At 70.4% G+C, this 106,518-nt stretch carries 107 protein-coding genes, 1 tRNA gene and 1 riboswitch; of the genes, 44 read left to right on the forward strand and 64 right to left on the reverse strand.

What is annotated here, in order from left to right:
- The 4 genes from DR046_RS14930 to DR046_RS14945 all read right to left on the reverse strand — a co-directional run.
- A partial coding sequence (locus DR046_RS14930) for an SCO family protein (protein WP_209313596.1) occupies positions 1–314 on the reverse strand: 314 nt, incomplete at its 3' end.
- A gap of 99 nt (positions 315–413) precedes the next feature.
- On the reverse strand, positions 414–1,052 hold the full coding sequence (locus DR046_RS14935; RefSeq protein WP_115383203.1) for an endonuclease III domain-containing protein: 639 nt from the start codon (positions 1,050–1,052) through the stop codon (positions 414–416).
- Positions 1,053–1,090: 38 nt separating this feature from the next.
- Positions 1,091–1,438: a YigZ family protein gene (locus DR046_RS14940; RefSeq protein ID WP_115383204.1), complete on the reverse strand. Its 348-nt coding sequence runs from the start codon at positions 1,436–1,438 to the stop codon at positions 1,091–1,093.
- Complete coding sequence (locus DR046_RS14945; protein WP_115383205.1) at positions 1,435–2,700, reverse strand: acetylornithine deacetylase/succinyl-diaminopimelate desuccinylase family protein; 1,266 nt, start codon at positions 2,698–2,700, stop codon at positions 1,435–1,437. Before DR046_RS14945 ends, DR046_RS14940 begins: the two co-directional genes overlap by 4 nt.
- A 75-nt stretch (positions 2,701–2,775) precedes the next feature.
- Between DR046_RS14945 and DR046_RS14950 the strand changes: the two genes are divergently transcribed.
- Genes DR046_RS14950 through DR046_RS14960 form a run of 3 tightly spaced genes read left to right on the forward strand, consistent with a single transcriptional unit; the run spans position 2,776 to position 4,036 of the window.
- Complete coding sequence (locus DR046_RS14950; protein ID WP_115383206.1) at positions 2,776–3,087, forward strand: hypothetical protein; 312 nt, start codon at positions 2,776–2,778, stop codon at positions 3,085–3,087.
- 55 nt (positions 3,088–3,142) lie between these two features.
- On the forward strand, positions 3,143–3,409 hold the full coding sequence (locus DR046_RS14955) for a hypothetical protein (RefSeq protein ID WP_115383207.1): 267 nt from the start codon (positions 3,143–3,145) through the stop codon (positions 3,407–3,409).
- A 9-nt stretch (positions 3,410–3,418) separates the two neighbouring features.
- Positions 3,419–4,036, forward strand: coding sequence for a DUF1523 family protein (locus DR046_RS14960; protein WP_115383208.1), 618 nt, complete (start codon positions 3,419–3,421; stop codon positions 4,034–4,036).
- Positions 4,037–4,090: 54 nt separating this feature from the next.
- Here DR046_RS14960 and mnhG read toward each other — a convergent pair whose 3' ends face one another.
- Genes mnhG through DR046_RS14995 form a run of 7 tightly spaced genes read right to left on the reverse strand, consistent with a single transcriptional unit; the run spans position 4,091 to position 9,862 of the window.
- The gene (gene mnhG, locus DR046_RS14965) at positions 4,091–4,444 is read right to left on the reverse strand and encodes a monovalent cation/H(+) antiporter subunit G (RefSeq protein ID WP_115383209.1); all 354 of its coding nucleotides are present in this window, start codon (positions 4,442–4,444) and stop codon (positions 4,091–4,093) included.
- Positions 4,441–4,830, reverse strand: coding sequence for an MrpF/PhaF family protein (locus DR046_RS14970; RefSeq protein WP_245190957.1), 390 nt, complete (start codon positions 4,828–4,830; stop codon positions 4,441–4,443). The genes mnhG and DR046_RS14970 overlap by 4 nt, the downstream gene beginning before the upstream one ends.
- Positions 4,827–5,306: a Na+/H+ antiporter subunit E gene (locus DR046_RS14975; RefSeq protein ID WP_115383210.1), complete on the reverse strand. Its 480-nt coding sequence runs from the start codon at positions 5,304–5,306 to the stop codon at positions 4,827–4,829. Before DR046_RS14975 ends, DR046_RS14970 begins: the two co-directional genes overlap by 4 nt.
- Positions 5,303–6,814, reverse strand: a complete 1,512-nt coding sequence (locus DR046_RS14980) for a Na+/H+ antiporter subunit D (RefSeq protein WP_115383211.1) — start codon at positions 6,812–6,814, stop codon at positions 5,303–5,305. Before DR046_RS14980 ends, DR046_RS14975 begins: the two co-directional genes overlap by 4 nt.
- Positions 6,811–7,203, reverse strand: a complete 393-nt coding sequence (locus DR046_RS14985; protein ID WP_115383212.1) for a Na+/H+ antiporter subunit C — start codon at positions 7,201–7,203, stop codon at positions 6,811–6,813. Before DR046_RS14985 ends, DR046_RS14980 begins: the two co-directional genes overlap by 4 nt.
- On the reverse strand, positions 7,203–7,625 hold the full coding sequence (locus DR046_RS14990) for a Na+/H+ antiporter subunit B (RefSeq protein ID WP_115383213.1): 423 nt from the start codon (positions 7,623–7,625) through the stop codon (positions 7,203–7,205). Before DR046_RS14990 ends, DR046_RS14985 begins: the two co-directional genes overlap by 1 nt.
- Complete coding sequence (locus DR046_RS14995) at positions 7,622–9,862, reverse strand: putative monovalent cation/H+ antiporter subunit A (RefSeq protein WP_115383297.1); 2,241 nt, start codon at positions 9,860–9,862, stop codon at positions 7,622–7,624. The genes DR046_RS14990 and DR046_RS14995 overlap by 4 nt, the downstream gene beginning before the upstream one ends.
- A gap of 105 nt (positions 9,863–9,967) precedes the next feature.
- Between DR046_RS14995 and DR046_RS15000 the strand changes: the two genes are divergently transcribed.
- Complete coding sequence (locus tag DR046_RS15000; protein WP_167767128.1) at positions 9,968–10,912, forward strand: LysR substrate-binding domain-containing protein; 945 nt, start codon at positions 9,968–9,970, stop codon at positions 10,910–10,912.
- Between the two features lie 43 nt (positions 10,913–10,955).
- Positions 10,956–11,702 (forward strand): sulfite exporter TauE/SafE family protein, encoded by a 747-nt coding sequence (locus DR046_RS15005; RefSeq protein WP_115383215.1) that lies wholly within the window; start codon positions 10,956–10,958, stop codon positions 11,700–11,702.
- Between the two features lie 97 nt (positions 11,703–11,799).
- Here the strand turns inward: DR046_RS15005 and DR046_RS15010 are convergent, their stop codons facing one another.
- From DR046_RS15010 to DR046_RS15020, 3 genes are all read right to left on the reverse strand, one after another.
- Entirely contained in the window at positions 11,800–14,100 is a 2,301-nt protein-coding gene (locus tag DR046_RS15010) for an aldehyde dehydrogenase family protein (protein WP_115383216.1), read from the reverse strand.
- 82 nt (positions 14,101–14,182) lie between these two features.
- Complete coding sequence (gene deoC, locus DR046_RS15015) at positions 14,183–15,103, reverse strand: deoxyribose-phosphate aldolase (protein WP_115383217.1); 921 nt, start codon at positions 15,101–15,103, stop codon at positions 14,183–14,185.
- Positions 15,104–15,278: 175 nt separating this feature from the next.
- A complete protein-coding gene (locus DR046_RS15020) occupies positions 15,279–16,073 on the reverse strand; it encodes an inositol monophosphatase family protein (protein WP_115383218.1) in 795 nt (264 codons plus the stop codon).
- A 715-nt stretch (positions 16,074–16,788) separates the two neighbouring features.
- Here DR046_RS15020 and DR046_RS15025 point away from each other — a divergent pair.
- From DR046_RS15025 to DR046_RS15055, 7 genes are all read left to right on the forward strand, one after another.
- Positions 16,789–17,127: a hypothetical protein gene (locus DR046_RS15025; RefSeq protein ID WP_115383219.1), complete on the forward strand. Its 339-nt coding sequence runs from the start codon at positions 16,789–16,791 to the stop codon at positions 17,125–17,127.
- A gap of 201 nt (positions 17,128–17,328) precedes the next feature.
- Positions 17,329–19,038 carry a methionine--tRNA ligase gene (gene metG / locus DR046_RS15030; protein WP_115383220.1) on the forward strand — a complete coding sequence of 570 codons (1,710 nt, stop codon included), beginning with the start codon at positions 17,329–17,331 and terminating at the stop codon, positions 19,036–19,038.
- A complete protein-coding gene (locus tag DR046_RS15035; RefSeq protein WP_115383221.1) occupies positions 19,035–19,424 on the forward strand; it encodes a VOC family protein in 390 nt (129 codons plus the stop codon). The genes metG and DR046_RS15035 overlap by 4 nt, the downstream gene beginning before the upstream one ends.
- 98 nt (positions 19,425–19,522) lie before the next feature.
- A complete protein-coding gene (locus DR046_RS24665; protein WP_115383222.1) occupies positions 19,523–20,593 on the forward strand; it encodes a calcium-binding protein in 1,071 nt (356 codons plus the stop codon).
- Positions 20,594–20,734: 141 nt separating this feature from the next.
- A complete protein-coding gene (locus tag DR046_RS15045; protein ID WP_115383223.1) occupies positions 20,735–20,953 on the forward strand; it encodes a DUF3072 domain-containing protein in 219 nt (72 codons plus the stop codon).
- A 167-nt stretch (positions 20,954–21,120) separates the two neighbouring features.
- Positions 21,121–21,588, forward strand: coding sequence for an Hsp20 family protein (locus tag DR046_RS15050; RefSeq protein WP_115383224.1), 468 nt, complete (start codon positions 21,121–21,123; stop codon positions 21,586–21,588).
- A 145-nt stretch (positions 21,589–21,733) separates the two neighbouring features.
- Positions 21,734–23,038, forward strand: coding sequence for a CHASE3 domain-containing protein (locus tag DR046_RS15055; RefSeq protein ID WP_115383225.1), 1,305 nt, complete (start codon positions 21,734–21,736; stop codon positions 23,036–23,038).
- Between the two features lie 164 nt (positions 23,039–23,202).
- Here the strand turns inward: DR046_RS15055 and DR046_RS15060 are convergent, their stop codons facing one another.
- Positions 23,203–24,069 (reverse strand): glycosyltransferase family protein, encoded by an 867-nt coding sequence (locus DR046_RS15060; protein ID WP_115383226.1) that lies wholly within the window; start codon positions 24,067–24,069, stop codon positions 23,203–23,205.
- Between the two features lie 82 nt (positions 24,070–24,151).
- On the opposite strand from DR046_RS15060, the gene miaB reads away from it, so the two are divergent.
- The 8 genes from miaB to metK all read left to right on the forward strand — a co-directional run bounded on the left by miaB (position 24,152) and on the right by metK (position 31,693).
- Positions 24,152–25,474, forward strand: coding sequence for a tRNA (N6-isopentenyl adenosine(37)-C2)-methylthiotransferase MiaB (gene miaB / locus DR046_RS15065; RefSeq protein ID WP_115383227.1), 1,323 nt, complete (start codon positions 24,152–24,154; stop codon positions 25,472–25,474).
- Between the two features lie 172 nt (positions 25,475–25,646).
- Positions 25,647–25,961 (forward strand): hypothetical protein, encoded by a 315-nt coding sequence (locus DR046_RS15070; protein WP_115383228.1) that lies wholly within the window; start codon positions 25,647–25,649, stop codon positions 25,959–25,961.
- 281 nt (positions 25,962–26,242) lie between these two features.
- Positions 26,243–27,205 carry a PhoH family protein gene (locus DR046_RS15075; protein ID WP_115383298.1) on the forward strand — a complete coding sequence of 321 codons (963 nt, stop codon included), beginning with the start codon at positions 26,243–26,245 and terminating at the stop codon, positions 27,203–27,205.
- Positions 27,202–27,531, forward strand: a complete 330-nt coding sequence (locus DR046_RS15080) for a ribonuclease E inhibitor RraB (RefSeq protein ID WP_115383229.1) — start codon at positions 27,202–27,204, stop codon at positions 27,529–27,531. Before DR046_RS15075 ends, DR046_RS15080 begins: the two co-directional genes overlap by 4 nt.
- A complete protein-coding gene (gene ybeY, locus DR046_RS15085; protein ID WP_115383230.1) occupies positions 27,528–28,025 on the forward strand; it encodes an rRNA maturation RNase YbeY in 498 nt (165 codons plus the stop codon). The genes DR046_RS15080 and ybeY overlap by 4 nt, the downstream gene beginning before the upstream one ends.
- A 52-nt stretch (positions 28,026–28,077) precedes the next feature.
- The gene (locus DR046_RS15090) at positions 28,078–28,959 is read left to right on the forward strand and encodes a hemolysin family protein (RefSeq protein WP_209313597.1); all 882 of its coding nucleotides are present in this window, start codon (positions 28,078–28,080) and stop codon (positions 28,957–28,959) included.
- A 4-nt stretch (positions 28,960–28,963) separates the two neighbouring features.
- Positions 28,964–30,445: an apolipoprotein N-acyltransferase gene (gene lnt / locus DR046_RS15095; protein ID WP_115383232.1), complete on the forward strand. Its 1,482-nt coding sequence runs from the start codon at positions 28,964–28,966 to the stop codon at positions 30,443–30,445.
- Positions 30,446–30,454: 9 nt separating this feature from the next.
- A riboswitch (SAM-SAH riboswitch) is annotated at positions 30,455–30,504 on the forward strand.
- 4 nt (positions 30,505–30,508) lie between these two features.
- Positions 30,509–31,693, forward strand: coding sequence for a methionine adenosyltransferase (gene metK, locus DR046_RS15100; RefSeq protein WP_115383233.1), 1,185 nt, complete (start codon positions 30,509–30,511; stop codon positions 31,691–31,693).
- A gap of 109 nt (positions 31,694–31,802) precedes the next feature.
- On the opposite strand, the gene ribD is transcribed toward metK, so the two are convergent.
- From ribD to DR046_RS15115, 3 genes are all read right to left on the reverse strand, one after another.
- On the reverse strand, positions 31,803–32,876 hold the full coding sequence (gene ribD, locus DR046_RS15105; protein WP_115383234.1) for a bifunctional diaminohydroxyphosphoribosylaminopyrimidine deaminase/5-amino-6-(5-phosphoribosylamino)uracil reductase RibD: 1,074 nt from the start codon (positions 32,874–32,876) through the stop codon (positions 31,803–31,805).
- A 17-nt stretch (positions 32,877–32,893) separates the two neighbouring features.
- Positions 32,894–33,358 (reverse strand): transcriptional regulator NrdR, encoded by a 465-nt coding sequence (nrdR, locus tag DR046_RS15110; RefSeq protein ID WP_115383235.1) that lies wholly within the window; start codon positions 33,356–33,358, stop codon positions 32,894–32,896.
- Positions 33,359–33,460: 102 nt separating this feature from the next.
- The gene (locus DR046_RS15115) at positions 33,461–33,877 is read right to left on the reverse strand and encodes a secondary thiamine-phosphate synthase enzyme YjbQ (protein WP_115383236.1); all 417 of its coding nucleotides are present in this window, start codon (positions 33,875–33,877) and stop codon (positions 33,461–33,463) included.
- A gap of 61 nt (positions 33,878–33,938) precedes the next feature.
- Between DR046_RS15115 and DR046_RS15120 the strand changes: the two genes are divergently transcribed.
- Complete coding sequence (locus DR046_RS15120) at positions 33,939–34,820, forward strand: glycosyltransferase family 2 protein (RefSeq protein ID WP_115383237.1); 882 nt, start codon at positions 33,939–33,941, stop codon at positions 34,818–34,820.
- A gap of 24 nt (positions 34,821–34,844) precedes the next feature.
- Here DR046_RS15120 and DR046_RS23680 read toward each other — a convergent pair whose 3' ends face one another.
- Entirely contained in the window at positions 34,845–35,441 is a 597-nt protein-coding gene (locus tag DR046_RS23680) for a DUF4166 domain-containing protein (RefSeq protein ID WP_280652850.1), read from the reverse strand.
- Entirely contained in the window at positions 35,354–35,815 is a 462-nt protein-coding gene (locus DR046_RS15130; protein WP_115383239.1) for a thiol-disulfide oxidoreductase DCC family protein, read from the reverse strand. Before DR046_RS15130 ends, DR046_RS23680 begins: the two co-directional genes overlap by 88 nt.
- Positions 35,816–35,921: 106 nt before the next feature.
- On the opposite strand from DR046_RS15130, the gene DR046_RS23685 reads away from it, so the two are divergent.
- Complete coding sequence (locus DR046_RS23685; protein WP_167767129.1) at positions 35,922–36,080, forward strand: hypothetical protein; 159 nt, start codon at positions 35,922–35,924, stop codon at positions 36,078–36,080.
- A gap of 40 nt (positions 36,081–36,120) precedes the next feature.
- Here DR046_RS23685 and DR046_RS15135 read toward each other — a convergent pair whose 3' ends face one another.
- From DR046_RS15135 to DR046_RS15180, 10 genes are all read right to left on the reverse strand, one after another.
- A complete protein-coding gene (locus DR046_RS15135; protein WP_115383240.1) occupies positions 36,121–36,384 on the reverse strand; it encodes an HlyU family transcriptional regulator in 264 nt (87 codons plus the stop codon).
- A 389-nt stretch (positions 36,385–36,773) separates the two neighbouring features.
- Entirely contained in the window at positions 36,774–38,759 is a 1,986-nt protein-coding gene (rpoD, locus tag DR046_RS15140; RefSeq protein ID WP_115383241.1) for an RNA polymerase sigma factor RpoD, read from the reverse strand.
- An 83-nt stretch (positions 38,760–38,842) separates the two neighbouring features.
- Positions 38,843–40,864, reverse strand: a complete 2,022-nt coding sequence (gene dnaG / locus DR046_RS15145; protein ID WP_115383242.1) for a DNA primase — start codon at positions 40,862–40,864, stop codon at positions 38,843–38,845.
- 423 nt (positions 40,865–41,287) lie between these two features.
- A complete protein-coding gene (locus tag DR046_RS15150) occupies positions 41,288–41,791 on the reverse strand; it encodes a sarcosine oxidase subunit gamma (RefSeq protein WP_115383243.1) in 504 nt (167 codons plus the stop codon).
- Positions 41,784–44,705, reverse strand: a complete 2,922-nt coding sequence (locus DR046_RS15155; protein ID WP_115383244.1) for a sarcosine oxidase subunit alpha family protein — start codon at positions 44,703–44,705, stop codon at positions 41,784–41,786. The genes DR046_RS15150 and DR046_RS15155 overlap by 8 nt, the downstream gene beginning before the upstream one ends.
- The gene (locus DR046_RS15160) at positions 44,702–44,953 is read right to left on the reverse strand and encodes a sarcosine oxidase subunit delta (protein ID WP_115383245.1); all 252 of its coding nucleotides are present in this window, start codon (positions 44,951–44,953) and stop codon (positions 44,702–44,704) included. Before DR046_RS15160 ends, DR046_RS15155 begins: the two co-directional genes overlap by 4 nt.
- 7 nt (positions 44,954–44,960) lie before the next feature.
- On the reverse strand, positions 44,961–46,211 hold the full coding sequence (locus tag DR046_RS15165) for a sarcosine oxidase subunit beta family protein (protein ID WP_115383246.1): 1,251 nt from the start codon (positions 46,209–46,211) through the stop codon (positions 44,961–44,963).
- 137 nt (positions 46,212–46,348) lie between these two features.
- Positions 46,349–47,512 carry a hypothetical protein gene (locus DR046_RS15170; protein WP_135227309.1) on the reverse strand — a complete coding sequence of 388 codons (1,164 nt, stop codon included), beginning with the start codon at positions 47,510–47,512 and terminating at the stop codon, positions 46,349–46,351.
- A gap of 166 nt (positions 47,513–47,678) precedes the next feature.
- A complete protein-coding gene (locus DR046_RS15175; RefSeq protein ID WP_167767130.1) occupies positions 47,679–48,224 on the reverse strand; it encodes a TadE/TadG family type IV pilus assembly protein in 546 nt (181 codons plus the stop codon).
- Positions 48,225–48,289: 65 nt separating this feature from the next.
- Positions 48,290–50,227 carry a Tad domain-containing protein gene (locus DR046_RS15180; protein WP_115383249.1) on the reverse strand — a complete coding sequence of 646 codons (1,938 nt, stop codon included), beginning with the start codon at positions 50,225–50,227 and terminating at the stop codon, positions 48,290–48,292.
- A gap of 234 nt (positions 50,228–50,461) precedes the next feature.
- Between DR046_RS15180 and DR046_RS15185 the strand changes: the two genes are divergently transcribed.
- Positions 50,462–51,889 (forward strand): Glu/Leu/Phe/Val family dehydrogenase, encoded by a 1,428-nt coding sequence (locus DR046_RS15185; protein WP_245190958.1) that lies wholly within the window; start codon positions 50,462–50,464, stop codon positions 51,887–51,889.
- A 45-nt stretch (positions 51,890–51,934) separates the two neighbouring features.
- On the opposite strand, the gene DR046_RS15190 is transcribed toward DR046_RS15185, so the two are convergent.
- Positions 51,935–52,987, reverse strand: a complete 1,053-nt coding sequence (locus DR046_RS15190; RefSeq protein ID WP_115383250.1) for an MBL fold metallo-hydrolase — start codon at positions 52,985–52,987, stop codon at positions 51,935–51,937.
- A gap of 90 nt (positions 52,988–53,077) precedes the next feature.
- Positions 53,078–54,748, reverse strand: coding sequence for an acyl-CoA dehydrogenase (locus DR046_RS15195; RefSeq protein ID WP_115383251.1), 1,671 nt, complete (start codon positions 54,746–54,748; stop codon positions 53,078–53,080).
- A gap of 69 nt (positions 54,749–54,817) precedes the next feature.
- Here DR046_RS15195 and DR046_RS15200 point away from each other — a divergent pair, with 69 nt between their 5' ends.
- The gene (locus DR046_RS15200) at positions 54,818–55,780 is read left to right on the forward strand and encodes an L-threonylcarbamoyladenylate synthase (protein ID WP_115383252.1); all 963 of its coding nucleotides are present in this window, start codon (positions 54,818–54,820) and stop codon (positions 55,778–55,780) included.
- Positions 55,781–55,786: 6 nt separating this feature from the next.
- Here the strand turns inward: DR046_RS15200 and DR046_RS15205 are convergent, their stop codons facing one another.
- On the reverse strand, positions 55,787–56,341 hold the full coding sequence (locus DR046_RS15205) for a YqgE/AlgH family protein (protein WP_167767131.1): 555 nt from the start codon (positions 56,339–56,341) through the stop codon (positions 55,787–55,789).
- Positions 56,342–56,518: 177 nt separating this feature from the next.
- Between DR046_RS15205 and DR046_RS15210 the strand changes: the two genes are divergently transcribed.
- Both DR046_RS15210 and DR046_RS23690 read left to right on the forward strand, forming a co-directional pair.
- On the forward strand, positions 56,519–57,343 hold the full coding sequence (locus tag DR046_RS15210) for a protein-disulfide reductase DsbD domain-containing protein (protein ID WP_115383254.1): 825 nt from the start codon (positions 56,519–56,521) through the stop codon (positions 57,341–57,343).
- A gap of 239 nt (positions 57,344–57,582) precedes the next feature.
- Positions 57,583–57,723, forward strand: a complete 141-nt coding sequence (locus DR046_RS23690; protein ID WP_167767132.1) for a hypothetical protein — start codon at positions 57,583–57,585, stop codon at positions 57,721–57,723.
- An 88-nt stretch (positions 57,724–57,811) separates the two neighbouring features.
- Here the strand turns inward: DR046_RS23690 and DR046_RS15215 are convergent, their stop codons facing one another.
- The 4 genes from DR046_RS15215 to DR046_RS15230 form a co-directional block, all read right to left on the reverse strand.
- Positions 57,812–58,243, reverse strand: a complete 432-nt coding sequence (locus DR046_RS15215; RefSeq protein ID WP_245190959.1) for an NUDIX hydrolase — start codon at positions 58,241–58,243, stop codon at positions 57,812–57,814.
- Between the two features lie 140 nt (positions 58,244–58,383).
- Positions 58,384–59,016, reverse strand: coding sequence for a phosphoglycolate phosphatase (gph, locus tag DR046_RS15220; protein ID WP_115383255.1), 633 nt, complete (start codon positions 59,014–59,016; stop codon positions 58,384–58,386).
- The gene (locus tag DR046_RS15225; RefSeq protein ID WP_115383256.1) at positions 59,013–61,226 is read right to left on the reverse strand and encodes a xanthine dehydrogenase family protein molybdopterin-binding subunit; all 2,214 of its coding nucleotides are present in this window, start codon (positions 61,224–61,226) and stop codon (positions 59,013–59,015) included. Before DR046_RS15225 ends, gph begins: the two co-directional genes overlap by 4 nt.
- Positions 61,226–61,684: a (2Fe-2S)-binding protein gene (locus DR046_RS15230; protein WP_115383257.1), complete on the reverse strand. Its 459-nt coding sequence runs from the start codon at positions 61,682–61,684 to the stop codon at positions 61,226–61,228. Before DR046_RS15230 ends, DR046_RS15225 begins: the two co-directional genes overlap by 1 nt.
- A gap of 447 nt (positions 61,685–62,131) precedes the next feature.
- Between DR046_RS15230 and glpD the strand changes: the two genes are divergently transcribed.
- A complete protein-coding gene (gene glpD, locus DR046_RS15235; RefSeq protein ID WP_115383258.1) occupies positions 62,132–63,700 on the forward strand; it encodes a glycerol-3-phosphate dehydrogenase in 1,569 nt (522 codons plus the stop codon).
- A gap of 12 nt (positions 63,701–63,712) precedes the next feature.
- On the opposite strand, the gene glyA is transcribed toward glpD, so the two are convergent.
- Positions 63,713–65,005, reverse strand: coding sequence for a serine hydroxymethyltransferase (gene glyA, locus DR046_RS15240; RefSeq protein WP_115383259.1), 1,293 nt, complete (start codon positions 65,003–65,005; stop codon positions 63,713–63,715).
- A gap of 101 nt (positions 65,006–65,106) precedes the next feature.
- On the opposite strand from glyA, the gene DR046_RS15245 reads away from it, so the two are divergent.
- Both DR046_RS15245 and DR046_RS15250 read left to right on the forward strand, forming a co-directional pair.
- A complete protein-coding gene (locus DR046_RS15245) occupies positions 65,107–65,745 on the forward strand; it encodes an SGNH/GDSL hydrolase family protein (RefSeq protein WP_115383260.1) in 639 nt (212 codons plus the stop codon).
- A gap of 70 nt (positions 65,746–65,815) precedes the next feature.
- On the forward strand, positions 65,816–66,355 hold the full coding sequence (locus DR046_RS15250; protein ID WP_115383261.1) for a CBS domain-containing protein: 540 nt from the start codon (positions 65,816–65,818) through the stop codon (positions 66,353–66,355).
- A 275-nt stretch (positions 66,356–66,630) separates the two neighbouring features.
- Here the strand turns inward: DR046_RS15250 and DR046_RS15255 are convergent, their stop codons facing one another.
- Positions 66,631–67,800, reverse strand: a complete 1,170-nt coding sequence (locus DR046_RS15255; RefSeq protein WP_115383262.1) for a BaiN/RdsA family NAD(P)/FAD-dependent oxidoreductase — start codon at positions 67,798–67,800, stop codon at positions 66,631–66,633.
- 97 nt (positions 67,801–67,897) lie between these two features.
- On the opposite strand from DR046_RS15255, the gene DR046_RS15260 reads away from it, so the two are divergent.
- The 8 genes from DR046_RS15260 (at position 67,898) to DR046_RS15295 (ending at position 76,446) form a co-directional block, all read left to right on the forward strand.
- Positions 67,898–68,353: a YtoQ family protein gene (locus DR046_RS15260; RefSeq protein WP_115383263.1), complete on the forward strand. Its 456-nt coding sequence runs from the start codon at positions 67,898–67,900 to the stop codon at positions 68,351–68,353.
- A 103-nt stretch (positions 68,354–68,456) separates the two neighbouring features.
- Complete coding sequence (locus DR046_RS15265) at positions 68,457–69,194, forward strand: Crp/Fnr family transcriptional regulator (protein WP_167767133.1); 738 nt, start codon at positions 68,457–68,459, stop codon at positions 69,192–69,194.
- A gap of 108 nt (positions 69,195–69,302) precedes the next feature.
- Positions 69,303–70,136, forward strand: coding sequence for an FAD binding domain-containing protein (locus tag DR046_RS15270; RefSeq protein WP_245190960.1), 834 nt, complete (start codon positions 69,303–69,305; stop codon positions 70,134–70,136).
- The gene (locus DR046_RS15275; protein ID WP_115383266.1) at positions 70,129–72,861 is read left to right on the forward strand and encodes a molybdopterin-dependent oxidoreductase; all 2,733 of its coding nucleotides are present in this window, start codon (positions 70,129–70,131) and stop codon (positions 72,859–72,861) included. Before DR046_RS15270 ends, DR046_RS15275 begins: the two co-directional genes overlap by 8 nt.
- A 160-nt stretch (positions 72,862–73,021) precedes the next feature.
- Positions 73,022–74,458, forward strand: coding sequence for a 6-hydroxynicotinate reductase (locus DR046_RS15280; RefSeq protein ID WP_115383267.1), 1,437 nt, complete (start codon positions 73,022–73,024; stop codon positions 74,456–74,458).
- Positions 74,455–75,291, forward strand: coding sequence for a UPF0280 family protein (locus tag DR046_RS15285; protein ID WP_115383301.1), 837 nt, complete (start codon positions 74,455–74,457; stop codon positions 75,289–75,291). Before DR046_RS15280 ends, DR046_RS15285 begins: the two co-directional genes overlap by 4 nt.
- On the forward strand, positions 75,284–75,865 hold the full coding sequence (locus tag DR046_RS15290) for an amino acid synthesis family protein (RefSeq protein WP_115383268.1): 582 nt from the start codon (positions 75,284–75,286) through the stop codon (positions 75,863–75,865). The genes DR046_RS15285 and DR046_RS15290 overlap by 8 nt, the downstream gene beginning before the upstream one ends.
- Positions 75,862–76,446: an amino acid synthesis family protein gene (locus tag DR046_RS15295; protein ID WP_115383269.1), complete on the forward strand. Its 585-nt coding sequence runs from the start codon at positions 75,862–75,864 to the stop codon at positions 76,444–76,446. Before DR046_RS15290 ends, DR046_RS15295 begins: the two co-directional genes overlap by 4 nt.
- A gap of 112 nt (positions 76,447–76,558) precedes the next feature.
- Here DR046_RS15295 and DR046_RS15300 read toward each other — a convergent pair whose 3' ends face one another.
- The 5 genes from DR046_RS15300 to DR046_RS15320 form a co-directional block, all read right to left on the reverse strand.
- Positions 76,559–78,253: an alpha-glucosidase gene (locus DR046_RS15300; RefSeq protein ID WP_115383270.1), complete on the reverse strand. Its 1,695-nt coding sequence runs from the start codon at positions 78,251–78,253 to the stop codon at positions 76,559–76,561.
- Positions 78,254–78,587: 334 nt separating this feature from the next.
- Positions 78,588–79,748: a M20 aminoacylase family protein gene (locus DR046_RS15305; RefSeq protein WP_115383271.1), complete on the reverse strand. Its 1,161-nt coding sequence runs from the start codon at positions 79,746–79,748 to the stop codon at positions 78,588–78,590.
- Positions 79,749–79,811: 63 nt separating this feature from the next.
- Entirely contained in the window at positions 79,812–80,726 is a 915-nt protein-coding gene (locus tag DR046_RS15310) for a mechanosensitive ion channel family protein (protein ID WP_115383272.1), read from the reverse strand.
- Positions 80,727–80,786: 60 nt separating this feature from the next.
- Complete coding sequence (gene argE, locus DR046_RS15315; protein ID WP_115383273.1) at positions 80,787–81,947, reverse strand: acetylornithine deacetylase; 1,161 nt, start codon at positions 81,945–81,947, stop codon at positions 80,787–80,789.
- 1 nt (position 81,948) lies between these two features.
- A complete protein-coding gene (locus tag DR046_RS15320) occupies positions 81,949–83,820 on the reverse strand; it encodes an ABC transporter ATP-binding protein (RefSeq protein ID WP_115383274.1) in 1,872 nt (623 codons plus the stop codon).
- A 273-nt stretch (positions 83,821–84,093) separates the two neighbouring features.
- On the opposite strand from DR046_RS15320, the gene DR046_RS15325 reads away from it, so the two are divergent.
- The 3 genes from DR046_RS15325 to DR046_RS15335 all read left to right on the forward strand — a co-directional run bounded on the left by DR046_RS15325 (position 84,094) and on the right by DR046_RS15335 (position 87,921).
- Positions 84,094–85,806, forward strand: a complete 1,713-nt coding sequence (locus DR046_RS15325) for a peptide ABC transporter substrate-binding protein (RefSeq protein WP_115383275.1) — start codon at positions 84,094–84,096, stop codon at positions 85,804–85,806.
- 134 nt (positions 85,807–85,940) lie between these two features.
- Positions 85,941–86,948, forward strand: coding sequence for an ABC transporter permease (locus DR046_RS15330; protein ID WP_115383276.1), 1,008 nt, complete (start codon positions 85,941–85,943; stop codon positions 86,946–86,948).
- A complete protein-coding gene (locus tag DR046_RS15335) occupies positions 86,941–87,921 on the forward strand; it encodes an ABC transporter permease (RefSeq protein ID WP_115383277.1) in 981 nt (326 codons plus the stop codon). The genes DR046_RS15330 and DR046_RS15335 overlap by 8 nt, the downstream gene beginning before the upstream one ends.
- 6 nt (positions 87,922–87,927) lie before the next feature.
- Here DR046_RS15335 and DR046_RS15340 read toward each other — a convergent pair whose 3' ends face one another.
- The 19 genes from DR046_RS15340 to rpmH all read right to left on the reverse strand — a co-directional run bounded on the left by DR046_RS15340 (position 87,928) and on the right by rpmH (position 100,254).
- Positions 87,928–88,239 (reverse strand): type II toxin-antitoxin system RelE/ParE family toxin, encoded by a 312-nt coding sequence (locus tag DR046_RS15340; protein ID WP_115383278.1) that lies wholly within the window; start codon positions 88,237–88,239, stop codon positions 87,928–87,930.
- Complete coding sequence (locus tag DR046_RS24670; RefSeq protein ID WP_280652849.1) at positions 88,236–88,370, reverse strand: hypothetical protein; 135 nt, start codon at positions 88,368–88,370, stop codon at positions 88,236–88,238. Before DR046_RS24670 ends, DR046_RS15340 begins: the two co-directional genes overlap by 4 nt.
- A complete protein-coding gene (locus DR046_RS24875) occupies positions 88,370–88,483 on the reverse strand; it encodes a ribbon-helix-helix domain-containing protein (protein WP_370816269.1) in 114 nt (37 codons plus the stop codon). Before DR046_RS24875 ends, DR046_RS24670 begins: the two co-directional genes overlap by 1 nt.
- 22 nt (positions 88,484–88,505) lie before the next feature.
- Complete coding sequence (gene nthA / locus DR046_RS15345) at positions 88,506–89,147, reverse strand: nitrile hydratase subunit alpha (protein WP_115383279.1); 642 nt, start codon at positions 89,145–89,147, stop codon at positions 88,506–88,508.
- Positions 89,147–89,419, reverse strand: coding sequence for an SH3-like domain-containing protein (locus DR046_RS24880; protein ID WP_370816270.1), 273 nt, complete (start codon positions 89,417–89,419; stop codon positions 89,147–89,149). Before DR046_RS24880 ends, nthA begins: the two co-directional genes overlap by 1 nt.
- Complete coding sequence (locus DR046_RS24885; protein WP_115383302.1) at positions 89,409–89,717, reverse strand: SH3-like domain-containing protein; 309 nt, start codon at positions 89,715–89,717, stop codon at positions 89,409–89,411. Before DR046_RS24885 ends, DR046_RS24880 begins: the two co-directional genes overlap by 11 nt.
- A gap of 53 nt (positions 89,718–89,770) precedes the next feature.
- Positions 89,771–90,199 carry a protein tyrosine phosphatase family protein gene (locus tag DR046_RS15360; RefSeq protein WP_115383281.1) on the reverse strand — a complete coding sequence of 143 codons (429 nt, stop codon included), beginning with the start codon at positions 90,197–90,199 and terminating at the stop codon, positions 89,771–89,773.
- Between the two features lie 75 nt (positions 90,200–90,274).
- Positions 90,275–91,141, reverse strand: a complete 867-nt coding sequence (argB, locus tag DR046_RS15365; protein ID WP_115383282.1) for an acetylglutamate kinase — start codon at positions 91,139–91,141, stop codon at positions 90,275–90,277.
- A 23-nt stretch (positions 91,142–91,164) separates the two neighbouring features.
- Positions 91,165–91,743, reverse strand: coding sequence for an exonuclease domain-containing protein (locus DR046_RS15370; protein ID WP_115383283.1), 579 nt, complete (start codon positions 91,741–91,743; stop codon positions 91,165–91,167).
- Positions 91,744–91,827: 84 nt separating this feature from the next.
- Positions 91,828–92,478 carry a ribosome biogenesis GTP-binding protein YihA/YsxC gene (gene yihA / locus DR046_RS15375; RefSeq protein ID WP_115383284.1) on the reverse strand — a complete coding sequence of 217 codons (651 nt, stop codon included), beginning with the start codon at positions 92,476–92,478 and terminating at the stop codon, positions 91,828–91,830.
- Positions 92,475–93,119, reverse strand: a complete 645-nt coding sequence (locus DR046_RS24675) for a CatB-related O-acetyltransferase (RefSeq protein ID WP_115383285.1) — start codon at positions 93,117–93,119, stop codon at positions 92,475–92,477. The genes yihA and DR046_RS24675 overlap by 4 nt, the downstream gene beginning before the upstream one ends.
- Positions 93,116–93,856, reverse strand: coding sequence for an MOSC domain-containing protein (locus tag DR046_RS15385; RefSeq protein ID WP_115383286.1), 741 nt, complete (start codon positions 93,854–93,856; stop codon positions 93,116–93,118). Before DR046_RS15385 ends, DR046_RS24675 begins: the two co-directional genes overlap by 4 nt.
- On the reverse strand, positions 93,853–95,868 hold the full coding sequence (yidC, locus tag DR046_RS15390; protein ID WP_115383287.1) for a membrane protein insertase YidC: 2,016 nt from the start codon (positions 95,866–95,868) through the stop codon (positions 93,853–93,855). Before yidC ends, DR046_RS15385 begins: the two co-directional genes overlap by 4 nt.
- Before the next feature lie 547 nt (positions 95,869–96,415).
- Positions 96,416–97,960 (reverse strand): GGDEF domain-containing phosphodiesterase, encoded by a 1,545-nt coding sequence (locus DR046_RS15395; RefSeq protein WP_115383288.1) that lies wholly within the window; start codon positions 97,958–97,960, stop codon positions 96,416–96,418.
- A gap of 59 nt (positions 97,961–98,019) precedes the next feature.
- Complete coding sequence (gene ttcA, locus DR046_RS15400) at positions 98,020–98,904, reverse strand: tRNA 2-thiocytidine(32) synthetase TtcA (protein WP_115383289.1); 885 nt, start codon at positions 98,902–98,904, stop codon at positions 98,020–98,022.
- A gap of 55 nt (positions 98,905–98,959) precedes the next feature.
- Positions 98,960–99,211, reverse strand: a complete 252-nt coding sequence (locus DR046_RS15405; RefSeq protein ID WP_115383290.1) for a hypothetical protein — start codon at positions 99,209–99,211, stop codon at positions 98,960–98,962.
- A gap of 304 nt (positions 99,212–99,515) precedes the next feature.
- Positions 99,516–99,737: a membrane protein insertion efficiency factor YidD gene (yidD, locus tag DR046_RS15410; protein ID WP_115383291.1), complete on the reverse strand. Its 222-nt coding sequence runs from the start codon at positions 99,735–99,737 to the stop codon at positions 99,516–99,518.
- Positions 99,734–100,111: a ribonuclease P protein component gene (locus DR046_RS15415; RefSeq protein WP_115383292.1), complete on the reverse strand. Its 378-nt coding sequence runs from the start codon at positions 100,109–100,111 to the stop codon at positions 99,734–99,736. The genes yidD and DR046_RS15415 overlap by 4 nt, the downstream gene beginning before the upstream one ends.
- Before the next feature lie 8 nt (positions 100,112–100,119).
- On the reverse strand, positions 100,120–100,254 hold the full coding sequence (gene rpmH, locus DR046_RS15420) for a 50S ribosomal protein L34 (RefSeq protein WP_028092427.1): 135 nt from the start codon (positions 100,252–100,254) through the stop codon (positions 100,120–100,122).
- Between the two features lie 435 nt (positions 100,255–100,689).
- Between rpmH and DR046_RS15425 the strand changes: the two genes are divergently transcribed.
- From DR046_RS15425 to DR046_RS15435, 3 genes are all read left to right on the forward strand, one after another.
- Positions 100,690–101,418: a TVP38/TMEM64 family protein gene (locus DR046_RS15425; protein WP_115383293.1), complete on the forward strand. Its 729-nt coding sequence runs from the start codon at positions 100,690–100,692 to the stop codon at positions 101,416–101,418.
- A gap of 55 nt (positions 101,419–101,473) precedes the next feature.
- Positions 101,474–102,889, forward strand: a complete 1,416-nt coding sequence (locus tag DR046_RS15430; RefSeq protein WP_115383303.1) for a dihydrolipoyl dehydrogenase family protein — start codon at positions 101,474–101,476, stop codon at positions 102,887–102,889.
- Between the two features lie 108 nt (positions 102,890–102,997).
- Positions 102,998–104,383: a sensor histidine kinase gene (locus DR046_RS15435; RefSeq protein WP_115383294.1), complete on the forward strand. Its 1,386-nt coding sequence runs from the start codon at positions 102,998–103,000 to the stop codon at positions 104,381–104,383.
- A gap of 85 nt (positions 104,384–104,468) precedes the next feature.
- Here DR046_RS15435 and DR046_RS15440 read toward each other — a convergent pair whose 3' ends face one another.
- Positions 104,469–106,154 (reverse strand): asparagine synthetase B family protein, encoded by a 1,686-nt coding sequence (locus DR046_RS15440; protein WP_115383295.1) that lies wholly within the window; start codon positions 106,152–106,154, stop codon positions 104,469–104,471.
- A gap of 181 nt (positions 106,155–106,335) precedes the next feature.
- On the opposite strand from DR046_RS15440, the gene DR046_RS15445 reads away from it, so the two are divergent.
- Positions 106,336–106,412, forward strand: a tRNA-Arg gene (locus DR046_RS15445).
- The last annotated feature ends 106 nt before the right edge of the window (positions 106,413–106,518 follow it).

Genomic DNA, 106,518 nt, shown 5'->3' on the forward strand with positions numbered 1-106,518 from the left:
CTCCGCACGCCAGTCCACCAGCGCACCTGCCAAGACCGCAGATGCCATCGCCCAACCCTCCACTCCCGCTCCACGTAGCGCAAAGAGCCACATCTGCTGAAAATGCGCAACTGTAGTACTAAGGCGGGGCCTATCGTCCCGACCGAGTCGCGGCTCGGGTCGATGATGATCACGAGGGCGACGACCAACACGCCCCGGTTCGCGAGCATGGCGGCGACCTCGGGGATGACCGGCAGAGCGACGGCGCAGATCGACTGGCAACTCCCGTAGTCGAAGAAGATCAGCTGGGTGGGGCCCTCAAGGTCGGGCTGCATGCGGGGGACGCCGCGACGGCCCGTTGGCCGCCATTGGCTGTCGAAATCAGGGACCGGGTTGGCCACCCAGCCCGGCGCCGGGGCGCCGCGCCTGGCACATCACGGGATCGGGCCCGCCTCGCACAGGTCCACGAGCACGCAGTCGCCGCAGCGCGGTGCGCGGGCGCGGCAGATGCGCTTGCCGTGGTCGAGCAGCAGCAGGTGGCCCGGCATTCGGTACGCCTCGGGGATACGTCCGTCGAGGCTGGCGGCGGTCTGCGCCTCGGTCCTGCCCTGCGCCAGCCCGGTCCGGTTGCAGACCCGGTGGACATGGGTGTCGACGGCGATGACCGGCTGGCCGAAGGTGAAGTGCAGCACGAGGTCGGCGCATTTCCGGCCGACCCCCGGCAGCGACATCAGGCCCTTGCGGTCCTCTGGCACACGGCAACCGTGCTCCTCGATCAGCCTGCGGCACATCTTGCGGAGGTTCCGCGCCTTCACGTTGTAGAGCCCGCAGGGCCGGATCGCGCTCGTGATCTGCTCGTCGGCCAGCGCGAGGATGCCCTCGGGCGTGTCGGCGAGCGCGAAGAGCGCGTCCGCCGCGGCGGCGGTGTCGCGGTCGAGGCTTTGGGCCGAGAGCATGCAGGACACGACCGAACGGAAGGCCGTGCGGCCGCCCTTGGCCTTCGGCGGGGCGATGTCGGGATTGGTGGCGCGGAGGCGGGCGAAGACCTCCGCCATCTGGTCGGGATCGAGCATGGATGTGCAGCTAGGGCGGCCGGTTCGCCCGGGCAGGGTCAGAGCGTGTCGAGATAGGTGCGCACGGCGGTCTGAACGTGGCGGAAGCGATCGCCGCCGAGTTGCTTGCCGCCGTACCAGCGGGTGACGATGACGACGTGGTCGTGCAGCCCCGCGCGCTTCAGCATGCGCAGGATGACCATGCCGGCGCCCGCCTCGCCGTCGTCGTTCTTGGCCGCTCCTTCCGCGCCGATCAGGCCCCAGCTGTTGTGGGTCGCCTTCGCGAAGGCCTTGTCGCGGCAAAGCGCCTTCACCACGGCCTTCGCCGCCTCGGCATCGGTGGCGGGCGCGCCGGTGACGGCGTAGCGGCTGCCCCGGTCGTTGATGTCGAGGTGGAGCGTCTTCACGCGCCCAGCAGGCGGTGCAGCGACAGCGCCATGACCTTGCCCGCGTCGACCATGTCGTCGATCCCGATCCACTCGTCGGGCTGGTGAGCGAGGTCCAGAACGCCGGGCCCGTAGGCGATGCAGTTCCGCAGCCGTCCGATCCGGTCGATATGCTTCTGGTCGTAGGTGCCGGGCGAGACGACGAAGCCCGCGTCGCGGCCCATCACGTCGGCGACGGCGCGGCGCACCGTCTCGACGATGGGCGCGTCCTCGGGCGTCATCGTCGGCAGCACCTCGAAGAGGTCGCGGATCTCGTAGCGGAAGCCGGGACGCGCGGCGCGGACCCGCTCCATCAGGGCATGCATCTCGGCCTTGACCTCGGCGATGTCCTCCTCGGGCAGGAAGCGGCGGTCGATGGTCAGAACGCAGCGGTCGGGGACGCAGGCCGAGGGCAGGCCGGTATAGCCTTCGGGCTGGATCGGTTCCCCCCCGTGGATCGAATTGAGGTTCACCGTGGGCTGCCGCGCGCCGTCTGGAATGACCGGCGCCTCGGTTCGGCGGCCGGCGAGGAGGGGGAGCAGCGTACGCTCCATCTCGTCGATGACGGCGCCCATGTGGCGCACGGCGCAATCGCCGAGGAAGGGCATGGAGCCGTGGGCGATGCGGCCCTTCGTCTCGATCTCGGCCCACCAGACGCCGCGGTGGCCGAGACAGATGCGGTCCTTGCCCAGCGGCTCGGGGATGATGACGTGATCGACATGGGCGAAGCGGCCGAGCTCCGCCAGATGGGCGACGCCGCCATAGCCGCCCGATTCCTCGTCGGCGGTGGCGCTGATCTCGATGGCCCCCGCGAAGCCGGGGCAGAGATCGGCGAAGGCCTCGGCGGCGACGATCGAGGTGGCGAGCCCGCCCTTCATGTCGCAGGCGCCGCGGCCCCAGACGCGGCCTTCGGCGATCTCTCCGCCGAACGGGTCGCGGGTCCAGCCCTCGCCCACCGCGACGACATCGTGATGGGAGTTGAAATGCACCGTCTCGCCCGGAGCCTTGCCTTCCAGCCTGCAGATCGCGTTCCAGCGCGGATAGGCGTCGCTGTCGCCCAGCGCACCCTCGGCGCGGATCATCTCGACCTGCCAACCGCGGTCGCGCATCCGGCCTGCGACCAGATCGCATATGGCGCGGTAATGCGTGCCGGGCGGGTTCAGGGTGGGGATGCGGATCAGGTCGGCGGTCAGCGCGGCGATCTCGTCGGCGCGGGCCTCGATTTCGGTCAGAAGGGCGTCCATGCGCGTCACTTGGCCACGAAACGCCGGCGGGCGCCAGAGGTGGACAGGCGCGCGGGGCTCGCCGATAGAAGGCGCATGTTCGTCGATGTCGTGTTTCCCCTTCTGGGCCTGGCCCTGCTGGCCTGGTTCGTCCCCGCGGGGATCGGCAAGCTGCTGCCCGAAGGGGTGGGCTGGCTGGTCGTGAACGGCCTCGTCTCCTTCATGCTGCTGGCGATCGTGGCGGCTTCGGGCTTCGTGCTGCTCTATGGCGAGGCGGGCGGAGCGGTCTGGCGCGAGGCGCCCTGGCACTTCGTCCTGCTCTCGGCGCGCAGCGCGCTGCTCTGGGCGCCGATCCTCGTGCTGTCGCTGGCCAACCTGCCGCGCAAATGGACCGAGGCGGAATGGTGACCCGTCTTGACCGCGCCCCCGCGCGCCCACAGGTCGACCGCGACGGAGGCCGCCGATGATCCCCATTCCCCGCCTGCTGATCGTGCTCGCCGTCGCGCTGACGGTGGTCTACATCTCGCTCTGGTTCTATGCCCGCGCCGGCCTGAAGGAGCGGCTGCAGGAGCAGTGGGCGCAGGAGCGGCCGCCCCTGCCGGAGCATACCTTCGTCGAGAACGGGCTGCGCGACGCCACTCCCCACCTGCGCCGCAAGCTGATCCTCGGCGTCTACGTCTTCCCGCTGACCCTGGTCTTCGGGGCCGCCCTGGTCCTCAACAGCCTCTAGGAGATCCCGATGCGCCTCGTGAAACTCGTGCTTCTGCTGATCGTCGCGCTGATCGTCGGCGGGTTTCTGCACTACAACCTGCCCGACCGGGACATCGTGCGGATCACCGGGACCGAGGTCATCCGGGTCGACACCTCCGGCTGGAACGCGCCCTTCTACTCGGGTCCCGATCTCGGCAACGAGGCCAATGCCAGCCGCGACGTGCGCTTCATCAACGCGGTGGACGAGAATCGCCGCCCCCGCGTCTACCGCAACCAGGACACCGGTTTCTGGCCGCCCTACTTCAAGTTCGACTCGGGCAACCTGCAGGCAGAGGCGAACGACTACGATTCGGACCTGACGCCGGAATGGGTCGCGGTGCGCCATTACGGCTGGCGCCTGGAATGGCTGTCGATCTACCCGAACGCCGTCTCGATCCGGCCGGTGGCGGGGCCGGAGGTGACGCTGATCCCGTGGTTCAACATCGTCTTCCTGCTTGTGGTGCTGGCCCTCGTCTGGGCCATCGCGGTCCGGGTCATGCGCCTGCGCCGCCGTCTCGCCGCCGACGCGAGCGAGGCCTGGGACGATGCGGGCGACCAGTTGGCCGAGCGGCGGCGTGGCATCCGTGACTGGTTCCGGGGCAGGTGACGGACGAGGCGGGGCTCCTCGTCCGCGGACGACGCGCAGCGGGAGAGGCGCGCCCTACCGCTTCGGCGCCTCGCGCACGCCCAGCTTCATCTTCGCGGTCGGGTCGACCTTCGTCGGCGCCCAGAGCGGCACGCCCGACCGGAAGGCCGCGCGGCCGATCATGTGGGCGGCCACCGGCGCCGTCAGCAGCAGGAACAGCACGATGATCACCGCCCGGGCGATCGTCGGCACGTCGCCGAGGCCCACCGCTACCGCCAGCATGATGAGGCCCGAGGCCAGCGTCCCGGCCTTGGTGGTCGCGTGCATCCGGATCAGCACGTCGGGCAGCCGCAGGATGCCCAGCCCCGCGACGAAGGCGAAGAAGCCGCCCAGCAGGACGCAGGCGGACAGGAAGAGCTCCAGGATCATGGCAGGTCCTCGATGTCCGGGACGGGCTCGGGCCGGGGCGCCACCGGCTCGGGCGTCTGGGTCAGCTTGCCCGAGGGCGCGCGGTCGGTCTTGCGCTCGATGAACCGGGCCAGCGCCACGGTCGCGAGGAATCCGATCAGCGCCAGCACGACGGCCACGTCGAGGAACGCGGTCGAGCCGCTTTCAAAGACGAAGAGCCCGCAGAAGGCGACGATCAGAACCGTCATCGTGTCGAGCGCGACGACCCGGTCGGGCAGGCTCGGCCCCTTCGCCAGCCGCACGAAGGCCAGCACGATGCCCGCCATCACCATCACGAACCCGGCCTGCACCGAGAAGGCTAGGATCGGCATGGTGGCGGTCAGCGGCAGGGTCACGGCCTCGTTCATTCCAGCGCCTCCCGCACCCAGCGTTCCATGCCGTTGGTGATGTCGCTGGCGATCTTCTCGGGATCGTCGGCGAACATCGCGTGGACGAAGAGGGTGTTGCAGTCCGCCGTGACGTCCAGGCTCAGCGTGCCGGGGGTGAGCGAGATCAGGTTGGTGACCAGCAGCACCTCGGCCTCGCCCTTGGCCTTCAGCGGCACCGCGATGATGCCGGGGCGTGCCCGGTGGCGCGGCGTCAGCACGTCCCAGGCGACCGAGAGCGACGAGACGATCAGCTCGTAGTGGAACAGGACGACCAGCTTCAGCCAGCGCCAGACCTTTGTGAAGTAGCCGCCGCCCCGGTTCTCGAAGAGCGGCTGCGCCACCCAGAGCGCGAAGAACCCGATCACCATGCCGACGGCCAGCCCCGCCAGCGTGAAGGTGCCGGTCAGCGCCGCCCAGGCGATGGCGAGCAGGATGTTCAGGAGAAACAGGCTCATTGCAGGATCTCCTCCTCTCCGAGGACGGCGGCGATGTAGGCGGACGGGTCGAGAAGCTCGCCCGCGGCCCGTTCGGCGACCAGCACGAAGGGCTCGGGGAAGAGGCCGATCAGCACCGTCATCAGGGCGAGCGCACCGATGGGCGTCAGCAGGGCCATCCGCTCACCGGGGCGCAGGGTCGAGAGGCTGGGCACCGTGCCGCCGGGATGCGGCTTCCAGAAGGCCTGCCCCCAGATCTTGGTCATCGAGTAGATCGTCATCAGCCCGACCGCCAGCGCCGTGAAGGCGACGACCCAGAGCTGCAGGTCCATCGACGCCTTCACAAGCACGTATTTCGCCCAGAAGCCCGATAGCGGCGGAAAGCCCGCGAGGCTGAAGGCCGGGATCAGGAACAGGAAGGCCAGAAGCGGCGCCCCCTTGTAGAGCCCGCCGATATGGCCGAGTTCGGTCGCGCCGGCGATGCGGTTGGCGACGCCCGAGACGAGGAACAGGTTGGCCTTCACGATGATGTGGTGGACGAGGTAGAACACCCCGCCCATAAGCGCGAGCGGCGTCATCAGCGCGAGGCCCAGCACCATGTAGCCGATCTGGCTGATGATGTGGAACGACAGGATGCGGCGGAAATCGGTCTGCGCCGCCGCGCCCAGCACGCCCGTCACCATGGTCAGGCAGGCCACCCAGAGCAGGATCGTATGCGTGAAGGCGATGTCCTGGGTGAAGACCAGCGTGAACATCCGCATCATCGCGTAGACGCCGACCTTGGTCAGCAGCCCCGCGAAGACCGCCGAGACCGCGAAGCTCGGCGTGTGGTAGGAGGCGGGCAGCCAGAAGAACAGCGGGAAGACCGCCGCCTTCACGCCGAAGCCGACCATGAACATCATCGCGATGACGGTCATCAGGCCCGGATCGACGGTCGGGGCGATGCGGCTCAGATCGGCCAGGTTCAGCGTCCCGGTCGTCCCGTAGAGAAGGCCGATGCCGCTGAGGAACAGGATCGTCGAGACGAGGTTCAGCGTCACGTACTTGATCCCGGCGTCCAGCTGCACCCGCTTGCCGCCCAGCACCAGGAGGCCGAAGGACGAGATCAGCATGACCTCGAACCAGACATAGAGGTTGAACAGGTCTCCGGTCAGGAACGCGCCCGACACGCCCGCGATCAGAACCTGGAACAGGGCGTGATAGCCCAACTCCTCCATGTCGCCGTCGATCTCGGCCACGGCGTAGACCGCGACGGCGAGGCCGGTGATCCCGGTGATGACCACCATCACCGCCGACAGGGTGTCTGCGACCAGCGTGATCCCGAAGGGCGCGGGCCATTCGCCCATCTGCGCGGCCTGCGGACCGTAGGACAGCACCTCGATCAGAAGCAGCACGCCGAGGAACAGCGTGACCGCCGAGCCGAAGACCGAAATCCACCGCCCCTCCGGCCCGCGCCGGAACAGGAAGGCCAGCACCGCCGTCGCGAAGGGCAGGACGATCGGCAGCGGAAGAAGCCAGGTCGCGCTCATCGTGCCTCGGCGCTCCGAAGGGGATCTGCCGCCTCGCCCTCGCGCGGCTCAGCCAGCCGCATCTCGTCGCTGTCGAGCGTGCCGAGGTTCTGGTAGCCGCGATAGATCAGCACCAGCGCGAAGGCGAAGAGGCCGAAGCCGATGACGATGGCCGTCAGCACCAGCGCCTGGGGCAGGGCGTTCGCCACGCCCGCGGGCGGCAGGTCCGCGCCGGGCGCGATCAGCGGTGGCGCCTCGGGCGTCAGGCCGCCGGCGGAGAAGATCAGCAGGTTCGCCGCGTTCGACAGCAGGACGAGGCCGAACAGGAAGCGCAGCACGTTGCGGGCCAGCATCAGGTAGACCGACGCGGTGACCAGCGCGCCGACCATGATGGCGACGAAGACCTCCATCAGACCTCTTCCTCCAGGGCCAGGACAAGGGTCAGGACCGAGCCCATGACCACGAGATAGACGCCGATGTCGAAGACGAGGATGTTCGAGATCGGGATACCCTTCGTGTCCGGACCCGGCCACAGGAACAGCCATTGCCCGGTGAAGAGCGCGTCGCCCGGGATTGCCGCGAAGGCCCCGGCGGCCAGCGCCACGCCCAGACCCACCATGGCGATTGTCTGCGGCTCCAGCCGCAGGGCCTCGCGCGCGGCGCGGCAACCGTGGGCGATGGCATAGAGGATGAAGCCGGTCGCGGCGATCAGGCCACCGATGAAGCCGCCGCCCGGCTCGTTATGGCCGCGCAGCAGCATCCAGATCGAGAACATCAGCAGCAGGCCGACCAGCAGGCGCGTGGCGGCCCGGACGATGAGAGAGGATTTCATCGGCTTTGCCTCCGCGTGCCGCGCAGCAAGGCAAAGGCCCCCAGCGCGGCGATGACGACCACGGCGATCTCGCCGAACGTGTCGAGCGCCCGGAAGTCGACGAGGATCACGTTGACGATGTTGCGCCCGTAGGCAATCGGGGCCGAGGCCTGCTCGAAGAACACGGTCAGGCGCAGGTCGAAGGGCGTGTCCATCACGGCGAGCAGCACCAGCGTCGTCGATACGCCGATCACCAGCGACAGAAGCAAGTCCCAGCCGCGGATGGTCTTGACGTGTTCGCGGTTCAGCACCGGCAGCTTCAGCATCGCGACCGCGACGAGCACGACCTGCAGCACCTCGACCAGAAGCTGGGTGATCGCCACGTCCGGCGCGCCGAACATGATGAAGATCAGCGCGACGCCGACGCCCACGACGCCGAGTGCCGCGACCGAGGTCATGCGCGAGTTGGTGAAGGCGACGATCGCCGCGCCCGCAGTGATGAAGACGAGGACCGCCCAGTGCTTGATCCGCAGGTCGTCGCCCAGGTCCGGCGTCGGGCTCAGTCCGGCGCGCCAGATCGACCAGACCAGGGCCACGGCCAGGGTCAGGAAGGTGACGAACAGATAGCGCCGCAACTGCCCCGTCTGGATCAGCCGCGCCTGCCACTTGGCCCCGGCAAGCACCCCGTCCATCAGCCGGTCCCAGCCCGGATCGAAGCGGTCGGGCGACCGCCGCAGCCGGTCCCGAAGGCGACCGTGCAGCATGTAGAGCAGCCAGCCGGCCGCGAAGGTGACGAGCGACAGGATCAGCGCCGCGTTGACCCCCCGGTAGAGGTAGAGGTCGACGTCCACCGGACTGCCATAGACGGCGGCGGTGGCGGGGCGCACCAGCACCTCGGCATAGTCCGGGAAGATCCCGAGCCCCAGCCCCAGGCAGGCCAGCAGCAGCGGCCCGACCAGCATCGCCCAAGGCCCCTCATGCGGGGCGATCGGGGTCTCGGCCAGCCTGCCGGTGAAGGGCCGCCAGGCCACGATCCCTGCGGCGGCGAACATCAGCGCCGAGGCGGAGAAGATCGACACGGTGGCCCAGATCGCTCCGAATTCCGACCCGATCGACGCCTTGTAGAGGAACTCCTTCCCGATGAAGCCGATGCTCGGCGGGATGCCCGCCATCGAGATCGCGGCGAGCCCTGCGGCCAGCGCCGTCAGCGGCATCGCCCGGGCCAGCCCGCGCAGCACCGTCGCGTCGCGCGTGCCCGTCCCGTGGTCGACGAGCCCGATCATCAGGAACAGCGCCGCCTTGTAGAAGGAATGGACCAGCAGGAAGGCCATCGCGCCCTTGATCGCCTCGGAGGTGCCGAGCCCGATGAACATCACCAGCGTGCCCAGCGCCATCAGCGTCGTGTAGGCCAGCACCTGCTTGATATCGGTCTGCTTGATGGCGAGGATCGAGGCGAAGACCGCCGTGAAGCCCCCGAACAGGACCAGCGTCCAGAACCAGATCTCGGTCCCGCCCAGAGTCGGGTTCATCCGCGCCAGCAGGTAGACGCCGCCCTTCACCATCGTCGCCGAGTGCAGATAGGCCGAGACCGGCGTCGGCGCGGCCATCGCGTTGGGTAGCCAGAAATGGAACGGCACCTGCGCCGACTTGGTGAAGGCGCCCGCCACGACCAGCAGGAAGATCGGCAGGTAGAGCGGATGATCGGCCAGCGACCCCTCGATCTCCGACAGGTCGAACGTGCCCGTGACCCCGCCGAGCAGGATTATCCCGGCGAGGAAGGCGAGGCCCCCGGTCCCCGTCACCAGCAGCGCCTGCAGCGCGTTGCGCCGCGACTTCGCCTCGTCCGCGCTGAACCCGATCAGCAGGTAGGAGGAGATCGTGGTGATCTCCCAGAAGACGAACAGCGCCAGCAGGTTGTCCGACAGGACAAGGCCCAGCATGCCCGCCATGAAGGCCAGCAGGTAGCAGACGAAGCGGGTATAGTGGACGTGTCCGCCCAAGTAGGACGACGAATAGAGCGTCACCAGCGTCCCGATCCCGGTGATCAGCAGCGCGAAGCTCAGGCTCAGCCCGTCGAGCAGCATTCCGATCGAGACGCCCAGCGACGGCACCCAGTCGATGCGGAACAGGATCGTCTCGCCTGCCGCGACCGCGGGCAGGAATTGCAGGAACCAGACGAACAGCGCACCCGGCACGAGGATGGAGATGATCCCGGCCGATCCGCCGAGCGGTCTGCCGCTGCTGTCGCTCTGTGCCATGCGCCGTCCCGGATTCGCGATGCAGGTGAACATAGGCCGCGGATTTTGATTGTTCAAACCCCCGCAATGCTTAAATTACGATAGCAGATGACTATCGAGGCCCCCATGCCCACGCTTCAACAGTTCCGCTATCTGGTCGCCGTGGCCGACAGCCTCCATTTCCGTCGCGCCGCCGAGAGCGTCCATGTCACGCAGCCCACGCTGTCGGCGCAGCTGCGCGAGCTCGAGGACAAGCTCGGCGTCCAGCTGGTCGAGCGGTCGCGCGCCGGCGTCACCCTCACGCCCGTCGGGCGCGAGGTCGCCGACCGCGCCCGCGGCGTGCTGCGCGACGTGGCCGACATCGCCGCACTGGCCCGTGCCGGGGCCGATCCGTTCGACGGAACCATGCGGGTCGGCATCGTCGGCTCGCTCGGCGGCTATTTCCTGCCGCTGATCCTGCCCGCGCTGCACGACGCCTATCCGCGGCTGAAGTTCTACGTCCGGGAGGGGCTGGCCGCCGATCTGATGGGCCGGCTGCGCGAGGGGACGCTGGACCTTCTGTTCTTTCCCCTTCCGATCGAGGACGGGGGACTCCGTCACGTCCCGCTCTTCCACGAGCCGTTGCTGGTGGTGATGCCCAGCGACCACCCGCTTGCCGCGCGCGACCGCGTTCCGCCCGAAGCCCTGCGCGGCGAGACGGTGATGACGCTCGAGACCGGGCACCGGCTGCACGACACCGTGGCCGACCTCGCCGAGGAGGTCGGCGCGATCCTCTCGCTCGACTACGAGGGCACCTCGCTCGACACGCTGCGGCAGATGGTGGCGACCGGGCTCGGCCTCTCGATCCTGCCCGCGCTCTATGTCCGCTCGGAGGTCGCGCGCGAAAAGCTGGTCACGGCCCGTCCGCTACCCGACCCGCAGCCCGGCCGCGACATAGGGCTGATCTGGCGCAAGACCGCCGCGCAGGGCCGCGCCTTCGAGCGGCTGGCGGCGGACATCCGCACCATCCTGCGCGCCGCCGCGCCCGAGGTGACGGTGATCGGCCCGGACATGGCCGACGGAGCGCGCTGATCTGGCCCTATGCGCGCCGCGCCCGCGGGGCTAGCCCGGCGAGATGGAGATGCTCGCCCTCGCGCCCGCGGATTTCGCCCTGCTGGCCGTCATCGTGCTGGCCGCCGGGATGGTGCGCGGCTTCGCGGGCTTTGCACTTTCGGCGCTGGTCATGGCCGCGGCGATCCCGATCCTCCCCCCGCGGGAGCTGATCCCGGTCTGCTGGACGCTGGAGATTACCGCCTCGCTCCTGATGCTGCGCGGTGGCCTGCGGGAGGCCGACCGCCGGATCGCCCTGACGCTCGCCTTCACCTCGGCGCTGGGCGTGCCGCTGGGCCTGTGGCTGACCACGCGCCTGCCGGTCGAGGATACGCGCCTGCTGGCGCTGGGGGTGCTGATCGTGCTGGCGGTGCTGCAACTCGCACGGATCCGCATGGCGTGGCTTGCCACCAATTCCGGCCTTGTCGGCACCGGCGTGCTGGCGGGGGTGGTCACCGGCATCGCCTCGATCGGCGGCATGGTGGTCGCGCTCTACGTGCTGGCGCAGGAGGCGCCCGCGCGGGTCATGCGGGCCTCGCTGGTGCTGTTCCTCTTCGCGTCGTCCCTGCTGACGCTGCTGTGGCAGACCGGCTTCGGCCTCTTCGACGGTCCGGCGCTGGCGCGCGGCTTGGCGCTCGCGCCAGTCGCCGCGGCCGGTGTCCTCATCGGCCAGGCGATCTTCCGCCCCTCGCTGGAGCGGTTCTACAAGCCTTTCGCGCTCTGCCTCCTGATCGGCCTCGCCTCCGCCTCGCTGCTGCGCGCGGTGCTCTGAGGGGCCGCGCGCCCTCCTTTTTCCCTCCGCGACTGTCCCGCGGGGGCCGAAGGGCGGAGGGCAGAGTCTCCTCCTCCCTCGGCCCTGAGCGCGAAGCTCAGAGCCCGAACGGCACCCAGACCGTCTGCACCTCGGTCCCGGCCGAAAGGAAGGGCTCTGCGGCCGACCAGTCCCGTCCGCGCCCGTAGTTGACCCAGGTCCGCTTCAGGTCCGCCGCCGCCTCGCGTTCGATCACGCCCGAAATCTCGGCCGAGGAGAAGGACCAGACCGCATCCACGCCCAGATGCCCGGCCATCTGAGGCGCAAGCTCTGCATGGTCGCCGGTCAGTACGTTGACCACGCCGGCGGGCACGTCCGAGGTGTCGAGCACCTGGTAGAGATCGGTCGCCGACAGCGGCGCGGTCTCGGGCGCGATCAGCACCAGCCGGTTGCCGGTGGCGAGCGCGCCGCCGATCATGTTCGCCATCGCCGTCAACGGCGCGTCCTCGGCGGCGAAGGCACCGATCACGCCGACCGGGCGGTTCAGCGCCAGCGCCAGCCCGCCCATCGGCACGCCCAGGGTCCGCCCGTCATGCTTGTCGGCCCAGGCCGCCCAGCGGAACAGCGCGCGCACCGCATCCGTGGCGGCGTCCTTCGCGCCCTGCGCCTTCAGACGCGCGTCGAACTCGGCCTCCCGCGCGGCCAGGTTCTCGGCCAGGTAGTAGAGGATCTGCGCCCTGAGGTGCCCGGTCGAGGCCGACCAGCCCGCCGCGCCCCGCGCCGCCTCGACGGCGTTGCGCAGGTCCTTCCGATTGGCGATGCCGACCTCACCCACGGCGCCCTTCGGCCCGTATACCGGGCGGGAATAGCCCCCGTCGGGCCGCGCCTGCTTGCCGCCGACATACATCTTCGCGGTCCGGTCGACCGGGTCCGACGGCGCTGCCTCGCCCTCGTAGCGCTTCGGCGCCGACAGCTTCGGCCCGGTCTCAGGCCGCAGATAGGCGCGCAGCCCGGCAATCCCGCCCTCGCGCCCGAAGCCGCTCTCCTTCATGCCGCCGAAGGGGGCGGCGGCGTCCATCATGTTGGTCCCGTTGACCCAGACGATCCCGGCGTCGATCCTCGGCGCGCAGTCCAGCGCCACGTCGATATCCTGCGACCAGACCGAGGCGGCAAGGCCGTAACTCGTGTCGTTGGCCAGCATCACCGCCTCGGCCGGGGTGCGGAAGGTCGTCATTGCGAGGACCGGGCCGAACACTTCCTCCTGCATCAGCGGGTCGGCGGACTGCAGGTCCGACACCAGCACCGGCGGCAGGTAGCAGCCCTCGGGCGCCTCGCCCCGGTGGACCGTGCCCGAGGTCCGCGCCAGCATCGCCTCGACCCGCGCCTTCTGCTCGGCATGGACCATGGCGCCCATGTCGACCGCCTTGTCGAGGGGGTCGCCGACGCGGATCTTCGCCATCCGCGCGATCAGCCGGCGCTGGAAGTCCTCCGCGATCCCCTCCTGCACCAGCAGGCGGGAGCCGGCGCAGCAGACCTGCCCGCCGTTGAACCAGATCGCGTCGACCAGCCCCTCGATGGCGCCGTCGAGATCGGCGTCCTCGAAGACGACGAAGGGCGACTTGCCGCCCAGCTCCAGCGTCAGGCCGATGCCGCGCCCCGCCGTCTCGCGTCGCAGGATTCGCCCCACCTCGGTCGAGCCGGTGAAGGCCAGCTTGTCGATCTCGGCCCGGACCAGCGCGGCCCCCGTCGCGCCGTCGCCGGTCACGATGTTGACCACGCCCGGCGGCACCCCGGCCTGTTGGCAGATGTCGGCGAAGGCCAGCGCGGTCAGCGGCGTCCACTCGGCGGGCTTCAGCACCACCGCGTTGCCCATGGCCAGCGCCGGCGCCACCTTCCAGGCCAGCATCAGGAGCGGGAAGTTCCACGGCACGATCTGCCCGCAGACGCCCCAGGGCCGGGCGCCCGGAAGCTCCTCGTCGCCCAGCTCGGCATGGCCGGCATGGTGGTAGAAATGCCGCGCGGCCAGCGCCACGTCGATGTCGCGCGCCTCGCGGATCGGCTTGCCGCTGTCCAGCACCTCCAGCACGGCGAAGAGGCGCGAATGCTTCTGCAGCCCCCGCGCGATGGCATAAAGCACCCGCGCCCGGTCATGGCCCGACGCCGCGGCCCAGGCCCCTTGCGCCTTGCGCGCCGCCTTCACCGCCGCCGCGACATCGGCCTCGGAGCCCTGCGTGACCTCGGCCAGCACCTCGCCCGTGGCGGGGTTCACCGTCGCGAAGGTCTCGCCGGCGTCCAGTCGCTTGCCGCCGATGAAATGCCCGAAGCGCCGCCCCTGTCCGTCGAGCCAGGCATCCGCCTCGGCCCTGCTTTCGGGGGCGGGGCCCCAGTCCATGCTCTCGAAGATCTCGGCCACGCTCATCGTTCCTCGCCTCCGGGGTCGTCCCCTTCGATGTTCCACAAATATGCCGGGGGGTCCGGGGGGCTGGCCCCCCGGCACTCCGTCAGCCCGCCGCGTGCCGGTGCCCGACCGAGTAGCGCCCGGTCACGAAATGCTCCAGCTGCCGCTCGATGTCGCCCAGCAGCGACGACGCTCCGAAGCGGAACAGGTCCGGCCGCAGCCAGCGGTCCCCCAGTTCCTCCTTCAGAAGCGACAGGTAGGTGATCGCGTCCTTCGCCTTCGAAACGCCGCCCGCGGGCTTGTAGCCGACCTTGAAGCCGGACGCGGCCTCGTAGGCCCGGATCGCGCGCATCATCGTCAGCGAGACCGGGATCGTCGCGTTCACGCTCTCCTTGCCGGTCGAGGTCTTGATGAAGTCCGACCCGGCCATCATGCAGACCATCGACGCCTTCATCACGGTCTTCAGCGTGCCCAGCTCTCCGGTGGCCAGGATCGCCTTCATATGCGCGTCCCCGCAGGCCGCCCGCATCTGCGCCGTCTCGTCATAGAGCGCTGCCCAGTTGCCGGTCAGCGCGTGGCGGCGCGAGATGACGATGTCGATCTCGGTCGCGCCCGCGGCGACGGAGCGCTCGATCTCGCGAAGCCGCAGGTCGAAGGGGGACAGCCCCGCCGGGAAGCCGGTCGAGACGGCGGCGACGGGGATGCGGCCCGCGACGGCTTCGACCGCGACCGGGACCATCTCGTGATAGACGCAGACCGCGCCGGTGGTGAGGCCGGGCAGGCCGATCGCCTCGAGGATGTCGGCCCGCACGGGGTGCAGCGCCTTGGCGCAGAGCCGCCGGACGCGGCCCGCCGTGTCGTCGCCCGAGAGCGTCGTGAGGTCGATCATCGAGACCGCTCGCGCCAGCCACGCGGCCTGCCATTCCTTCTTGACGCTGCGGCGGCCGGGCAGGGTCGCGGCCCGGCGCAACGTTGCCGGCGTGTTCACGCGGACGGCCTCCACGACGGCCGGGTCGAAGGGCATCCCGGCATTGCGGGGAAGGTCAGGCGATGAGGTCACGGCAGTCCAGGTCCAGAAGGTCGGCGGAGGGTCGCATGCCGGGCGCCCCGGAGGCAACCGGGGCCGTGACGGCAGAAGTCTTGACGCGGGCGGTCGCCTCAGATGCGCCGCGGGTCGGTCCGCGGCCGGGTGCGCCCGGTCAGCCGCGCTCCCGGATGATCCTGGCGAAACGGTCGAAGATCGCGCCCGAGGCGGCGAGGACATGGCCCTCCATCAGCTCCTGCCCCTCGGGACGGATCGGCTCGACGATTCCGCCCGCCTCGCGCACGAGCAGCAGGCCCGCGGCCATGTCCCAGGGGTGCAGCCCGCGCTCCCAGTAGCCGTCGTAGCGGCCGGCGGCCACATAGGCCAGGTCGAGCGACGCCGCCCCCCAGCGCCGCACGCCGGCGCAGACCGGCAGCAGCCGGCCCAGATCCGACAGAGCGGCGGGCAGGTACCTGCCGCCGCCGAAGGGCAGGCCGGTGGCGTAGACCGTCTCGATTATCGCCGTGCGTCCCGACACCCGCAGCCGCTGGCGCCCGTCGAGCCAGGCGCCCGCGCCCTTCTCGGCCCAGAAGAGCTCGTCCTTGACCGGGTCGTAGACGACGCCCGACACGATCTCGCCCTTGTGCTCCAGCGCGATCGAGACGGCCCAGTGCGGCATGCCGTGCAGGTAGTTCGTGGTTCCGTCCAGCGGATCGACGATCCAACGGCGGGTCGGGTCCTTGCCCTCGACGGGGTCGGATTCCTCGCCCAGCCAGCCGTAATTCGGCCGTGCCTCCATCAGCTCCGCGCGGATCGTCTCCTCGGCGCGGCGGTCGGCGCGGCTGACGAAGTCGCCCGGTCCCTTCGACGAGACCTGCAGGTTCTCGACCTCGCCGAAATCCTTGATCAGGCCGCGCCCGGCTTTCCGGGCGGCCTTGATCATCACGTTGAGATTGGCACTGCCTTGCATCCGATCGCTCCGCCTCAGGGTCAGAGGGGGCCTTTAGCGGAGGGCCGCGCGCGGGGCCAGCCCCCCGGTCAGGGCGCGGAGTGGAGAGGCGCGCCACGGGGACCGGGAGGCAATCTGGAGTGCGGTCCTCGGCCGCGGGAGCCTTCGGTAGCATGTCGGGCGCAAGCCGATGATCGGCCGCGGGAGCGATGCCGTCAGGCGCTGCGGCGCCGCCCCTCTGGCGCAGCGACGCGGCCAGCCCTCCAGGTCCCGGGTCGCGGCCCCGGAGGAGTTGCGCATGCTTGTCCCGCCGACGGCCTGCGCTCACGTCCCCGCGCGCGCTGTCGATCCTGTCCGGCGCGGCACGCCGCCGGGCCGCGGCTGGACCTCATCGCCGCGGGGGCCGTCGGGGACGGGGCGACGTCTCCCGGTCTGCGGTTTCCATGCAATGCGAGGGCGGCGAGCGTCTTTTGCGGGTGAGGCTCCGCGGGTTCTGTTGCAGAGAGCGGCAGAACGGTCGCACCCGCGTGAGGGTCCGTCGCGCGGCCGTGAGGGCGGTGCAGGACGGGAGGGTTGGTGTGCATCTACGCGCGCAATGACCGCATTCTCACGCTTTTGTTCGTTGAGTGTGAGGGCGGAGGGGCGCATATCCCTCCCATCGGCACCGGGCAGCAGCCCGACGCCACCTCAGCCGGACCGCAACACCGGCTCAACGCACAGACGAAGGATTACCGCCATGAAAACCGTCATCGCTTCCGCCCTGATCGCCCTTGCCGCCGCCGCCCCCGTCGCCGCGCAGCAGGTCGCGCCCGGCGCCGCCGCCGCCATCGCGCATTTCAACCAGTCGGCCGACGCCCAGGGCGACCGTATCACCCACGTCTCGGGCGAGGCCTCCGGCGCCTCCGTCTCGACCCGCTCGGGCGCCCTTGGTGCTGCCTTCGACCGCTTCAACGCCGATGCCGACAACCGCAACGACCTGCGTGGCCTGCAGGGCGCGACCGTGGTCTCGGGCGCGCCGGCCACCGCCGCCGATATCCACGCCCGGATCCGGGCCGAGAGCCGCGAGACCGAGTGATCGCCTGAGATCCTCCAGGGCCGGGTTTCCCTCGGCTCCGGAGGCGCGGCGCGCCACCGTCTTCCCCCCTTGTCCCCAGGTGCGCCGCGCGCACGCGACCCTCGTCAGGCCACCGGCCCGGCGGGGGTCGCGGCGTGATGGCGCCGCTTGCGGGGCGCCCGTCGCTTTTCTAGAAGCGGCCTGCCCGTTCCGGAGAGACCCATGGCCCGCACCCTCATCACCTCCGCGATCCCCTATATCAACGGGATCAAGCATCTGGGGAACCTCATCGGCTCCCAGCTGCCCGCAGACCTCTATGCCCGCTACCGGCGGGCGCGGGGCGACGAGGTGATGTTCATCTGCGCCACCGACGAGCACGGCACCCCGGCTGAGCTGGCCGCCGCCAAGGCGGGCAAGCCGGTCGCCGAGTATTGCGCCGAAATGTGGCAGGTTCAGAAGGACCTCGCCGACGGGTTCCGGCTGTCCTTCGACCATTTCGGACGCTCTTCCAGTCCGCAGAACCACCGGCTGACGCAGCACTTCGCCGGCCGGCTCGACGCGGCGGGTCTGATCGAGGAGCGGGCCTCGCGGCAGGTCTATTCCGTGGCGGACAACCGTTTCCTGCCAGATCGTTACGTCGAGGGCACCTGCCCGAATTGCGGCTATGACCGGGCGCGGGGGGACCAGTGCGAGAACTGCACCAAGCAGCTCGATCCGACCGACCTGATCGACCCGCGCTCGGCCATCTCCGGCTCGACCGATCTGGAGGTGCGCGAGACCAAGCACCTCTACCTGCTGCAGTCCAGGCTGCGCGACCGGCTGGACGCCTGGATCGACGGGCAGGAGGGCTGGCCAGTGCTCACCACCTCCATCGCGAAGAAGTGGCTGCATGACGGCGACGGGCTGCAAGACCGTGGAATTACTCGGGATCTGGAATGGGGCGTGCCCGTCCGGAAGGGGGATCAGCCCTGGCCGGGGATGGAGGGCAAGGTCTTCTACGTCTGGTTCGACGCTCCGATCGAGTACATCGCCGCGACGAACGAATGGGCCGACGCCACGGGCGGCGACTGGCGGCGCTGGTGGCGCACGGACGAGGGCGCCGACGACGTGCGCTACGTGCAGTTCATGGGCAAGGACAACGTGCCGTTCCACACGCTGTCCTTCCCCGCCACGCTGCTCGGCTCGGGCGAGCCGTGGAAGACGGTCGACTACCTCAAGTCGTTCAATTATCTCAACTATGACGGCGGCCAGTTCTCGACCAGCCAGGGACGCGGCGTGTTCATGGACCAGGCGCTGGAGATCCTGCCCGCCGATTACTGGCGCTGGTGGCTGCTCAGCCACGTCCCCGAGACGAGCGACACGGAATTCACCTGGACCGCGTTCCAGACCGACGTGAACAAGGACCTCGCCGACGTGCTGGGCAACTTCGTCAGCCGGGTGACGAAGTTCTGCCGGTCGAAGTTCGGAGAGGTCGTACCCGAGGGCGGATCCACGGGTGATGCGGGGGTGATCCTCGTCCGACGTCTGTCGGAGGGGCTCGCCCGCTACGAGGCGCATATGGACGCCATCGAGATCCGCAAGGCCGCGGCCGAACTGCGCGCGATGTGGGTCGCAGGCAACGAGTACCTGCAGGAGGCCGGCCCCTGGACGGTCTTCAAGACCGATCCCGAGACGGCGGCCGCGCAGGTGCGGCTGGCGCTGAACCTGATCCGGTTCTACGCGATCGTCTCGGCGCCCTTCATCCCGGATGCCTCGGCGCGGATGCTCGCCTCGATGCGGGCTGGGGAGGCGGACTGGCCGACCGACGTGGCCGCCGCCCTGGAGGCGCTGCCGCCGGGGCACGCCTTCGAGGTGCCGGAAGTGCTGTTCGCCAAGATCACCGACGAGGAGCGGGAGGACTGGGCGACGCGCTTTTCCGGCACGCGGACGTGAGACTGGCGGCGCTCACCTATCTCGTGCCGGATTACGACGAGGGGATCGCCTTCTTCACCGCGCTGGGCTGGCGGGTCACGGCGGACGAGGACCAGGGGCGCAAGCGCTGGGTCACGCTGTCCGACGGCACCCTGGAGCTGGTGCTGGCGCGGGCCGAGGGCGCGCGGCAGCAAGAGGCGGTCGGCAACCAGTTTGGCGGCCGGGTCGGGCTGTTCCTGCGGACGGAGGATTTCGCGGCCTCGGCTGCGCGAATCATCGAGGCGGGCGGCAGCTTTGAGGAAGCGCCGCGTGACGAGCCCTATGGCCGGGTCGCGGTCTGGCGCGACCCCTGGGGCACGCGCTGGGACCTGATTGAGCCGCGGGCCGGGGACAATCCGGCGGCCTGAGCGGGATCGTCCTCGCCAAGCGCATGATCCCGAAAGGAAAAGTTGACAGCGGACGGATTCTCGCCACGCTTCTGCCGTGATCGGAAGGGGTACCGCGCATGGCGATCGTTCTCGAAATCCTGATGTTCTCGCTCGGCTTCGGGCTGCTGTTTGCGCTGTTCGGCGATGACGGCTCCGGCGGGGCCGATGACAACGAGGTCGACGGCACCGAGGAGGACGACGTCCTGACCGGCACCGACGGGAACGACGCGATGCGCGGCTTCGCGGGCGGCGACCTGCTCGACGCGCTCGACGGCGACGACAGGCTCGACGGCGGCTTCGGGGCCGACAGCCTGGACGGGGGGGCAGGCGACGACACCGCCGATGGCGGGGCCGGGGACGACCTGGTGGCCGGAGGCGGGGGCGACGACTCGCTTCTGGGCGGGGACGGCCTCGACCTCCTCCGGGGCGGCGACGGGGCGGACACGCTGTCGGGCGGCGCCGGGGCCGACGATCTGGACGGGGGGGCGGACGACGATCTTCTTCTCGGGCAGGTCGGCGCCGACTTGCTGCGCGGTGGCGGCGGCGACGACGTGCTGCGCGGCGGCTTCGGAAACGACGACCTGGACGGCGGCGAAGGGGCCGACACGCTGGAGGGAGGCGAGGGGCGCGACACGCTCGACGGGGGCGCGGACGACGACCTGCTTCTGGGCGGCGCCGGGAACGACCGGCTGGACGGAGCGCTGGGCGACGACACGCTGGACGGGGGCGAGGGGGACGACAACCTGACCGACCTCTTCGGGGCCAATCGCCTGTCCGGCGGCGCGGGCAACGACGTGGTCGGGCAGTTCGACCTGTTCGGCGCGGGGTCGGGCGGCGGCAGCGTGCTGGAGGGCGGCACGGGGGAGGACACGCTGTTCGGCATGGAAGGCGACACGCTGACGGGCGGCGAGGATGGCGACGCCTTCAACGTCCGGGATTTCGGGCTGGTCGTGGTCAGCGACTTCGACCCCGACGAGGACGAGCTGGTGATCGAGGACACGCAGGGCCAGACCGAGGCGGAGTTCCGCGCCTCGCTGACCTTCCGGCAGGAGGGGCCGGACCTGGTCGTCAGCGCCTCGGGCGTGGACATCGTGCAGCTTCAGGGCGTCACGACGGCGCCGCCGGTGACGGTGTTCTCGTTCTCGTAGAAGGGAGCGGCCGGGGCAGTGGCCTTCGGGCGCGGCCGAAGGTCGGGTTGCGCAGGACCCTCTGCCGGAGCGATAGGGCATCCCGCGCGGAACCCGCGCCGGATCGGAACGTTGGGCGAACATTCAGCCAGGAGACACCCCATGACCGACCCGACCGACACCCCAAAGCAGGACGCCCCCGGCAATGCCGCCAAGGATCCGGACAACTGGACGACCGGGGACGAGGCGATGACCGGAGCGCAGGCGTCCTATCTCAAGACGCTCAGCGAGGAGGCCGGAGAGGAGTTCGATCCCGGCCTGTCCAAGGCCGAGGCCTCGAAGCGGATCGACGCCCTGCAGGACAAGACGGGGCGCGGCTGACCCCCTCTCTTCGGACCCGAAAATCTTGCGCCCGTGCCTCTTGAACGGGGCGCGGGAGTTTCCCAGATCGCCGCTACCGGACGCCGCATCAGGGTCCGGAGGACGACCGCCCCGCTCTGCCATGGAGGGGGCAAGCATATGTATCGCTTTGAAAGGATGCACGAGACATGCGTACCTACGACTTCACCCCGCTCTACCGTGCCACTGTCGGCTTCGACCGCATGGCTTCGCTTCTCGACCGCGCCATGGCGGCCGACACGGCGACGACCTACCCGCCCTACAACATCGAGAAGCTGGGCGAGAACGCCTACCGTATCTCGATTGCCGTCGCGGGTTTCACCGCCGACGAGCTGAACATCGAGGCGAAGGATCACCAGCTGACGCTGACCGCCCGCAAGGCCGATACCGACGAGGAGCGGGTCTACCTGCATCGCGGCATCGCGCAGCGCGCCTTCGAGAAGACCTTCCAGCTGGCCGACCACGTCCACGTGACCGGTGCGACCCATGCGGACGGCATGCTGCATATCGAGCTGGAGCGTCAGGTCCCCGAGGCGCTGAAGCCCCGCCGGATCGAGATCTCGTCTGGCGGCCGCAGCCCTGCCATCGAAGGCAAGCGCGAGACCGTCGAGGCCTGATCCTCGGACTTGGCTGTTGACCGTTGCGCGCGCCCGCCCGGGCGCGCGCTTTTTCGATTCGCCCCGAGGTTGCGTGAGCCATGGGCGCCGTGCCAGTGTCGCCGGGCGCCTCCGCAACCCGACCGCGCAAGGGTGAGCCGACCTCGTGACCGCCGTTCCGCACGCCAAGGCCCGGCCGCGTGTCCTTCCCGAAGGCCGCGCGTCGCGGGTCGTGCTGGCGGCGCTGATCCTGCTGGCCCTCGGCATCGGGACCGCGCTGTTCCATGCCGCCGCGGCGCAGCGGGCGGCGCGGGCCCAGGTCGTCCAGGCCACCGAGGTGCTGGAGCTTCTGCGCGAGGCGCTGCGTACCGGGCTCGATGCCGAAACCGGGCAGCGGGGCTATCTGCTGACCGGAGAGCCGCGCTATCTGAGCCCCTTCCTCGAGGCGCGTCAGGACTGGCCCGAGGTCCTTCGCCGGCTGGAGGCTCGGCTCGCCCCGGTCGCGACCCCGGACCAGGCCGAGGCGCTGACCCGGCTCTGCAGCTTCGCCACCGCCAAGCTGGAGGAGCTGAACGAGACGGTCGCGCTGACGCAGGCCGGGCGGCGGGAGGAGGCGCTGGCCATCGTCCTCTCGGATCGGGGGCACGCGCTGATGGACCAGGTCCGTGCCGAGATCGCGCGCCTGGAGGCGGTCGAGACGGCGCTGCTGGCGGGGGCGTTCCGGCGCGCCGACGTGGTCGAGGCGCGGGTGCTGCCGCTGCTGCTGGTCCTGTCAGGCGCCATCGTCGGACTGATGCTCTTCGGCCTGTCGCTGGAGCGGCGCGCCGCGCAGGCCGAGGCCGAGGCCCGCGACGTCGAGGAGCTGCGGCAGGCGCGGGAGACGTCTGACCTTCTGCTCAGGGAAATGAACCACCGGGTGAAGAACCTCTTCTCGGTGATCCTCGCGCTCGTCTCGCTGTCGAGCCGGACGGAGGCAGACCCGAAGCGGGCGCTGGGCAAGCTGCGCGACCGGATCCACGCTCTGGCCGCGGCCCATGCCGTGGGGCAGGGCGGATCGCCCGCCGCGGGAACGGAGCTTGGGGGCATCGTCGAGTCGATCCTCGCCCCCTATGCCGAAGGGGCCGAGCGGATCTCGCTCTCGGGGCCGACGCTTGCCGTGTCCGGCGCCAGCGTGACGCCGCTGGGGCTGGTGCTGCACGAGCTGGCGACGAACGCCGCGAAATACGGCGGGCTGTCGGTTCCCGGCGGCCGGGTCGCGGTGCGCTGGTCGCAGGCGGAGGACGGGACGGCCGTGCTCGACTGGCAGGAGACCGGCGGAACGGAGCCTGACGAGCAAGAGGCGACGGGCTTCGGCACGGTCATGATCCGCCAGGCGGCACTGCAGCTCGGCGGAGAGATCACCCGCGACTGGCGCGATGGCGGCATGCATGTGCGGATCGCCTTCCCCGTCGCGCCGGGCGAGGGGCGCTGACAGGGGCGGTGCGCGTCGCGGGCGAGGCGTAGCCCTCGAGGGCCGCGGCGTCGCTACCCTGACCCCAGGAGCCGCCGCCGCAGGACTCTTCGGGCGGGTCCGAGGATCGGACGCTTCTTAAACCGAGTTCCCCGGATCTCGCCGGCTCTCGCGCGGGGCGGCGCTCAGAACCATTGTCCCGGTTCCATCAGACCCAGCTCCATCAGCTGGCGGGAGCCGCCCTCGAAGGGGACGGAGCCTTGCCAGCGGAAGCTGTCGATGGCTGCCTTCGACCCGGGATTGGTGGCCAGCGCCTTGGCCGCCCGGAAGGACGCCACGCAGGCGGTCATCGAGTTGTGCCAGGGGGACTGGAAGGTGTTCATCTCCTCGATCGTCACGCGGTGGTCGGGCAGCAGGCGTAGGCCCGGACGGACGCGGAACAGCGACACGCGATCGATGCGGCGGCGGGTCCAGGGCACATGCTCCTCAAAGCGCCAGCGCAGCCCGCCGTGGAAGTCGAGCTGGCGGTCGCGCGCCGCCCCCGCCACCGGATCCCAGCGCGCCAGCGCGTAGTAGCCGCGCGCGTCCATCAGCGGCGCCTCGGAGTCGACGCCGCCGGGATGGGTGGCGAGGTCGCCCGCATAGAGGTCGACGACGAAGGTGACGAGGCTGTCGCGCCGTTCCTCGGCGCAGAAGGCGAGGGCTTCGCCGACGCGCCGGGTCTCGCAGAAGGGGGTGTGCAGGAATTCGGCGTTGTAGCACCAGCCGGTCCAGGCGCCCTCGGGGCGGCCGGCGACCAGCGCGTTGACCACGGTGTCGGCGATGTCGGCGGGGCGGCGGGCCAGCCGCAGGGGATGCACGCGGTCGCCCGGCAGGTCGGGTGCGGCGACGCCCGGGGCCAGGGCCAGCACGATTGCCGAAAAGCCGAGGTCGAGATGGTGCGTCACGCTGCGCGCGACCTCGACCCCGTCCTCGCACAGAAGTGCGAGGACCGGGCCGGAACCCAGCCCGCTGGCGCGCGCCGTCAGGTCTTCGGGGGAAGAGAACTCCATGGCCGCGCAAGCTTGCCGCGCCGCCCGCCCTTTCGCAACTGGCCGCGCTGGGCTATGCGACCGCGACCGACAGGAGCGTCCGATGACCCAGCCGAAGAAGCTTCACGTCAAGACCTATGGCTGTCAGATGAACGTCTACGACAGCGAGCGCATGGCCGAGGCCATGGGCGCCCAGGGCTATGTCCAGACCGACCGGCCCGAGGAGGCCGACTTGATCCTGCTCAACACCTGCCACATCCGTGAGAAGGCCGCCGAGAAGGTCTATTCGGAGCTCGGGCGGCTGAAGGTGCTGAAGGCGGAGAAGCCCGGCCTGCGGATCGGGGTCGCGGGCTGCGTGGCGCAGGCGGAAGGGGCCGAGATCATGGCGCGGCAGCCGGCGGTCGACCTGGTGGTCGGGCCGCAGGCCTATCACCGGCTGCCCGACCTCGTCCGGCGTGCGGAGGCCGGGGAGGCGGCGTTGGACACCGACATGCCCGACGAGGACAAGTTCGAGCATCTGCCGCAGCTGCGCACCCCTGCCGCGAAGCCCGCAGCCTTCCTGACCGTGCAGGAAGGCTGCGACAAGTTCTGCGCCTTCTGCGTGGTGCCCTACACCCGCGGCGCCGAGGTCAGCCGCCCCGCCGCGCGGCTTCTGTCCGAGGCCCGCGCGCTGGTCGGGCGCGGCGTGAGGGAGATCACGCTGCTGGGCCAGAACGTGAACGCCTATCACGGCGACGCACCGGATGGCGGGACCTGGTCGCTGGCCGACCTGATCTGGGCGCTGGACAGGATCGAGGGGCTGGAGCGGATCCGCTTCACCACCTCGCATCCGAACGACTTCAGCGACGACCTGATTGCGGCGCATGCGACCTGCGCCAAGCTGATGCCCTACCTCCACCTGCCGGTGCAGTCCGGGTCCGACCGCATCCTGAAGGCGATGAACCGCAAGCACACGGCCGCCGCCTATGTCGCGCTGATCGACCGGCTGCGGGCGGCAAGGCCCGACCTGCTGCTGTCTGGCGACTTCATAGTCGGCTTCCCCGGCGAGACCGAGGCCGATTTCGAGGATACGCTGCGCCTCGTCGAGCGGGTCGGCTACGGGCAGGCCTACAGCTTCAGGTATTCCGCCCGCCCCGGCACCCCCGCCGCCGAGAAGCCGGGCGTGCCGGACGAGGTTGCGGCCGACCGGCTGCAGCGGCTTCAGGCGCTGCTGGGCGCGCAGCAGCGCGCCGCGCAGGAGGCGATGGTGGGGCGCGAGACCTCCGTCCTGTTCGAGAAGGCGGGGCGGCTGCCCGGGCAGCTGGTCGGCAAGTCGGACTACCTTCAGGCGGTCCATGTCACGGCCCCTGATTCGCTGAAGGGGACGGTCGCGCGGGTGCGCGTGACCGAGGCCAAGGCGAACTCGCTGGCCGCGGAACTGGTCTGACCGTTTCGCCCCGGGGGACGGTGCGCCCGCTTCGGCAGGCAGTGTTTCTTCACTTACCTCAGTACCATAGAGGGACTTCCCAAAGCGGCCACATCCCGCGCATACTTGCGCCAATGTAACCAGCAACCGGATGCGAGTGGATCTGCCGCCCTCGATCCGAGGGGGAAGTGTCATGAAGAAGCTCCTGTCCGTGATCGCCGTCGCGGGCCTGACGGCCGCGGCGATGCCCGCCATTGCCGACGGCAATCGTCACGTCCGCATGACGGACACGCGCATCACCGTCAGCTGCGCGCGCTTCGCGCTGCCCGGCGTGATCTGGGACAAGCCGCAGGCGGTGTTCATCGACGATCTCGTGGCCGCCGGCTACACCCAGGAGCGGGCTTATGCCATCGGCATGCGCGTCTGCCGCGACGAGGCGCTGGTCGGCAACACGACCGCCATGGGCGCGACGATGCGCAACATCCTGCGGACCACGCCGCCGCGCTGAGCCGCCCCGACCGGAGGTCCCCGGCCCGCCGCGTTCGGCGCCGTGGGCAGCGGCCTGCGGCCGCGCAGGCCGCGGCCGGAAACTGCGCCCCGGCCCATGCGCGCAGCGGACGGAACGGGCGCGCTTAACATTCGGATGACATCGCGGTTGGCCCGGGAAGCGGCGCTTGCGCCCGGTCGGCCTCTGGGCCACGTTGTGGAGAGCCTGCACAGGAGCCCTCCTTGGCCGCATACGCCCCCGATGCCATCGCCCTCCAGCTGGAGTTCCCCGACAACCGCCTGATGATCGACCTCGTCGGCTCCGGCGGCGCCCATCTCGCCCAGATCGAGCAGTTGCTCGGCGTCCAGATCGTCCATCGCGGCAATGCCCTTCTGGTCCACGGCGAAGCCGCGTCGGAGGCGGAGCGGGTCCTGAACGCGCTCTATGCGCGGCTGGAGGCCGGCAAGGAGGTGTCGATGGGCGTCATTGACGGCCTGATCCGCCTGCGCGACGGCGAGGCCGAGGCCCGCGACGGCGACCAGCGGGAGATGTTCCCCGGCCAGGGGCTGGAGGTCCGCACCCGCAAGAAGACGATGGAGCCCCGGACCGAGGCGCAGAAGGCCTATACCCAGGCGCTGCTCGACAACGTGCTGACCTTCGGCATCGGCCCGGCGGGCACCGGCAAGACCTACATCGCCGTGGCCGTCGCCGTGTCCAAGTTCATCCAGGGCGAGGTCGACCGCATCATCCTGACCCGCCCGGCGGTGGAGGCGGGCGAGAAGCTGGGCTTCCTGCCGGGTACGCAGGACGACAAGATCGACCCCTACATGCAGCCGCTCTACGACGCGCTGGCCGACTTCCTGCCGGGCAAGCAGCTCGCCAAGCTGCGCGAGGAGAAGCGGGTCGAGATCGCGCCGCTGGCCTTCATGCGCGGGCGCACGCTGTCCAATGCCTTCGTCATCCTCGACGAGGCGCAGAATGCCACGACGATGCAGATGAAGATGTTCCTGACCCGTCTGGGGCAGGGGAGCCGGATGGCGATCACCGGCGACCGCAGCCAGGTCGACCTGCCGCGCGGGGTGCAGTCGGGCCTGCGCGACGCCGAGCATATTCTGGCCGGGGTCGAGGGTATCAGCTTCAACTACTTCACCGCCACCGACGTCGTCCGCCACCCGCTGGTCGCCAAAATCATCACTGCCTACGAGGCCGAGGACACCCGCCGCGAGGCGGCCCGTGCCGCGCGCCTGGCCGAGGGCCGCGAATGATCGATCCCGAGGCGCAGGAAGCGGCGAGCCGGGCGCAATGGGCCGACATCGCCGCCCAGGGCCCGCTGCCCGAGCGGGCGATGATCGACCTGCACTTCACCGCCGGGCCGGGGGCCGATTCGACCGAGTTCATGGGCTGGCTGGAGGATCGCGGCTACGATGTGGAGCACTATCCCGCCGACGAGGACGAGGAGGAGGTGATCGAGGTCCAGACCGAGCCCGTGGCCCTGACGCTCGACCGCGTGCTGGCGGAGGAGCGGGCCTGCTCCGAGGCGGCGGCGCGCTACGGCTTCGTGCCTTCCGGCTGGGGCTTCATCGGCACGTGACCGGCCCCGCCCCCGAGATCGACGTCGTCATCGAGGACGACCGCTGGACGGATTTGGAGCGGCTCTGCGCCGTCGCCATCCCCGCCGCGCTGGCCGATGCCGGCGTCAAGGGCCCCCGCGAGATCGTGGTCCTCGGCTGCGACGACGCGCGCATCGCCGCGCTGAATGCCGGTTTCCGCGGCAAGGCGCGGCCGACCAACGTCCTGTCCTGGCCCTCGGCGGAACGCGGCGCCGCGACGCCCGGCGGCAACCCGCTGCCGCCCGGCCCCGAGCCGGAACTGGGGGACATCGCCATCGCCCGGGAGACCTGCGAGCGCGAGGCCCGCGAGCAGGGCAAGCCATTCGACGCCCATGTCACCCATCTTCTGGTCCACGCGACGCTGCACCTTCTGGGCTACGATCACGAGACCGAGGCCGACGCGGAACTGATGGAACGGGCGGAAACTCGCGTGCTTTCGGGTTTGGGTCTTCCCGATCCCTATGGCGAACCCTAGATTGACGCTGCGGGAAACTTCTCCCGTTTCGAAGAGGAGCCCTTTGGGTCCGATGGACACTGACGGATCGTCTAACGCCGCGCAGGGCGCGCGGCCGACCAGTACAGACACGACAGGGGCCGAAGGCCCCGACCCAGACCCTACACGGCCCGGCCTGATCGCGCGGCTTCTCGCCGGCTTCGGCCCGGCAGACGCCTCAGAGGCGACGCCGCCGCCGAGGTATCACCCAGGCCTGCTGGGCCTCCAGGACAAGCGCCTCGACGACGTCCTGATCCCCCGCGCCGAAGTCGTGGCCGTCCCCGCCGAAATCGACCTGCCGGGCCTCGTCGCGGTGTTCCGCGAAAGCGGCATGACCCGGCTGCCGGTCTTCGAGACCACGCTGGACGAGCCCATCGGCATGATCCACCTGAAGGACCTGGCGCTGAACCACGGCTTCAACGGCGACCGCGAGAAGCCGTTCGCCATCCGTCCGCTGCTGCGCCCGCTGATCTACGCGCCGCCGTCGATGCCGGTCGCGGTGCTGCTGACCAAGATGCAGACCCAGCGGACCCACATGGCGCTGGTCATCGACGAATACGGCGGAGTCGACGGGCTGGTCACGCTGGAGGACCTGATCGAGCAGGTCATCGGCGAGATCGAGGACGAGCACGACCAGGACGAGGGCAAGCTCTGGCGGCAGGAGAAGTCCGGCTGCTATCTCGCGCTGGCCCGCACCCCGCTCGAGGATTTCGAGGAGGAGATCGGCTTCCCGCTGGTCGAGGACGAGGATCAGGACGAGGTCGACACGCTGGGCGGGCTGGTCTTCATGCTGGCCGGCCGCGTGCCCGAGCGCGGAGAGGTAATCCCGCACCCGTCGGGCGCCGAGATCGAGGTGGTCGACGCCGATCCGCGCCGGATCAAGCGCCTGCGCCTGCGAATGCCGCGAGCGGCCTGACGGCGTGCTTCCCCGCTGGCTGACGGGGCCGATCCTCTGGCTGCTTGCCGGGGGGCTGGCCGCCCTGGGGCAGGCGCCCTGGGGGCTGTGGCCAGTGGCCATCGCAGCCTATGGGCTGGGAATCCTGCTGATCGCCGGGGCGCGGGTCCCGGCGCTGGCCGGCTGGACCTTCGGCACGGCGCATTTCGCCGTCGCGTTGCACTGGATGGTCGAGCCCTTCTTCATCGACGCCGCCGCGACCGGTTGGCTGGCGCCCATCGCGCTGGGCGCCGTGTCGCTGGGCATGGGCCTGTTCTGGGCCATGGCCGGGGCGCTCGGCGCCAAGCTGGGCGGGGCGATCGGCGTGGCCCTGGCGCTTGCGGCGGCGGAGCTGCTGCGCGCCTACATCTTCACCGGCTTTCCCTGGGGGATGCCGGGGCACGTGCTGATCGCCTCGCCCGCGCTGCCCTCGGCGGCGCTGCTGGGCGCGCACGGGATGGGCCTATGCCTGCTGCTGGGGCTGGGCCTGATCGCGACCTGGCGGCCCGTCCTCGCCGCCTTCGGCGTGGCGGCGCTGGCCGCGCCCTTCGCGCTGGGCCTCGCCGTGGCGCCGGTTCCCGGCCCCACGGCCGACGCGCCCCTCGTCCGGCTGGTGCAGCCCAACGCGCCGCAGTCCCAGAAATGGGACGCCGACTTCATGAACATCTTCTTTCGCCGGGGCCTGGAGGCGACGGCGGCGCCCCGCGAGGGCGCCATCGCGCTGACCGTCTGGCCCGAGACCTCCCTGCCGGAGCTGGTCGAATACTCGCAGGATATCCGCCCGATCATCGCCGCCGCCGCGGGGGACGGCCCGGTCCTGATCGGTGCGCAGCGCTTCGGCGAGGACGGGGGGCCGCGCAACAGCGCGCTGCTCCTGACCGGGCCGGAGGGCGAAATCGCCCGGATCTACGACAAGCACAGGCTGGTGCCCTTCGGAGAGTACCTGCCCCTGCCATGGCTGGCCGAGGCGCTGGGCATCGGTCCGCTCGCGGCGCAGCTCGCCGGGCGCTACGTCGCGGGCGAGGGGCCGGAGACGGTCGAGGTGCCGGGCCTCGGCCGGATGCTGCCGCTGATCTGCTACGAGGCGATCTTCCCGCAGGACGTCCGCCGCGTCGAACGCCCCCGCGCCATCGTGCACCTGACGAACGACGCCTGGTTCGGCGATGGGGCGGGGCCGCGCCAGCATCTGGCGCTGGCCCGGCTGCGTGCCGCCGAGAGCGGGTTGCCGGTGCTGCGCGCCGCCAACACGGGCATCTCGGCCGTGATCGACGCGCGCGGCGTGCTGGTCGCGACGCTGGGCCTGAACGAGGCAGGGCATCTGGATGCCCGGCTGCCCGCGGCCGCGCCGGTGACGCCCTATCTCCGGACCGGCGACTGGGCCGCGCTGGCGGTCATCCTGGCCGGTCTGGGGCTGCTGGCCGTCGCGGGGCGCAGGAAAGCGGTGGACGCCAGGCGCGATCGCGCATAGCGATGCGCGACCGCGCCCCAACGGCTTCCTGACGGGGCGGACTACCACCCACCGGAGCATCCCATGGCCAGCCGCAAGTCCTATTCCTTCACCTCCGAATCCGTGTCGGAGGGCCATCCGGACAAGGTCTGCGACCGCATCTCCGACGCGGTGCTCGACGCGCTGCTGACCGAGGAGCCCGAGGCCCGCGTCGCCTGCGAGACCTTCGCGACCACCGATCGCGTCGTCATCGGCGGCGAGATCGGCCTGGCCGACAAGGCGAACCTCGCCCGCCAGATGGAGCGGATCGAGGACATCGCCCGCGCCTGCATCAAGGATATCGGCTACGAGCAGGACAAGTTCCACCACGCCACCTGCGAGGTCACGAACCTGCTGCACGAGCAGTCGGCCCATATCGCGCAGGGCGTCGACGCCTCGAACGAGAAGGAGGAGGGCGCGGGCGACCAGGGCATCATGTTCGGCTTCGCCTGCGACGAGACGCCGGAGCTGATGCCGGCGCCGATCCTCTACGCCCATGCGATCCTGCGGCGCCTGGCCGAGGTCCGCAAGGACGGGTCGGAGCCGTCGCTCGGACCGGACGCGAAGTCGCAGCTCACCGTGCTCTACGAGGACGGGCGCCCGGTCGGCGTCTCGTCGGTGGTGCTGTCGACGCAGCATCTCGATGAGGCGATGACCTCGGACGACGTCCGCGCCGTGGTCGAGCCCTATATCCGCGAGACGCTGCCCGAGGGCTGGCTGTCGGATGCGACGGAATGGTGGGTGAACCCGACCGGCAAGTTCGTGATCGGCGGCCCCGACGGGGATGCGGGCCTGACCGGACGCAAGATCATCGTGGACACCTATGGCGGCGCGGCGCCGCACGGGGGCGGCGCCTTCTCGGGCAAGGACCCGACCAAGGTCGACCGCTCGGCGGCCTATGCGGCGCGCTACCTCGCCAAGAACATCGTCGCCTCGGGCCTCGCATCGCGGGCCACGCTGCAGCTCAGCTACGCGATCGGCGTGGCGAAGCCGCTGTCGATCTATGTCGATACCCACGGCACCGGGGAAGTCGAGGAGGCCGCGATCGAACGCGCCGTCGCCCGCGTCATGGACCTGACCCCGCGCGGCATCCGGCACCATCTGGGGCTGAACCGCCCGATCTACGCGCGCACGGCGGCCTATGGCCATTTCGGTCGGGCGCCGGACGAGGATGGCGGATTCTCCTGGGAGCGGACGGACCTGGTCGAGGCGCTGAAGGCCGCCGTCTGAGCCTGTGGCGGGCGGGGGCGGGGGGCTCTGCCCCCCGTCGCCTTCGGCGACTCCCCCCCGGAGTATTTGCGGCCACAGGAAGGGGCGGGGCGTTAACCTTGACGAATGGTTAACACCCGGCCGTCCAACGGGTCAGGACGTCCGGGCCGAGGCGGCGGGTCTCGTGCAATTCGAGGCGGGGGGCGTCGGCGAGGGCCGAGAGGCCCATCGCGCCCAGCGCGGGAATGCCCTCGGCGCCAATGGCCGCACCCGCCGTGTAGCAGTCCAGCCGGTCGACGAGCCCCGCCTGAAGCAGCGCGGCGGCGAGCGTACCGCCGCCTTCGCAATAGACGCGCGTCAGGCCACGCGCGCCCAGCAGCCGCAGCGCCGCGTGAAGGTCGATGCCACCGCCTTCGGACGGGAGCGGCAGGCAGGTGACGCCGCGCGCCTCTAGCGCCCTCCGGCGCTCGGCGGCGGCGTGGGGGCCGTGCAGCATCCAGACCGGGGCAATGGCGGTGGAGCGGGTGAGCGCGCTGTCCTGCGGCAGGTCGAGCCTGCGGGAGAGGACGATGCGCACGGGTTGGGGGACCGCGCCATGGCCGCGCACGGTCAGCAGCGGGTCGTCGGCCCGTGCCGTGCCGGCGCCGACCATCACCGCGTCGTGGCGCGCGCGCTGGGCGTGGACATGGGCGCGGGCGAGGGGGCCGGTGATCCACTGGCTTTCGCCCGAGGCCGTCGCGATGCGGCCGTCGAGCGTCGTGGCAAGCTTCAGCGTCACCATCGGGCGGCCACGGATCACGCGGCTGAGGAACCCCGCCTGAAGATCGCGGGCCTCGGCCTCGCGCACGCCCCGGATCACCTCGATCCCCGCCGCCCGCAGCCGGGCGAGGCCGCCGCCATCTGTGCGGGGGTCGGGGTCGCCTAGCGCGACGACGACGCGCGCCAGGCCCGCCGCGATCAGGGCGTCGGCGCAGGGCGGGGTCAGGCCGTGATGGGCGCAGGGCTCCAGCGTGACATAGGCGGTCGCGCCGCGCGCGGCCGCCCCGGCCTGGGCCAGGGCTACCGTCTCGGCATGCGGCCTGCCGCCGTCCGCGGTGCGCCCGCGCCCGACGACGCGGCCGCCCGCGACGATCAAGCAGCCGACCGCCGGGTTGGGCCAGACGCGGCCCAGACCCCGCGCCGCCAGCGCCAGCGCGGCACCCATCCAGTGGGCGTGATCGGTCACGAGTCCTGCGCGGGCGGGCGGAGTTCGGCCACGAAGTCCTCGAAATCGTCCGCCGCCTGGAAGTTCTTGTAGACGCTGGCGAAACGCACATAGGCGACGGTGTCGATGGCCGCGAGCCGCTCCATCACGATCTCGCCGATGATCTTGGAGGGGATGTCGGTGTCGCCCATGCTTTCCAGCCGCCGGACGATGCCCGAGATCATCTGGTCGATCCGCTCCGGGTCGATGGGCCGCTTCTGCATCGAGATGCGGATCGACCGCTCCAGCTTCTGGCGGTCGAACTCCTCGCGCTTGCCGGATGTCTTGACCACCACCAGGTCGCGCAGCTGCACCCTCTCGTAGGTGGTGAAGCGGCCGCCGCAGGCCGGGCAGAAGCGGCGCCGGCGGATGGCGACATGATCCTCGGCCGGGCGGGAATCCTTCACTTGGGTATCGACGTTCCCGCAGAAGGGGCAGCGCATGGTTCGGTCTCCGGCCGCTGGGGCCCGCCAGATATGGCGGCGGGGGCGAAGGGTTGGTGCCGCGCCACTCTGCCCCCCCATGGGTAGGGTGGCAAGCCCGGCTCAGGCGTCGGCCGCGAAATGCGCCGCGACCTCGCGGGCTTGGGGGCGGGTGCGGTGCTCCACCACGTAGAGGCCCTGCCAGGTGCCGAGTCGCATGCGCCCCCCGGTTACCGGGATCTGGAGCGAGACGGGCAGCAGCATCGCCTTGATATGGCCGGGCATGTCGTCCGGCCCCTCGTAGGTATGGGTCAGGTAGGAGAGGCTGGGATCGGTCGAGGGTGGCACGGTGCGGTGCAGCCATTCGGTCAGGTCTGTCCGCACCTCGGGATCCGCGTTCTCCTGGATCAGGAGGCTGGCCGAGGTGTGGCGGATCATCAGGGTCAGCAGGCCCGAAGCGTCGGGCAGCCAGGCGGCGACCTCCCGGGTGAACTCGGTCAGGCCGGGGCCGCGGGTCTGGATCGTGAAGGTGGTCTGCATGGCGTCCTCGGTTGTGCGGGGCGGCGTGGCCAGTCATGTAGGGCGGCGGAGGGACGCGGCCTTGGACAGTCTGGAAATCTTCGTCTTCAGCTACGACCGGGGGGCGCATCTGGCCTGGTGCCTCGACAGCATCGCGCGCCACGCGCCAGGGTTCCGCGTGACGGTGATGGACGACCGATCGGCCGATCCGCGGGTGGAGGCGGCGCTGGCGGGACGCGACCTGGAAGTCTGGCGGCCCGAGGCCCGCGGGGATGCGCGGCTGGGCGGGCTCTATGCCAACATGCAGGCCGCGTTCGACATGTGCGGCGCGCGCTGGGCGATGTTCGTGCAGGACGACTGCCAGCTGTTCCGCGCCATCGATGCGGGGGCGCTGGCCGATCTCGGGTCTATCTTCGCCGCACCCGACCAGATGGCCGCGACGCCCCTGATCGCCATGGGACCGCGGCAGGGGCGGCGTGCGGGGCAGTTCCGCGCCATCGCCGGGGGGGCGGCATTTCATTTCGTGCCGCCGGATGGGCGCGGGTCGCCGACGGCGCAATATTTTTACGCGCTGTCTATCCTGGACGTGCCCCGGCTGCGCGCCGCCGGGTGGCGCTTCGCCGGTAGCGAGGCGGGCTGCGCCCGGGCGATGCAGGCGCTGGGTGCGGCACCGATGGCGCATCTGGCGCGGCCGTGGCTGGCGCAGCTGCCCGAGGTGCCGACCTCGCGCTTCGGACGGCGGACGCTGGGCGCGGCCCTGGCCGAGCGGCTGGACGGGCCGGAGGTGCGCGGCTTCCGCGACCTGCCCGGCCCGCCGGAGGGCGACGGGACGCGGCCGCCCTTGGCCGAGGAGGTACTGACGCCGACCCATCCGGGAACGACGCGGCCCTTCGTCCACAAGGGCGTGAACCGGCGGCTCTGGACACGGGCGCTGAACAAGCTGGAGCTCCGGGCGCGGCGCTGACCTGCCGCCGGAGGTAGGATCTCCTCAGTCCGGGTGCAACGTTCCGCGGTAGCGGATCAGCAGGCCGATCCCGGGCAGGCGGGCCGAGACGTCGAAGCGGACGGCCTCGGCCTCGGCTGTCTCCACCCCGCCGCCGGTCAGGACGGATGGCAGGGGCAGGGGCCCGGCCCGCAGCCCCGCGACCGTCACGGAAAGCGCGTCCGCCCGCGCCTCCGCCTGCAGGAGGACGGTGGCGGGGCCGAGGCGCTCGGCGATGCGGCCATCGGGGCGCAGGCGCTGGTGGGAGACGACCGGGAACCCGTCGAAGCTGCGGGTCCAGATCTCGCCCGGCCCGTCCTGCGCGATCGTCAGGGTCAGGGGCAGGGTCCCCTCGGCCCCAGGATAACCCGCGCTGCGCGCCGCGAGACGGGCGGCGCCGGTGCCCTGCGTCAGCTCCGCCATGCCGCGCCAGCGGCCAGGGCCGCCATGAAGGCGGCGGAGCGCGGGCGGCAGGGCGTCGAACGCGGCGCCGAGGGCCCGCCTGTAGAGCGGAGTTATGCCGCGGCGGGCAGGTCGAGGAAGCGGTCGCGAAGCTCCGGCGTGGGCATCAGGCAGTGATCGGTGCGGCCGAACCAGCGATATCGGTTGCGCGCGACGGCATGGTAGAGCGCCGAGGAGAGCGGCTCCGGGATCGCCCGCGACAGGGCCAGCGCGCGCCACGGGCAGCCCAGCGCCGACATGGCGGCGGCGAAGGCCGGAAGGCGCTCATGGATGCGGCCGTCGACGATGACGAGATTGGTCTCGAACGCGTCGGTCGGCAGCCCGAGATCGCGGTAGAGAAGCTGGCCCAGCGGCGATTGCGCAGTCGCGAAGCGGAAGCGCCCGGCGCGGTCGTGGCGCAGCACGAAGCGGAAGAAGCCGGAGCAGAGCACGCATTCCCCGTCGAAGACGATCGCGTCATGCCGGCCCAGCGCCGCACGGGCAGGGGCGGAGAGGTCGGAGACGGGGCGGCTCATGCCCCCGGGGATAGCCGCTGCGGCGCCTTCTGGCCATGCGGCATCGCGCCGGGGAACCGCGGGCGGCGTCTTCCGCGTTTGTCCTGTAATCGAAGGAGGATTCCAGATGACGACGCCCAAGACCCCGCCGCGGACCGACCGGCCCGGCAAGCCCCGCGAAGTGCCCGCCGACAGCCCCGTCGGCACGACACATGACCCGAACTCGGTCACGACCGGCACGGAGGTCGAACCGGACGACCGGTTCCCGCCGAAGACCCGCAAGTGAAGAGGGGCCCCGGCACGTCCGGGGCCCGTTCGCTGGCAGCTCAGTCGAAGATGCGGTCGCCCTGCTGGTCGATGACCTGCTTCGCCTTCAGGATGGACGCATCGACGGCCCCGTCGTGGTCGCGCAACGTGTCCGCCCGGATCAGCTGATGAGTCCGGCCGTCCTTCTCGATGGTCGCGGCAACACGGAAACCGTCGCCTGTCTTCTGCGGCGCGGGGGTGATCGTGTAGCCCTTGTACTCCTCGGAGGGCAGGGCAGCGGGCTCGGACGCGCCGCCGCCGAAAATCTTCTTCAGTATCGACATTGGTTACCTCACCATTCTCGCCGCAAGAAAGCTTGCCACTTTCGAAGCCTCGTCCAACTGGTAGATCTTCAGCTTCACGTCGTTGTACTTAGTCGGTTCTGACCGAGCAAAGGCGGTAAGCACCTCATCTTTGTTGAACCAACCATTACGAAATGCGGGACTTCTAAAGTATATCAGCACAGAATGCTGGTTCAACACCGCCGATAGAAGCCAATCACCGCCGGAGTAAGCGCGTAGATCCCTCGAAATGTAGCCGTGCGAGTCCGGACGTGCCTCCAGCGTTGGAAGCTCAGAAAAGCAAAAGGCGAGCCGAAGGAATGCATCTGTTACATTCGGCGACGGGACTTCGGCCATCTGCTTTCGCAGCAGCCTAATCCCGTCATCCGTGATCACTGGTCCAGGAAGCTGCGCAGCTTCCGGCTCCGGCTCGGGTGCTTGAGCTTGCGCAGCGCCTTCGCCTCGATCTGGCGGATGCGCTCGCGGGTCACGCTGAACTGCTGGCCGACCTCTTCGAGCGTGTGGTCGGTGTTCATCCCGATGCCGAAGCGCATGCGCAGCACACGCTCCTCGCGGGGGGTGAGCGAAGCCAGGACGCGGGTCGTCGTCTCCTTCAGGTTCTCCTGAATGGCGCTGTCGAGCGGCAGGACGGCGTTCTTGTCCTCGATGAAGTCGCCGAGTTGCGAATCCTCCTCGTCGCCGATGGGCGTCTCGAGGGAGATCGGCTCCTTGGCGATCTTCATCACCTTGCGGACCTTCTCCAGCGGCATCTGCAGCTTGGCGGCCAGCTCTTCCGGCGTGGGCTCGCGCCCGATCTCGTGGAGCATCTGACGGCCGGTGCGGACCAGCTTGTTGATCGTCTCGATCATGTGGACCGGGATGCGGATCGTGCGCGCCTGGTCGGCGATGGAGCGTGTGATCGCCTGCCGGATCCACCAGGTCGCATAGGTCGAGAACTTGTAGCCGCGGCGATACTCGAACTTGTCGACGGCCTTCATCAGGCCGATATTGCCTTCCTGAATGAGATCAAGGAATTGCAAGCCGCGGTTCGTGTATTTCTTGGCGATCGAGATCACGAGGCGCAGGTTGGCCTCGACCATTTCCTTCTTGGCCTGCCGGGCTTCCTTCTCGCCCTTCTGCACCTGGTTCACGATGCGGCGGAACTCGTTGATGTCGACGCCGACATACTGGCCGACCTGGGCCATGTCGCCGCGCAGCTCCTCGACCTTGTCGCGGGAGCGTTCGAACAGCGCCTGCCAGCCGCGGCCCGGCTGCTCCATCATGCGGTCGACCCAGGCGGGGTCGAGCTCGTGCCCGCGATAGGCCTCGACGAATTCGCGCCGGTTGATGCGGGCCTGGTCGGCCAGCTTCACCATGCCCGAGTCGATCGACATGATCCGGCGGTTGATGCCGTAGAGCTGGTCGATCAGCGCCTCGATGCGGTTGTTGTGCAGGTGCAGCCCGTTGACCAGCTCGACGATCTCGGAGCGGAGCTGCTGGTAGGTCGCCTCGTCGGCCTTCGAGAAGCTGTTATCCTCGTTCAGCGTCGCGCTGATGCGCAGGTCCTGCATGTCGGCGAGGCGGGCATAGTCCTCGGCGATGCGGTCCAGCGTCTCCAGCACGCGGGGCTTCAGCGCGGCTTCCATCGCGGCGAGCGACATGTTCGCGCCGTCGTCCTCCTCCTCGTCCTCGTCGGTCGAGATCGGGTTGCCGTCGGCGTCGAGCTCGGGGCGGGCGTCTGCCCTGTTGTCGTTGGCCGGCGTCGCGGCGGCGGCGGCGGCGACGGAGCCCTCGGCCTCCTCCTCGAGCTGGTCGCCGAAGGTCGTCTCAAGATCGATCACGTCGCGCAGCAGGATGTCCTCGGACAGAAGCTCGTCGCGCCAGATCGTGATCGCCTGGAAGGTCAGCGGGCTTTCGCAGAGCCCGAGGATCATGGTGTTGCGGCCGGCCTCGATGCGCTTGGCGATGGCGATCTCGCCCTCGCGCGACAGAAGCTCGACCGAGCCCATCTCGCGCAGGTACATCCGGACGGGGTCGTCGGTACGGTCGAGCTTCTGCTCGGACGCCTCGGAGGTGGCGACCGCGCCGCCCTTCCGGGAGGCGTCGACCAGCTCGGTGGAGCCCTTCGGCTGCTCGTCCTCTTCCTCGGCTTCCTCGGCCTCGACAATGTTGATGCCCATCTCCGAGAGCATCGACATCACGTCCTCGATCTGCTCGGACGACACCTGCTCCGGCGGCAGGACCTGGTTGAGCTGATCGTAGGTGATGTAGCCGCGGGCCCGCGCGTCGGCGATCATGCGCTTGACGGCGGCCTGGCTCATGTCGAGCGAGATATCGCCCTCTACGTCGGGCTTCTGGTCGTCCGTGTCTTTGGCCATCCGTTGTCCCTCCGGCGGAATCATCGAATCTGATCAAGCGTGAACGAATCACTAGCGCGAATCGCCGGGGGCCGCACCCCGAATCACTTTTTGCGGCGGGTCTTCCTCGGCGGCGTGGCCAGCAGATCGTCGTAGTAGGAGGCGTTGGAGGCTTCCGCCACCGCTTCCCCCTTCATGCCGTCGCTGACGCGGGCCGCGTCGTGGCGGCGCCGGGCCGCTTGGGCCAGGCGCCATGTCATCGCTTCGTCGCCGCCATCGGCGAAATCCTCCAGCGCCTCGCGCGCTTCCCGGTCGATGCCCCGCCGCGTGTCGAGGCTGACGAAGGCACCCTCGATGCAGGGGCGCGCGTCGTCGGCGGTCGCTCCGGGCCGAGCGACCGGCGAGATGCGGATTTGGGGCTGAGCAAGAAGGGAATCAAGCGCATCGGGCCCTATCGCGTCGATTAGATGCGCGCGGGCCGCGTCCGGCGCGGCACCGGGCGGCAGGCGCAGCAGCGCCGTGGCCAACCGCCCGTGGTCGCCCCGCGACCAAGAAGTGCCTTCCAGCCGCTCGGCGAACTCCTCGATCAGGGCGGGATGCAGGACCAGCCCGGCCAACGCGACCTGCTCCAGAAGCGCGTCGGGGTCGAGCGCGCCCTGCACCAGCGCCGAGGTGCGGGTCGTCGTGGCGGCGGGGAGGGGCGCGCCGCGGCGCGGGCGCCGCCTGTTGCCCTGCCAGGGCCGGTCGGGCGGCGAGGGCGCCCAACGCCCGTCCTCGGGCGGGGGGGCCCAGCGCCCGTCCTCGGGCGGCGGCGGAGGCGCGGCGGGCAGGGCGTCGGTGACCGGCACGCCGAACAGCTCGGCCCGTAGGCGCGCCACCTCCTGCCCGTAATGGCGGCGCAGGCTGGCATCGGAGATCCGGCCCAGCAGCGCGCGCAGGTCGCGGTCCAGCATCGCCCGACGCTCGGGGCTGTCGAAGCTGCGACCCTCGGTGGCGCGCCGCCAGAGCAGCGTCAGCATCGGCACCGCGTCGTCCAGCACCCGCCGCATCGCGCCCGGTCCCTCGGCGCGGATCAGGTCGTCGGGGTCGACGCCCTCGGGCAGGATCGCGAAACGCAGCGCCTGCCCGGCCTCCACCAGCGGCAGCGCCAGGTCAGCCACGCGCAGCCCCGCCTTCTGTCCCGCTGCGTCGCCGTCCAGCGCGATCAGCGGCTCTGGCGAGACGCGCCACATCAGCTGCAGCTGCCGCTCGGTGACGGCGGTGCCCAGCGGCGCGACGGCGGCCTCGAATCCCGCTTGGGACAGCGCGATCACGTCCATGTAGCCCTCGGCCACGACGAGCGGCTGGCCCTTGCCCGCCGCCGTCCGCGCCGCGCGCAGGTTGTAGAGGTTCGCGCCCTTGTCGAAGAGCTCGGTTTCCGGCGAGTTCAGGTATTTGGCCGGCGCGTTCGGGTTCATCGCGCGCCCCCCGAAGCCGATGACACGGTCGCGCGCGTCACGGATCGGGAAGATGATGCGGTTGATGAAGCGGTCGCGCCGACGCCCGTCCTCCTCGACCAGCGCGAGGCCCGCCGCCTCGATCCTCTCGAAAGGGATGTCCTTGGCCAAGAGCGCCGTCAGCAGGGCGTCGGGCTGGGAGGGCGCGAAGCCGATCTCGAACCGATCCAGCGTCTCGGGGGCGAGCCTGCGCCGCTCCAGATAGGCGCGGGCCTCCTGCGCGGCACCGGTCTTGAGCTGCATCCGGAACCACTTCGTCGCGGCCTCGGTCACCTTGGCGAGTTCCGAGGCGCGGTCCGCCTTCTCCGCCGCCTTCGGATCGCGGGCGGGCATCGGCACCCCGGCCTCGCGGGCGAGGATCTCGACGGCCTCCATGAAGCCGACATTCTCGCTTTCCTGCACGAAGCCGAAGAGGTTGCCCTTCGCCTGGCAGCCGAAGCAGTAGTAATAGCCCTTGCTGTCCACGACGTGGAAGCTTGCCGACTTCTCCTGATGGAAGGGGCAGGGCGCCCACCAGTCGCCCTTGGCCTGGTTGGTCTTCTTCATGTCCCAGACGACCTTGCGGCCGACCACCTGGCTGAGGCTCAGCCGGGATCTGAGGTCGTCGAGGAAGCTGTCTGGCAAGCGCATGCCCTCAATATCGGGTCGCCCCCCGCCGGAGTCGAGTCGCCGGGGCGAAACTCTCGCCGCTGCGGGAGGTGCCGGGACGACCTGCGGGGGTTGCTGTTGCACCGCGGCCACGGGCCTCGTTGCGCGACCGCGAAACCGCCCGGATGCCATCGCGATTCCGGCGCCTTCGCCACCGAGTTTCGCGCCATGAACAGACCGCCGCCTCCACCCCGACCGTTTCCGCTGCCGCTGCTCGCGGGGGTAGCCTTCGCCTTCGGGCTTGGGATCGCGGTCACCGCGGGCCTTTCGATCGGCGTCGGCACCTCGTCGGTCGCGCTGACGGTACGAGGGGAATAGCGCAGCGGATCGGGGGCGGGGATTCGGTCCGGCGCAGCACGGCACGGGTGAAGCCGCCGCGCGAGGACAGCGGCTTGAGAAGGCTATCTATCCCCGCGCCGCGACCCCCCGCATCGCGCGCTCCACCTCGTGCACGGCGGTGCCCGTCATCGACCGGAAGACGAAGAGCTCGTACCGATCCGGCCCCGCACGGTGGAACAGGGCGGGCATGTGGCCGAGCAGGCTGCGCGCCACGCGGCCCTCGCCCAACCCCGCATCGCGAAGGTCGAGCGGCGTCAGCCGCGCCAGCACGGCGCGGGCGGCCGGCCCCTCCAGCCGCAGAACGGCCCAGGCGTCCGACTGGTCCGTCATCGCGATCTGCGGGATCGGGTCCGGCCTCGGGCCGACCAGAAGGGCCTGGTTGCGCCCCGACCAGAGCAGCAGCCCGCCGCCGCGCTGGGTGCTGCGCCCCGGGCCGGGCAGCGGGAAGGTGGCGCCATCCAGCGCCATCAGCGAGGTGATCGCCTCCGGCACGACCTCCGACAGGGTGGCGTCGCCATTGGCGAGGGGCAGCAGCCCCTCGGCCGGGCTGCGGGCGATGAGGTTAGCCACGGGCGCGCCCTCCCTTCGGGTCGAACTGGACCGGGTCGACGATCTCGACCCGGGTCTGGTGGCCGCGGACGCGGTCGACCATCCGCACCACCTCTCCGTGCCGCGACCGGCCGTTCCGAAGGAAGCCCAGCGCGATATGGGCGCCCAGCGCCGGCGACCAGCAGGGCGAAGTGACGTAACCCTGATCGTTCGGTGCATCCGGCCGGTCGCCCTCGCGGTAGAGATGCGCGCCCGCGGTGATCGGCGCGCCGCCGAGGCTGCGCAATCCGACCATCTCCTCGCGGTTCTCCAACAGGGCGGGGCGGCGCGAGGCCGCCTTGCCGATGCAGTCCTTCCTCTCCGAGATCATCCGGTCCATCCCGATGTCGAAGGCCGTGACGCGGCCCGTGATCTCGGAATGGGTGATGAAGCCCTTCTCGATCCGGAGCACGTTCAGCGCCTCCATCCCGTAGGGCCCGCCGCCCAGCGCCTCGGCCCGCGCAAGCAGGTCGCGCCAGAGATGGGCGCCGTAGCGGGACGGCACCGCAATCTCGTAGGCATGTTCCCCCGAGAAGGAGATGCGGAACAGCCGCCCGGGCGTGCCCGCGACGGTGACGGGACCGCAGGCCATGAAGGGGAAGGTTTCGTCGGTGACCGGCTCGGCGACGATGGACTGCACCGTCTCGCGGGCACGGGGACCGGCGACCGAAAACTGCGCCCATTGCTCGGTGGTCGAGATCAGCGCCACGTCGAGATCGGGGCGCAGGCATTGCGTGACGAATTCGAGATGCCGCATGACCTGGTCCGCCGCCGCCGTCGTCGTGGTCATGACGTAGTGCTGCGGGCCCAGCCGCGCGGTGGTGCCGTCGTCCATGACATGCCCGTCCTCGCGCAGCATCAGGCCATAGCGGACGCGGCCCTCCTTCAGGGTCGAGAAGCTGTTGGCATAGACGAAATCAAGCAGCGCCGCGGCGCCCGGCCCCTGGATGTCGATCTTGCCCAGCGTGCTGACATCGGCCACGCCGACCGTCGTCCGCACCATCGCCGCCTCGCGGCTGCAGGCGGCCCGCCAGTCCTCGTCCCCCTGCGGGAACCATCCGGGGCGGTACCAGAGCCCTGTCTCGATCATCGGCGCGCCGCGCGCCCGCATCGCCGGGTCGGAGGTGGTGAGCCGTTCGGGCGCGAAGCCCGCGCCGGTCGCCCCCGCCCCCATTGCGCTGATCGGCACGGGCGAGAAGGGCGGGCGGAACGTCGTCGTCCCGGTCTCGGGGATGCCGCGCCCGGTCGCGTCGGCCAGCACGGCGAGCGCGGCGACGTTCGAGGTCTTGCCCTGGTCGGTCGCCATGCCCTGCGTCGTGTAGCGCTTCATGTGCTCCACGGAGGCGTAGTTCTCCTGCGCGGCCTGGCGCACGTCCTTCACGGTCACGTCGTTCTGGAAGTCGAGCCAGGCGCGGTGCCGCGTGCCCTTCGGTCCGCGGACGTCCAGGGGTGCGATCTGGCGGGGCGGCGTGGCGTCGGCCTTCGGCAGGGCGGTGCTCGCGTGCTGGCGACCGATCCGCGCCAGGGCGGCCTGCGCCGCCTCCCGCCCGCTCTCCAGCGCCTGCGCGGTCGAGAAGAGACCGGCGGCGGCGCCCGCGACGGTCATGCCGGGCACCGCGCCGTCCCTCGGCACGAAGGTTGCCAGCGTCTCGTCCCAGACCGGCCGGGCCCCCAGGTGGCAGGTCAGGTGCAGCGTCGGGTTCCACCCGCCCGAGACGGCGAGCGCGTCGCACTCGATCCAGCGGCGGCCGCCGCCCGACGGGCGGATCTCGATCCGCGTCAGCCCCAGCCTGCCGGAGGTGCCGACGACCTCGCCCCGGATCGCCCCCTCGGGCGCGTCCTCGCGCGGGTCGATCACCGCGGGCACCTCGATCCCCGCCGCGCGCAGGTCGGCGGCGGTGCGGTGCCCGTCGTCCGAGGTGGTGAAGATCGCGATCCGGTGGCCCGGGGCGACCCCCCAGCGGCGCAGGTAGGCGCGGACGGCCGAGCCGAGCATGATCCCCGGCCGGTCGTTCATCGGGAAGGCGATGTGCCGCTCGAGCGCACCCGCCGCCAGAACGCAGGACTTCGCCGCGATCCGCCAGAAGCAGTCGCGCGGCAGGTCCGGGTGCGGGTCGGCGAGGTGGTGCGACACCCGCTCCAGCGCGCCGTAGGTCCCGCCGTCATAGGCACCGGTCACGGTGGTGCGGGGCATGACGCGGACGCCCATTGCACGCAGCGCCGCGACGGTCTCGGCGGCCCAGGCATGGCCCGGTCTGCCGTCCACCGCCTCGGCCTCTCGGGTCAGGCGGCCGCCGAGGATTTCGTCCTCGTCGGCCAGGATCACGTCCGCCCCGGCTTCCGCCGCTTCACGCGCCGCCATCAGCCCCGCCGGTCCGCCACCCACCACCAGCAGGTCGCAATGGGCGAAGGCCTTTTCCTGCCGCCACGGGTCTGGGTCCCCCGAAAGCGCCCCCAGCCCTGCCGCGCGGCGGATCAGGGGCTCGTAGAGCTTTTCCCAGGCCTTGGGCGGCCACATGAAGGTCTTGTAATAGAAGCCTGCGCCTAGGAACGGCGCGGCGAGGTCGTTGACCTCCAGCACGTCGAGGCCAAGCGAGGGCCAGGCGTTCTGGCTGCGCGTGCGCAGCCCGTGGATCGCCGGTTGCACGGTGGCGCGGACGTTCGGGATGCGGCGGGCGCCGTCATGGGTGGTGATGAGGGCGTTGGGCTCGGCGCTGTCGGCCGTCAGCGGCCCGCGCGGGCGGTGATACTTGAAGCTGCGGCCCATCAGCCGCGTGCCCTGCGCCAGCAGGGCCGAGGCGACGGTGTCGCCCGCGTAACCCTTCACCCAGTCGTTGTCGAAACGGAACTTCAGCGGCGCGTCGCGGTCGATCAGGCCGTAGCCGGGCACCCTCATCGCGCAAGCTCCACCGAGGCGATCTCGTGCGTGGCCGTGTCGCGGGAGACGACGAGCCAGGCGCCGCAGCCCGCCTCGTGCTGCCAGAGGTCGCGGGTAGGTCCGCAGGGATTGTCTCGCAGGTGGAGATAGGCGTCCCATGCCTCGGGCGGGGCGTCGGCGGCGGGGCGGTCGAGCCAGGTCTCGTGCCCCAGGTAGTAGAATTCGCGCCGGTCTCGGTCGCCGCAGAGCGGGCAGGTCAGTCGCATCTCGATCTCAGTGCAGGTTGTGCTGGCTGCCGGTCGCTTCCTCGTCGATCACCGCGCCCCGGGCGAAGCGGTCGAGCCGGAAGCGCGCGGCGGGCGCATGGTGGCGGTCGGTGGCGACCAGGTGGGCCAGGCTGAAGCCCGAGCCGGGCACGGCCTTGAAGCCTCCGTAGCACCAGCCGCAATCGAGATAGAGCCCGCGGATATCCGTCTTGTCGATGATGGGCGAGCCGTCGGGCGTCATGTCCATGATCCCGCCCCAGCTGCGCAGGACGCGGGCCTGCCCGATCATCGGCATCAGGGCCATGCCCGCCTCCATCACGTGCTCGGCCATTGGCAGGTTCCCCCGGGCGGCGTAGCTGGCATAGAAGTCGAGATCGCCCCCGAAGACCAGCCCTCCCTTGTCGGACTGGCTGATGTAGAAGTGCCCCATGCCGAAGGTGACGACGCAGTCGATCAGCGGCTTCAGCCCCTCGGAGACGAAGGCCTGCAGCACATGGCTCTCGATCGGCAGGCGCAGCCCGGCCATCGCCGCTGTCTGCGACGAGCGCCCGGCCGTCACCAGCGCCACCTTCTTCGCCCGGATCGCCCCGCGCGTCGTCTGCACGCCGCGGACGCGGCCGCCCTCGATGTCGATGCCGATGACTTCGCAGTTCTGGATCAGGTCCACGCCGCGTCGGTCGGCGCCGCGGGCATAGCCCCAGGCGACCGCGTCGTGCCGTGCGGTGCCGCCGCGCCCGTGGTAGAGCGCGCCGATCACGGGAAAGCGCGCGTTGTCGTGGTCGAGGAAGGGCAGGCGCCTGCGGACGGCGGCGCGGTCCAGAAGCTCCGCGTCGTCGCCCTGGCTGATCATCTGGTTGCCCCGCCGCGCATAGGCATCGCGCTGCCCGTCCGAATGGAACAGGTTGTAGATGCCGCGCTGCGACATCATCGCGTTGTAGTTCAACTCCTGCTCCATCCCCTCCCAGAGCTTCAGGGAATGGGAGTAGAATTCCGAATTGCCGGGCAGCATGTAGTTGGCGCGCACGATGGTCGTGTTCCGGCCGACATTGCCTCCACCGAGATATCCCTTCTCCAGCAAGGCGACATTGGTGATCCCGTGCTCCTTGGCGAGGTAGAAGGCGGTGGCGAGCCCGTGGCCGCCGCCGCCGACGATGACGACGTCGTATTCGGGCTTCGGGTCGGGCGAGCGCCAATGCGGGCCCCAGCCGGAATTGCCGGACAGGCCCTGCCTGACGATTTCCAGTATGTTGAACCGCATCCCTCTCGCGCCTCGCCTCTTCGCGGGGTCACGCTATCGGCGCGGCGAGAGCACGGGAACCCCCCAACGCGACACGGGGCGGTCGAGAGACGACCGCCCCGTCGGGTTGGCGTTCGGCCCCGAGAGGGAGCGGAGGATCAGTTCGGGTTACCGGGACCGTGAATCTGGTGCGTATTGTCGGAGTTCTCGGCCTGGTTGTTCGGCAGCGAGTTGCCCGGCGCGGTCTGGTCGCCATTGCCCCAGCCATTGTTCTGGCCGCCGCCTTGGTTCCCGTTCCCGTTCCCGTTGCCGTTTCCGTTGCCAGTCGATCCGGGCTCCGAACCGCTGCCGGGGCCATGGATCGGATGCACCGTGTCGGAGTTCTCGGCATTGTTGTTGGGGCCGGAGTTGCCCGGCGCGGTCTGGTCGCCATTGCCCCAGCCATTGTTCTGGCCGCCGCCCTGGTTGCCGTTGCCGTAGCCGTTGCCAGTCGAGCCGGGCTCCGAACCGCTGCCGGGGCCATGGATCGGATGCACCGTGTCGGAGTTCTCGGCATCGTTGTTGGGGCCGGAGTTGCCCGGCGCGGTCTGGTCGCCATTGCCCCAGCCGTTGTTCTGGCCGCCGCCCTGGTTGCCGTTGCCGTTGCCGTTGTCGTTGTCGTTGTCGTTGTCGTCGTCGTCGTCGTCGCTGCCGCCGTAGTTGATCGGCTCGACATAGTCCGGGACCGTGGACGGGTCGGGCGCGTTCAGCAGGGCGATCGTGTCGAACGGCGTGATCGTCGGCGCGGGAAGGTCGGTCGGGTCGAAGGGCAGGGGCTCCGGCGCCGCGGCCGGCGGGGTCGGGTCGAACTGCAGGCGCGGGACCACGCGGTTCCGGGTCGGCGCGATGCGGTGATATTCGCGGGACACGAGCCCGATGCCGGCGATCGGCCGATGGGTCGTGAAGCTTTCGGTCAGGACGATGACCTGCCCGTCCTCCATGCGCGGGATGCGATGGCGGATCGTCTCGAGTTGCGCGGCCGTCATGGCGAGGGTGCCGTCGGTGCCGTAGGTGTCCACGACGCCGGGGACGGTGGAGCTGATCACGAGCTCTCCGTCGACACGCTCCAGCTGGGTGAAGCGCAGACGGGTCTGGCCCTCGGAGAAGGTCAGGTATTCGAACAGCTCCTGCATGCCCTCGAACTCGTGCGCGGTGACGATGCCCGTCTCGCGCGAGAGGATGTCGGCCACCGTGTAGGTCGCCTTGGTCAGCAGGGCTTCGCGCCGGAAGTTGTCGAAGTAGGCGAAGCCGGCGACATAGGCGATCCCGAGCAGGGGAAGCATGATCGCGGCCTCGATCGCGATCGCGCCGTCCTCGCGTCTGAGGAAGCGGTCGATGGAGGTCAGAGGGCGTTTAAAGAGAGAGACTGGATACGAAAAAGAGATCATGTCGTTTTTTTCCATCGTGTTGGAGTTGCCTGCCCCGCTGGATTGCTGGACCGGCACGCGCCTATGGCGGCTCGACGCGGAAGGCGGTTGCGGCGATGATGCGGATGCCCTCGGCGTCGCCGTCGGCGACGAGCTGCGCGCCGAGCCCTGTCGTCGGCAGCAGCGGATCGGCGGAGTAGCACGCCCGCAGCGTCATGATCTGGGAGGCGCGATCGCTCGCGACGTAGATCGGGGTCGCCGTGAGGGTCGAGGTCGCGCGGTTGAAGCAGGGCTGCGCGAAGTCCGGCATCGCGTAGGTCACGGTGTTGACCAGTTGCAGCTCGACCACGAGGTTCCTCTCGCAGTCGCCGAGGATGCGGGCCTCCTCGCAGATCATCTCCTTGAGATCGTCGCTGCCGATGTCGGACCTGGTGTCCAGCCGGACCTGCCGGCTGGCGATGTCGACCGCGCGCTCCAGCATCACCTGGCGGTAGAGCATGATCGACGATTCCATCGTCGAGATGAACAGCAGCAGGAAGACGGGAAGCAGGAGGACGAACTCGACCGTGGCCGCGCCGTCTTCCCGCGTGTCGGGCGGAAGCGCGGCGGCAGCGTCGGCGCGCGCCATGGCCCGCTCTGTCCGGTCGCGGAGCGCGATGGCCGCCCGTCGGGCCGAGGAAAGGACCGGCCGGATCATTGGGTCAGCCGGAGAAGGTTGATCGACGCGAAGATGTCGTCGAACGCCCGGTCGATATCGAGGTCGACGACGTTGAAGTAGCGCTTCGGGTCGCCGGCGCAGTCCTGCATCGCCCGACGGCCCTTGTCGGGCGCCTGGAAGGCGATCGTGAAGACGATGATGCCCGCGTTCCTTGCGGCCTTGCAGGCATCGCTCAGGTAGACGTTCAGTTCGTCCGTCATCGAGTTCTCGCCGACATAGCGCTGGTAGAAGTCGCGCGTGGCGTCGTCGATCCCGGGATATCTGCCCTGACCCCGCCAGAAGTTGTTGAACGTGACCGGAACGGCCGAGTAGAACTCGGCGAAGCTCAGCTCGATGGCCTGCGAGCCGCCCGCGGGTTCGTTGCGCCATTCCCCGCCGCTGGACTGGTTGCGGTTGTTGCGCACGCGCTTGACCCAGAACATGCCCCGCTCCTCGGACCAGACCGAGTACTGGGTGGCGACGGTCTCCCCGGTCACGGGATGGGTGCCGGTGCCTTCGAAGTCGGTCCAGTTGCGGCGATCGGCATCCTCCCACCAGGGATAGCCGGTATACCGGCCGCCATTCGCGGCCCAGTCCTGCGCGGCGCCACGCGTCGCGAACCAGGACGGCGACCACCGGCTGAGCGTGCCGTCGATATTGTCGAGCCCGTAGCTCGGAAGCTCAAGCGCTGCCTCCGTGACGCAATCGAGCGTCTGGGTGTTGATGAACCCGGTCTCGAGGCAGGACACCTCGGGCAGCTTCGGGATCTCGATGGGCTGCGCCGCCTGCACCGGCACCTCAAGATCGGGGCGGTAGACGAACACCCCGGACGGCCCGTTCCGGCGGTCGGGGTAGATGTCGCGCTGCTCGTCGTTCTGGCCGTCCGTCATCACGACGAGGATCTTGCGCTTCTGCGACTGGCCGTAGTCGAAGGGCAGGCCCTCGAAATCCTCGGACAGGTCTCCGTTCGCGATCAGCCGGTCGGCATGGACCCGAAGGCTCGGGTCGAGAAGGGCGAGGCCCCACTTGACGCCGAGGTTGATCGCGGTGCCGGCCGCGGCCTGCAGGTCGTTGATGTGGGTCTCGATCTCGTCGATATCGCTCGACCAGGGCAGGATCGCGGCGAAGTCGTCGGTCGGGCAGGTGGGCCGCCGGATGTCGCCGTCGAAGTTCCTGTTGTATTCGAAGCGGTCGAAATGCATCACCCGCGTCAGGACGGTGCCCGCGTCGATCCCGGTCTGCTTGTAGGCGATCGACGGGTTTGGGAAGCTGGCGCAGAACGACCGCGTGTGCTCCATCGACAGGTTGAACCAGGGACCCATCTTCGAGCCCAGGTTCACGGTGTCGCGATAGGGCACGATCGAGATGGTCGAGAGCGCGCCCTCGTCCTCGGCGCGCTGCAGGATCTTCTGCGTGAATTCGACGGCGGCCTCCTGCATGGCGGGGTGCCTGCCGGCGCTGTTCATCGAGCCCGAGATGTCGAGCACGACCGAGACCTCGAGGTCCCACTTCTCCTCCCGGGCCTGGCTCCAGACCGGGGCGCGCATCTCGTCCTGGCCCACCATGTTCATGAACATGCTCGGCGTCTCCGACCGGCCATGGACCGTCACGCGCGAGCTGACGTCGTCCTTGAACGTCTGGATGCGGACCGAGTCGTGCCGAATGCCGGCCGCCTCGAGGTAGTCCTCGACGACCTGCTTGGGGTCGCGCGTCTGGCTGAGCGAGGCGGCGGCCAGCGTCGCGCGGTCCGTCGCGTATTGCAGCTCGGCGCGGTCGCGCTCCGAGCGCATCATGTCCCAGGCAACCCCGCCAGCGAGCACCATGACCGCGAAGAAGATCAGCCCGACGACGGTCAATGCTCCGTCCTCGTCTCGCATGTAGTCGCGCGGCGATCGCAGCGCGGGGGCGGGAATACGGGTCGAGCGGAGCAACATACGGAGCACGGCGGTCACCTGACAGATGGTTGACGTGGACGCGACTCAACGGAGCCGCAACGCCCGGTATCCCTCACCAATGCGGAGCCGTCCGGGCGCCTCTTTGTCCAAACAATGGCGGCGACCAACATGTCGTAAACGAAGAGCCCCGGGGGGTGGAATCGTTGCGCAAATTTGCGACAAACTGCTCAGGACCGCGCCGGACCTCGGCGGCGGCACACGGAGGAGAGCGATATGCAGGGCAAACATGGCGGCTTCAGTGCGTCCGTCAACGCGATGTACGACAAGGCCGTGGCCTTGATGGATCTCGGCCCCGGCCTCGCCGAGAAGATCCGGGTCTGCAACGCCACCTACACCGTGCGCTTCGGCGTCCGCCTGCGCGGCGAGATCCACACCTTCACCGGCTACCGCTCGGTTCATTCCGAACACATGGAGCCGGTCAAGGGCGGGATCCGCTACGCCATGGCTGTCGATCAGGACGAGGTCGAGGCGCTCGCGTCGCTGATGACCTACAAATGCGCCCTGGTGGAGACGCCCTTCGGTGGCTCCAAGGGCGGGTTGCGGATCGATCCCACGAAATGGGAAGCCGACGAGCTGGAGCGGATCACCCGGCGCTTCGCCTACGAGCTGATCAAGCGCGACATGATCAACCCGGCCCAGAACGTCCCCGCCCCGGACATGGGCACCGGCGAGCGCGAGATGGCGTGGATCCAGGACCAGTACCAGCGGATGAACACGACCGACATCAATGGCCGCGCCTGCGTCACGGGCAAACCGCTCAACGCGGGCGGCATCGCCGGCCGCATAGAGGCCACGGGCCGCGGCGTCCAATACGCCCTGCGCGAGTTCTTCCGCCACCCCGAGGACATCGCCGAGGCGGGGCTGTCGGGCACGCTCGAAGGCAAGCGCGTCGTGGTGCAGGGCCTCGGCAACGTCGGCTTCCACGCCGCCTCCTTCCTCGAACGCGAGGACGGCGCGAAGATCTGCGGCATCATCGAGCGCGACGGCGCGATCTGGTCGGACGCGGGACTCGCCGTCGACGAGGTTCACATGCACATGCGCGAGCATGGCGGCGTGAAGGGCTTCCCCGGCGCCACCTTCGACGAGAACGGCGCGGCCCTTCTGGAAGCCGAGTGCGACATCCTCATCCCGGCCGCGCTGGAAAGCGTCATCCACGAAGGCAACGCGGCCCGGATCAAGGCGCCGCTCATCATCGAGGCGGCCAACGGGCCGATCACTTCCGCGGCCAATGAGATCCTTCAGAAGAGGGGCTGCATCATCATTCCGGACCTCTACGCCAACGCGGGCGGCGTCACCGTCAGCTATTTCGAATGGGTCAAGAACCTCAGCCATATCCGCTTCGGCCGGATGCAGCGCCGCGCCGAGGAGGCGCGCCACCAGCTTCTGGTCGATGAACTGGAGCGGCTGTCGAAGGCGCGCGACGTGCCCTGGACGCTGTCGGACGACTTCAAGCGCAACTATCTGCGCGGCGCCGGCGAGCTGGAGCTCGTCCGCTCCGGCCTCGACGACACCATGCGCGCCGCCTACGGCGCCATGCGCGAGGTCTGGCGCCAGCGCGACGACGTGCCGGACCTGCGCACGGCGGGCTTCATCGTCGCGATCAGCCGGATCGCGGCAAGCTATACCGCCAAGGGGCTCTGACGCACGCTGAAGGGCGCCGGACCGGCCGAGGTCCGGCGCCGGCGCTCAGGCCGCGCGGAAGACCCAGACGCCGTCCGCGCGCGTCTCGCGCGTCGCACGTCCCGTCAGGTGCAGATGCTGCAGATGGGCGATGGCCTCGAAGAAGGCGAGGCCGTACATGTCGTCGGTCACCCGCCGCTTGAACAGCGGCGCGAAGCACTCCCCCCCGGTGCGCGGCGCCGCCAGATGCGCCTCCAGCCGGTTGAGCGCCGCGACATGGTTCTGCGCGAGCGACCCCAGCCGCACCGGCAGCCCGCGATAGGGGGTCTTGTGGCCGGGCAGCACCAGCTGGTCCTCGCGGGCCAGCGGCGCGAGCCGGGCGCAGGCGCCGAGCCAGTCGCCGACCGGGTCGGCATTGGCCTCGGTCGGGTAGAGCCCGAGATTGGGCGAGATGCCGGGGAGAAGCTGGTCGCCCCCCAGCACCAGATCGCCGCCCTCCTCGAAGAGCACCGCATGCTCCGCCGCATGCCCGTCGCCGCGCGCCACGCGCCAGCGGCGCTGGCCCAGCTCGACCGTCTCGCCTTCGGCCACACGCGTGAACCCGACCGGCAGCGGCGCCACGATATCCGCGAAGTTGAACGGCCGTTCCGTCGCGCGCTTGGTCAGCACGTCCGGATCCATCCCCCAGCGGCGGCAGAAGGCCAGCGCTTCGGGCGTGGGCACCGGCTGCTCGTCCAGCACCAGCATCCGCGCCATCAGCCAGGCGGTCCGCGTGGTCAGAAGCTCCGCCCCCTCGGCCTGCAGCCAGCCGGCCAGGCCGATATGGTCCGGATGATGATGGGTGGCGAAGACGCGGGTGATCGGCTCTCCGCCCAGAGGGCCGGCCCGCAGCCGCTCCACGATCGCCCGCGTGCGCTTCGTGTCGAAGCCGGTGTCGACCATGGCCCAGCCATCGGGCTCGCGCAGGAAGTAGACGTTGACGTGGTCGAGCGCCATCGGCAGCGGCAGCCGGGCCCAGAGCACGCCCTCCGCGACCTCGATGGCCTCGCCCTCGGCGGGCGGGGCGTCCCACGGAAAGTCGAGGCCCGCATAACCGTCGGGTAGTTCGATGTCCTTCATGGGCGGTCCCTCCTTCCTGTGGCCGGAAATACTCCGGGGGTCCGGGGGCAGAGCCCCCGGCGGATCGGACCGCCTATGGCGGTTCGATCCTCAGGCGGCAACCACGTCGTCGCTGACCGCATAGAGCGCCGCGGCGCCCGCGCGCGCCTTCGCCATCTCGGCGGTGGCCTCGGGCAGCAGCATCGAGACGGCTACGTCCGCCATCGGCTTGCGCGCCGGATCGGCGACCGCCGCCCGCAGGTGATAGGACGCGCCCAGCACGCGCGCGAAGGCGGCGAGATAGGGGACCGCGCCGGCGAAGCGGTCCTGCATGTCCTGTTCGAGCAGCCACTCGGTCAGGGCGCGCAACTCGGCCAATGCCGTCTCCAGACGCTCGTGGCCCGTTCCCGCCATCTCGTCCATGAGCGCGAAGGCCGCGGCGCCGCCATCCATCATCTTGCGGCCGACGAGGTCCATCGCCTGGATGCCGTTCGTCCCCTCGTAGATCGCCGTCACCCGCACGTCGCGGGCGTATTGCGCGGCGCCCGTCTCCTCGACGAAGCCCATGCCGCCATGCACCTGGATGCCCTGGCTGGCGATCTCGATGCCGGTATCGGTGCCGTAGGCCTTGGCGATGGGCGTCAGCAGCGCGGCGCGCGCCTTCCACCCGGCCTCGCCGGTGGCCTTGGCCATGTCGAGCGACACCGCCGTGTCCATCGCAAGCGCGCGGGCGGCGAAGGTATGGGCCTTCATCGACAGGACCATGCGGCGCACGTCGGCATGGTGCAGGATCGTCCCGCCCTCATGCGCCGTGCGGCCCTGCTTGCGGTCCAGCGCGTAGCCGATCGCGTGCTGCATCGCCGCCTCGGCGATGCTCAGCCCCTGCACCCCGACTCCGAGCCGGGCATTGTTCATCATCGTGAACATCGCGGCCATGCCCTTGTGCGGCTCGCCGACCAGCCAGCCGGTCGCGCCGTCGTATTGCATGACCGCCGTGGGCGAGCCGTGCAGGCCCAGCTTGTGCTCCAGCGACACGACCTTCAGCGAATTGGCCACGCCCGCCTTCCCGGTCTCGTCCGGCAGCTTCTTCGGCACCATGAAGAGAGAGATGCCCTTCGTTCCCTCCGCCGCCTCGGGCAGGCGGGCCAGCACGAGGTGGCAGACATTCTCGGTGAAGTCGTTGTCGCCCCAGGAGATGTAGATCTTCTGCCCGGTGATGGCGTAGGTCCCGTCGCCGTTGGGCTCGGCCCGGGTGCGCAGCGCGCCCACGTCCGACCCGGCCTGCGGCTCGGTGAGGTTCATCGTGCCGGTCCACTCTCCCGAGATCAGCTTCGGCAGATAGAGCGCCTTCAACTCGTCCGAGGCATGGGCTTCAAGCGCCTCGATCTGGCCCTGGGTCATCAGCGGGTTCAGCTGCAGCGCAAGGCAGGCCGAGCCGATCATCTCGTTCACGGCCATCGTCAGCGTGGTCGGCAGGCCCATGCCGCCATGCTCCGGGTCGGCGGACATGCCGAGCCAGCCGCCTCGGGCAATGGCGGCGAAGCCCTCGGCGAAGCCGGGCGAGGTGCGCACGACCCCGTTCTCGAGCCGCGCGGGATGCAGGTCGCCCTGGCGGTTGAGCGGGGCCAGCACCTCCTCGGCCATCTTGCCGGCCTCGGTCAGGATGGCCTCGACCGTCTCGGGCGTGGCCTCGGCGAAGGTCCCGGTCGCGGCCACGCGGCCGAAGCCGACGACATGGTCGAGCACGAAGCGGATTTCGGAGACGGGGGCGCGATACGGCATGGGGACCTCCCAATCGACAAACCGAGGGCGTAGATGGTGACGTGAGCGCAAGTTAGGGGGCGGGGGCCCATGGGTTCAACAGGAACACGACGTCACGGCGACAAGGCCGCAGCCATCGCGGAGGCGGCGGCCCGACTGCGCGCAGGCGAGATCGTCGCCTTCCCGACCGAGACGGTCTACGGCCTCGGCGCGCTCGCCACCGACGGGCAGGCGGTCGCGAAGGTTTTCGAGGCAAAGGGGCGGCCCAGCTTCAACCCGCTGATCGTGCATGTCGCGGACCTCGCCGCCGCGGAGGCGCTCGCCGTCTTCGACGCGGAGGCGCGCGCTTTGGCGGGTCGCTTCTGGCCCGGACCGCTGACGCTCGTTCTGCCGCTGCGCGAGGGGCATGGGCTGTCGCCGCTGGCGACGGCAGGGCTCGACACCGTCGGGCTGCGGGTGCCCGCCCATCCGGTCGCGCGGGCGCTGCTGGCGGCGGTCGGCGGCCCGGTCGCCGCGCCTTCGGCCAACCGCTCCGGGCGGCTCAGCCCGACGCGGCTCGACCATGTGACGTCAGGCCTCGGGGATGCCCTCGGCGGCGCGGTCGAGGGCGGCGCCTGCGCGGTGGGGGTCGAGTCGGCGATCCTGCGCACGAGGCCCCTCGCGCTGCTGCGCGAAGGCGGGCTGCCGGCCGAGGAGATCGAGGCGGTGCTGGGCCGGCCCCTGCCGCGCGACCTGACCCCCGGCCGGGTGCAGGCGCCGGGGCAGCTTTCGTCGCATTACGCGCCGGGCCTGCCGGTGCGGCTGAACGTGACGGAACGGGCGCCGGACGCGCTGCTGATCGGGTTCGGCCCGGTCGCCGGGGACCTGACCCTGTCAGCAAGCGGCGACCTGCGCGAGGCCGCCGCGGCGCTGTTCGACACGCTGCACCGGGCCGATGCGCTTGCGCGGGAAAGAGGCCGCGCGCGGCTGGACGTCGCGCCGATTCCGGAAGTGGGGCTGGGCCGCGCGATCGTGGACCGGCTGACCCGCGCCGCGGCGCCGCGCAACGGCTGAGCCCGCTCAGGCGTGGCCCGAGGCGAACGAGAGGCCGGACGGCGCGATCCCCATGTAATGCATGCAGGCGAGCCAGCGGTCGGCGGCGGGCAGGTCGAAGACGGTGTCCGACGGCGCCTCGGTCGTGAGCCAGGACCCCTCCCGGATCTCCTCCTCGATCTGGCCCGCGCCCCATCCGCAATAGCCCATCGCGATGAAGGACCGATCCGGGCCGCGCCCGTGGCCGAGGTCCTGAAGCACGGCGCGGTGCGGGGTCAGCCAGACATCCTCGGTGACCCGGATCGTCTGGGACCGCAGATCGTAGTCGCTCGAGTGCAGCGTGAAGCTGCGCTCGATATCGGCCGGGCCGCCGGCGTGGATCGGCACCCCGATCGCGACCTGCGGCGGCCGCAGCCCGCTTTCGCGCAGCAGGCGGCGCAGGGTCATGTTGGTGGCGGGCCGGTTGATCAGAAGGCCCATTGCGCCGGCACGGGAATGGGCGCAAACCAGAAGCACAGATTTCCGGAAGGCACGCTCCGTCACCGTCGGCATCGCGACGAGGAGGCGTCCGGTCAGGGACATATCGGAGCTTTGTATCCTGATCATGACACCTGCTTATGTCCAAGCAGATTTACAAGCAATGACCGGGCGCGCGCGGGCGCCTTTGCACGGCCGCGAGGTTCGGCCGCGCCGCGCGCCTCACGAGCGGTGCCGCAGAGGTGATTGGGCCCCGGTGCCGGGCCGGGATAACAGGGGCCGATGATCCCACGCCAACATGACGCCCTCCGTGCTGCGCCGCTGGCCATCGCGCTCGCTTCCGGTCTGCTCTGCGCCTCGGCCGGCGCGGGCGAGGCGCAGTCCTGGGACGACGTCTCGCAGGTCATCTCGGTGGCGCCGGTGGCGGGATGGCGCGCGGAACCGGGCCGGCACGTGGCCGGGCTGCGCATCTCGCTGGAGCCGGGCTGGAAGACCTACTGGCGCAGCGCTGGCTCCGCCGGGATCGCGCCACGGATGGACTGGGGTACTTCGGAGAACGTGGAGGCCGTCACCCCGGCCTGGCCGACGCCGGGGCTGTTCTGGCAGGACGGGGATCTGTCCATCGGATACGACGACGATTTCATCCTTCCGCTGATCGTCGCGACCGGCGAGGGCGCGGCCCGGCTCGGCGGCCGCCTCGACCTCGGCGTCTGCGCCGCGGTCTGCCTTCCGGTGCAGGTCGAGGTTGAGGTCGCGCTGCCCCCCGGCGGCGCCGAGGACGAGGCGCTGATTGCCGCGCTGGCCGACCGCCCGCGACGCTTGCCGCTGCAGGCGGACTGCACGACCCGGCCGACGCCGGACGGGATCGCCCTGACCGGGGCGGTGGACCTGCCCAGCCTCGGCGGGACCGAGACCGTGGTCTTCGAGCCGGCCGATCCGGCGCTCTGGGTGACCGACTCGGTGGTCTCGCGCCAGGGCGAGCGGATCACCGGCTCCTCCGAGCTGATGGCGGGGGGCGGCAATCCCGTGACGCTCGACCGGTCACGGATCCGCATCACCGTGATCGGCGCGCATGGCGCGGTCGAGCTTGCCGGATGCGCGCCCTGAGGCGGTCCCGGTCCGTCCCCGAATCACGCCACGGGCGGGGCCTTCCCCGTCGCCGGAACCACCCGCGTCGTCCGCGCGTTTCGGCTGTAATACAACCAGGTTCGGGCAGCTCAACGCCTGGGCACGGCAGGTCGCGGGCAGCACTCCTGATGCCCCATGCGGCAAAATACTGCCAAAGCCGTACCGAGCCTTGAAACCGCCACGGGGGCGGTCCAACTTGATCCACGAAGGAGACGGCAATGGCTAAAACGCGCGGACCCCTCGACCGGTTGGCGGACATCCTGAAGGACAAGCTGTCCGAGGTGCTTGGCGCGCTCGCGCCGCAGCCGGACGCTATTCCGATCCCGGTCCGGAACGACCCCCGGGATCGCCACCGCTAGGCCTCCCAGGTTTCGATTTCATAGCCAATGCGCCGGCGCCTTTCGTGCCGGACGCTTCTGGCCCGGCCGCTCCGCAGGACGCGCTTCCTCAGGACGCGGCGCGCTTCAGGATCGGCCCCACAACGGGGACCTTCTTCGGCTTCTTCGCCAGACTGAGCAGCAGATCCGCAAGTTCCGGCTCGTCCACCAGCTTCGCGGCCTTGGCGACGGCGAACCAGGCGCGCTTGCGCTCGGACTTCTCCTTCCAGCGGGACCGGGTGTCGGTCACGATCATCGGGTAGACCCGGACGCGGCAGGGGACGGTGCTCCCGTCATCGAGGCGCTTGTCGTAGCTGTAGGTGCCGAAGACTTCCTTGGCGACATGGCCGGTCACCCCGGCCTCCTCCAGCGCTTCGGTCGCGGCGGCGGCCCAGGGCTTCAGGTCCTTCATCGTCCAGCCCTTCGGCACGACCCAGCGGCCGGTGTCCCGGCTGGTCACCATCAGGACCTGAACCTCGTTGCCCTTCCATCGCAGCGGCATCGCTGCGATCTGCTGTCGCGCCTCTGGCATCCACAAAACCCCAAAACAAATGGCCCCGGTCCGGCCGGGTCTCGTTATCCGAGTATTAGTGGAGGAATATGTCACCGTAAGGCGAAGAAATCAACGATGCTTGAAGAAGTTCACATGATTTCAATGATCTCGTGCAGGCTTCCGCAGCGCCGGGTGCCTTCCGGCAGGTCCGCGGACAGATAGCCGCCCTCGACATGCAGATAGGGCACGCCCGCCGCCCGCGCCGTCTGGGCATCGACCCGGCTGTCGCCGACATAGAGCGCGTCCGCAGGCGCCGTCCCCAGCAGGTCCAGCGCGTGCAGCAGCGGCGCGGGATCGGGCTTGCGCGCGGGCAGGCTGTCGCCCGCGACCACGCAAGCGAAGGGGCCGAGCGTCAGTCCGGCAAGCAGCGTCCGCGTCGGCGCCATCGGCTTGTTGGTGCAGAGCCCCAGCGCGATCCCCCGCCCATCCAGCGCCGCCAGCGCCTCGCGCGCGCCGGGCATCAGCGCGACGCCGGTCAGCGGGTCGGCGTCGTAGATCGCGCGAAAGACATGCACCGCCTCCTCGGACGGGGGCGCCCCCGCTGCGGCGAGGCAGCGCGCGACCAGCATCGCGACGCCGTCGCCGATGAAGCCCGTCACCTCCTCCAGGGTCGGGGGGCGGTGGCCCAGCGCCGTCAATGTCGCGACGCAGGCCCGATGCAGCGACGGGGCGCTGTCGACCAGCGTCCCGTCGAGGTCGAAGACGACAGCCCGCGGCCTCACGCGAAGCGCATATCAGCGGCGAAGGGCATCCGGCGCAGCCGCGTGCCGGTCGCGGCGAAGACGGCATTGGCCAGCGCCGGGGCGGCGGGCGGCAGGCCCGGCTCTCCGGCGCCCCGGATCGGCCCGCCCGATCCCAGCGCGCGAACCTCGATCTCCGGCGTCTGCCACAACCGCAGGCTTTCGTAGCTGTCGAAATTCGTCTGCTCCGGCCCGCGGCCGTCGAAGGTGATCTCCGATGACAGGGCATGCCCGATCCCGAACAGCGCGCCGCCCGACAGCTGCGCCTCGATGTTGACCGGGTCGAGCACCCGCCCGACCTCGGCCGCGATCCAGAGCTTGTCCATGACGATGCCCGCCTCCGTCTGGCGCACCTCCATGATCTGGGCCACGGGCACGCCGAAGCTGTAGACGAAGGCCACGCCCCGCTTCCCCTCGGGCCCGTTCCAGGAGGCCATCTCGGCCACCGTCTCCAGCACCCGGCGCGACGGTTCGTGCGAGATCAGGCGCAGGCGTTCCTCGACCGGGTCGGCGCCCGCTTCGGCGATCAGCTCGTCGAGGAAGCTTTCGAGGAAGAAGCCGTTATGCGACGCGCCGACCGACCGCCAGGAGCTGACGGGCACGGTCGCGGCCACGCGGTGGCCGGTGATGCGCCGGTCTGGCAAGGCATAGGGCGCGTCCCAGGCCCCCGCGACCAGCGCCACGTCCGGCCCGAAGGCGGGAAAGCCGACGCGGCCCATCTGGCTTTCGGCGACCGACTGCGCCGCGACGGCGAGGTCCAGCGCCCGGACCCGCCCGTTCTCGACCGTGCCGCGTCCGCGCGCCACCGCCATCGGGCGATAGAAGCCGTGGGTCATGTCCTGCTCGCGGCTCAGCGTCAGGCGGACCGGGCGGCCGGGCACCTGCACCGCGATCTCGGCGGCCTGCCGGACCCATTCGTCCTCCAGCCGGTGGCCGAAGCTGCCGCCGGCGGGCAGCACGTTGACCGTGACCTGCTCCGCCTCCTGCCCGGTGATGCGGGCGACGGATCGCGCGACGAAGATCGGGGCCTGGGTGGCGGTCCAGACCTCGGTCGCCTCGGGGGTGTAACGGACGGTGGCGTTGGCGGGCTCCAGCGGGGCATGATGCAGGAACGGCACGCGGTAAGTCGCCTCGATCCGCGTGCCGGGCGCGGCGTCGACATCGCCCTCGTCGGTGAAGGCGCTGTCGCGGTCGCCGTCGAGCGCGGCCTCGTGCGCCTTCCACAGCGCATCGCTGGTCGGGCCTTCGCCGCCCGATTCGAACCGGATCGCCCGCGCCGCCCTGAAGGCGCGCCAGTCGTTGTCGGCCAGCACGGCGGCGCCGTCAGTGATGGGCAGCACCGCCTCGACCCCGCGCATCGCCTCCGCCTCGGAGGCGTGCATCGAGACCACGCCGCCGCCCCTCAGGGGGTTCGTGACGACCGTGGCATGGAGCATGTCAGGCAGGACCAGGTCCCCGCCGAAGCGATAGGTGCCGACCGACTTGGCCGCCACATCGACGCGGCGATGTGGCTGGCCCAGCCAGCGCCAGGCCGACGGGTCGCGCAGCGGCACGTCCTGCACCACCTCCACATCGGCGAGAAGCGGAATCAGTTCGGCATAAGGGGCGGATCCGTCGGCCCAGACGACGCGCCCGTCCTCGGTGCGCAGGTCCTCGCGCGCGATGCCGAGCCGGGTCGCGGCGGCCGCCTTCAGCGTCTCGCGGGCCGAGGCCCCGGCGGCGCGCAGCCGGTCGTAGGCATCCGCTACCGTGGTCGAGCCGCCGGTGACGTGCAGCCCGCCGAACTTGCCCAGCACCTCCGACGCCGCGCGCCCGCCCCGGGCGATCAGCCCTTCGTCCCAGGCCGCCAGCGGCATCCCCTCGGCCGCGACGCTGCCGTTGTGATAGACCGGAGAGGCGGGGCCGGACGCCAGCCGCACCTTGGCCGGGTCCACGTCCAGCTCCTCGGCCAGCAGATGCGCCTGGATCGAGGCCGCGCCCTGGCCGAGGTCGATGCGCGGCGTGATCAGCGTGACCCCTTCGGCGTCGAGCAGGACATAAGGCGTCAGCGCGGCCTCCCCCGGGGCCAGCCCGGCGGTCAGCGGGTTTCCCGGGTCGCGGCGGTAGGCGTAGATCCCGAAGGCGACGCCCGCCCCGATGGCGGCGGTGCCGATCAGGAAGGTCCGGCGGGCGATCTTTCCGGCGGTTCCCATCACGCGCCCTCCGATCCGGCGGCGCGGCGGATGGCGGCGCGGATGCGGGGATAGGTGGCGCAGCGGCAGAGATTGCCGCCCATCGCATCCTCGATCTGCCGGTCGGTCGGGTCCGGCACCTCGGCCAGAAGCGCGGCGGCCTGCATCACCTGGCCCGGCTGGCAATAGCCGCATTGCGCAACCTGAAGGTCGATCCAGGCCTGCTGGACGGGATGCGGCGCCGCTTCGGTGCCCAGACCCTCGATCGTCGTCACCTCCGCCCCGGCGGCATCGCCGGACCAGACCTGGCAGGCGCGCACGGCGAGGCCGTCCAGATGCACGGTGCAGGCGCCGCATGCCCCGATCCCGCAGCCGTATTTCGACCCGTGGATGCCCAGCTCGTCGCGCAGCAGCCAGAGCAGCGGCATGTCCTCCTCGACGTCGACCTCGTGGTCGGTTCCGTTGACGGTGATCCGCATGGGCGCCCTCATTTCGATCGGCGGAGGATAGGTCCGCTCCCGACCAAGGTAAACCGTCCGGTTCAGGGGGAGGCGCCGGTCGCGCCGCGCTGATGGAATCGCGGGCGGCGCAGCTGTTCCACGGGCACGTCTTCGTCGAGTGACCCGGGACACCGCGACCGAGCGTCGCGCCTTTTCGCAGCGCGACATGGGCGACGACGCCCGCTCCACCGAGCGTCCGGTCCGACCTCTCCGCCCTTGCCGGTTCATGCCAAGCGGCCCGGGACAGCCTGCGCGAGGGTTAGCCCCCGACCCCTTGGCCGCCCGCTTCTTCCTGACGGATAGCGGCAGCAGGGCGGACGGCTCGGCCGAGGTGCAGGACGCTTGGCTTCCTCGGAGGAGGCTTTTCCTTGAACGCGCAGGAACGAAAGCGTAGATGTTCGATTGCGCTCGTTTCGGGAGGCGGCCTTGCAGGATACCTACGATCTCTTCGTCATCGGTGGTGGCATAAACGGCTGCGGAATCGCCCGCGACGCCACAGGACGGGGGCTCAGGGTCGGGCTTGCCGAGATGGGCGACCTTGCCGGTGCGACCTCATCGGCCTCGACCAAGCTGTTCCACGGGGGCCTGCGATACCTCGAATACTGGGAGGTCCGGCTGGTCCGCGAGTCGCTGCGCGAACGCGACGTGCTGCTGAAGAACATGCCGCATATTTCCTGGCCGATGCGCTTCGTCCTGCCGCTGTCGAAGGACATGCGCTTCGAAGGGGGCACGCCGACCTCGAAGCTGCTGGGCACCGTGATGCCCTGGCTCAAGGGCAAGCGGCCCGACTGGCTGATCCGCACCGGCCTGATGATGTACGACTCGCTCGCCAAGTCGAAATACCTGCCCGGCACGAAGACCATCTCGCTCAGGGGCACGCCCGAGGGCGCGCCGCTGGAGGATCGCTTCGTAAAGGCCTTCGAATATTCCGACGCCTGGGTCGAGGACAGCCGCCTCGTCGCGCTGAACGCCCGCGACGCGGCCGATCGCGGCGCCGACATCCATGTCCGCACCCGCGTCGTCAGCGCCGAGCGCGAGGGCGACGAATGGGTCGTGACGCTCGACGGGGAGCGTACCGGCAAGGTCCGCGCGAAGATGATCGTGAACGCGGCCGGCCCTTGGGTCGGCGACGTGATCCAGGGCGTCGTCCGGTCGAACGCGAAGGAGGGCGTGCGGCTGGTCCGCGGCTCGCACATCGTGACGAGGCGGCTCTTCGATCACGACAAGTGCTATTTCTTCCAGGGCGCCGACGGGCGGATCATCTTCGCGATCCCCTACGAATACGACTACACCCTGATCGGCACCACCGATGCGGAGCATGAGGATCCGCATCAGAAGCCTGTCTGCACCCCCGAGGAGAAGCGGTACCTCATCGACTTCGCCAACGGCTATTTCAAGCAGGACCTGACCGAGGAGGACGTGGTCTGGACCTATTCCGGCGTGCGCCCGCTCTATGATGACGGGGCCAAGTCGGCGACGGCGGCGACGCGGGACTACGTGCTGAAGGTCGAGGCTTCGGGCGCCCCGGTGCTGAACGTCTTCGGCGGCAAGATCACGACCTACCGCAAGCTGGCCAACGGCGCGATGGAGAAGATCGCGCAGCACCTGCCCACGACCTCCGGGCCCTGGACCCACGACGCGCCGCTGCCCGGCGGGGACTTCCCGGTCTCGGGCGTGGCCGCGCAGATCGCCGCGCTGAAGGAGGCCTATCCCTTCCTCACCGACCGCTGGGCCCAGCGCCTGATCCGCGCCTATGGCACGCAGGCCAAGGTGATGCTGGGGGATGCCAGCTCGGCCTCGGACCTCGGCCCGGATTTCGGGGCCACCCTGACGGGTCGGGAGGTGGCGTGGCAGATGGACCGCGAATGGGCGCGCAAGGCCGAGGACGTACTCTGGCGCCGCACCAAGCTGGGCCTGCGTCTGTCCAAAGAGCAGGTCGCCGCGCTCGACGCCTGGATGGCGGAGCGCCGGGCCGACGCGCAGGCGGCGGAGTAGGGGCGCCGGCAGTCAGGCCGCGTAGCGCGTCCCGGTGAAGCGGGCGCGCATCCGCGCAACTTCCGGTGCGACGCGCGCCGGGTCCTCGCGCAGCGCGCGGGCGAACAGCGCCATGAGCAGCGCCGCATCTTCCGGCCCGACGCCCCTCCGCGCCAGCTCCGGGCTGCCGAGGCGCAGGCCGTTCATGTCGCCCGCGACCTCCGCGACAGGCAGGCCGATCCCGCTCGTCAGGAAGCCGCCTGCCTCCAGCCGCCGCGCCATCGCCTGCCCTCCGCCGGGGGCGTGCAGGGCGAACTGGTGGCTGGTCGTGGCGCCGCGCTCGGTCTCGAAGACGTCCAGCCCCTCGGCCTGGGCCGCCCGTGCCAGCGCGGCGGCCAGATCGGCCATGGCCCGCGCATAGGCGGCGCCGTCGCGGCGCCAGTCCTCCAGCGTGACGCCCAGCGCCGCCGTCTTGGCGACGTCGAAATTGGCCGTCATGCCGGGGAAGGCGATGGCGTCCAGCCGCTCGGCGATGGCGGGATCGTTCGTCACGATCATGCCGCCCGCCGGGCCGCCCAGCGACTTGTAGGTCGACATCGTCATCAGATGCGCGCCCTTTGCGAGCGGGTTCGGCCAGGCGCCGCCCGCGATCATCCCGCAGAGATGCGCCGCGTCGAACATCACCACCGCGCCCACCGCGTCGGCGATGGCGCGCACCTCTGCCACCGGATGCGGCAGCAGGTTGAGCGAAGCGCCCAGCGTGATGATCCTCGGGCGGACCTTCCGGGCAAGCGTTTCCAGAGCGTCGAGATCGACGGTGTAGCGCGCCGCGTTTACCGGCGCGGCATGGATCTCCAGCCCGTAGAGCCCGGCGCAGCCCGGGGCGTGGTGGGTCACGTGGCCGCCGATGGTGGCGGGCGGCGCAAGGATCGCGTCGCCGGGGCGGGCACAGGCCATGAAGGCGAAGAGGTTGGCCGTCGCGCCCGAGGGCACCCGCAGCTCGGCGAATGTCGCGCCGAAGACCGCGCAGGCGAGGCGGCTGGCGATGACCTCGATCTCCTCTATCTCGGAGAGGCCCATCTCGTATTTCTCGCCCGGATGGCCCAGCGAGGGGCGCGAGCCGATGCCGGAGGCCAGCAGCGCCTCGGCACGCGGGTTCATCACGTTGGTCGCGGGGTTGAGGTTGAAGGCGTGGACGTCGTGGGTCGCGCGCGCCGCGGCGGCCAGCGCCTCGATCCGCGCCGCCGGGTCAGCGGGCAGGGGCAGGGCGTCGATCCGGGCGGCGGCGGCGGGCGAGAGCCAGGGGCGGGGGGCGAGATCGGTCATGACCGCATCTGGCGCCGCGGCCGGGGTGGGGTCAATGGCGAGGCGCCGTCGCGCGTGACTCGCCGGGCCGGCAGGGCTAGCGTCGCCGCGAAGGAGACCCGATGCCAACGATCCTCGTCTTCGGAGACAGCAACAGCCACGGCACCGTCGCGCTGAGCCGCCTGGGGCAGCTCGACCGTCATCCGCCCGAGGCGCGCTGGCCCTCGGTCATGGCGCGCGCCCTGGACGCCGACGTCGTGACCGAGGGCCATCCCGGCCGCACCACCGTCCACGACGATCCGATCGACGGGGCCCACAAGAACGGGCTCGCCGCGCTGCCCGCGCTTCTGGAAAGTCACCGTCCGCTGGACCTCGTCATCGTCATGCTGGGCACGAACGACTGCAAGGCGCGGTTCGGCCTGCGCGGCTGGGACATCGCCGCGGCGATCGGGCGGCTGGCGCTGACGGTCCAGGGCTCCACCGCCGGGCCGGGCGGGGCGGCGCCGGACGTCCTGCTGGTCGCGCCCGTGCCGCTGGAGGAGGCGGGCGTGCTGGCCGAGATGTTCCAGGGCGGCCCGGTCCGGTCCCGCGCCATCGCGCCCGCCCTTCGCGACGAGGCCGCGCGGCTCGGCTGCGGCTTCTTCGATGCGGGCCGGGTCTGCACCGTCGATCCTGTCGACGGCGTCCACCTGACCGCCGAGGCGCAGCGGGCGCTGGGGCTCGCCATGGCCGAAGCGGTGCGGGACAGGCTGCCGCGCTGACCCGGGGCGCCGCTTTGACCACGCGACCGCGACCGCTAGGTGGAACGGTCTCAGCCGAAGGAGCGCGACAATGAGCGACGACATCCGGCCTGGTGGCCGTCTGATGGACCGACCCGAGTATCGCAGCAAGCCCAGGCCGCTGACCCGCGGTCCGGACGCGACCGTATCGGAGGCCGTGGCGGCAATGTCGGACAAGAACTATGGCTGCGTCATCGTCACCGATCCCGACGACAAGGTCATCGGCGTCGTGACGGAGCGGGACGTGATGAACAAGGTCGTGGGCCGCGGGCTCGACCCGACCACGACGAAGCTGAGCGAAGTCATGACCGAGAACCCGCGCCTCGCGCGCGAGACCGACCAGATGCTCGACTGGCTGCGGATCATGTCGAACGAGCGGTTCCGGCGCCTGCCGGTCGTCGACAAGGACGGGCGGGTCAAGACGGTGTTCACGCAGGGCGATTTCGTCAGCTACACCTGGCCGGACCTGATGGGGCAGATGGGGACGATGCTGAAGGCGCAGGCGGCGGGCAACTTCCACTACCTGCTGATCGGCGGCGCGATCCTGGTTTATTCGCTGGCGATGATCGTCGTGCTCGCGCTCGCGTTCTGAAGACTGGCGCCACCGCTTCGGCGCGGTCCTGCCGCGCCCCTTGGGGCCACGGATGAAAAGCGGGCTTCGGGGCGTGCGTTTGCCGCCCCCCTTGCGAACGGGGCCGGCGAGATCACCACCAGCCGCGCTCCCCGTATCCTTCTCTGCCGGATGGGGGGAGGAGCGCGGCGAGCCTTGTGAGTGATACCGAAATGATAGCGCGTATCCGGCCCGAGGCGAATCCCCTACCTACGTCGCCCTTGAAGCGAGCGGACCCCCGCGCGTCCGGCCCGGTCCTATCGGCGCGCCGCCGCCACCGCCGCGCCCGCCGCCACGCCCGAGGCCCAGGCCCACTGGAAGTTGTAGCCGCCGAGCCAGCCGGTCACGTCCACCGCCTCGCCCACGACATGCAGGCCCGGCACCGCGCGCGCCTCCATCGTCCGCGAGGACAGAGCGGCGGTGTCGATCCCGCCCGCCGTCACCTCGGCCTTGGCATAGCCCTCGGTGCCGGTGGGGTGGAAGGTCAGCGCCTCCAAGAGCTCCGCCGCGCGGGCGAGATCGGCGTCCGAGGCGTTGGCGAGCTCGGTCTCGAGCCCGATCCGCCCCGCCAGCGCCTCGGCCAGCCGGGCCGGCAGCCGCTCCGCCAGCGCGGTCTTGAGCCGCGCGCGGGGCAGGCGGCGGCGGGCGTCCCTCAGGGCCTCCAGCGCGTTCGGAAGGACCGTCAGCGACACCGGCTCTCCGGGCCGCCAGTAGGAGGACACCTGAAGGATCGCCGGTCCCGACAGGCCCTTGTGGGTGAAGAGCGCCGCCTCCGCGAAGGACATGCCTCCGGCGCGGGCCACGGCGGGGCAGGCCACGCCCGAGATCGCCCGGAACGGCATCTCGGCCTCGGACAGGGTCAGGGGCACCAGCGCCGGGCGCGGCGGAACGACGGGCAGGCCGAAGCGGCGCGCGATGTCGTAGGCCACGCCGGTCGCACCCATCTTCGGGATCGACGGCCCGCCGGTCGCGACGATCAGCGCGGGCGCCTCGGCCCCGGCCACGCGGAACCGGCCATCCGCATGCCCGATCTCTCCGATGGGCGTCGCGAGCCGGATCTCGACCCCGCCCGCCGCGCATTCCGCGAGCAGCATCGCGACGATCTGCCGGGCCGACCCGTCGCAGAAGAGCTGGCCCAGCGTCTTCTCGTGCCAGGCGATGCCGTGCTTTTCGACGAGGGCGAGGAAGTCCCACTGCGTGTAGCGCGCGAGCGCCGATTTGGCGAAATGCGGGTTCTCGGAGAGGAAGCACTCCGGCTCCGTCCCGGTATTCGTGAAGTTGCAGCGCCCGCCGCCCGAGATCAGGATCTTCTTGCCCGCCCGGTCCGCGTGGTCGAGCACGAGCACCCGCGCGCCCGCCTGCCCGGCGGTCGCGGCGGCCATCAGGCCTGCACCGCCTGCGCCGAGGACGATGGCGTCGTAGTCCATGCGCCGCCTCCTAGCGCAGCGATCGCCATGCGCAAGCCTTGCCCCGTGCGGCCCGAGCGGACATGACCGGGTCGCGCAACATTGAGGAGCCCAAGCCATGACCCTGTCCGTCTACCTCTCCGGCGAGATCCATACCGACTGGCGCGACGAGATCGTCTCTGCCTGCGAGGCCGCGGGGCTCGACGTCGCGTTCTCGGCCCCCGTGACCGACCACGCCGCTTCGGACGACTGCGGCGTCGCGATCATGGGCGCAGAGTCCAACAAGTTCTGGCACGACATGAAGGGTGCGAAGCTGAACGCGATCCGCACGCGGAAGGGCATCCGGGATGCCGACATCGTCGTCGTCCGCTTCGGCGAGAAATACAGGCAGTGGAACGCGGCCTTCGACGCGGGGCTGGCCTCGGCCTGGGGCAAGGCGCTGATCGTGATGCACGGACCCGATCACCAGCACGCCCTGAAGGAGGTCGATGCCGCGGCGCTCGCCGTGGTCGAGACCCCCGCGCAGGTCGCGCAGATCCTCGTCTATGTCGAGCGCGGGACGTTGCCCGGCTGACGCCAGGACCGGGCGACCTTGCAAGGCGCGACCCCATGTCCCACCATGGTGCTTTGAGAAGATATGCCGTAGCTCCAGTTCGGCACCAGACGCAGAGGGCGAGATGGACTCAGGCGACATGGTCGGGCAGGTCGGCATGGTGCGCCGGCTGTCGGACGACCACTGGCAGAAGCTGATCTCGGCCTGCAGCGACATCCAGGATGTCGCGGCCAGGACCGACCTGACCTGCAAGGGCCAGCCCGTGTCCTCAAGCCAGCTTCTGCTCGACGGGATGATGGGCCGCTACATGCCGGGCCCGAAGGAGACGTCCCGCCAGATGGTGGCGTTGCAGGTGCCCGGCGATTTCGTCGATCTGCACAGCTTTCCCGGCAAGGTGCTCGACCACGACGTCACGTCGATCACCGACATCCGCATCGGCGTCTTTCCGCACGAGGCCCTGCGCGCGCTGATCGAGGAGGATACCGAGCTGGCCATGGCCCTGTGGGAGCTGACGGTGATCGACGCGGCGATCCATCGCCACTGGTCGTTCCGGATGGGCGCGCTGCGGGCGCTGGCGGCGGTGGCCAACTTCCTGTGCGAGATGGAGCTGCGCCTGCGGCTCGCCGGGCGCGCGCAGGACGGGCAGTTCCGCCTGCCGATGACGCAGATCGATATCGGCGAGGCCTGCGGCACGACCCCGGTCCATGTCAGCCGGATGCTGCGCGACCTGCGCGAGGGGGGGCTCTGCAGCCTCGAGAACGGTCTCGTCACGATCCCGGACCGGGACGAGCTGCGCCGGGTGGGCAGGTTCGACCCGCAGTTCCTCTATCTCGACCCCGTCGCCGATTTCGACCCCGACTGACGCTGCGTTGACAGGGCGGGCGCCCCGCTTCTACCGTTGGACATGGCCGGGCCGGCAGGTCGGGCGCGACCGCGCGGGGCAGGGGCCCCGCCGAACGCAGGGGGCAGCTTGGGCGCCGCGTATTATGCTCCGACCGATCTGGACGAGGCGCTAGGGCTTCTGGCCACGCGCACGGCCTCGGTCGTCGCGGGCGGGACGGACTGGTTTCCCGCGCGCGGGCGGACGCCGGTGACCGAGGACATGCTCGACATCACCCGCCTCGCGGAGCTGCGCGGCATCGACCGCGACGGCGCGGGGTGGCGCATCGGGGCCGCCGTCACCTGGGCAGAGATCGCCCGCGCTGACCTGCCCTCCGCCTTCGACGGGCTGAAGCAGGCCGCGCGGGAGGTGGGCGGCGTGCAGATCCAGAACGCGGGCACGCTGGCGGGCAACCTGTGCAACGCCTCGCCCGCGGCCGACGGGATGCCGCCGCTCCTGACGCTCGACGCCGAGGTGGAGCTTGCTGGCCTGGGCGGCCGCCGGCGCCTGCCCCTGTGCGACTTCGTGACCGGCCCGCGCGCCACGGCCCGCGCGCCCGGAGAGCTTGTCGTCGCCCTGCATGTCCCCGCCCAGCCCGAGGGCCTGCGCGGCGCCTTCGTCAAGACCGGCGCGCGGCGCTATCTCGTCATCTCCATCGCGATGACGGCGGTCGCAGCAGGGCTCGACGAGGCGGGCCGCCTCGCGCATCTCCGTGTGGCGGTCGGCGCCTGCTCCCCCGTCGCGCGCCGCCTGTCCGCACTGGAGGCAGCGATGACGGGCCGCCTGCCCTCCGATGTGCAGGTGAGCGAAGCCGATCTCGCCCCGCTCGCCCCGATCGACGACGTGCGGGCCGATGCCGCCTACCGCCGGGAGATCGTGCCGCACCAGATCGCCCGCGCCCTGCGCGCCGCCTGCAATGGATAAGCCGCTCGCCACCGGGCCGGTCGCCTTCGACCTGAACGGCGTCGCGGTCACCCTCCGCCCCTTGCCGGGCGAGCGCCTGTCCCACAGCCTCCGCGAACGGCTCGGCGCCCGCGACGTCAAGGTCGGCTGCGACGCGGGCGATTGCGGCGCCTGCACCGTGCTTCTGGACGGCCTGCCGGTCTGTGCCTGCCTCGTTCCCGCCCAGCGCGCCGAGGGCCGCCGGGTCGAGACCCTGTGCGGGCTGGCGGAGGACCCGGTGAAGGCGCGCCTCGCCCAGACATTCGAGGCGCATGGCGCGGCGCAATGCGGCATCTGCACGCCGGGGATGCTCGTCTCGGCGGTGGCCCTGTTGCGCGAGGTCGAGGCCCCGACCGAGGCGCAGGTGGCGGACGCGCTGGGCGGGGTGCTCTGCCGCTGCACCGGCTATCGCAAGATCGTGGCGGCGGTGGTCGCGGCCGGAGCCGGCCTGCCCGGACCGCAGGCGCCCGGCCCGGGCCATGTCGGGGCCGCGATCCGGCGGCTGGACGGGGCGGGCAAGACCGGCGGGACCGAGCGCTTCGGCGACGACGTCGCGCCCCCCGGCGCGCTGGTCCTGCGGGTGATCCGCAGCCCCCACGCCCGCGCCCGCTTCGTCTTCGGCGACCTCGCCGTCTTCGTCGCGGCCACCCCGGGCGTCGCGGCGGTCCTGACCGCCGCCGACATCCCCGGCGAGAACCGCTTCGGTGTCATCCCTGCCTTTGCCGACCAGCCCGTCTTCGCCGAGGTCGAGACCCGCTTTCGCGGCGAGGCCGTCGCCTGCGTCGTCGGGGAGGCCGACGCCATGGCCGCCTTCGACGACACCGCCTTCCCCGTCGACTGGACGCCCCTGGCCGCCGCCGGGGACCCGCAGGCGGCGCAGGCGGAGGGCGCGCCGATCCTGCATCCCGACCGGGCCGGCAACGTCATGTGCACAGGCTTCGTCGCCTGCGGCGATGCCGAGGTCGCGCTGGCCCGGGCCGACACGGTGGTCGAAGGCCGTTTCACCACCTCTTTCGTCGAGCATGCCTATATCGAGCCCGAGGCCGGCTTTGCCGAGATGCAGGGGGACCGTATCGCCGTGCATGCCTGCACCCAGGCTCCGATGATGGACCGCGAGGCACTGGCCTTGATCCTCGGACGACCCGAGGCCGACATCCGCATCGTGCCGACCGGCGTCGGCGGCGGCTTCGGCGCAAAGCTGGACCTGTCGGTGCAGCCTTTCCTCGCGCTCGCCGCGCAGAAGACGGGTCGCCCCGTGCGGCTCGCCTATTCCCGGACCGAGTCGATGCAGTCCACCACCAAGCGCCACCCGGCCGAGATGCGCCTCCGCATCGGCGCCACGGCGGACGGGAAGCTCTGCGGGATGCGGTTCGAGGGCGAGTTCGACACCGGCGCCTATGCCTCCTGGGGGCCGACCGTGGCGAACCGCGTGCCGGTCCACGCCTCCGGCCCCTACCGCGTCGCCGATTACCGCGCCAAGGCGCGCGGCATCCATACGCACAACCCGCCCTCGGGCGCCTTCCGCGGCTTCGGCGTGCCCCAGGCCGCCGTCGCGCAGGAGAGCCTATTCGACATGCTCGCCGACCGGCTTGGCATCGACCGGCTGGATTTCCGCATCCTGAACGCCCTGACCGACGGCGTGCCCACGGTCTGCGGCCAGGTCTTCGAGCAGGGCGTCGGCATCCGCGCCTGCCTCGAAGCCTTGCGACCGGCCTGGGCGCGCGAACGCGCGGTGCCGTCGACCGGGCCGCGCCTGCGCGGCGTCGGCGTCGCGGCGGGCTGGTATGGCTGCGGGAACACCTCGCTGCCGAACCCCTCGACCTTCAAGGCCGCGCTCGCCGCTGACGGACGCATCGTGCTGCACCAGGGTGCGATGGATATCGGGCAGGGCGCCACGACCGTGATCGCGCAGATCTTCGCGACCGCCCTCGGCGTGGACGTTGCCGATATCGACCTCGTCGGCGCGGACACCGACCAGACGCCGGATGGCGGCAAGACCTCGGCCTCGCGTCAGACCTTCGTCTCGGGCAACGCCGCGCGGCTGGCCGGCGCGGCGCTGCGGGCCGCCATCCTCGCCCGCACCAACGCGGGCGAAGGCGCGCGGATCGTGCCGGAGGCGGGGGGGCTGTCGGTCGTCGACGGGGACCGGGTCCACCGTCTCCACCCCGCCAGCCTGCCGCCTGATGCCGAGGGCTACGTCCTTCGGGTGGAGGAGACCTATGACCCGCCGACCCGCCCACTGGACGAGAACGGGCAGGGGGCGCCTTACGCGCAGTTCGGCTATGCCGCCCATCTCGCCGTGGTCGAGGTCGACGCCCAGATGGGCACCGTCCACCCGATCCGCTTCGTCGCCGCCCATGACGTGGGCCGCGCGGTCAACCCGCTGCTGATCGAGGGGCAGGTCGAGGGCGGCATCGCGCAGGGTCTCGGCATGGCCCTGATGGAGGAATACCTGCCCGGCCGGACCGAGAACCTGCACGACTACCTGATCCCGACCTTCGGCGACATGCCCCCGGTCGAGACGCTGATCGTCGAATGCCCCGACGCCCACGGCCCCTACGGCGCCAAGGGACTGGGCGAGCACGTCCTGATCCCCACCGCGCCCGCCCTTCTCAACGCCATCGCCGACGCGACGGGGGTGCGGATGACGCGCCTGCCGGTCACGCCCGCGCGGCTGCGCGCCGCGCTGCGGGAGGCAGGCCTGTGATCGGCCGCCCCGCTTCATGTTCCGCCGAGGTTGACGCGCCCGCCCGTCCTGTCCTCATCTCGCCGGAAATGCCTCGGGGGGGCGAGCGAAGCGAGCGGGGGCAGAGCCCCCATCGCGGCCGGTCCGTCGGGGCTGTCGCAACCGGGTGCGGAACCCCCTCATGACCGACGCCAAGATCCGCTGCGACGCCTGCCCGGTGATGTGCTACATCGCCGAGGGTCGCTCGGGCGCCTGCGACCGCTATGCCAACCACGGCGGCGCGCTGGTGCGGCTCGACCCGCTCACCATACTGGAGGCGGGCGCCCCCGCCGTGCCCTTCCTCGGCGCCGGGTGGGACGGCGACCCGGTCGCGGCCAAGCCCTTCGTGACCGCCATCGGCGCGGGCACCACCTATCCCGACTACAAGCCTGCCCCCTTCATCGTCTCGTCCGAGGTCGAGGGCGTGGACATGGTCACCGTCGTCACCGAGGGCATCTTCAGCTATTGCGGCGTCAAGGTGAAGATCGACACCGACCGTCATATCGGCGAGGAGCGGGACGCCGTGCGCTTCCGCGGAGAGCCGGTGGGCCATGTGACAACCTCCGAATACGGCTCCAAGATGCTGTCGCTGGGCGGGGTGGAGCATCTCACCGGGGGCACCAAGCCCGAGGGCCGCGCGACCTGCGACGCGCTGATGGCGCTGTGCAATCGCGAGGCGGTCGAACTGGAGATCGAAGGCATCTCGCTGGTGGTCCAGGCCGGGCAGCCGCCGATCATCGATGGCGAGGCGGAGCGGCTGATGCGCGTCGGCTGCGGCTCGGCCACGATCGGGATGTTCGCGAAGCAGTGGCTGGGCCATGCTGACGAGGTGGTCGTGGTCGACGACCACATCACCGGCGTCCTGTCGGAGCACGAGGCGGGCAAGCAGCTGGGCGTGCCGCCCTCGGGGATCAGGCTGCTCGGGCGGCGGTCGACGCCCGGGCGCTATTTCAAGGTGGCCCGGCCGGGGACCGGATGGGGCGGGACCAATATCGATGACCCGCTGACGATCCTTGGTCCGTGGAAGCCGAAGGTCGCCTGGCCGGGACTGCGGCTGCTGATGGTGTCCACGACCGGAGAGCAGTCCGCCTATTACGAGCTCGGCGACGACCTGGTGCCGCGCCGGGCCGCCATGCCGGACAGCCTTCGCGCCGCCTCCGATCTCATCGCCGAGAATTGCGAGCCCTCGGTCTGCTCGGTCCTGTTCATGGCGGGCGCGGGGGGCAGTCTGCGGGCCGGCGTGACCGAAAACCCGGTGCGCCTGACGCGCTCGGTCAGGGAGGCGCTGACCCATGTCACCTGTGGCGGGGCCGAGGCCTATGTCTGGCCTGGCGGCGGGATCACCGTGATGGTCGACGTGCTGGAGATGCCGCAGGACAGCTTCGGCTACGTCCCCACCCCCGCGCTGGTCGCGCCCATCGAGTTCACCCTGCGTGCCAGCGACTACGCGGCCCTCGGCGGCTATGTCGATGCGGTGCGGTCGCTGGCGGAGGTGAAGCTCGACGGCGCACGGCGCATCGCCCGCCGCGAGGACCGGGCCGACCCGCGCGACCGCAGCCACTACCGGTGGCCCGCATGAGCGCCGTGGCAGCCTGGCTGCCGGGCGGGCGGCTGCATCTCCAGCACGGGCCGATCGACGCGATCCTCGGGGCCGAGGGGCCGGGGCGCGAGCCGGCGCTCGCCGCCGCGCGCGCCCGCTTCCCCTCGATCCTGCCGGAGCTGGTGGCAGAGCTGGACGCGCTGCGCCAGCCGCTCCGGGCGCCGTTCCGGGGCACCGTCGCGCGGCGGATGGCGCGGGCGGTGCGGGTCCATCACGGCAGTTTCGTTACGCCGATGGCCGCCGTCGCGGGGGCGGTCGCGGACGAACTTCTGTCGGTCATGACGCCGTTCGACCTGACCCGCGCCTATGTGAACGACGGCGGCGACATTGCGCTGCATCTGGCGCCCGGCGCCAGCTACCGCTCCGCCGTAATGCGCTGGGACGGCAGCGAGATCGGGCGGATCGAGGTGACGGCAGGCGACGGCATCGGCGGCATCGCCACATCCGGGCGGCACGGGCGGAGCCTGTCGCTCGGCATCGCCGACAGCGTGACGGTCCTCGCCCGCGACGCGGCGGCGGCGGACGCGGCGGCGACGCTGATCGCCAACGCCGTGGACCTGCCGGGCCATCCGGCGATCCGCCGCGCGACGGCGCGCAGCCTCGACCCCGACAGCGATCTGGGCGGCCGCCTTGTCGTCACCGGCCTCGGCCCCCTCACGGCGGGCGAGGTCGCGCGCGCCCTCGCGGCGGGCCTGTCGCGCGCCGAGGCCATGCGCACAGCCGGCCGGATCGTCGGCGCCGCGTTGACGTTGGGGCCGGAGACGGTGATCGTCGGCCCGCACCTGACCCTCCGGAGACCGGCCCATGCCTGACCTCGTCCTGCGCAAGACGCTCCTGTCGCGCGAAGACATCTTCCACGAGGGCGGGCCCCCGCCGAACAAGCCGCAGCTGCGCGGCTGGATCATGGCGGTGATTGAGAACCCCTTTGCCGGGGCCTATGTCGAGGACATCCAGCCCTTCATGGAAGACCTGAAGCCGCTCGGCGTCGACATGGCGCGGCGGCTGGCCGAGGCGCTGGGCGGGCCGGACGCCATCGAAGGCTACGGCAAGGGCGCCATCGTCGGCGAGGCGGGCGAGACCGAGCATGGCGCGCTCTGGCATGCGCCGGGCGGTTACGCGATGCGCGAGGTGCTGGGCGGGGCCAGGGCTATCGTGCCCTCGACCAAGAAGGTCGGGGGGCCGGGCGTGCGGCTCGACGTGCCGGTCACGCACAAGGACGCGTCCTATGTCCGCTCCCATTTCGACGCGATCGAGGTCGGCTGCCCGGACGCGCCCCGCGCGCGCGAGATGGCGGTCGTCCTGGTGATGACGACGGGCGCGCGCATCCACGACCGGGCGGGCGGGCTTGCCGCCTCGGAAATCTCCAAGTGGGATGGCCTCAGATGAGCGCCGAGATCCGCAAGATCGTCGTCACCATCGAGGAGACCCATCGCGAGATGGGCCGTGCCATCGAGCCCCCGACCCGCAAGGCCGTCGCCGTGGCGGTCATCGCAAACCCTTTCGCGGGCCGCTACGTCGAGGACCTGACGCCGCTGATGGAGATTGGCGCCGAACTTGGCGGATTGCTCGGCCGTCGCTGCGTCGAGGCGCTGGGCATCAGGCCGGACGAGGCCGAGAGCTACGGCAAGTCCGCCATGGTGGGCGAGGCCGGGGAGCTGGAGCATGCCGCCGCGATCCTCCACCCGAAGCTGGGCGCGCCGCTGCGCACCGCCGTCGGGAAGGGAGCGGCGCTGGTGCCGTCGTCGAAGAAGATGGGTGGGCCGGGGCAGGTGCTGGACGTGCCGCTGGGCCACAAGGACGCGGCCTATGTCCGCTCCCATTTCGACGGGATCGAGGTGAGGCTGAACGACGCGCCCCGTGCCGGAGAGATCATGGTCGCCGTCGCCGTGACCGATAGCGGCCGTCCGCTGCCGCGGGTCGGGGGGCTGACCGCCGCGGAGGCCGTGGGGGAGGACGGGCTGCGCTGAGGGCCGCCCCGGCGCGCCGCCGGGGCGCCCGCGCCTCCGCCCCGGCGGCGCGCCTTGAAGGGCCGATGTGACGAGAGGCTTCGCGAACCGGAGATCACGCCGCGAGGGCGGCTCAGTCCGAGGCGATGGCGATGACCTGCCAGGGCGCGAGCTTGACTTTGCCTTCCAGTCGCGACGGGCCGTCGAAGAGGGGCCTGCCTTCCATGGCGAGTGTCTCCGGAACGGTCCACTCGACGGCCTCGTCGGAGAGGTTCGCGGCGACGGCGATCCGGCCCTCGGGGTGGTCGCGCGCATAGGCCATCACCTGCGGGTCACCGATATCCTCCGGCACGGTCCGGCCCTGCCGCACCACGACCGACTCGCGCCGGAGCGCGGCCAGCGCACGATATCGGGCGAGGACTCCGTCCGGGTCCTCGCGGTCGGAGGCCACGTTCACCTCGGGATGGCTCTGGCCCAGGTCGATCCAGGGGGTCCCCGTGGTGAATCCGGCGCCCGGACTGTCGTCCCATTGCACCGGCGTGCGGGAATTGTCCCGCCCGTTCGCGCGCGCCCCGGCAAGGAATGCGGCCTCGTCGCCACCTTCGGCCATGCGGATGGTGTGGAAGTTCAGCGTCTCGACGTCGCGATACTGTCCGATGCGGGTGAACCCCGCATTCGTCATCCCGATCTCTTCGCCCTGATAGATGTAGGGGGTCCCCTTCAGCAGGTGCAGCACCGTCGCGAGCGCCTTGGCGGAGGCCACGCGATGCGTCTCGGAGCCGTATTGCGACACGGCGCGCGGCAGGTCGTGGTTTCCCCAGAAAAGCGAGTTCCAGCCATGGCCCTCCAGCGCGGTCTGCCAGTCGAACAAGACACGCTTCAGCGCGGAAAGGTCGCGGGGCAGGGGGTGCCACTTGCCGTGCTCGGCGTGCCAGCCCTCCATGATATGCGAGAACTGGAACACCATCGACAGGTTCTCGCAGTAGCGGCGGGCGGACATGGGGGTCGCCGCCCAGGCCTCGGCAATCGAGATCACGTCGCGGCCGTCCAGCACCTTCTCGCGCATCTCGGCCAGGTAGTCGTGCAGCTTGGGGCCGTCGGTCGTGATGCCCCGGTCCGGGTCCTTCCCGATCAGCTCGATCACGTCCATGCGGAAGCCGCCGATCCCCTTGTCCAGCCACCAGGTCATCATGTCGTGGATCTCGGCCCGCAAGGCCGGGTTCTCCCAGTTGAGATCGGGCTGCTTGGGGTGGAAGAGATGGAAGTAGTATTGTCCCGTCTCCTGATCGAGCGTCCAGGCGGGGCCGCCGAAGATGGCCTGCAAGTCCGTCGGCGGGCCGCCATCGGGGCCGGGATCCCGCCAGATGTAGAAGTCGCGCAGCTCCGCGTCCCGCGATGCGCGGGAAGCCTGGAACCAGGCGTGCTCGTCCGAGCTGTGGTTGACGACGAGGTCCATGACGATGCGGATGCCGCGCTTCCCGGCCTCGGCGATGAGGCGATCCATGTCCTCCATCGTGCCGTATTCCGGCGCGATGGCGCGGTAGTCCGCGATGTCGTAGCCCATGTCGGCCTGCGGAGAGGCATAGACCGGCGAGAGCCAGACGAAGCCCACGCCCAGCTCCTCCAGATGGTCGAGGCGCGACAGGATTCCCGGCAGGTCGCCGATCCCGTCGCCGTTCGAATCCTGAAAACTGCGTGGCCAGATCTGGTAGCCGGTCGCCTTCTGCCACCAGCGTTCGGCGTCGTCCTGTCGGGGCTCGGAGTGCGGAGCGTCGGCGCCGGCCGCGCCTGTCGGCGCGGTCCCGGTCTGAATTGGGTCGTCGGTCATGCGGTCCTCTGCGGCTTCGGCACCTGCCGGATCGCGCTCCGCGATCGGGCAGGCTCAGGTTAGTTGCGAGAACGCCCGGAGCCCGAGGCCAGTTCCGCCCGGATGCCCTTCGCGGGCGCGGAGGGGCGGGTCACGCAGGCGGCGGTCCGGTGCGCCATCCCGGCGTTGCTGCGGATGTCGTTCGGGACTCGCCGGTCCGCGGCACGGGCTGGCCAGCGACGATGCGTGCCGCCCCCAGCGAGGCCGGTCCTGCCCCCGCCCAACGCGCATTCACGCGTCCAGCGCGGCGCGCCGGGTCGACCGGACCCGGCGCGCCGCCCTCGATCGAGCGCCGTCAGGCGGCGGGCATCCGGCGCTCGACGATCTCGGCCCACCAGGAGCAGCCGGCGGGGATCGCCTCGTCCGCGAAATCGTATTCCGGGTGGTGGACCGGAGCGGTGTCGCCGTTGCCGACGAGGATGTAGGCGCCGGGCCGGGCCTCCAGCATGAAGGCGAAATCCTCGCCGCCCATCACCAGCGGCGCGTCGGCGCAGTCGCCCGAGACGGCGCGCGCGGCCTCGGCGGCGTATTCCGTCTCGGTCTCGTGGTTGACCATCACCGGGTAGTTGCGCTGATAGTCGACCTTGACGGTGCCGCCGAAAGTGGCGGCGACGCCCGCGGCGATCTCGCCCATGCGCTTCTCGGCCAGGTCGCGCATCTCGTTGTCCATCGTCCGCACCGTGCCGCGGATGTGGACGCGCTGCGGGATGACGTTGAACGCCTTGGACGAGGTTTCGAAGGAGGTGACCGAGACGACGATGTTCTTGGTCGGATCGGCATTGCGGGAGACGATGCTCTGCAGCGCCGTGACCAGATGCGACCCCATCAGGGTCGTGTCGACCACCTCCTGCGGCTTGGCGGCGTGGCCGCCTTTCCCTTCGAGGTAGATCTCGAACAGGTCGGTCGCCGCGAAGAAGGCGCCGGGGCGGATGGCGAAGCTGCCGACGGGGCGGCCCGGCCAGTTGTGCATCCCGTAGACTTCCTGGATGTTCCAGCGGTCCATCATTCCGTCGTCGCACATCTCGCGCCCGCCGCCGCCGCCTTCCTCGGCGGGCTGGAAGATCACGACGACGGTGCCGTCGAAGTTGCGCGTCTCGGAGAGGTACCTGGCCGCGCCCAGCAGCATCGCGGTATGGCCGTCATGGCCGCAGGCATGCATCGCGCCGGCTGTCTGCGAGGCATGCTCGACCCCGGTCTGCTCGTGGATCGGCAGCGCGTCCATGTCGGCGCGCAGGCCGATCACCTTGCCCGAGTCGGTCTTGCCCTTGATGACGCCGACGACGCCGGTGCGGCCGATCCCCTCGACCACCTCGTCGCAGCCGAACTCGCGCAGCTTGTCGGCAACCACCTTCGACGTGCGATGGGTCTCGAACAGGATCTCGGGATGGCGGTGCAGGTCGCGGCGCCACTCGGTGATCTCGGGCAGCAGTTCGGCGAAGCGGTTCTTCACGGGCATGATGTTTTCCTCCGAAGCGGGATGACCGGGGGACCCTAGGCGCTTCGCCGGGACCTGCAAGCGTCATCGCGCGGCAAGCCGGTGCCCGTCTCGCTCCTCGGACCCGGCGGGCAGGTGCAGCGTCCGGATCGGGAAGGGGATGCCGATATCGTGCTCGGCGAAGGCCCGCTCGACGGCCAGCATGACGTCGGAATAGACGTGCAGCCGCGCGCGCTGGGTCGAGGCCGTCCACCAGCGCAGCCGCACCGTCTTGCGGAAGTCGCCGAGGTCGAGCGACAGCGCCTCGGGCTCCGGATCGTCCCGCACGCCATCGACGCGGTTCACCGCGTCCAGCGCCACGCGCATCGCCCGGGCGGTGTCGGCGGCGTAGTCGATGCCGAAATCGTATTCGGAGCGGCGGATGTCCCATGCGGTGTTGACCGTGACCGCCGAGGTGTAGACGTCCGAATTCGGGATCACCACACGCCGCCCGTCATAGGTCTTGAGCAGCGTGGCGCGGGTCTCGATGTGTTCGACCGTGCCCTCGTAGTCGCCGGCGACGATCTGGTCGTGGACGCGGAAGGGCTGGCGGATCAGGATCAGCAGCCCGGCCAGCATGTTCTGCAGGATGTCCTTGAAGGCGAAGCCGATCGCGACGGAGCCGAGCCCGAGCCCCGCGATGAGGTCGCCGGGGCGCAGCGACGGCGTGACGATGGTCATGGCGAGCACCGCGCCCGCGATCCACAGCGCCCATTTGGCCATGCTGGCGAGGACGGTGCCGAGGTCCTCGCGGTCGCGGCGCCCGAAGCTGGTGCGCAGGGACCAGGCGACGCCAAGCCCGATTGCAACGAAGACCGCAAGGACGACGAGCGCCACGCCGATGTTCGGGAGCATCGCGAAGAAGCCGTCGAGCCAGGTGTCGACCTTCTCGAGCGCCAGTTCGGGCTCGGCCTCGATGGGCTGGTCCGTCCCGGGGTCGGCATCCGTTTCCTGGTCCATGATCCCCCGCCGGTGGCCTCTGCCGGAAAACGCCCCGGCGGTAGGGGGGTTCCCCCGAGCTCAGACCAGCGTGTCGACCACCCGGCGCAGCAGGGCCTCGCCCTTCTCGAACTGGTCGACGGCGATCCACTCGTCGGGCTGGTGCGCCTGGGAGATGTCGCCGGGGCCGCAGACGACGGCGGAATAGCCGCGCTCCTGGAACTGGCCGGCCTCGGTGCCGTAGGTGACGACATGGGTGCCGTTGTCGCCGGTCAGCTGCCGGATCAGCCCCTCGGCGCGCCCCTCGGATTCAGGCTTCAGGCCCGGCACGCCGAAGTTGCGGTCGTAGTCGATGCCGGCCTTCGGGTGGCGCGCGGCGAGCCTTACATGAAGATCGTCCAGGAAGGCACTGAGCTCGCTTGCATACCGCTCCGGGTCGTCGCCCGCGGGGCAGCGGAAGCCGACATTCAGGTGGCAGTCCTTCGCGGTGATGTTGTGCGCCGTGCCGCCCTGGATCATGCCGACATGGCAGGTCGTGAAGGGCGGGTCGAACAGGGCCGAGACCGGGTCCGGCTCGATGGCCTGGATGCGGTCGTTGATCTCGTTCACCCAGTTGAGGATGCGCCCCGCCTCATGCACCGCCGAGACGCCCTGGGGAAGCTTCGAGGAATGGACCTCGTAGCCCTTCACATGGATGCGGAACATCACCGAGGCATTGTGGCCCGTCACCGGCCGCAGCATCGTCGGCTCCCCGATCACGGCCGAGGCGGCGCGGGGCAGGTGCTGCACCATGTCGTCGATCATCGGCGGCGCGCCGATGCAGCCGACCTCCTCGTCGTAGCTGAGCGCGATCTGGAGCGGGCGGGCGACGCGTCGTTCCAGCGCATAGGGCACCATGGCGAGGGCGAGCGCGTCGAAGCCCTTCATGTCGCAGGTGCCCCGCCCGTAGAGCCTGCCGTCCTTTTCGACGACTGTGAAGGGGTCGGTCGACCAGTCCTGTCCGTCCACGGGCACCACGTCCGTATGGCCCGACAGCACCACGCCGCCCTCCACCTCCGGCCCGACATTGGCGTAGAGCGCGGCCTTCTTCCCCGTGGCGTCGTAGACCCGGCGGGAGGAGACGCCGAAGCCCGCAAGGTACTGCTCCACCCAGTCGACCAACTCCAGGTTCGAATCGCGGCTGACTGTCGGAAAGGCGACCAGCCGGTCGAGGATGGCGCGGGCGGAGAGCGTCTCGGTCATGTCAGGACTCGCTATGGGAAAAGCCGCCCCAGTCGCCGCGCAGCACGAAATGGCCGGGCGTCACCTCGTCATAGATCGAGGGCTCGGGGGTGTAGTCGGTCGGGAAGATCGGCGAAGGGATCGGCTTGAAGTCCAGGTCCCGCTCGGACTTGCGCTGGGTCGGGTCGGCCACGGGGACCGCCTTCATCAGCTGGCGGGTATAGGGGTGCCGGGGGTCGGAGAAGATCGCCGCGCGGGGGCCGAGCTCGACGATGCGGCCCAGATACATGACGCCGACATGGTGGCTGACCCGCTCGACCACGGCCATGTCGTGGCTGATGAACAGGTAGCTGAGGCCCAGATCGCGCTGAAGCTCCATCATGAGGTTCAGCACCTGCGCCTGCACCGAGACGTCGAGCGCCGAGACGGCCTCGTCCGAGACGATCAGCTTCGGGTTCAGCGCCAGCGCCCGGGCGATGGCGATGCGCTGGCGCTGCCCGCCCGACAGTTCATGCGGATAGCGGCGCATGAAGCTGGCCGGCAGCTCCACCCGCTCGAACAGGTTGGCGACGGTCTTCCGGCGCGAGGCGGCGTCGCCGATCTGATAGTTCTCCAGCGGCTCGGCGACCTGGTCCGCCAGTTGCAGCTGCGGGTTCAGGGAGGCGAAGGGGTCCTGGAAGATCATCTGCATCTCGCGCCGGGCACGCGTGAGGTCGCGCTGGGACAGCGCGATGACGTCCTTGCCGTCGAGGTCCACCTCGCCCGAGCTTGGCTCCACCAGCCGCAGCACGGCGCGCCCCGTGGACGACTTGCCGCAGCCCGATTCGCCCACGAGGCTGAGCGTCTGGCCCTTGTTGAGGGTGAAGGACACGTCCTCGACCGCATGGACGTTCGAGATGTGGCGCCTGAACAGCCCGCCGCGCACCGGAAACCGGACGCAGAGGTTGCGCACCTTCAGAAGCGGAGTGTCGGTGCCGGGGATCGGCGACAGGTCCTGATCCTCGCGCCCGAACAGCTTCATCGGGGCGGGCAGGGTGGTGCCGTCCATCTCGCCCAGCCGCGGCACGGCGGCCAGCAGCGCGCGGGTATAGGCATGTTTGGGCGCGGCGAAGATCTCCTCGACTGGCCCTTCCTCGACCTTGGTGCCGCGGAACATGACGACGACGCGGTCGGCCATCTGGGCCACGACGGCCATGTCGTGGGTGATGAACATCACCGCCGTCCCCGTCTCGCGCTTGAGCCGGTCGATCAGCGCGAGGATCTCGGCCTGGATCGTCACGTCCAGCGCCGTCGTCGGCTCGTCGCAGATCAGCAGGCGCGGCTCGCAGGCGAGCGCGATGGCGATGACGACACGCTGGCGCATCCCGCCGGACAGTTCGTGCGGATACTGGGTCAGACGCCGCTCCGGCTCGGGGATGCGGACCTGGCGCAGCAGGTCCAGCGCGCGGGCGCGGGCGGCCTTCTCGGACATGCCCTTGTGCACGCGAAGCCCCTCCGTCAGCTGCTTGCCGACGGTGAAGACAGGGTTGAGCGCGGTCATCGGCTCCTGGAAGATCATGCCGATCTCGTTGCCGCGGATGCTGCGCATCTCGCTTTGCGGCGCGGCGGCGACGTCGATCGGCCGGTCGCCGTTGCCGCGGTCGAACAGCAGTCGGCCGCCCGCGATCCGGCCGCCGCCGAACTCCACCAGCCGCATCAGCGACAGCGACGAAACGGACTTGCCGGAGCCCGACTCCCCGACGACCGCGACGGTCTCGCCCGGGGCGATCTCGAAGCTGACATCCGAGACGCCGACGACGGTGCCGCCCCGCGTCTCGAACTCCACCCGGAGCCGTTCGATACGGGCGACGGGGGCGGGCGCATCGGGCGCCGGATCGTCGAGTGCGTCGCGCATGGAACCTCGATGGAATGAGCCGGGAATCCCCGGAGCGAACACGAGGTGACGCAGGAAGTAAAGCCGCGGCGCCTTCGATGCCTTCTCGTTAGGCCTCTCCTGCCTCAGCGCGAGGCAAGGACGGCGAACGCGCTTGCATTCGTCGGATAACCTGCTTGTCATATGGCATCCGGCCCCCGGGGGGCGGTCGTGCGGACGCGATGGCGTCCGTCCATCCAAGGGGATCCAGGCTCGCAGAATGCCAGGGACCCGAGAACAGGGAGTCTTCATCACATGACACTCAGGACAGCTTTGCTGGCAAGCGCGGCGCTTGCCGTGCCGACGCTCGCCCTCGCCGACGCGCATGTCGGCGAGCGCGGGCGTGACGGCGAGGTCTCGATCATCTATTGGCAGGCGCCCTCGACGCTGAACCCGTTCCTGTCGGGCGGCACCAAGGACGTCGAGGCGGCCTCGCTCATCCTCGAGCCGCTGGCCCGGTTCGACGAGACCGGCACGATCCAGCCCTGGTTGGTCGACGAGATCCCGACGGTCGAGAACGGCGGCATCTCCGAAGACCTGATGCAGATCACCTGGAAGATCACGCCGGGCCTGGTCTGGTCGGACGGAACGCCCTTCACCTCGGCTGACGTGAAGTTCACCTACGACTACTGCACCCACCCCGAGGGCGGCTGCGCCCAGGGCGCCAAGTTCGAGCCCGTCGCCAGCGTCGAGACCCCCGACGACCTGACCGTCGTCGTCAACTTCAAGGAGCCGACGCCCTATCCCTACACCGCCTTCGTCGGCGGCGAGAGCCCGATCCTCCAGAAGGCGCAGTTCGAGCAGTGCCTCGGCGCCGCGGCGTCGTCCTGCACCGAGCAGAACTTCGGCCCCATCGGCACCGGCCCCTTCGTCGTAACCGACTTCCGGACAAACGACGTGATCGCCTTCGAGGCGAACCCGAACTACCGCGAGGAGGGCAAGCCTGCCTTCGCCTCCGTCAACTTCAAGGGCGGCGGCGACGCCGACGCCGCGGGCCGCGCGGTCATGCAGACGGGCGAGTTCGACTATGCCTGGAACCTGCAGCTGGCCCCCGAGGTCATCGCGCAGATGGAAGCCGGCGGCATGGGCAAGCCGGTCGTCGGCTTCGGCCCGCTGGTGGAGCGCATCGAGCTCAACCACACCAACCCCGACCCGTCGCTGCCCCCCGAGGAGCGGTCGGTCATCCGTCCGCACCCGTTCCTGCAGGACCCGGCGGTGTATCAGGCGATGTCCCTCGCCATCGACCGGCCGCTCCTGGTCGAGATCGGCTATGGCCAGGCCGGCCGCGTGACCTGCAACCACGTCCCCGCGCCGGAGATCTTCAACTCCGACACGATCGACTGCTCGACGCAGGATCTCGAGGGCGCCAAGGCCATGCTGGAAGAGGCCGGCTGGGTCGACAGCAATGGTGACGGCGTTCGCGAGAAGGACGGCGTCGAGCTGCGCGTCCTCTACCAGACCTCGACCAACGCCGTCCGTCAGGACTTCCAGGCGCTGATCAAGGAATGGTGGGAGGAGATCGGCATCGCGACCGAGCTTCGCAACGTCAACGCCTCCGTCTTCTTCGGCGGCGACGCGGGCTCGCCCGACACGTTCCAGAAGTTCTACGCCGACGTCGAGATGTACGCGAACACCTTCAACGGCACCGACCCGCAGGCCTATCTGGGCGGCGAGCTCTGCAACAAGATCCCGTCCCCGGCGACCCAGTGGCAGGGCGAGAACATCCCGCGCTTCTGCATGGAGGAGTACGACGCGCTCTGGAACGAGCTGGCCCGCACCTCGGGCGTCGAGGCTCGCGCCGAGATCGCGAAGGCGCTCAACGACATGCAGATCATGAACGGCGCGCGGATCCCGCTCGTGCACCGCGGTCGTCTCTCGGCCCATGCCAACGATCTGGGCGGCATCAAGCTGAACGTCTGGGACTCGGAGCTGTGGAACATCGCGGACTGGTACCGCACCGACGGCTGACCTGACCCCGGGCGGGCCGCACGCGGCCCGCCCGATCCCGCCGCGCCCAAGCCGCGCGGTGGGCTTCCGCCCGACCTTCCCCGCATCGGAAGGCTGGACGAAAGCCCATCATGCCGCCCCAACGAAGGCCCCCGATGCTGACCTTCACCATCCGGCGATTGCTCTTCGCGATCCCCACGCTCCTGTTCATCGCGCTGGCGATCTTCCTGCTGCTGGAGCTCGCCCCGGGCGACCCGATGGCCAACGTGCCGCTGACCGTGCCCGACGAGGTCAAGGAGCAGATGCGCCGGGCGCTGGGCCTGAACGAGCCCGCGCCGATCCGCTTCCTGCTCTGGATCAGGCAGTTCTTCTGGATCGAGCCGCTCAACGTCTTCGACCACCTCTTCGGCACGACCTTCGCCGAGGGCGAGCTGCGGATCATCTCCTGGCAGAACCGCGCGCCCGTCTTCATCGCCATCGCCGAGCGCATCCCGCAGACGCTCTGGGTCGTGGGCACCGCCTATGTGGTCGCCATCGCGATCGCGATCCCGGTCGGCATCTACTCGGCCTACAAGCAGTACTCGGTCTTCGACCAGGCCGGCACCTTCGTGACCATGGTCGGCTTCTCGGTCCCGCCCTTCTTCTCGGGCGTGCTGGTCATCGTGATCTTCGCGGTCCAGCTGCAATGGTTCCCCTCGATCTACGACACCCGCCACGTCGTCACGGACTGGGACAGCTTCGTCATCCAGGTCCGGCAGATGTTCCTGCCGGTGATGGTGCTGGCGCTGCAGATCACTTCGCAGCTGAGCCGCTTCATGCGCGCCTCGATGCTTGACAACCTCAATCAGGACTATGTCCGCACCGCCCGCGCCAAGGGCCTCCGGGAGCGGGCGGTCGTGCTGGTCCACGTGCTGCGCAACTCGATGATCCCGGTCGTGACGGTCATCGCGCTGGGCATCCCGTCGATCTTCGGCGGCGCGATCATCACCGAGCAGGTCTTCAAGGTGAACGGGATCGGGCAACTGCTGATCACCGCGATCCAGGCCAACGACCTGCCGATGGTCCAGACCCTGACCTTCATCTTCGCGGTGCTGATCGTCGTCTTCAACCTGATCGCCGACGTGCTCTACGGCATCCTCGACCCTAGGATCCGCTATGACTGACGCCCGCGACCCTTCGGCCTATTCGGGCAACGACCCTGTCGTCACTGCCGCCTCCGGCTCGCTCGCCGCGACCGAGCCGGTGCTGCTTAACACCAAGGCCCGCAGCCAGTGGTGGGACGTCTGGGACCAGTTCCGCAGCCACAAGGGCGCGCTGATCGGCGCGGCGTTCTTCCTGCTGATCGTGGCGCTGGTGGTGCTGGGCCCCTATCTCTGGCCGCTCGACGCGACCAAGACCGACGTCCGGTCGCGCAACCAGGGCATGAGCCTCGCGCACCCGTTCGGCACCGACCAGCTTGGCCGGGACATCTTCGCCCGGATGATCGAAGGCGGGCGCGTGTCGTTGGCGGTGGGCATGGCGGCGATGCTGCTCAGCCTCGTGCTCGGCACGCTGATCGGCGTGCTGGCAGGCTACTTTCGGCGGCTGGACGGGTTGCTGATGCGCTTCACCGACCTGTTCCTGGCGCTGCCGCTGCTGCCGCTGCTGCTGGTCATGGTGCTGCTTTTCCGGGAGCCGCTGACGGCGGTCTTCGGCGTCGAGGTCGGCATCTTCATCCTGATCGTCTCGGCCATCGGCATCACCTCCTGGATGCAGACCGCCCGCATCGTACGCGGCGACGTGCTGGCCCTGAAGGAGCGGGAATTCGTGCTGGCCGCCCGCTCCATCGGTACCCCGCCGCGCCGGATCATCACCCGCCACATCCTGCCCAACGTGATGTCGCCGATCATGGTCTCGGCCACGCTGGGCATCGCGACCGCGATCATCACCGAATCGGCGCTGTCCTTCCTCGGCCTCGGCTTTCCCCCTGACTTCCCGACCTGGGGCCGCCTTCTGAACGACGGCGTGCCCTATCTTCAGCAGTATCCCGAGCGTGTCTTCTGGCCCGGCCTCGCGATCAGCCTCGTGGTGCTGTCGATCAACTATGTCGGCGACGGCTTGCGCGACGCGCTTGACCCGCGGATCCGGGGGCGGTGAGGGTCGTCAGAGCCCTGCCAGACGATCCGCCATGTTCAGGGCAGCAAGATTGCGGCGCTCGTGGTATGTCGCGACGATCACGACGCGACCGCCCTTGATGACATAGAAGATCTGATAGCCCGAATAGCGGAGCGATCGGGGCCCGGCCGCGACGGCCTCGCGCGGGCGTCCCATCCTCGGCATCTCGAGCAGCCGCTGAAACTTCTCGAACAGGCCGTCGAGGAATGCGAGCGTGCGGTCGTGCCCCCAGGTCGCGACGTCATGCGCGCGAATGGCCGCCATGTCCGAGACCGCCGCGCGGCGGACATGCAGCTTCACCGATCGCGCCCGGTCCGGTCCAGATCGCCGTAAACGAACTCGGCGAGGTCCACTTCCTCGGTCGGCTGTTCCAGGCGCCGTGCGATGTCCCGGCGCAGGCGCTCGAAGGCGGCGGCGTCGTCATCCTCCATCAGGCGGCGCAGCCCGCGGCCCTGACGACCTCCGAGGCGTTGCCATAGAGACCGGCCTCGACCTGTCGCTCGGCACACTCCTGCATCTGAGGCGTGGGGGAGATGTTCGGCATGGCACGCGCGACTCGGCCATCGTCAAGGTTCGCGCGCCACGCCCACCCCGATCATCGAATCCCGTGTAACCAGTGCCGCGAGGGCCGCCTCGTCCAGTCCCTCGGTCCCGGCGGGGCGGGAGGGCACCACGATATACCGCATGTCGGCCGTCGAGTCGTGGACGCGGACGGTGACGTCGTCCGGCAGGTTCAGCCCGAACTCCGCCAGCACCGTCCTTGGTTCCCGCACGGTGCGGGAGCGGTAGGCGCGGCTCTTGTACCAGTCGGGCGGCAGGCCCAGCAGGTTGCGCGGGTAGCAGGAGCAGAGGGTGCAGACGACGACGTTGTGGGTCGCCGCGTCGTTCTCGACCGCGATCAGGCGCATCGGCTTGACGTCGAAGCCCATCTCGGCGCAGGCGGCCGAGCCGTCCTCCAGCAGCCGCGCGCGGAAGTCGGGGTCGGTCCAGGCCCGCGCAACCACCGCCGCGCCCTGCGCCGGAGAGCGGGCGTCCATCGCCTCGACCTGTGCGGCGACCTCGGCGGCAGTGACGACGCCCTTCTCGATCATCAGCTCGCGGATCGCGATCTCCATGACCTGCCAGTAGCTCAGCCCGGTGTCCTGGTCGGGACGGTAGGGGTGGCCCGAGGGGCTCAGGTGGTCGTGGTGGTGATGGTCGTGGGGCATCAGGCGGGCTCCAGCCAGTGGGCGTAGATCTCGGCGTCGATCGTGTCGGCGGGGTTGGGCGCGTCGGGCCAGACCTCGTCCATGCGGAAGCGGACGCGGTAGAGCGGCAGGCGCTCCGCCGCGTGGCCATAGGCGAGTTGCTCGGGGTTGCCGAAGGGGCCGAGCACGCGCTCTACCGCGCCGGTCTTGCCGCGCAGGTAGAAGGGCGTGCGCACATGGCCGGGCGGGGTCATGCTGCGGACGCGCACACGGGCGCCGGGTTCAAGTGGCATCGGCGGCCTCGCCATAGGTCGCGCCCCGGGCGCGCACCTCCTCCATCTTCGCGCCGAGCTCGGCCACGGTATAGGTGCCACGCTCGAGATGGTTCTGGTTCAGCGCGGCGACCCAGCGCTCGTAATAAGTCATCGTCTCGAATGCCTCCGGCCCCATGTCCTCGAGCACGCGGCGCAGCCCGTCGACGGTGAACACGCCCTTGAGGCCGGACAGGATCACCAGCGCGTCGACCCGCTTCTCCCAGAGGGCGAAGTCGTGCTCCTCCCCCGGGACGGGACCGGCGAGGTCGCCGCCCATGTCGTGCCAGCGGCGCGCAGGATCGGCCGGGCCCTGTCGGGAAGGATCGGTGCTCACGACTGGGCCTCCAGCTGAACGATCTGCGGCCTTAGCCCGTCCAGCTGGTAGCCCGCGTCGCGGCAGGCGGCGAGGATCTCGTCCGCCGGCATCTTGCCGGCCGAGGCCAGTGCCCAGAGCACCGCCGAACGCGTCCCGGAGGCACAATAGGCGACGACCTTGCCCTCGGCCCCGGCGATGGCCTCGGCCTGCTCCTCGACCGCGTCCAGCGTCAGGTTCGGCATCGAGACCGGATTGAAGGTGAAGGCCATCCCGGCGGCCTCGGCCGCCGCTTGCATGGCGGCCGCCTGGTGCGAGGGCGGGACCTCGGCATCGGGCCGGTTGCAGATGATCGCCGTCACCCCGCTTTCCGCCAGCGCGGACATGTCCGCGGGATCGAGCTGCGGGCTGACGGAGGTGGTCTCGTCGAGGGGGCGGAGGTCCATGGGCGCCTCTGGCATGGGGAACCCGGCGATGATGGCGCCTGCGATCCGAGAGGTAAAGGTCCCGGCGCGCGCGTCTCAGGCGCCCCGGATCAGCGACCCCGCGCCGTGGCTGGTGAACAGCTCCAGCAGGACGGCGTTGGGGACCCGGCCATCGAGGATCACGACCGCCCGCACGCCCGCCGCCAGCGCGTCGAGCGCGGTCTGCGTCTTGGGGATCATCCCGCCGGCGATGACGCCCTCCGCCGTCAGGGCGCGGACCTGCGCAGCCGACAGCTCGGTCACGACCTCGCCCGAGGCGTCCTTGACCCCGCTCACATCGGTCAGCAGCAGCAGCCGGTCGGCCTTGAGCGCCCCGGCGATGGCGCCCGCCGCGGTGTCGCCGTTGATGTTGTAGGTCTCGTCGTTCTCGCCGGTGCCGATCGGCGCGATGACCGGGATCATCTCGTCGCGGAAGAGCGAGTGGAGCAGGCGCGTGTCGATCTCGGTCGGCGAGCCGACGAAGCCCAGTTCCGGGTCGTCGGCCTCGCAGGTGATCATGTCGGCATCCTTGCCCGTCAGCCCGACGGCGCGCCCCCCCGCGGTGTTGAGCGCCTGCACGATCCGCTTGTTGATCTCGCCGGCCAGCACCATCTCGACCACCTGCATCGTGGCGGCATCCGTCACCCGCTTGCCGCGCACGAAGGTCGAGCTTACGCCCAGCCGTTCCAGCATGGCGTTGATCATCGGGCCGCCGCCATGGACGACGACCGGGTTGATCCCGACCGTCCGCATCAGCACCACGTCGCGCGCGAAGCTTGCCATGCCCTCGTCCGAGCCCATGGCGTGCCCGCCCAGCTTGATGACGACGGTGGCGTCGTCGTAGCGGCGCAGATAGGGCAGCGCCTCGTTCAGGGTGCGGGCGATGGCGGCGTTGTCGCGGTTCATGTCGTCTCTGGTCTTCATGGGGTCCTCCCGGCGCCTTCTGCCTAGACGGTCGCGGCGGCGGGGGCCAGCGGCGGAAACTCCGCGCCGGCGAAATCGAGCCCGGTCGCTTGCTCGGCCCTCAGCACGATCTCGGCGGCGGCGCGCGCGTCCTCCTCTCCGTCGTGGTGGCGGAAGTTGAGGCCCAGGTGGCGCTTGAGCGAGGCGAGCCCGTGCCCCCCGTTCCCCTTCAGTTCGGGCCAGGCGCGTCGGGCGACGCGGAGGCTGTCGCGCCAGAGCCAGTCGGGCGCGTCGAGCCCGTGAACCGTGCAGGCCGCGGCGATGGCGGCCTTGTCGAAGCTCGAATGCTGGAAGACGAGGCGCGTGCCGATCAGCGCCTCGAGCACCGGAAGCACGGCGTCGAAGCGCGGGGCGCCGCGCACCGTCCCCGCGGTGATGCCGTGGACGAAGCTGCAGGACCAGTCGCTGGGGCCCGGGTCGAGATAGGTCGACCAGGTGGCCAACGTCCCGTCGTTCCGGACCCCCGCGACGCCGACCTGGCAGATCGAGCCGCGCCGGCGATCCGCCGTCTCGACGTCGAGAGCCATGAAGCGGAACGGGCCGTGGAGGGGGGAACGAAGCATGATCCCGGGTGTAGCGCGGGCCGGATGGAAGGGGAATCGGCTTCTTCGAAGAAGCCGATCTGTCTTTTCGAAAAGCCTGATGCCTCAGCCGATTCCCGCGATGACCGACCGCAGGGTCGGGATGCCCCAGCCCTTCTCGCTGGACGTCACGATCAGCTCGGGGAAGGCGGCGGGATGTTTCGCCAGCGCCGCGCGGGTGTGGTCGAGCACCTTCTCCCGCTCCGCCTCCTTCACCTTGTCGGCCTTGGTCAGCACGGCCTGGAAGGTCACGGCGGAGGCGGAGAGCAGGGCCATGATCTCCGCGTCGACCTCCTTCGGTCCGTGCCGTGCGTCGATCAGCACGAAGGCGCGGCGGAGGCTCGGGCGGCCGGCCAGATAGGCCTTCAGCAGCGCCTGCCACTTGGCCACCTCGGCCACCGGCGCCTTGGCGAAGCCGTAGCCGGGCAGGTCGACGAGGTAATGGCTGTCGGCGAGGGTGAAGAAGTTGATCTCCTGCGTGCGGCCCGGCGTGTTGGAGGCGCGGGCCAGCGCCCGCCGTCCGGTCAGCGCGTTGATCAGGGTCGACTTGCCCACGTTGGAGCGGCCGGCGAAGCAGACCTCCACCCGGTCGGCAGGGGGCATGCCGGACATGGCAACGACGCCCTTGAGGAACTCTCCGCCGGTCGCGAAGAGCCTGCGGCCGCGCTCCTCCTCCTCGGGACCGGGCGCCTCGGCGACGGGGAAGGGCAGGCTCATGTCGCGGCCTCCAGCCGGGCCAGGTCGGCGCCGCGGATGGCGTTCAGGTTGCGCGTGATCTTCGCCGCGTCCCAGTCCCACCAGGCGATGGCCAGCAGACGGTCGACAGTGGCCGCGTCGAACCGCGTCCGGACCACGCGCGCCGGGTTTCCCGCGACGATGGCATAGGGCGGCACGTCCTTCGTCACGACCGACATCGCGGCGACGATGGCGCCCGCGCCGATGGCGACGCCGGGCATGACCGTCGCGTTGTCGCCGATCCAGACGTCAGGGCCGATCACCGTGTCGCCCTTCTGCACGGCGGTCCAGGTTGCCGGGTCGAAGCCCTCTTCCCAGCCGCCGCCGAAGATGTTGAACGGAAAGGTGCTGAACCCGTCCATCGCGTGCGTCCCGCCGTTCATGAAGATCCGCACGCCATGGGCGATGGCGCAGAACGGCCCGATGGTCAGGTGGTCGCCGACGAAGTCGTAGTGGTGCAGGACGTTGCGGTCGAAGAAGTCGCGCGTCTCCTGCGGGTCGTCGTAATAGGCATAGGCGCCGACCGTCACGTTGGGCCGGCCCTCGGCCAGCGGTCGCAGGAAGACCATGCCGGCATAGGCAGGCGCCATCGGAGCGAGTGTCTCGGGGTCCGGTCCGGTCATGCGGCCTCCAGGATGTCGCCCGGGGCGATCACGCCGCCTTTGATGACGGTTACGCCGATGGTGAAGTCGCGATGGCCGAAACCGTCCAGCACCGACAGGAGGTCGGCATCCCGACGTCCGGTCTCGGGACTGGCCGAGGTTGACTCGCAGCGGTCGATGCGTGCGACGCCTTCCAGGACAGCGCCGCCGAGGCGGAGACGGCGCCCGACGAGATCGAACTCTTCCCAGGGGGCAAGGCCGTCGATCCAGAGGTTGCAGCGCCAGCGCTGGATCGAGAGCGCGCGGCCCAGACGCCCCTCGACCACGCGATGGCTGGTCAGGTTGCCCAGGGTGATCGTGGGGGCCGCGCTGTCCGTCATCCCGCGCCCGTCCGGGGCGCGGACGACGCGGGCGGGCCGGGCGCGGCCCAGCGCCACCAGCGGTTCGAGCCAGGCGATCAGCGCCTCCGGCTCCGCGTCGGGATCGACCCGCAGCGGCGGGCGGTCGGGGTGGGTGAGGTGCAGCGCTGGCCCTTCGGCCCGCGCCTCGACCGCCATCAGCGCGGGCGAGGAGGCCGCGCGCAGGAAACCCGCACAGCGCGACCATTCGCCGTCCACCGCCTTCGACGCCTCGTGCGCGATGGCCCAGACCCGATCGCCCGGCAGCGTCTCGCCCGCGCGCAGCACCGCCCGGTCCAGCGCCTCGCGGCCGACGGCCTTGATCGGGTGGCGCCAGATCGAGGCGAGCGTGGCTGTCACCGGCGCGGCTTCCGCTTCTTGCGCGGTGGGGTCGGCGTGGGCCTGGGCTTCGGCGCGGCATCCAGCGTCGTGGGCGGCGCCGGGGTCTCGTCAGGCTCCGCCACGGTCTCGCCCTCGGCGGCCTGCGTCGCAGGCGCGCCGGCCTTGACCGGCTTGTGGTCCTTGCCGATCCCGGGCGGAGTCGCGGGCTTCTTCTGGAAGGACGACCGGATGTTGCCGAAGAGGTCCGGCTTCGACCCGTGCGAGCGCATGATCGCGTACTGCTGGATGAAGGTGATCGTGTTGTTCGCGATCCAGTAGACGACGAGGCCGCTGGCGAAGCCGCCGAGCATGAACATGAACACCCAGGGCAGCCAGGCGAAGATCATGGCCTGCGTCGGGTCGGTGGGGGCCGGGTTCAGCTTCTGCTGGAGCCACATCGAGATGCCCAGCAGGATCGGCAGGATGCCGATGAAGATCAGCGCCAGGATCGAGTTCGGATCGGGCGCGGCCCAGGGCAGCAGGCCGAAGAGGTTGATGATCGAGGTCGGGTCGGGCGCCGAGAGGTCCTGGAAGGGACCGAAGAACGGCGCGTGGCGCAGCTCCAGCGTGACGAAGATCACCTTGTAGAGGCTGAAGAAGATCGGGATCTGCAGCAGGATCGGCAGGCAGCCCGCAGCCGGGTTCACCTTGTTCGTCTTGTAGAGCTCCATCATGCCCTGCTGAAGCTTCTGGCGGTCGTCGCCCGCCTTCTCCTTCAGCTTCTCCATCTCGGGCTGGAGTTCCTTCATGCGGGCCATCGAGACGTAGCTCTTGTAGGCCAGCGGCAGCAGGATCGCCTTGATCAGCAGGGTCAGCACGATGATCGCGATGCCCATGTTCCCGATCACGCCATTCAGCCAGTGCAGCGCGGCGAAGATCGGCTTCGTCAGGAAGTAGAACCAGCCCCAGTCGATCGAGTCGATGAATCCCGCGACGCCGCCGACCGCGGCGTTCTGGTATTCGCGGATCGTGGCCCATTCCTTGGCCCCGGCGAAGAGCCGGCTTTCGGAGACGTGGCTTTCACCCGCGGCGACCTCGCGGATCGGCAGGCGGGTCTCGGTCTGGTAGATGTCGGCGCCTTCGACATATTTCACCACCTCGGTGAAGCGGACGCCGGCCGAGGGGATCAGTGCCGTCATCCAGTACTTGTCGGTGAAGCCGATCCAGCCGTCCTCTGAGGCCTCGGTCAGTTGTACCCGTCCGCCCTCGGTCGCGACGGAGTCGAGGTCGGTCATGTCGTCGTAGTCGAGCTCCAGCAGCTCCCCGTCGGAGCGGGCGACGACGCCCTCGTGCAGGATGAAGAAGTTGACGGTGTCGGGCTCCCCGTGGCGCGCGACCAGGCCGTAGGGGGCCAGCCGCACGGGCGCGCCGGTGGTGTTCTCGACCCCCTGCGCGACGGTGAACATGTAGTCGTCGTCGACCGAGATCGTCTTGGTGAAGATCAGCCCGCTGCCATTGTCCCAGGTCAGCGTGACGGGGCTTTCGGGCGTCAGGACCGCGCCCTCCGGAGCGGTCCATTGCGTGTTCGCCGTGGGCACGTCGTCGAAGGTCAGGGCCCCGCCCGGGATCCAGCCATGCAGCGCGTAATAGGCGTTCGGGCTGCCCGCGGGGTTGAGCAGGGTGACGATGGGGGAGTCGTCGTCGATCGTCTCGCGGTAGTCGAGCAGGGAGATGTCGTCGATCCGGCCCCCGTTGAGCGAGATCGACCCCGTCAGCCGCGGCGTGTCGACCGGGATGCGGGTGGCGGCGCCCAGCGCGGCCTCCCGGCTCTCGGCCGGGGTGACGGCGACGCTGCCAGGCGCGACGGTGGCCCCGGGCGCGACGGGCGGCGTGATCGCGCCGCCCTCGGCATCGACCACGAGCCCGTCATTGGTCGCGGTCTCGGCGACGGTCGGGGCCTGCTGCTCGGGCGGGAAGAGGACGAACCAGATCAGCAGCACCAGTGCAGATAGCACGGTGGCGAGGATGAGGTTCTTGTTTTGCTCGTCCATGAGACCTGTCCGGGGCATGTCGGGGGTTGCGCGCCGTTCAACAGACGCGAGGTGAGAAGGTCAAGGCGAAACCGGGCGCGGCGGGGCCGCCTCGCGAGGCCTGACAGGGGCCGGGCCGCCGCGGGTGGGATGGTCCGGCGGGCGTTGAGGACCGGATCATCACGGGAGATCCGTTGGGGGGTGTGCGACCTAGCCCGACCGAGCGCAGGATGTTCCTCCGGCGAGTTCATCCCGGGAGCGCGTTCGGACCCGGAGGCGCGCGGCGCGCGCGGGGGGGGCCACGTCGGGGGCCCGGCGGCGCGCCTTCCCTCTGCCCTCCCCGGGGGGCGGAGCACGTCAGCCCCGACCTGGTCGAAGCGGCGCCCCCGGTGCGCACCTGTCATGCGACCGGGTGCCATCGGGGCTTTGCCGCGGCGACGTCGGCGCTGCTGGCCCCCGCCGTCGACGGCAGAACGTGTCGCGGAAAGTGGACGCTCTCCCACGCGACTGCGCCGCGCAAGGGCCGGGACACCGCGAGCGGGAGCCTGCGCCTCGGCCGCTCCTTCTGTCAGGCCGTTCCCTGCGGCCGCATCTGGATGAGTGCGGCGCCCCGCCGCGCGCGGTGGGTGCGCAGCCAGGTCAGCGTGTCCACGAGCGGCATGGCGCGGGCGATGGCGAAGCCCTGGAAATGCGAGCACTCCATCTCCCGCAGGGTCTCGCTCAGCTCCTCGGTCTCGACGCCTTCGGCCAGCGTCTCGATGCCGAGCACCCGGGCCATGGAGAGGATTGCCGCGATGATGCGCCTTCGGCCCGGGTCCTCGTCGATGCCCGCGATCAGGCTGCGGTCCAGCACGATCCGGTGCACGCCGAAGCGCGCGACATGGCCGACCGTCGCGGGGCCGGTGCCGAAATCGTCTAGGTCCAGCCGGAAACCGGTCTGGCGCAGCGCGTCGATATTGGCCTGCACGGTCTCGTCGCCCGCCCGTTCGGTCACCGTGGGCGGCAGCTCGAACGAGATCCGGCGCGTGGCGACGTCGCGCTGATCGACGAGCCAGGCGAGGCGCTCCGCAAGCCGCGGGTCGGACAGTTCCTCCTGCGAGAGGTTGACGCAGAGGCCGGGCACGCCGAGCCCCGCCGCGTCCCAACTCGCCAGCGCGTCGAGCGCCGCGGCCAGCACCGCCTCGCCCAACTCCGTCATGCGGCCGGACGCGCGGACCGCTGGAAGGAACCGCTCCGGCTCCAGCACACCGAGTTCGGGATGGGTCCAGCGGGCAAGCGCCTCGAATCCGGCGACGTCACCCGTCGCGGCCACGATCTGCGGCTGGAACCAGGCGCCGATCCGCCCGGCATCGAGCGCCGCGTCGATCTGCTCGGCCAGGCGCGCGTCGATCTCGACCTCGTCGCGGAGGTCTGAATTGTAGAAGCGGATCGCGTCGCTGCGGTCACGCAGCGCGATCGCCAGGGCCGATCCGGCCGCCGCCAGCATTGCGCGGCCCGACCGGTCCGGCGCCATCGCCACAGAACAGATGCCGATGGCCGAGCGGCCGCGCAGGACGTCGCCGTCGAGAGAGATCGGTTCCGCCGCGGCGACCTGGATGCGGTCCGCGATGTTCATCAGGATCGGCAGGTCCGCGCGCCTCGTCGGGCAGAGCAGCACCGTCAGCTCGTCAGAACCGGAGCGCAGCACCTCGTCCCGCCCGCGCATCGCCGAGATCACGCGCAGGGCGATCCGGGCCAGAACCGCATCCTCGGCCTCGCGGTCCCAAGGGTCGGTCCCCTCCGCCGGGCGCAGGCGAAGGCGCAGCACCGCAGTGGTCCGGTCGCGGGCGGCACAGTCGGCGAGGATGCCGTCGAGTCGCTGGCGCAGCACCTCGGCGGAAACAGTGCCGCCCGTCTCGGCCGGCGCGGGCGCTGTCCGGCTTGCCGGGCGGCCCTGCAGCGCGAGGAACGCCGGAAGGACGACGACCAGCACCATCGCCATAGTCGAGTCGCCGAAGCCCCAGGCCAGCGCCGCGGCGACCGGGAACAGCATCATCCAGTCGATCCGGTCGCGCAAGGCGCGTGCGCGGTCGACGAGGCGGGCGGCGGGCGGCGGAGGGGCGGCATCGGACATGAACGGCTCGGCATCGGTCTCGGTCGCGCCTTGCTAGCGCGCCACCTCTGACCGAATCCTCAACGCAGCCGCGGAATCTCCGGCCCGGCTTCCCCCGCGGTTTCCGGCGCGCCTGACGGCGTCAGCCCGGCGAAGTCCCACAGTGCCGGGTCGGGCATGTGCGACGGCCGCACCTGGCAGAGCGCCGAGAACATCTTGGCCCGGCGGCCGGGGATCTTCGCCTCCCACCCGTCGAGCATCGCCTTGATGGCCTGACGCTGCAGCCCGTCCTGCGAGCCGCAGAGGTCGCAGGGAATGATCGGATAGCTCATCGCCCGCGCGAAACGGTCGCAATCGGCCTCGGCGACATGGGCGAGCGGGCGCAGCACCAGAAGATCGCCCTCGTCGTTCAGCAGCTTGGGCGGCATGGTCGCGATCTTGCCGCCGTGGAAGAGGTTGAGGAAGAACGTCTCGAGGATGTCGTCCCGGTGATGGCCCAGCACGACGGCGGTGCAGCCCTCCTCGCGGGCGATCCGATACAGATTGGCGCGCCGGAGCCGCGAGCAGAGCGCGCAGTAGGTGCGCCCCTGCGGGACCTTGTCGACGACGATGGAATAGGTGTCGCGGTATTCGATCCGGTGGGGCACGCCCATCCGCTGCAGGAACTCGGGCAGGACGGTCGCCGGGAATCCCGGCTGCCCCTGGTCGAGGTTGCAGGCGAGGATGTCGACGGGCAGCAGGCCGCGCCACTGCAGCTCCGTGAGGACGGCGAGCAGGGTGTAGCTGTCCTTGCCGCCCGACATGCAGACGAGCCATCTCGCCCGCGGCCCGGTCCGGTCGATCATGGCATAGCGGTCGATCGCCTCGCGCGTCTCGCGAACGAGACGCTTGCGCAGCTTGCGGAATTCCGTCGTGCGCGGGGCGCCGTGGAACAGCGGGTGAATGTCGTCGGGATCGTCGAGCATGCCGCTCCCTTACCCGGTCCGGGGACGCCCGGCCAGAGGCCGGGCGCTTGGGAGTTCAGCGCAGATCGCGAAACGGGGCGCTGCCGAAGAGGAGCGGGTCGATCCGCTCCGAAGGCAGCGCGGGGGGGGCCGCGGGCAGGCCCAGGTCGCGCTTCAGATGCGCGGGCAGGGCGCGCCCGTCCGGCGGCCTGGCACGCGGCCGCAGCATCGCGACGAGCGCGGCGATCAGGACGCGGCCGGGGCCATGGGCGTCGATGGCGACATGGATGGCGTTCCGCTCGGCGGAGCGCAGGGGGAGTGCGTTCATGGTATCGTCCCCGATGGGAATCGGGGCCTCCGGTTGGTGGGTCGGAACAGGACGGCATGCGACCGGGCCCCCGGACCGGGGCATAGGATCGTCAGTGCTGTCGGGATGCCGTCCGTGGACGGCGGCAGGTCAGCCTCGGAGGGCGCCTTGACACCAGGCGGCTGCGAAGCGCGGAGCGGTCACGGATACATTGGTCATGCGGCCCCTCCTCTGGTTCGAGCGCGTGGTGCCGCGTCGATACGCCACATCCGCGATTGCGCCAACAGTTTTCTTCGCGCCAGGCGAAGGCGCGCGGTCGGAGCCGTCAGTCGGGGACGTTGTCGATGCCCGATCCGCCGAGCGGGTGGCAGCGCAGGAGGCGTCGCAGCGCGAGCCAGCCGCCGCGGAGGCCGCCATGCTTCTCCAGCGCCTCGAGCGCGTAGACCGAGCAGGTCGGCTGGTAGCGGCAGTTATGCCCGACATGCGGCGAGAAGACCGCCCGGTAGGCGTGGACGGGGAAGGCTAGGAGACGCGCGAGGGGGGTCACCGGTGGACCCTCGCGAGCGCCTCGCGCAGGTCGTCGAGGAGCAGCGGGAAGGGCCGGGCGGCGGTGGCCTCGGCGCGGCCGATCAGGGCGTAGTCCCAGCCGGGGCGTCCGGCCCCGGGCAGCACGGCGCGCGCGGCCTCGCGCAGGCGGCGCTTGGCGCGGTTGCGGGCGACGGCGTTGCCGACCTTCTTCGAACAGGTGAAGCCCACGCCGATGGCGGGATCGCCGTCGCCGCGATCGCGGGCCTGCAACAGGAAAGACCCCGCCGGCGCGCGTCGGGCGCGGGCAAGGGCGAGGAATTCAGGGCGTGCCTTAAGAACGCGAAGAGAGGCCGGCGGCGCGGCGGCCTCCGGCGTCGTGCCTCGCGCGCTCATCGGGCGGGTCAGGCCGAGAGCGACTTCCGGCCGCGGGCGCGGCGGGCGTTCAGGACCTTGCGTCCGGCCTTCGTCGCCATGCGCGCACGAAAGCCGTGGCGCCGCTTGCGGACGAGGTTCGATGGTTGGAACGTGCGCTTCATGGCCTTCTCTCCGGGTGGCTTGGCCGGATCCGGTGTGAATCGACGGCGGAATGACTTCGGAAGCCGCGCAATAGGGGGGCCGGGCGGGGCTGTCAACATCGGGGGTTGCGCCTGGCCCGGGACGGGGAGGGGGGCTCTGCCCCCCGTCGCCTCCGGCGACTCCCCCCGGAGTATTTGCGGCCACAGGAAGGGGGTCGGGACAATTCGAGTCGATTTCTCCGGGCTGGCCAGGGTGCGGGAGAGCGCCGCCGATTGTGTCAGGTCGGACCGGCGGCCGGCATTCGCCCTGAAACATTCGGGGGTGCAGGCGCCTTTCCCCCACACGCGCCGACACAGGGGCGTGAGGCCGGCTATCGCGACGGGGCCCTTCGCGGCAGAGAGACGTCAATGTCCCGCGAACCCTGCGCGACCCACGCCACGAACGGACCCGGACGGATGACAGACCCCAGCAAGGCAGACAGTTCCAGGGGCGGGATCGCCCGCTATCTTCCCCTCGCCGCGATTGTCACCGTGGCCGCGCTGGGCGCGTTCCTGCTGCGCGACACGCTGTCGTTCGAGACGCTGGCCGACAACCGCGAGGCGCTGATCGCGTTCCGCAACGACAACTACCTTCTGACGGCGCTGGCCTTCGTCGGCGTCTACGTCCTGATCGTGGCCTTCTCGCTGCCCGGTGCCGCGATCGCGACGCTGACCGGCGGGTTCCTCTTCGGGCTGTTCCCCGGAGTGCTGCTCAACGCGGGCGCCGCGACGGTGGGCGCGACGATCATCTTCCTCGCCGCCAAGCACGGATTGGGCGACCGGCTGGCGGCGCGGATGGACGCCTCGGGCGGCACGGTGAGGAAGATCAAGGACGGCATCCGCGAGGACGAGACCTCCTACCTGCTGATCATGCGCCTCGTCCCGGCGGTGCCGTTCTTCGTGGCCAACCTGGTCCCGGCCTTCGTCGGCGTGTCGTTGCGCAAGTTCGTGGCGACGACCTTCTTCGGCATCCTGCCCGGAGGCGCGGTCTATACCTGGGTCGGGGCCGGGCTGGGCGAGGTCTTTGCCCGGGGCGAGACGCCGGACCTCGGCATCGTCTTCGAGCCGCACATCCTCGGCCCGATCCTCGGGCTGGTCGCGCTGGCGCTGCTGCCGATCCTGATCAAGCGCCTCCGGAGGGGCTGAGACGATGAACATGACCACGCCCCCTGACGCGATGCTGCGCAGCGAGGACCGCACCATGGAAGAGATCAGGACCGACGTGCTGGTGATCGGCGCGGGCTCCGGCGGGCTGTCGGTGGCGGCGGGGGCGGTGCAGATGGGCGCCGACGTGACCCTGCTCGAAGGCCACAAGATGGGCGGGGACTGCCTGAACTTCGGCTGCGTGCCCTCCAAGGCGCTGATCGCGGCGGCCAGGCAGGCCCAGGCGATGCGGACCGGAGCTATGTACGGCGTCACCCCGGTCATGCCGGAGGTCAGCTATGCCGAGGCGAAGCGACACGTCCACCGCGTCATCGAGACCATCGCTCCCGTCGACAGCCAGGAGCGGTTCGAGGGCCTCGGCGTGCGCGTCATCCGCGAATTCGGACGGTTCGTCGACAGGGACACCGTCGAGGCGGGGCGCTGGCGCATCAGGGCGCGGCGCATCGTCATCGCCACCGGGTCGTCGCCGCTGGTGCCGCCGATCCCGGGGCTCGACGGGGTGCCCTACCAGACCAACGAGACGATCTTCGACCTGATGGAGAAGCCAGAGCATCTGCTCGTCATCGGCGGCGGGCCGATCGGGATGGAGATGGCGCAGGCGCATGTCCGGCTGGGCTGCAGGGTCACGGTGATCGAGGACGGCCGCGCCCTCGGCAAGGACGATCCCGAGATGGCCGAGGTGGTGCTGAAGACACTCCGCAAGGAGGGCGTCGAGATCGTCGAGGGCGCGAAGGCCGAGCGCATCGAGGGCAAGGCGGGCCGGATCACGGTCCACACGAGCGAGGGGGCCCATACCGGCGACACCCTTCTGCTGGCCGTCGGGCGGAAGGCCAATGTCGACCGGCTGAACCTTGAGGCGGCGGGGATCGCGTATGACCGCGCCGTCGAGGTCGACGACCGCCTGCGGACGACGAACCGCAAGGTCTATGCGGTGGGCGATGTCGCGGGCCGGCTGCAGTTCACCCATGTCGCGGGTTATCACGGGGCGACGGTGATCCGGCCGATCCTCTTCGGCCTGCCGGCCAGGGCGCGCACCGACCATATCCCCTGGGCGACCTATACCGACCCGGAGCTGGCGCAGGTCGGCCTGACCGAGGAGCAGGCGGTGAAGAAGCACGGCAGGCACAGGGTCGAGGTCCTTCGCTTCCCCTATCACGAGAACGACCGCGCCATCGCCGAGGGCAAGACCGATGGTCTCATCAAGGTGATGGTCGTCAGGGGCCGCCCGGTCGGCGCCTCCATCGCGGGGGAGAAGGCGGGGGAGCTGATCGGCCTCTGGGCGCTCGTGCTGGCCAACAGGCTGAAGATCGGCGCTGTGGCGGCCATGGTCGCCCCCTATCCGACGCTGGGCGAGATCTCGAAGCGCGCGGCCGGGCAGTACTACGTCCCGCGCCTGTTCGAGAGCGACAGGGTCAAGAAGGTGGTGCGCTTCGTGCAGAAATACCTGCCGTAGGTCTGCCGGGCGGCTCCGGTTTCCGGTGGCGCGGCCCGAACGCCCCTATCGTCCGCGCCGCCCCCGGGCCATAACCTCCCCCGATCACCAACCCGACTGGCGGCCGCCATGCTCACCTCCCTTTCCGGGCGATTCCTGATCCTCACGGTGATCTTCGTCATGCTGGCGGAGGTCCTGATCTTCGTCCCCTCGATCGCCCGCTATCGCGTCGACTACCTGACCAACCGGATGGAGCGGGCGCAGATCGCGGCGCTGGCGCTGCTGGCCTCGGGCGAGATGATCGAGCCGGAGGTCGAGCGCGAGCTGCTGGCCAATGCGGGCGTGCTGAACGTCGTGCTGCGCCGCGACGAGATGCGGCAGCTCGTGCTGTCGTCGGAACTGCCAGGCCCGGTCGCCAAGACCGTCGACCTGCGCGATCCGCGCCCGCTGGTGCTGATCCGCGACGCGCTGCAGCGCTTCGTGACGCCCGGCTCGCAAGTGATCCGCGTCATCGCCGAGCCGGCGCAGGGCGGAGGCATGCAGATCGAGGCGGCGCTCGACACCGCCGACCTGCGCGCGGCGCTGCTGGCCTACGGCCTCAACATCCTGTGGCTGAGCCTCGTGATCTCGGCCATCACCTCGGTCTTCCTGTTCCTCGCGGTGCGGCGGCTGATGGTGATGCCGATCCGCTCGCTGGTGCGGCAGATGAACCGCTATGCCGCGGCGCCCGAGGACGCGCGCCGGGTGATCGAGCCTCGGTCCCGCATCCGCGAATTGCACGAGGCCGAGACGACGCTGCAGTCGCTCGAGACCCAGCTGACCCAGTCCCTGCGCCAGAAGGAACGGCTGGCCCAACTCGGCGCGGCGGTCGCGAAGATCAGCCACGACCTGCGCAACATCCTGACGACGGCGACGCTGCTGGGCGACCGGCTGGAGGCCGTGGACGACCCGACCGTCAAGCGCGTGGCCCCGCGGCTCGTCGCCTCGCTGACGCGGGCGGTGAACCTGACCGAGGGGACGCTCGCCTTCGGACGGGCCGAGGAGGCGCCGCCGGCGCTGCAGATGGTCGAGGCCACGCCCTTCCTGACCGAGCTCTGCGAGGAGGCAGAGATCGCCGTCGCGGACGGGCGCATCGCGATCCGCCATGACGCGCGCCCCGGCGTCGTGCTGCGCGCCGATCCCGAGCAGCTGCATCGCGTCATCGGCAACCTCGTGCGCAATGCGCGCCAGGCGCTGCAGGCCACGGGCGGGGAGGGCGAGATCGTCGTCTCGATCGACGAGGACCCGGACGCCTGGCGCATCCGGGTGGCCGACAACGGCCCCGGCCTGCCGCCCCGCGCGCAGGAGAACCTGTTCCAGGCCTTCCAGGGCAACGCCCGCAAGGGGGGCACCGGCCTCGGCCTCGCCATCGCGCGGGAACTGGTCCAGGGCCATGGCGGCGCTCTCGTGCTGGAACGGACGGGGCCGGAGGGCACCGTGTTCCTGATCGAGCTGCCGCGGGAAATAGCGGTCTGATCCGGGGCCTCCGCCCGCGGTCGAGGCCGTCGCGCGGGCACCGTCCGCCTGCGGCCCTCCCTTGGAAATTCCCTCGGCCGAGGGCTCACCCCTCGGCCAGCCAATCCTCCAGCTGATGCGCGAACCACAGCCGCATCACCAGCTTCTCCCGGTGGCGGCGCCCGAAATCCTCGAAGCGGCGACCGGGCTTGCCGTCGATCAGGCCGCAGCGCTGCAGGATCTCGTCCTCCAGCAGCTCCCGCGCGCGGGCCAGCACGGCCGTGCCCCGCAGCGCGTCGGCGGCGTGACGGATGTCCTCGACGACCGCGGCGCGCAGTTCGGCGGCGGCGGGCGGCAGATCGGCCTCGGGGGCGGCGATCTGCTCCTCGGCGGTCTGGAAGCGCCAGCGGTCGTCGACCAGCGGCAGCGCCGCGAGGGCAGGGGCGAAGTGCTCGATGGCCGAGAAGGCCGAGACCTCGCGCGTGCGCCGCCGCCGGTTCAGGTTCGAGACAGCGACATAGACCCGCTCGTCGTTGAGCGGGAAGATCGGCGTGAAGCGCGACTCGATCTTGGCATAGAGCGGCTCCAGGTAACGGCCCGCCCGCAGCACGGCATAGGGGAAATAGAGCAGGTCGATCGGCAGGGCGTAGTCGAACCGGTCCGCCACGGCCCGCACCTCGTCGACCAGCGCCGCGCGCGGGCCGGCACGGACATAGGACGGCACGATCCCCGCCTCCAGCGCGGCCCGGGCGCGCTCGGGGTGCTGCTGCGACATCGTCTTCGCCATGCCGCCCTTCTGCAGGTGGCTGTGGCCGTAGATCACCCCGTCCTGGCCGTCGAGGCAGGGCTCCGACAGGTTCGACAGCGCACGATGCGCCTCGGTCTCGATCAGCCCGTCGGTCAGGGTCAGGACGGTCCGCGTGCGGCTGAGAAGACTGCGCTCCGGGATCGGCTGCGACGTCCGCAGGTGCCGTAGCCCCAGCGTGTCCGCGACCAGCGCGGCGACGGTGAAGTCGTCGCCGAAGCCGCGGGTGTTGGCGACGATGTCGATCCCCTGCGCCCGCAGCGCCGAGGCGAGCAGCCGGCTGTCCTTGCCGCCGCTGAGCCGCAGCTCCACCGCGTCGAAGCCGGACACGGCCGAGACGGCGCGCAGAAGCTCCTCCCGGAAGACGGCTTCGGCCTGCATCGCGCCCTGCCGGTCGGTATTGGGCTGCCCCATCCCCGCCAGGCCGCGGCGGACGATCCGGGCTCCCTCCGGCTCGAGGCGCAGCGCCTCGTGCCCCCGGACCGCCTTCACGCCCGCGAAGGGCGTCGTGTCGTCGAGCGGATAGCCGGTCGTGATCAGGTAGTCGACATAGCGCGGATCGACCTGGGCCCCGATGCAGGCGGCGATAAGCCGGGGGCGGTTCGAGACCAGCACCCCCCGGCCGAAGCGCGCATGATAGAGCCCGCCGCTCGCAGGGATCGAGGGCCAGCAGAGCCCCCGTGCGCCGTCGGTGACATGCGCGGTATGGAGGCCGCCGATCGAGGCCCCGGGCGCGACGTCGCCAGGCTGGCGCAGCGCCTCGGCGGCGAGCCGGGCGGCCTCGTCGGGCGGGCTGGTGTGATAGCCGCTGGCGGCGAAGGCGACGCCCGCGGCCTCATGTCCGGGGCAGGGGGGCGAGGCCAAGATCCGCACCGCGCCGGGCCCGCCCCGCGGGACGAGGTCCACCCCGTAGAGGCGGAAGGCCTGCGACATCACCGTCTCGAGCTTGCCCTCGGTCAGGGCGCTGCAGGTGGCGACGATCTTCATGGCGGTCCGATGCTCCGGTCAGGTGCGGCCACCATAGGTCCGGAGCGCAGTGTGTCACGCCCGAAGCCGCAGCCGCGACCAGGCCATCGCCCAGGGACCCGGCCGCCGCTGCGGAACCCGGAGCCCGGCCGGAAACCCCCTTGCACCCCCTCGCCGAGGGGTCTATGCGGGCCCTCGTAGTGCGCTGGTAGCTCAGTTGGATAGAGTACTTGACTACGAATCAAGGGGTCGGGGGTTCGAATCCTCCCCAGCGCGCCAATCCCTCCGCAAGTGACTGTTGAGCCGCGACATTTCTAGCGGTTTCCACTCTGGCGCGGTCCAGTTTCCAACGTTCTGTTCCCGTTCTCGCCCATCACGGCGGCGC

Source organism: Jannaschia formosa, from assembly GCF_003340555.1.
Taxonomy (GTDB): domain Bacteria; phylum Pseudomonadota; class Alphaproteobacteria; order Rhodobacterales; family Rhodobacteraceae; genus Jannaschia; species Jannaschia formosa.

What these genes read in the sequence shown, in the direction of transcription:
- DR046_RS14935 (WP_115383203.1), bottom strand. Translation starts at nt 1,052, where the DNA reads ATGCTCGATCCCGACCAGATGGCGGAGGTCTTCGCCCGCCTCCGCGCC.
- DR046_RS14945 (WP_115383205.1), bottom strand. Translation starts at nt 2,700, where the DNA reads ATGGACGCCCTTCTGACCGAAATCGAGGCCCGCGCCGACGAGATCGCC.
- DR046_RS14950 (WP_115383206.1), top strand. Translation starts at nt 2,776, where the DNA reads ATGTTCGTCGATGTCGTGTTTCCCCTTCTGGGCCTGGCCCTGCTGGCC.
- DR046_RS14955 (WP_115383207.1), top strand. Translation starts at nt 3,143, where the DNA reads ATGATCCCCATTCCCCGCCTGCTGATCGTGCTCGCCGTCGCGCTGACG.
- DR046_RS14960 (WP_115383208.1), top strand. Translation starts at nt 3,419, where the DNA reads ATGCGCCTCGTGAAACTCGTGCTTCTGCTGATCGTCGCGCTGATCGTC.
- mnhG (WP_115383209.1), bottom strand. Translation starts at nt 4,444, where the DNA reads ATGATCCTGGAGCTCTTCCTGTCCGCCTGCGTCCTGCTGGGCGGCTTC.
- DR046_RS14970 (WP_245190957.1), bottom strand. Translation starts at nt 4,830, where the DNA reads ATGAACGAGGCCGTGACCCTGCCGCTGACCGCCACCATGCCGATCCTA.
- DR046_RS14975 (WP_115383210.1), bottom strand. Translation starts at nt 5,306, where the DNA reads ATGAGCCTGTTTCTCCTGAACATCCTGCTCGCCATCGCCTGGGCGGCG.
- DR046_RS14980 (WP_115383211.1), bottom strand. Translation starts at nt 6,814, where the DNA reads ATGAGCGCGACCTGGCTTCTTCCGCTGCCGATCGTCCTGCCCTTCGCG.
- DR046_RS14985 (WP_115383212.1), bottom strand. Translation starts at nt 7,203, where the DNA reads ATGGAGGTCTTCGTCGCCATCATGGTCGGCGCGCTGGTCACCGCGTCG.
- DR046_RS14990 (WP_115383213.1), bottom strand. Translation starts at nt 7,625, where the DNA reads ATGAAATCCTCTCTCATCGTCCGGGCCGCCACGCGCCTGCTGGTCGGC.
- DR046_RS14995 (WP_115383297.1), bottom strand. Translation starts at nt 9,862, where the DNA reads ATGGCACAGAGCGACAGCAGCGGCAGACCGCTCGGCGGATCGGCCGGG.
- DR046_RS15000 (WP_167767128.1), top strand. Translation starts at nt 9,968, where the DNA reads ATGCCCACGCTTCAACAGTTCCGCTATCTGGTCGCCGTGGCCGACAGC.
- DR046_RS15005 (WP_115383215.1), top strand. Translation starts at nt 10,956, where the DNA reads ATGGAGATGCTCGCCCTCGCGCCCGCGGATTTCGCCCTGCTGGCCGTC.
- DR046_RS15010 (WP_115383216.1), bottom strand. Translation starts at nt 14,100, where the DNA reads ATGAGCGTGGCCGAGATCTTCGAGAGCATGGACTGGGGCCCCGCCCCC.
- deoC (WP_115383217.1), bottom strand. Translation starts at nt 15,103, where the DNA reads ATGCCCTTCGACCCGGCCGTCGTGGAGGCCGTCCGCGTGAACACGCCG.
- DR046_RS15020 (WP_115383218.1), bottom strand. Translation starts at nt 16,073, where the DNA reads ATGCAAGGCAGTGCCAATCTCAACGTGATGATCAAGGCCGCCCGGAAA.
- DR046_RS15025 (WP_115383219.1), top strand. Translation starts at nt 16,789, where the DNA reads ATGAAAACCGTCATCGCTTCCGCCCTGATCGCCCTTGCCGCCGCCGCC.
- metG (WP_115383220.1), top strand. Translation starts at nt 17,329, where the DNA reads ATGGCCCGCACCCTCATCACCTCCGCGATCCCCTATATCAACGGGATC.
- DR046_RS24665 (WP_115383222.1), top strand. Translation starts at nt 19,523, where the DNA reads ATGGCGATCGTTCTCGAAATCCTGATGTTCTCGCTCGGCTTCGGGCTG.
- DR046_RS15045 (WP_115383223.1), top strand. Translation starts at nt 20,735, where the DNA reads ATGACCGACCCGACCGACACCCCAAAGCAGGACGCCCCCGGCAATGCC.
- DR046_RS15050 (WP_115383224.1), top strand. Translation starts at nt 21,121, where the DNA reads ATGCGTACCTACGACTTCACCCCGCTCTACCGTGCCACTGTCGGCTTC.
- DR046_RS15060 (WP_115383226.1), bottom strand. Translation starts at nt 24,069, where the DNA reads ATGGAGTTCTCTTCCCCCGAAGACCTGACGGCGCGCGCCAGCGGGCTG.
- miaB (WP_115383227.1), top strand. Translation starts at nt 24,152, where the DNA reads ATGACCCAGCCGAAGAAGCTTCACGTCAAGACCTATGGCTGTCAGATG.
- DR046_RS15070 (WP_115383228.1), top strand. Translation starts at nt 25,647, where the DNA reads ATGAAGAAGCTCCTGTCCGTGATCGCCGTCGCGGGCCTGACGGCCGCG.
- DR046_RS15075 (WP_115383298.1), top strand. Translation starts at nt 26,243, where the DNA reads ATGATCGACCTCGTCGGCTCCGGCGGCGCCCATCTCGCCCAGATCGAG.
- DR046_RS15080 (WP_115383229.1), top strand. Translation starts at nt 27,202, where the DNA reads ATGATCGATCCCGAGGCGCAGGAAGCGGCGAGCCGGGCGCAATGGGCC.
- DR046_RS15090 (WP_209313597.1), top strand. Translation starts at nt 28,078, where the DNA reads ATGGACACTGACGGATCGTCTAACGCCGCGCAGGGCGCGCGGCCGACC.
- metK (WP_115383233.1), top strand. Translation starts at nt 30,509, where the DNA reads ATGGCCAGCCGCAAGTCCTATTCCTTCACCTCCGAATCCGTGTCGGAG.
- ribD (WP_115383234.1), bottom strand. Translation starts at nt 32,876, where the DNA reads ATGGGTGCCGCGCTGGCGCTGGCGGCGCGGGGTCTGGGCCGCGTCTGG.
- nrdR (WP_115383235.1), bottom strand. Translation starts at nt 33,358, where the DNA reads ATGCGCTGCCCCTTCTGCGGGAACGTCGATACCCAAGTGAAGGATTCC.
- DR046_RS15115 (WP_115383236.1), bottom strand. Translation starts at nt 33,877, where the DNA reads ATGCAGACCACCTTCACGATCCAGACCCGCGGCCCCGGCCTGACCGAG.
- DR046_RS15130 (WP_115383239.1), bottom strand. Translation starts at nt 35,815, where the DNA reads ATGAGCCGCCCCGTCTCCGACCTCTCCGCCCCTGCCCGTGCGGCGCTG.
- DR046_RS23685 (WP_167767129.1), top strand. Translation starts at nt 35,922, where the DNA reads ATGACGACGCCCAAGACCCCGCCGCGGACCGACCGGCCCGGCAAGCCC.
- DR046_RS15135 (WP_115383240.1), bottom strand. Translation starts at nt 36,384, where the DNA reads ATGTCGATACTGAAGAAGATTTTCGGCGGCGGCGCGTCCGAGCCCGCT.
- rpoD (WP_115383241.1), bottom strand. Translation starts at nt 38,759, where the DNA reads ATGGCCAAAGACACGGACGACCAGAAGCCCGACGTAGAGGGCGATATC.
- dnaG (WP_115383242.1), bottom strand. Translation starts at nt 40,864, where the DNA reads ATGCGCTTGCCAGACAGCTTCCTCGACGACCTCAGATCCCGGCTGAGC.
- DR046_RS15155 (WP_115383244.1), bottom strand. Translation starts at nt 44,705, where the DNA reads ATGAGGGTGCCCGGCTACGGCCTGATCGACCGCGACGCGCCGCTGAAG.
- DR046_RS15160 (WP_115383245.1), bottom strand. Translation starts at nt 44,953, where the DNA reads ATGCGACTGACCTGCCCGCTCTGCGGCGACCGAGACCGGCGCGAATTC.
- DR046_RS15165 (WP_115383246.1), bottom strand. Translation starts at nt 46,211, where the DNA reads ATGCGGTTCAACATACTGGAAATCGTCAGGCAGGGCCTGTCCGGCAAT.
- DR046_RS15170 (WP_135227309.1), bottom strand. Translation starts at nt 47,512, where the DNA reads ATGCTTCCCCTGCTCGGGATCGCCTATGTCGCCGGCTTCGCCTACTTC.
- DR046_RS15175 (WP_167767130.1), bottom strand. Translation starts at nt 48,224, where the DNA reads ATGGCGCGCGCCGACGCTGCCGCCGCGCTTCCGCCCGACACGCGGGAA.
- DR046_RS15180 (WP_115383249.1), bottom strand. Translation starts at nt 50,227, where the DNA reads ATGTTGCTCCGCTCGACCCGTATTCCCGCCCCCGCGCTGCGATCGCCG.
- DR046_RS15185 (WP_245190958.1), top strand. Translation starts at nt 50,462, where the DNA reads ATGCAGGGCAAACATGGCGGCTTCAGTGCGTCCGTCAACGCGATGTAC.
- DR046_RS15190 (WP_115383250.1), bottom strand. Translation starts at nt 52,987, where the DNA reads ATGAAGGACATCGAACTACCCGACGGTTATGCGGGCCTCGACTTTCCG.
- DR046_RS15195 (WP_115383251.1), bottom strand. Translation starts at nt 54,748, where the DNA reads ATGCCGTATCGCGCCCCCGTCTCCGAAATCCGCTTCGTGCTCGACCAT.
- DR046_RS15200 (WP_115383252.1), top strand. Translation starts at nt 54,818, where the DNA reads ATGGGTTCAACAGGAACACGACGTCACGGCGACAAGGCCGCAGCCATC.
- DR046_RS15205 (WP_167767131.1), bottom strand. Translation starts at nt 56,341, where the DNA reads ATGTCCCTGACCGGACGCCTCCTCGTCGCGATGCCGACGGTGACGGAG.
- DR046_RS15210 (WP_115383254.1), top strand. Translation starts at nt 56,519, where the DNA reads ATGATCCCACGCCAACATGACGCCCTCCGTGCTGCGCCGCTGGCCATC.
- DR046_RS23690 (WP_167767132.1), top strand. Translation starts at nt 57,583, where the DNA reads ATGGCTAAAACGCGCGGACCCCTCGACCGGTTGGCGGACATCCTGAAG.
- DR046_RS15215 (WP_245190959.1), bottom strand. Translation starts at nt 58,243, where the DNA reads ATGCCGCTGCGATGGAAGGGCAACGAGGTTCAGGTCCTGATGGTGACC.
- DR046_RS15225 (WP_115383256.1), bottom strand. Translation starts at nt 61,226, where the DNA reads ATGGGAACCGCCGGAAAGATCGCCCGCCGGACCTTCCTGATCGGCACC.
- DR046_RS15230 (WP_115383257.1), bottom strand. Translation starts at nt 61,684, where the DNA reads ATGCGGATCACCGTCAACGGAACCGACCACGAGGTCGACGTCGAGGAG.
- glyA (WP_115383259.1), bottom strand. Translation starts at nt 65,005, where the DNA reads ATGACCGATCTCGCCCCCCGCCCCTGGCTCTCGCCCGCCGCCGCCGCC.
- DR046_RS15245 (WP_115383260.1), top strand. Translation starts at nt 65,107, where the DNA reads ATGCCAACGATCCTCGTCTTCGGAGACAGCAACAGCCACGGCACCGTC.
- DR046_RS15250 (WP_115383261.1), top strand. Translation starts at nt 65,816, where the DNA reads ATGAGCGACGACATCCGGCCTGGTGGCCGTCTGATGGACCGACCCGAG.
- DR046_RS15255 (WP_115383262.1), bottom strand. Translation starts at nt 67,800, where the DNA reads ATGGACTACGACGCCATCGTCCTCGGCGCAGGCGGTGCAGGCCTGATG.
- DR046_RS15260 (WP_115383263.1), top strand. Translation starts at nt 67,898, where the DNA reads ATGACCCTGTCCGTCTACCTCTCCGGCGAGATCCATACCGACTGGCGC.
- DR046_RS15265 (WP_167767133.1), top strand. Translation starts at nt 68,457, where the DNA reads ATGGACTCAGGCGACATGGTCGGGCAGGTCGGCATGGTGCGCCGGCTG.
- DR046_RS15275 (WP_115383266.1), top strand. Translation starts at nt 70,129, where the DNA reads ATGGATAAGCCGCTCGCCACCGGGCCGGTCGCCTTCGACCTGAACGGC.
- DR046_RS15280 (WP_115383267.1), top strand. Translation starts at nt 73,022, where the DNA reads ATGACCGACGCCAAGATCCGCTGCGACGCCTGCCCGGTGATGTGCTAC.
- DR046_RS15285 (WP_115383301.1), top strand. Translation starts at nt 74,455, where the DNA reads ATGAGCGCCGTGGCAGCCTGGCTGCCGGGCGGGCGGCTGCATCTCCAG.
- DR046_RS15290 (WP_115383268.1), top strand. Translation starts at nt 75,284, where the DNA reads ATGCCTGACCTCGTCCTGCGCAAGACGCTCCTGTCGCGCGAAGACATC.
- DR046_RS15295 (WP_115383269.1), top strand. Translation starts at nt 75,862, where the DNA reads ATGAGCGCCGAGATCCGCAAGATCGTCGTCACCATCGAGGAGACCCAT.
- DR046_RS15300 (WP_115383270.1), bottom strand. Translation starts at nt 78,253, where the DNA reads ATGACCGACGACCCAATTCAGACCGGGACCGCGCCGACAGGCGCGGCC.
- DR046_RS15305 (WP_115383271.1), bottom strand. Translation starts at nt 79,748, where the DNA reads ATGCCCGTGAAGAACCGCTTCGCCGAACTGCTGCCCGAGATCACCGAG.
- DR046_RS15310 (WP_115383272.1), bottom strand. Translation starts at nt 80,726, where the DNA reads ATGGACCAGGAAACGGATGCCGACCCCGGGACGGACCAGCCCATCGAG.
- argE (WP_115383273.1), bottom strand. Translation starts at nt 81,947, where the DNA reads ATGACCGAGACGCTCTCCGCCCGCGCCATCCTCGACCGGCTGGTCGCC.
- DR046_RS15320 (WP_115383274.1), bottom strand. Translation starts at nt 83,820, where the DNA reads ATGCGCGACGCACTCGACGATCCGGCGCCCGATGCGCCCGCCCCCGTC.
- DR046_RS15325 (WP_115383275.1), top strand. Translation starts at nt 84,094, where the DNA reads ATGACACTCAGGACAGCTTTGCTGGCAAGCGCGGCGCTTGCCGTGCCG.
- DR046_RS15330 (WP_115383276.1), top strand. Translation starts at nt 85,941, where the DNA reads ATGCTGACCTTCACCATCCGGCGATTGCTCTTCGCGATCCCCACGCTC.
- DR046_RS15335 (WP_115383277.1), top strand. Translation starts at nt 86,941, where the DNA reads ATGACTGACGCCCGCGACCCTTCGGCCTATTCGGGCAACGACCCTGTC.
- DR046_RS24670 (WP_280652849.1), bottom strand. Translation starts at nt 88,370, where the DNA reads ATGGAGGATGACGACGCCGCCGCCTTCGAGCGCCTGCGCCGGGACATC.
- DR046_RS24875 (WP_370816269.1), bottom strand. Translation starts at nt 88,483, where the DNA reads ATGCCGAACATCTCCCCCACGCCTCAGATGCAGGAGTGTGCCGAGCGA.
- nthA (WP_115383279.1), bottom strand. Translation starts at nt 89,147, where the DNA reads ATGCCCCACGACCATCACCACCACGACCACCTGAGCCCCTCGGGCCAC.
- DR046_RS24880 (WP_370816270.1), bottom strand. Translation starts at nt 89,419, where the DNA reads ATGCCACTTGAACCCGGCGCCCGTGTGCGCGTCCGCAGCATGACCCCG.
- DR046_RS24885 (WP_115383302.1), bottom strand. Translation starts at nt 89,717, where the DNA reads ATGGGCGGCGACCTCGCCGGTCCCGTCCCGGGGGAGGAGCACGACTTC.
- DR046_RS15360 (WP_115383281.1), bottom strand. Translation starts at nt 90,199, where the DNA reads ATGGACCTCCGCCCCCTCGACGAGACCACCTCCGTCAGCCCGCAGCTC.
- argB (WP_115383282.1), bottom strand. Translation starts at nt 91,141, where the DNA reads ATGAAGACCAGAGACGACATGAACCGCGACAACGCCGCCATCGCCCGC.
- DR046_RS15370 (WP_115383283.1), bottom strand. Translation starts at nt 91,743, where the DNA reads ATGCTTCGTTCCCCCCTCCACGGCCCGTTCCGCTTCATGGCTCTCGAC.
- yihA (WP_115383284.1), bottom strand. Translation starts at nt 92,478, where the DNA reads ATGAGCCTGCCCTTCCCCGTCGCCGAGGCGCCCGGTCCCGAGGAGGAG.
- DR046_RS24675 (WP_115383285.1), bottom strand. Translation starts at nt 93,119, where the DNA reads ATGACCGGACCGGACCCCGAGACACTCGCTCCGATGGCGCCTGCCTAT.
- yidC (WP_115383287.1), bottom strand. Translation starts at nt 95,868, where the DNA reads ATGGACGAGCAAAACAAGAACCTCATCCTCGCCACCGTGCTATCTGCA.
- DR046_RS15395 (WP_115383288.1), bottom strand. Translation starts at nt 97,960, where the DNA reads ATGTCCGATGCCGCCCCTCCGCCGCCCGCCGCCCGCCTCGTCGACCGC.
- ttcA (WP_115383289.1), bottom strand. Translation starts at nt 98,904, where the DNA reads ATGCTCGACGATCCCGACGACATTCACCCGCTGTTCCACGGCGCCCCG.
- DR046_RS15405 (WP_115383290.1), bottom strand. Translation starts at nt 99,211, where the DNA reads ATGAACGCACTCCCCCTGCGCTCCGCCGAGCGGAACGCCATCCATGTC.
- DR046_RS15415 (WP_115383292.1), bottom strand. Translation starts at nt 100,111, where the DNA reads ATGAGCGCGCGAGGCACGACGCCGGAGGCCGCCGCGCCGCCGGCCTCT.
- rpmH (WP_028092427.1), bottom strand. Translation starts at nt 100,254, where the DNA reads ATGAAGCGCACGTTCCAACCATCGAACCTCGTCCGCAAGCGGCGCCAC.
- DR046_RS15425 (WP_115383293.1), top strand. Translation starts at nt 100,690, where the DNA reads ATGACAGACCCCAGCAAGGCAGACAGTTCCAGGGGCGGGATCGCCCGC.
- DR046_RS15430 (WP_115383303.1), top strand. Translation starts at nt 101,474, where the DNA reads ATGGAAGAGATCAGGACCGACGTGCTGGTGATCGGCGCGGGCTCCGGC.
- DR046_RS15435 (WP_115383294.1), top strand. Translation starts at nt 102,998, where the DNA reads ATGCTCACCTCCCTTTCCGGGCGATTCCTGATCCTCACGGTGATCTTC.
- DR046_RS15440 (WP_115383295.1), bottom strand. Translation starts at nt 106,154, where the DNA reads ATGAAGATCGTCGCCACCTGCAGCGCCCTGACCGAGGGCAAGCTCGAG.